This is a genomic window from Enterovibrio norvegicus FF-33 (assembly GCF_000286835.2).
Lineage (GTDB): Bacteria > Pseudomonadota > Gammaproteobacteria > Enterobacterales > Vibrionaceae > Enterovibrio > Enterovibrio norvegicus_A.
Map to the genome: position 1 here is coordinate 801,499 of NZ_AJYD02000038.1, position 85,252 is coordinate 886,750.

The 85,252-nt window shown below is 46.6% G+C and carries 76 protein-coding genes and 1 pseudogene; 26 read left to right on the plus strand and 51 right to left on the minus strand.

The window, feature by feature from the left end; genetic code table 11:
* Both tssI (A1OO_RS11790) and A1OO_RS11795 read right to left on the minus strand, forming a co-directional pair.
* Nucleotides 1-849: type VI secretion system tip protein TssI/VgrG (gene tssI, locus A1OO_RS11790; RefSeq protein ID WP_017003151.1), on the minus strand; the 849-nt coding region annotated here is incomplete at its 3' end.
* A 132-nt stretch (nucleotides 850-981) separates the two neighbouring features.
* Nucleotides 982-1,500: an Hcp family type VI secretion system effector gene (locus A1OO_RS11795; protein WP_017003152.1), complete on the minus strand. Its 519-nt coding sequence runs from the start codon at nucleotides 1,498-1,500 to the stop codon at nucleotides 982-984.
* A gap of 300 nt (nucleotides 1,501-1,800) precedes the next feature.
* Here A1OO_RS11795 and A1OO_RS11800 point away from each other — a divergent pair, with 300 nt between their 5' ends.
* A complete protein-coding gene (locus A1OO_RS11800) occupies nucleotides 1,801-2,181 on the plus strand; it encodes a hypothetical protein (protein WP_017003153.1) in 381 nt (126 codons plus the stop codon).
* Nucleotides 2,182-2,188: 7 nt separating this feature from the next.
* Here A1OO_RS11800 and A1OO_RS11805 read toward each other — a convergent pair whose 3' ends face one another.
* From A1OO_RS11805 to A1OO_RS11855, 11 genes are all read right to left on the minus strand, one after another.
* The gene (locus tag A1OO_RS11805; protein WP_017003154.1) at nucleotides 2,189-3,238 is read right to left on the minus strand and encodes a hypothetical protein; all 1,050 of its coding nucleotides are present in this window, start codon (nucleotides 3,236-3,238) and stop codon (nucleotides 2,189-2,191) included.
* Between the two features lie 301 nt (nucleotides 3,239-3,539).
* Complete coding sequence (locus A1OO_RS11810) at nucleotides 3,540-4,580, minus strand: sel1 repeat family protein (RefSeq protein WP_017003155.1); 1,041 nt, start codon at nucleotides 4,578-4,580, stop codon at nucleotides 3,540-3,542.
* 46 nt (nucleotides 4,581-4,626) lie between these two features.
* Nucleotides 4,627-5,508 (minus strand): hypothetical protein, encoded by an 882-nt coding sequence (locus A1OO_RS11815; RefSeq protein WP_017003156.1) that lies wholly within the window; start codon nucleotides 5,506-5,508, stop codon nucleotides 4,627-4,629.
* Nucleotides 5,509-5,586: 78 nt separating this feature from the next.
* Nucleotides 5,587-5,790 carry a hypothetical protein gene (locus A1OO_RS23580; protein ID WP_017003157.1) on the minus strand — a complete coding sequence of 68 codons (204 nt, stop codon included), beginning with the start codon at nucleotides 5,788-5,790 and terminating at the stop codon, nucleotides 5,587-5,589.
* Nucleotides 5,791-5,914: 124 nt separating this feature from the next.
* Nucleotides 5,915-6,886: a DUF6708 domain-containing protein gene (locus A1OO_RS11825; RefSeq protein WP_017003158.1), complete on the minus strand. Its 972-nt coding sequence runs from the start codon at nucleotides 6,884-6,886 to the stop codon at nucleotides 5,915-5,917.
* A gap of 20 nt (nucleotides 6,887-6,906) precedes the next feature.
* The gene (locus A1OO_RS11830) at nucleotides 6,907-7,158 is read right to left on the minus strand and encodes a hypothetical protein (RefSeq protein WP_017003159.1); all 252 of its coding nucleotides are present in this window, start codon (nucleotides 7,156-7,158) and stop codon (nucleotides 6,907-6,909) included.
* Nucleotides 7,128-8,111, minus strand: a complete 984-nt coding sequence (locus tag A1OO_RS11835) for a DUF6708 domain-containing protein (protein WP_017003160.1) — start codon at nucleotides 8,109-8,111, stop codon at nucleotides 7,128-7,130. The genes A1OO_RS11830 and A1OO_RS11835 overlap by 31 nt, the downstream gene beginning before the upstream one ends.
* Before the next feature lie 12 nt (nucleotides 8,112-8,123).
* A complete protein-coding gene (locus tag A1OO_RS11840) occupies nucleotides 8,124-11,225 on the minus strand; it encodes a hypothetical protein (protein WP_017003161.1) in 3,102 nt (1,033 codons plus the stop codon).
* On the minus strand, nucleotides 11,218-12,099 hold the full coding sequence (locus tag A1OO_RS11845) for a DUF4123 domain-containing protein (protein WP_017003162.1): 882 nt from the start codon (nucleotides 12,097-12,099) through the stop codon (nucleotides 11,218-11,220). Before A1OO_RS11845 ends, A1OO_RS11840 begins: the two co-directional genes overlap by 8 nt.
* The gene (gene tssI, locus A1OO_RS11850) at nucleotides 12,100-14,181 is read right to left on the minus strand and encodes a type VI secretion system tip protein VgrG (protein ID WP_017003163.1); all 2,082 of its coding nucleotides are present in this window, start codon (nucleotides 14,179-14,181) and stop codon (nucleotides 12,100-12,102) included.
* 132 nt (nucleotides 14,182-14,313) lie between these two features.
* Nucleotides 14,314-14,832 carry an Hcp family type VI secretion system effector gene (locus tag A1OO_RS11855; protein WP_017003152.1) on the minus strand — a complete coding sequence of 173 codons (519 nt, stop codon included), beginning with the start codon at nucleotides 14,830-14,832 and terminating at the stop codon, nucleotides 14,314-14,316.
* Between the two features lie 284 nt (nucleotides 14,833-15,116).
* Here A1OO_RS11855 and A1OO_RS11860 point away from each other — a divergent pair, with 284 nt between their 5' ends.
* From A1OO_RS11860 to A1OO_RS11870, 3 genes are all read left to right on the plus strand, one after another.
* Nucleotides 15,117-15,644 (plus strand): DUF4395 domain-containing protein, encoded by a 528-nt coding sequence (locus tag A1OO_RS11860; protein ID WP_016962470.1) that lies wholly within the window; start codon nucleotides 15,117-15,119, stop codon nucleotides 15,642-15,644.
* Nucleotides 15,645-16,174: 530 nt separating this feature from the next.
* Nucleotides 16,175-17,524 (plus strand): DUF4397 domain-containing protein, encoded by a 1,350-nt coding sequence (locus A1OO_RS11865; RefSeq protein WP_016962469.1) that lies wholly within the window; start codon nucleotides 16,175-16,177, stop codon nucleotides 17,522-17,524.
* Nucleotides 17,525-17,679: 155 nt separating this feature from the next.
* Nucleotides 17,680-17,895, plus strand: a complete 216-nt coding sequence (locus A1OO_RS11870; RefSeq protein WP_026023831.1) for a DUF3820 family protein — start codon at nucleotides 17,680-17,682, stop codon at nucleotides 17,893-17,895.
* A 150-nt stretch (nucleotides 17,896-18,045) separates the two neighbouring features.
* Here A1OO_RS11870 and A1OO_RS11875 read toward each other — a convergent pair whose 3' ends face one another.
* The 3 genes from A1OO_RS11875 to A1OO_RS11885 all read right to left on the minus strand — a co-directional run bounded on the left by A1OO_RS11875 (nucleotide 18,046) and on the right by A1OO_RS11885 (nucleotide 22,581).
* The gene (locus tag A1OO_RS11875; RefSeq protein WP_017003165.1) at nucleotides 18,046-20,286 is read right to left on the minus strand and encodes a DNA/RNA non-specific endonuclease; all 2,241 of its coding nucleotides are present in this window, start codon (nucleotides 20,284-20,286) and stop codon (nucleotides 18,046-18,048) included.
* Nucleotides 20,287-20,600: 314 nt separating this feature from the next.
* Nucleotides 20,601-21,566, minus strand: a complete 966-nt coding sequence (locus A1OO_RS11880) for a nucleoside hydrolase (protein ID WP_016962466.1) — start codon at nucleotides 21,564-21,566, stop codon at nucleotides 20,601-20,603.
* A gap of 124 nt (nucleotides 21,567-21,690) precedes the next feature.
* Nucleotides 21,691-22,581 carry a LysR family transcriptional regulator gene (locus A1OO_RS11885; RefSeq protein WP_016962465.1) on the minus strand — a complete coding sequence of 297 codons (891 nt, stop codon included), beginning with the start codon at nucleotides 22,579-22,581 and terminating at the stop codon, nucleotides 21,691-21,693.
* A gap of 116 nt (nucleotides 22,582-22,697) precedes the next feature.
* Between A1OO_RS11885 and A1OO_RS11890 the strand changes: the two genes are divergently transcribed.
* Nucleotides 22,698-23,561, plus strand: coding sequence for an MBL fold metallo-hydrolase (locus A1OO_RS11890; RefSeq protein ID WP_016962464.1), 864 nt, complete (start codon nucleotides 22,698-22,700; stop codon nucleotides 23,559-23,561).
* An 82-nt stretch (nucleotides 23,562-23,643) separates the two neighbouring features.
* On the opposite strand, the gene A1OO_RS11895 is transcribed toward A1OO_RS11890, so the two are convergent.
* Nucleotides 23,644-24,210: a pyridoxamine 5'-phosphate oxidase family protein gene (locus A1OO_RS11895; protein ID WP_016962463.1), complete on the minus strand. Its 567-nt coding sequence runs from the start codon at nucleotides 24,208-24,210 to the stop codon at nucleotides 23,644-23,646.
* Between the two features lie 160 nt (nucleotides 24,211-24,370).
* Here A1OO_RS11895 and A1OO_RS11900 point away from each other — a divergent pair, with 160 nt between their 5' ends.
* The gene (locus tag A1OO_RS11900; RefSeq protein ID WP_026023832.1) at nucleotides 24,371-25,576 is read left to right on the plus strand and encodes an iron-containing alcohol dehydrogenase; all 1,206 of its coding nucleotides are present in this window, start codon (nucleotides 24,371-24,373) and stop codon (nucleotides 25,574-25,576) included.
* Nucleotides 25,577-25,725: 149 nt separating this feature from the next.
* Nucleotides 25,726-27,126: a DEAD/DEAH box helicase gene (locus tag A1OO_RS11905; RefSeq protein ID WP_016962460.1), complete on the plus strand. Its 1,401-nt coding sequence runs from the start codon at nucleotides 25,726-25,728 to the stop codon at nucleotides 27,124-27,126.
* A 112-nt stretch (nucleotides 27,127-27,238) separates the two neighbouring features.
* On the opposite strand, the gene A1OO_RS11910 is transcribed toward A1OO_RS11905, so the two are convergent.
* From A1OO_RS11910 to A1OO_RS11920, 3 genes are all read right to left on the minus strand, one after another.
* Nucleotides 27,239-28,630 carry an MATE family efflux transporter gene (locus A1OO_RS11910; protein WP_017003166.1) on the minus strand — a complete coding sequence of 464 codons (1,392 nt, stop codon included), beginning with the start codon at nucleotides 28,628-28,630 and terminating at the stop codon, nucleotides 27,239-27,241.
* A 95-nt stretch (nucleotides 28,631-28,725) separates the two neighbouring features.
* Entirely contained in the window at nucleotides 28,726-29,394 is a 669-nt protein-coding gene (locus tag A1OO_RS11915) for an acyltransferase (protein ID WP_016962458.1), read from the minus strand.
* 11 nt (nucleotides 29,395-29,405) lie between these two features.
* Complete coding sequence (locus tag A1OO_RS11920) at nucleotides 29,406-30,347, minus strand: glycosyltransferase (RefSeq protein ID WP_017003167.1); 942 nt, start codon at nucleotides 30,345-30,347, stop codon at nucleotides 29,406-29,408.
* Nucleotides 30,348-31,021: 674 nt separating this feature from the next.
* Here A1OO_RS11920 and A1OO_RS11925 point away from each other — a divergent pair.
* Entirely contained in the window at nucleotides 31,022-31,597 is a 576-nt protein-coding gene (locus tag A1OO_RS11925; RefSeq protein ID WP_241819104.1) for a hypothetical protein, read from the plus strand.
* Nucleotides 31,598-31,904: 307 nt separating this feature from the next.
* Here A1OO_RS11925 and yegD read toward each other — a convergent pair whose 3' ends face one another.
* On the minus strand, nucleotides 31,905-33,257 hold the full coding sequence (gene yegD / locus A1OO_RS11930) for a molecular chaperone (RefSeq protein ID WP_017003169.1): 1,353 nt from the start codon (nucleotides 33,255-33,257) through the stop codon (nucleotides 31,905-31,907).
* A gap of 554 nt (nucleotides 33,258-33,811) precedes the next feature.
* On the opposite strand from yegD, the gene A1OO_RS11935 reads away from it, so the two are divergent.
* The gene (locus tag A1OO_RS11935) at nucleotides 33,812-34,558 is read left to right on the plus strand and encodes an HAD hydrolase-like protein (RefSeq protein WP_017003170.1); all 747 of its coding nucleotides are present in this window, start codon (nucleotides 33,812-33,814) and stop codon (nucleotides 34,556-34,558) included.
* Nucleotides 34,559-34,589: 31 nt separating this feature from the next.
* Here the strand turns inward: A1OO_RS11935 and A1OO_RS11940 are convergent, their stop codons facing one another.
* Nucleotides 34,590-36,065 (minus strand): FMN-binding glutamate synthase family protein, encoded by a 1,476-nt coding sequence (locus tag A1OO_RS11940; RefSeq protein WP_017003171.1) that lies wholly within the window; start codon nucleotides 36,063-36,065, stop codon nucleotides 34,590-34,592.
* 243 nt (nucleotides 36,066-36,308) lie between these two features.
* Here A1OO_RS11940 and A1OO_RS11945 point away from each other — a divergent pair, with 243 nt between their 5' ends.
* A complete protein-coding gene (locus tag A1OO_RS11945; protein WP_016962452.1) occupies nucleotides 36,309-36,845 on the plus strand; it encodes a DUF924 family protein in 537 nt (178 codons plus the stop codon).
* Nucleotides 36,846-36,918: 73 nt separating this feature from the next.
* Here A1OO_RS11945 and A1OO_RS11950 read toward each other — a convergent pair whose 3' ends face one another.
* The 4 genes from A1OO_RS11950 to A1OO_RS11965 form a co-directional block, all read right to left on the minus strand.
* Entirely contained in the window at nucleotides 36,919-37,785 is an 867-nt protein-coding gene (locus A1OO_RS11950; protein WP_016962451.1) for an ABC transporter permease, read from the minus strand.
* A 4-nt stretch (nucleotides 37,786-37,789) separates the two neighbouring features.
* Nucleotides 37,790-38,650, minus strand: coding sequence for an ABC transporter permease (locus tag A1OO_RS11955; protein WP_016962450.1), 861 nt, complete (start codon nucleotides 38,648-38,650; stop codon nucleotides 37,790-37,792).
* A 9-nt stretch (nucleotides 38,651-38,659) separates the two neighbouring features.
* Nucleotides 38,660-39,766 carry an ABC transporter ATP-binding protein gene (locus A1OO_RS11960; protein ID WP_016962449.1) on the minus strand — a complete coding sequence of 369 codons (1,107 nt, stop codon included), beginning with the start codon at nucleotides 39,764-39,766 and terminating at the stop codon, nucleotides 38,660-38,662.
* A 128-nt stretch (nucleotides 39,767-39,894) separates the two neighbouring features.
* Nucleotides 39,895-40,959, minus strand: a complete 1,065-nt coding sequence (locus A1OO_RS11965; RefSeq protein ID WP_017003172.1) for an extracellular solute-binding protein — start codon at nucleotides 40,957-40,959, stop codon at nucleotides 39,895-39,897.
* Nucleotides 40,960-41,510: 551 nt separating this feature from the next.
* On the opposite strand from A1OO_RS11965, the gene A1OO_RS11970 reads away from it, so the two are divergent.
* Nucleotides 41,511-41,786, plus strand: a complete 276-nt coding sequence (locus tag A1OO_RS11970; RefSeq protein ID WP_016962447.1) for a DUF3081 family protein — start codon at nucleotides 41,511-41,513, stop codon at nucleotides 41,784-41,786.
* 88 nt (nucleotides 41,787-41,874) lie between these two features.
* On the opposite strand, the gene A1OO_RS11975 is transcribed toward A1OO_RS11970, so the two are convergent.
* A complete protein-coding gene (locus A1OO_RS11975; protein ID WP_017003173.1) occupies nucleotides 41,875-42,942 on the minus strand; it encodes an acyltransferase in 1,068 nt (355 codons plus the stop codon).
* Between the two features lie 398 nt (nucleotides 42,943-43,340).
* On the opposite strand from A1OO_RS11975, the gene fusA reads away from it, so the two are divergent.
* Nucleotides 43,341-45,425 (plus strand): elongation factor G, encoded by a 2,085-nt coding sequence (gene fusA / locus A1OO_RS11980; protein ID WP_017003174.1) that lies wholly within the window; start codon nucleotides 43,341-43,343, stop codon nucleotides 45,423-45,425.
* A 93-nt stretch (nucleotides 45,426-45,518) separates the two neighbouring features.
* Here the strand turns inward: fusA and A1OO_RS11985 are convergent, their stop codons facing one another.
* The 7 genes and pseudogenes from A1OO_RS11985 to A1OO_RS12015 all read right to left on the minus strand — a co-directional run bounded on the left by A1OO_RS11985 (nucleotide 45,519) and on the right by A1OO_RS12015 (nucleotide 53,444).
* Entirely contained in the window at nucleotides 45,519-45,989 is a 471-nt protein-coding gene (locus A1OO_RS11985; RefSeq protein ID WP_017003175.1) for a DUF302 domain-containing protein, read from the minus strand.
* A 411-nt stretch (nucleotides 45,990-46,400) separates the two neighbouring features.
* Nucleotides 46,401-49,151 (minus strand): alkaline phosphatase family protein, encoded by a 2,751-nt coding sequence (locus A1OO_RS11990; protein WP_017003176.1) that lies wholly within the window; start codon nucleotides 49,149-49,151, stop codon nucleotides 46,401-46,403.
* 293 nt (nucleotides 49,152-49,444) lie between these two features.
* Nucleotides 49,445-50,101, minus strand: a complete 657-nt coding sequence (locus A1OO_RS11995; protein WP_198928387.1) for a c-type cytochrome — start codon at nucleotides 50,099-50,101, stop codon at nucleotides 49,445-49,447.
* 14 nt (nucleotides 50,102-50,115) lie between these two features.
* Nucleotides 50,116-51,450: a molybdopterin-dependent oxidoreductase gene (locus tag A1OO_RS12000; RefSeq protein ID WP_017003178.1), complete on the minus strand. Its 1,335-nt coding sequence runs from the start codon at nucleotides 51,448-51,450 to the stop codon at nucleotides 50,116-50,118.
* A 254-nt stretch (nucleotides 51,451-51,704) separates the two neighbouring features.
* Nucleotides 51,705-52,583, minus strand: a complete 879-nt coding sequence (locus A1OO_RS12005; protein ID WP_017003179.1) for a sterol desaturase family protein — start codon at nucleotides 52,581-52,583, stop codon at nucleotides 51,705-51,707.
* Between the two features lie 191 nt (nucleotides 52,584-52,774).
* A pseudogene (locus A1OO_RS12010) lies at nucleotides 52,775-52,987 on the minus strand (VF530 family DNA-binding protein); the annotation flags it as partial.
* Between the two features lie 127 nt (nucleotides 52,988-53,114).
* A complete protein-coding gene (locus A1OO_RS12015) occupies nucleotides 53,115-53,444 on the minus strand; it encodes a hypothetical protein (RefSeq protein WP_241819106.1) in 330 nt (109 codons plus the stop codon).
* Between the two features lie 268 nt (nucleotides 53,445-53,712).
* On the opposite strand from A1OO_RS12015, the gene A1OO_RS12020 reads away from it, so the two are divergent.
* From A1OO_RS12020 to A1OO_RS12060, 9 genes are all read left to right on the plus strand, one after another.
* A complete protein-coding gene (locus A1OO_RS12020) occupies nucleotides 53,713-54,072 on the plus strand; it encodes a response regulator transcription factor (RefSeq protein WP_016962437.1) in 360 nt (119 codons plus the stop codon).
* A gap of 172 nt (nucleotides 54,073-54,244) precedes the next feature.
* Nucleotides 54,245-55,033, plus strand: coding sequence for a DUF3450 domain-containing protein (locus A1OO_RS12025; RefSeq protein WP_017003180.1), 789 nt, complete (start codon nucleotides 54,245-54,247; stop codon nucleotides 55,031-55,033).
* On the plus strand, nucleotides 55,030-56,394 hold the full coding sequence (locus A1OO_RS12030; protein WP_017003181.1) for a MotA/TolQ/ExbB proton channel family protein: 1,365 nt from the start codon (nucleotides 55,030-55,032) through the stop codon (nucleotides 56,392-56,394). The genes A1OO_RS12025 and A1OO_RS12030 overlap by 4 nt, the downstream gene beginning before the upstream one ends.
* Nucleotides 56,391-56,942: a MotA/TolQ/ExbB proton channel family protein gene (locus A1OO_RS12035; RefSeq protein ID WP_016962434.1), complete on the plus strand. Its 552-nt coding sequence runs from the start codon at nucleotides 56,391-56,393 to the stop codon at nucleotides 56,940-56,942. The genes A1OO_RS12030 and A1OO_RS12035 overlap by 4 nt, the downstream gene beginning before the upstream one ends.
* Complete coding sequence (locus A1OO_RS12040; protein ID WP_017003182.1) at nucleotides 56,939-57,343, plus strand: ExbD/TolR family protein; 405 nt, start codon at nucleotides 56,939-56,941, stop codon at nucleotides 57,341-57,343. Before A1OO_RS12035 ends, A1OO_RS12040 begins: the two co-directional genes overlap by 4 nt.
* Complete coding sequence (locus A1OO_RS12045) at nucleotides 57,343-58,023, plus strand: energy transducer TonB (RefSeq protein ID WP_017003183.1); 681 nt, start codon at nucleotides 57,343-57,345, stop codon at nucleotides 58,021-58,023. Before A1OO_RS12040 ends, A1OO_RS12045 begins: the two co-directional genes overlap by 1 nt.
* Complete coding sequence (locus A1OO_RS12050) at nucleotides 58,020-59,234, plus strand: tetratricopeptide repeat protein (RefSeq protein ID WP_017003185.1); 1,215 nt, start codon at nucleotides 58,020-58,022, stop codon at nucleotides 59,232-59,234. The genes A1OO_RS12045 and A1OO_RS12050 overlap by 4 nt, the downstream gene beginning before the upstream one ends.
* Nucleotides 59,235-59,435: 201 nt before the next feature.
* On the plus strand, nucleotides 59,436-59,984 hold the full coding sequence (locus A1OO_RS12055) for a hypothetical protein (RefSeq protein WP_016962430.1): 549 nt from the start codon (nucleotides 59,436-59,438) through the stop codon (nucleotides 59,982-59,984).
* A gap of 191 nt (nucleotides 59,985-60,175) precedes the next feature.
* Nucleotides 60,176-60,574, plus strand: a complete 399-nt coding sequence (locus A1OO_RS12060) for a GFA family protein (protein ID WP_017003186.1) — start codon at nucleotides 60,176-60,178, stop codon at nucleotides 60,572-60,574.
* 74 nt (nucleotides 60,575-60,648) lie between these two features.
* On the opposite strand, the gene A1OO_RS12065 is transcribed toward A1OO_RS12060, so the two are convergent.
* The 5 genes from A1OO_RS12065 to A1OO_RS12085 form a co-directional block, all read right to left on the minus strand.
* On the minus strand, nucleotides 60,649-60,900 hold the full coding sequence (locus A1OO_RS12065; RefSeq protein ID WP_017003187.1) for a hypothetical protein: 252 nt from the start codon (nucleotides 60,898-60,900) through the stop codon (nucleotides 60,649-60,651).
* Between the two features lie 150 nt (nucleotides 60,901-61,050).
* Nucleotides 61,051-61,857, minus strand: coding sequence for an AAC(3) family N-acetyltransferase (locus A1OO_RS12070; protein WP_017003188.1), 807 nt, complete (start codon nucleotides 61,855-61,857; stop codon nucleotides 61,051-61,053).
* Nucleotides 61,854-63,473, minus strand: coding sequence for a beta-N-acetylhexosaminidase (locus tag A1OO_RS12075; RefSeq protein ID WP_017003189.1), 1,620 nt, complete (start codon nucleotides 63,471-63,473; stop codon nucleotides 61,854-61,856). Before A1OO_RS12075 ends, A1OO_RS12070 begins: the two co-directional genes overlap by 4 nt.
* Before the next feature lie 199 nt (nucleotides 63,474-63,672).
* Nucleotides 63,673-64,668 carry an ROK family transcriptional regulator gene (locus A1OO_RS12080; RefSeq protein WP_241819110.1) on the minus strand — a complete coding sequence of 332 codons (996 nt, stop codon included), beginning with the start codon at nucleotides 64,666-64,668 and terminating at the stop codon, nucleotides 63,673-63,675.
* Nucleotides 64,669-65,068: 400 nt separating this feature from the next.
* On the minus strand, nucleotides 65,069-65,818 hold the full coding sequence (locus A1OO_RS12085; protein WP_017003191.1) for a calcium-binding protein: 750 nt from the start codon (nucleotides 65,816-65,818) through the stop codon (nucleotides 65,069-65,071).
* A gap of 275 nt (nucleotides 65,819-66,093) precedes the next feature.
* On the opposite strand from A1OO_RS12085, the gene A1OO_RS12090 reads away from it, so the two are divergent.
* Entirely contained in the window at nucleotides 66,094-67,263 is a 1,170-nt protein-coding gene (locus A1OO_RS12090; RefSeq protein ID WP_017003192.1) for an MFS transporter, read from the plus strand.
* Between the two features lie 163 nt (nucleotides 67,264-67,426).
* Complete coding sequence (grxB, locus tag A1OO_RS12095; RefSeq protein ID WP_017003193.1) at nucleotides 67,427-68,077, plus strand: glutaredoxin 2; 651 nt, start codon at nucleotides 67,427-67,429, stop codon at nucleotides 68,075-68,077.
* A gap of 168 nt (nucleotides 68,078-68,245) precedes the next feature.
* Here the strand turns inward: grxB and A1OO_RS12100 are convergent, their stop codons facing one another.
* The gene (locus A1OO_RS12100; RefSeq protein WP_017003194.1) at nucleotides 68,246-68,599 is read right to left on the minus strand and encodes a DUF2750 domain-containing protein; all 354 of its coding nucleotides are present in this window, start codon (nucleotides 68,597-68,599) and stop codon (nucleotides 68,246-68,248) included.
* Nucleotides 68,600-68,784: 185 nt separating this feature from the next.
* On the opposite strand from A1OO_RS12100, the gene A1OO_RS12105 reads away from it, so the two are divergent.
* Entirely contained in the window at nucleotides 68,785-69,651 is an 867-nt protein-coding gene (locus A1OO_RS12105) for an NAD(P)-dependent oxidoreductase (RefSeq protein ID WP_017003195.1), read from the plus strand.
* 136 nt (nucleotides 69,652-69,787) lie between these two features.
* Here A1OO_RS12105 and A1OO_RS12110 read toward each other — a convergent pair whose 3' ends face one another.
* From A1OO_RS12110 to ectA, 4 genes are all read right to left on the minus strand, one after another.
* Nucleotides 69,788-71,200 carry an aspartate kinase gene (locus tag A1OO_RS12110; RefSeq protein ID WP_016962416.1) on the minus strand — a complete coding sequence of 471 codons (1,413 nt, stop codon included), beginning with the start codon at nucleotides 71,198-71,200 and terminating at the stop codon, nucleotides 69,788-69,790.
* Between the two features lie 71 nt (nucleotides 71,201-71,271).
* Nucleotides 71,272-71,658, minus strand: coding sequence for an ectoine synthase (locus tag A1OO_RS12115; RefSeq protein ID WP_016962415.1), 387 nt, complete (start codon nucleotides 71,656-71,658; stop codon nucleotides 71,272-71,274).
* A 10-nt stretch (nucleotides 71,659-71,668) separates the two neighbouring features.
* Nucleotides 71,669-72,934: a diaminobutyrate--2-oxoglutarate transaminase gene (gene ectB, locus A1OO_RS12120; protein ID WP_016962414.1), complete on the minus strand. Its 1,266-nt coding sequence runs from the start codon at nucleotides 72,932-72,934 to the stop codon at nucleotides 71,669-71,671.
* A gap of 13 nt (nucleotides 72,935-72,947) precedes the next feature.
* On the minus strand, nucleotides 72,948-73,496 hold the full coding sequence (gene ectA / locus A1OO_RS12125; protein WP_017003196.1) for a diaminobutyrate acetyltransferase: 549 nt from the start codon (nucleotides 73,494-73,496) through the stop codon (nucleotides 72,948-72,950).
* Between the two features lie 509 nt (nucleotides 73,497-74,005).
* Here ectA and A1OO_RS12130 point away from each other — a divergent pair.
* Nucleotides 74,006-75,454, plus strand: a complete 1,449-nt coding sequence (locus A1OO_RS12130; RefSeq protein WP_016962412.1) for a glyceraldehyde-3-phosphate dehydrogenase — start codon at nucleotides 74,006-74,008, stop codon at nucleotides 75,452-75,454.
* Between the two features lie 160 nt (nucleotides 75,455-75,614).
* Here the strand turns inward: A1OO_RS12130 and A1OO_RS12135 are convergent, their stop codons facing one another.
* Nucleotides 75,615-76,481, minus strand: a complete 867-nt coding sequence (locus A1OO_RS12135; protein ID WP_016962411.1) for an aldo/keto reductase — start codon at nucleotides 76,479-76,481, stop codon at nucleotides 75,615-75,617.
* Between the two features lie 326 nt (nucleotides 76,482-76,807).
* Nucleotides 76,808-77,881: a ribosome small subunit-dependent GTPase A gene (rsgA, locus tag A1OO_RS12140; RefSeq protein ID WP_016962410.1), complete on the minus strand. Its 1,074-nt coding sequence runs from the start codon at nucleotides 77,879-77,881 to the stop codon at nucleotides 76,808-76,810.
* A gap of 428 nt (nucleotides 77,882-78,309) precedes the next feature.
* Between rsgA and A1OO_RS12145 the strand changes: the two genes are divergently transcribed.
* Complete coding sequence (locus tag A1OO_RS12145) at nucleotides 78,310-80,367, plus strand: prolyl oligopeptidase family serine peptidase (protein ID WP_017003197.1); 2,058 nt, start codon at nucleotides 78,310-78,312, stop codon at nucleotides 80,365-80,367.
* Between the two features lie 89 nt (nucleotides 80,368-80,456).
* Here the strand turns inward: A1OO_RS12145 and A1OO_RS12150 are convergent, their stop codons facing one another.
* From A1OO_RS12150 to A1OO_RS12170, 5 genes are all read right to left on the minus strand, one after another.
* Nucleotides 80,457-80,840, minus strand: a complete 384-nt coding sequence (locus A1OO_RS12150; RefSeq protein ID WP_016962408.1) for a DUF2541 family protein — start codon at nucleotides 80,838-80,840, stop codon at nucleotides 80,457-80,459.
* A 9-nt stretch (nucleotides 80,841-80,849) separates the two neighbouring features.
* Nucleotides 80,850-81,428 carry a PqiC family protein gene (locus A1OO_RS12155; RefSeq protein WP_017003198.1) on the minus strand — a complete coding sequence of 193 codons (579 nt, stop codon included), beginning with the start codon at nucleotides 81,426-81,428 and terminating at the stop codon, nucleotides 80,850-80,852.
* Nucleotides 81,425-83,095, minus strand: coding sequence for an intermembrane transport protein PqiB (gene pqiB, locus A1OO_RS12160; RefSeq protein WP_017003199.1), 1,671 nt, complete (start codon nucleotides 83,093-83,095; stop codon nucleotides 81,425-81,427). The genes A1OO_RS12155 and pqiB overlap by 4 nt, the downstream gene beginning before the upstream one ends.
* Nucleotides 83,088-84,467 carry a paraquat-inducible protein A gene (locus A1OO_RS12165; RefSeq protein WP_016962405.1) on the minus strand — a complete coding sequence of 460 codons (1,380 nt, stop codon included), beginning with the start codon at nucleotides 84,465-84,467 and terminating at the stop codon, nucleotides 83,088-83,090. Before A1OO_RS12165 ends, pqiB begins: the two co-directional genes overlap by 8 nt.
* Before the next feature lie 204 nt (nucleotides 84,468-84,671).
* The gene (locus tag A1OO_RS12170; protein WP_016962404.1) at nucleotides 84,672-84,857 is read right to left on the minus strand and encodes a Flp family type IVb pilin; all 186 of its coding nucleotides are present in this window, start codon (nucleotides 84,855-84,857) and stop codon (nucleotides 84,672-84,674) included.
* Nucleotides 84,858-85,252 lie beyond the last annotated feature (395 nt).

Here is an 85,252-nt window from a genome sequence, read left to right on the forward strand (position 1 = left end):
GCTTCTTAGATGTTCTAACCGGTATTGGGTAAAAGGTTTTCCTGCCGCATCACTTTTAAAGCGACCAGGATAATCATAATGCTCATAGGTGCCGCGCTGATAATCCATCTCTGTACCGGGATGGTCATGCAAAAAGCCATAAGCCGGTTTTTTAAAGCTATAATCTTTAAGCTGCGCAGAGGAAGGTCGAGTTTTCGCTGAACGTTGCCAGCCTTTGATAAAGGCTGAGCTGGCCGTGCCGCCCACGGTGGCGTTATACGGGAGTGTCAGCGAAGAGTGAGACAGCGTCTGAGTGTCATCCGAAAACAACACCGTGTGTTTGTCTTTGCTGTGCAAGAAGGTATAGAACAAGCCTTCTTCGGCCGCGATACGCGCTAAGAATTCCAGGTCCGATTCACGGTACTGCACACAGTATTCGCGTACTTGCGGCGAGCCAGACACCGAAAACGCATACTCATCAATGCCCATTTCTTGCAGCAAGATACTGATGATTTCAGGGACAGACTGTTGTTGGAAAATGCGGCTGTTATGGCGAAGGGACAAACGCGAAAGGGCAGGCACCATTTCAAGGGCATAACGAGTATGACTGAAACCCGTGTCACCGCGGGTAAAGCTGCGCACAACCCCATGAAAGCGTTGAACCAACTCCCCGTCTTTCCACAGCATCAAAGAGACATTGCGGTCAACAACGTCATGGTCAGTCAAAGTGTCAGTGCGGCTGGCGAGTTTCACCTGATACAGGAACGGGGCAGACAAGGCTGATGCCCCCGAGAATTCGACCACCGCCAAGGCGTCGTCAGGTAAGCCTTCAACATGAAGAGTAAATTGCAGACCGCTTTCCGTAGCCATAAACCATCCCAGCTTAAAACGAGGTATCGTCAGGCGTCATTGCTTGACGACAAAACCCGCTCAAGGGCGGGTTGGGCACTAAAGGCTCAATTCTTTCGAAAACGAGGAAGCTGAGCCTTATGCAGCGAAGCCTTAGGCTTCAACCGGCGCACGCCAGTCATCGGCACCTGACGTTCCTGCTACTGTGTGTTCCCAATCAATCTTGCGGTATGCGACAGAGACAGTCACCAGCTGGGTGAACTCTTTCTTGTTCGCGTCTTGGCAATGGGGCATCTGGCAATCGATATCGATGATGGTGCTGTCCGTCAGGATGGTCGAGAAGAAATGCTCTTGCTTGCCTTCCACCGAGGTGCGGTACCATTTGAGTTCAATTTTCGGCAGCATCTCGCCTGAGGCCAGAGAGTTGTACATCAGCGGCACGGCTTTGTTCAGTGCCACGGTGAACTTGAAGGGCTTGTGAACACGTTGACCAGAAGGCTGGCCGCTCTGTGGGTCAGTGGGTACGGTGACGATGTGGTCAAACGCTTGCACCAGCATTTGGTCTTCGTGGCCTTCCACATAGATGTTGCCGACAGAATCCGCGGTGAAAGCGCCCGCGGTAATGTTGCCCTGAGTTTTGCCTTCGATAGCGATATAACATGGAGTTGGCATTGCGATGTCCTTATTCAATGGTTGCCCGCCAATCATGGCCGACAGAGAAATGAGTGATACAACGCAAGAGATAACGCAAAGGGTGTGCCAGCTATGTGGTGCAATAAAAACAAGGGGTTATAGAAGGGTGTGGTTGAACAGAGCAAAGAATTGCTTGGATGTCGGGCGAAAAATTGCTCAGCGAGCAAGATTTGGCCGGAATGAAAAAACAGCGAGCACACCAATTTAACGTTTTGGCGCATCACTCAGACACTCGATGCCTTTCGGTACTGATAGCATGCAGTGAAATGGATTTAGCCAATGACTCATGGCGCAGAGAACTTGATGATGAAAGACATAACCTTCTCAGTAGGAGCCGTCACCTTTACCTACTCGCTCACCGCAGAGCAAAAGAAATTTCTGCGCTTGGCTCAAGATACCCACGTTGATTTGGGTCAGTGGCCCGATTTTGCTGAGAATATGACGCAAGTGATTCAAGATGCCATTCCGGATTCGCTCAAGCTGCCATCAGAAAGCCAACTCAACTACGTACGCACCATTTCAAGTGATTTGAATGTCCCGCTACCGGACAAATACGACCAAAGTGCATTAACATGTTTGTCGTTTATCGCTGACTACAAGCCAGCCCACGATAGGGTGCTGGCTGTGTTTAATGGGATTAGGGGGAGGTTGTTGGGATGACTCTCTTTTATCTGTAACCTTCAATGTGCATTTCATCAATGTAGATTGTTGGTGTCATCGTCTCGATGAAAGCTCTAGACTTTTCTTTTGCTCTATTTACTAGTTCTGGGTCATCGGGTACAACGATATAATCCAGTGAAAAGGGTTCATTGAACAATTCTTGAAGAGTGTAGGCTTTTGATAAGCAATCAACCAAATCAGGTGTAGGGAGTGTTTCGCTTATTTCCACACACCTCAGAGTCTCGATTTCTAATTGTACTTTTGATCCGAGTTTGATTGCCTCACTAAATATTGTCTCATATCTGGAATGTGTATAAAGGGCATTGTATGCTGGAACAAAATTGTATTTTGCAAGGAATCTATAGACATGAAGCAAATCCTCTCTTTGATCTTCTGAGAGTTTTTTATTGCTTTCGAATCTAGACAGCATGTCCATCACTGGTGCAAATTCGTTCTTCTTGGCATATTCTTCAACAAGTGCAACCCATTTTTTGAAATCTTCTCCTCGAACAAATTTGGTTGGTCGTTCAAGATAATACTTTGCTCTGATGTCTCCTGCGGCGGCTCTTTTCTTGAAAGATTTTTGTGCGAGTTCCCCCCATTCTTTGCTACAAAGAGATGGGAAATAAGCATTGCAATAGTAGCTATCTGTATCAAGGATTAATGCAGAATAGGGATTGCCTAATTTGGCAGACTTTTCAAACCAGTTGTAGCCCTCGTAACGAGTTTTAATACTCTGCGTCATCCGGTTGTGAGCATACCAAAACATAGCATCACTATTTCCTGCCTCTGAAAGCTCTTTAAGCTTTGGGATTGCAAGGTATTTACGACCATTTTGGAAATCTAGTATTGGCTGATATAGAGGGTCGCCGGGACGATATAGGCTTGAAATATAGGGGTCGGGTGAATTTTCTGAAGGGATCTCATTTTGAAAGAAGTACGTTAAAGTACTTGGACCCTGTCGCTGAAAGTCCATAAATGAAGGTTCTTTTTCATAGAAGAAGAACCCTGCTAGCACCCCTAAGATGGCAACCGCGACCACTGATTTTCTTAACATCAAAATATCCTTATGTTCCATCCAACTTTTTTAGCGCTAGCTTTTGCGATCTTAGCCCTGCCGAATTATTGCCTCAAGTATTTCTTTAGTAAGCCCTAACACGCAGTAATAAATTGATCGCATGCCTATCTTTTCTTTGCATCCATGTCCTGCAGCTAGACTTGCAGCAATGAATGTTCCGCTACCGGACAAATATGAACAAAGCGCATTAATGTGTTTGTCGTCCATCGTCGACCACAAGCCAGCCCACGATAGGGTGCTGGCTTTGTTCAATGGTATAAAGGGGAGGTTGTTGGGTTGATTAGAAGTAGCCGTCTACATGCATTTCGTCGATGTAGATAGTTGGAGTCATTGTTGAGATGAAAGCTTTAGATTTTTCTTTTGCCATCTGAATTAAGTCTGGATTGTCGGGTAAAACTATGTATTTAAGTGTGAAAGGCTCATTATAAAAGTCATTCAAAGTGTAGGCTTTGGATAGGCATTCAATTAAATCTTGTTTCTCGAGTTTATGGCTTTCTTTGGTACAACGAAGTGCATCTATTTCTAACTGTACTTTTGAACCCAACTTTATGGCTTTGGGGGAGATTTCATTTGTAGTCGAAAATTCATTTAAAGTGCTATAGGCAGGTACGAAATTGTATTTAGCTACGAACTGAAGAATACGCACTATTTCATAGTCAGTGTTATCTCCCATGCCTTCATAGAATTTAAGCATATCCAAAGTAGGGATAAAAAAGTTCATCTTTGCTGATTCGTCGACCAAGGATAGCATCTTCTCGAAATCTGCTTTGGTTTGGGGGTTAATTGGCTTTTCTAGATAATACTTTGCCCGTAGATCACCACCTTCAGCTCGTTTTTCTAATAGACTCTTTGCGATATCCTTCCAATGTTCACTGCACAACTCCATGAAGTAGTCCCTACAAGTTCTACTTGTAGGTATGAGCACCATCGCAGCATATGGGTTGCCTAATTTTGCCGCTTTTTCAAACCATTGATATCCATCTTGCCTAGTCTTAACACTGCTTTTAGTTAGAAAATCCGCATACCAGAACATTGCGTCAGTGTTACCACCCTCAGACAAAGATTTTAGTTTTGGAAGTGCCTTGTCTAGGCGACCATTTTGGAAATCCAGTATGGGTTGGTAAAGTAGGTCGCCAGGCTTGTATATGCTTGATATGTATGGATTGTCTTGATTTGTTTTAGGTGTTTTTGTGTTAGAGTAGTAGGATAGGACCTTTGGGCCGTGCTGAAGCATCTCACGAAAAGTAGGCTCTTTTTCTGCGAGGCATCCTGCTAGCAACAACGCACTTATAAACGCTAATATTAAAATACGTCCATTCATTAAAATACCCTAATATTCCAGTTGGTTTTTTCCGCTTTTAAACTTACTATTTTTCTCTCGCGAGTTTATTAGCTTGCTGTAGATCTGTATCAGACTCATCACCGTTGTATATTAAAACAGCTTCTCTCCATGAGGTAAATTCAACCCCCCAAACGTTGACCTTTTTGTGTGCCACATACAAGTCGAAGTCAGAGAGAAGCCTTTGAGAAAGAATGTTATACGCTTCGGTATTTCGTTCTCTAGCACTTTTTGTGTTTGAGTTCTGTAGAACAAAAAAACCTACTATCTGCCAATTTTCAAGTAAATTATCCCATTGTTCGGTAGGTGTTCTCACATCCTCTAAATCAGTATTCATTCTTATGAGCGCTTCCTGAAACTGACGTTTGCTAGATTTCCCTATTTCGCCAAGGTCGAATGGACTCCAATTAAGAATTTGCAGGATGGCCGAGGCTTGATTCGCGTTTTTTTGGACAACTTCCTCTTTCAAGCTTTCCCATTTTGGGGAGTAAGCATAGCCCCCTAACGCATATCCACCATGGGCGCTCCCTAGTGGTAAGTCTTGTTTGTTAATTAAGCAAGAAAGCAGGCTTGCTAAAGTTTCTGGCAAATTTGAAACCCAAGGCTGGATAGAGCCTGCTCTGTCCTTTCGAAGAATAGAATCTGCAATCAGCGGAGCATACTCCTCTTGAAGAGATCCCTTTTTGTATTCTTCAAAAACAACTGTAGGGAGCATTAATACATCACTGAGAGCAAGACCCATAGCTATCGCGACTGTAAGGCGTTCGTTGAGCATTTCAAAATCTTTGTTCATGCCGTTTTCGTCTCGGTCTCCAAAGAAAGCAACAAACTTGAAGTTATTTTGTCTTAGTACACCCAACATACAAGCGATAAAGCGATCGGCATTGATGGGATTAAGTTGAATGCCCACCTTGCCTTTACATCCTGGTCCTGCAACCAATCTGGCCGCTGCAATGAAGACGATGCAGCCATCTTGAAACGTTAACCTTCATTCGGCAGAAAAACCATACCCGGCATTGGCCGCCAATTCGCCACTGAGCCCGCCAAGTTTAAGCAACGGTGATTTTATTTTTGCACTGTTTTTGCGTCCATCAGAAAGCCAACTCAAATACGTACGCTCCATTTCAAGTGATTTGAATGTCCCGCTACTGGATAAATACGACCAAATCGCATTAACGTGTTTGTCGTTCATCGCCGACCACAAGCCAGCCCACGATAGGGTGCTGGCGGGTTGTTGGGGTGAGTTGAGTTCGCCGTCGGTACCTTAGGTTTCAGTGCGGACGACGAGCATTCAATCTAAAAATGAACTTATATAGTTAATGCCAGTTGACTGTTTTCCCGGTCCATTTATGTACTTCTTCAGGCCAATGGCTTTTGATTGGATTAAAACGAATTGCGAATTGAGATGGTGAGATGAATGGCAACAGTCCATAAAAAATCGGAGAGAGAAACCAACCAATTACTCTGGCCTTTAAACTCCAGTTACGATTTGGGAATCTATATAAAAAAGGTTTTTGTTCGTTACCCGCGCCAATAGAATTTTGTCCACCTATCATAAAGCGCCTGACGTATTCCCAATATATATATGTATCTGCATGTCCGTCAACAGAGGTCACAAGATTGAGGGCAACTGGTTGATCTCCTGCCTTATTGTTTACGCAGTGTTTCGGATAGAGCCATAGGTTTAAGTTATAAGCATCTGAAAATGCGCCATAGCCTACATGGTGAGGTGCGAACATAGTGGCAATTTCACATTCTTTCCAAGGTATTCGATACAAGGAGTTTTTATGGTAGACATAAACTTCTTGGTTCTTATGATGAAATCGCACGGGTGTTTTGATTGGTCTACATATCTCAACTGAACATAATAATAAAATGAAGACAAACATGCCTAACTCGACAGGTTGTAAGTAAAACCAAGGAGTGTCATCACGTGATAACCTAAAGGTTAAGTAAGTTAGTATCAATATTGGAAATAAGATAAATTGCGAGAAACGAGTTAATGTTTGCCGATTGTGAACGCTATTAATTCGCATATCAATAAAGTCTCCATGGGTACTGGATACAAATGAATAGCCTGCATTGTAAAACGTTTCGCGGTTATGCCAATCAATATGAACTTCTTTTGGTGGAGGACTGAGAACATCTTCCATTATATGACTGGTGCCGAAGCCTGTACTGAAACCTGAGCCTCTTTGGCTGATTGTGTTTTTGAACTTTGGTGCATATCCATAGTGTTCGGCACCAATCCATAGATCTCTGGATATTTTATTTATTTTTCTAGGCATATGTCACCTGAATTATTTTTTTAAAACAACTCTACATTGCAAGCGACTTGAATCTGTAACTGGCACAGAAATATGAAAATAGGACGCTGGCATGCTTTACTGTTATCGCCAACCACAAGCCAACCCACGATAGGGTGCTGGCGGTGTTTAATGGGATTAAGGGGAGGTTGTTGGGGTGAGCCGAATTCGTCGTCTTTACCCAAGGTTTGCAGTAAAGACGACGATGACTGTGTTAGCAGAGTTAATGCCAGTTGACTGTTTTCCCAGTCCATTTATGTACTTCTTCAGGCCAATGGTCTTTGATTGGATTGAAGCGAATTGCAAATTGAGATGGTGAGATGAATGGCAACAGTCCATAAAAAATTGGCGATAAGCACCAACCAATAACTTTTGCCTTTGTGCTCCAATCGGGATTCGGAAAACCAAAAAGCACTTTTTGTTGCATATTTCCCGTTAGGACACCCTTTTCTCCTATGGTCATGAACCGTCGAACGAACTCCCAATAAACATATACCTCTCCATGCTCAGCCACAGCAGTTACCAAATTTAAAGCGATAGGCTGGTTTCCGCATTCTCCTTTTACACAGTGTTTGGGGTACAACCAAAGGTTCAGGTTATATGCATCCGAAAAAGCACCATAACCGACATGGTGGGGGGCATACATTGAAGCGATTTCACATTCACTCCAAGGGATCCGATATAGTGCTTTTTTGTGGTAAACATAAACCTCCTGATTTTTATGATGGAATCTAACAGGGGTTCGTATTGGTCGAAAAAATTCAACAAAACACAGAGCAAATACGAAGATAAGAATACCTAATTCGGCAGGATCTAAATATAGCCAAGGAGTGTCGTCGCGAAGTAATCTTATAACTAGATATGTAAATAAAAATATTGGGAACATGAAAAATTGTGAAAAGCGAGTCAGTGTCTGCCTGTTATGCACGCTGTTCACTCTCATATCAATGAAATCTCCATGCGTTCCCGCTGAGAAAAGGAGATAAGATGCGTCATAAAACCCGCCTTCATCTGTTTCGTTGTCATCAACTAGCTCCACAGTTTTTGCGGGAGGGCTAAGAATGTCCTCCATGATATGGCTAGTACCAAAACCCGTGCTAAAGCCCTTGCCTCTTCTTTTTATTGTATTCCTAAAATGTGGTGCGTAGCCTTCTTGCTCCGCCCCGATCCAAAGGTCATCAGAAACTTTATTGATTCTATTTGGCATAATTCGCCTCAATTATTTTTCTACTTCAATTTCGGTACTTACATCATCCTGCCAAAAAAGAGCAGCGTCATCATCCAAGTCTACCGAATAGTTTAACGTTACGGGAAATGAGCTAGGATTTGCATAGCTAATATCGAAACGATAGCTGTCGTAATCCTTTTTCCAGAGACTTTCTTTAAATGAAGCCTCAAGAGCAAAACCCTCTCCAGAGGATGACTTCATGTTGATTTTGTTTGTTGGAGGCTCTTCTGAACCATCTGCGTTGATGACCCGACCATACAAGAGTTCGGTTTTGTCATCGATGACACCAAGAACCTTGAGTGAAATTTTACTAACATTGCTTTCATACCCCGGAAAATAAATATTTAACGAAAAATCTTCGTATTTATAAAACCAACCGCTTTCATCATATGAAGAGTGGCTAAATATTGGCCTAAACAGTTCGTCGGTAAAAGCTACCAACTCTTTTGTTTTTACTTTCTGAACATCTTCGTCTGCAACGTCTTTGAAGTATTTTATTCTTGCGGATGTGTCATCTGGTAAGCTCCTCTTATAGACGTATGTGCTACCAATGCCCCAGAAGGATCCTTTGAGAAATGTTTCGAGCCTACTATCTTCTATCCACGCATGAATAAGGTCTAAAGCAACGCCTACTATTGCCAGTACTAATGCAATGACGCCAACCACTGCATTTACGCCCGGAACAAGTGCCACAACGGCTAAAACTAGCGCTGCCGAATTGACAATCAGGGAGGAGACTGCAACAACTTTGGCTCCTAAACTGTCTTGCTGCTCTATATCCTCGGCTAAGTTGAAGCCGCTGGTTATGACTCCCAGGAAGTTTCCGATTATCGGTAATGCACGGTATCCAAACCTCGCGATGCCCGTTAATCGTTTTGTAACGGCTGCTGAATATCTACTTATAACTTGTTCTGGTATTGGTTGTCCTAGTTTCACGATTGATCTTGTCGACTTGATGCCGAAAGATTTTATATTGGATTTAGCCACAAGCTTCATAGCTTGCTCGTCACCAGAAAACTTGACACTTTGGATGAAAGCCAGTGTAGATTGAATCAAGCCCACAGCACTATTGGTGATCTCAACGACCATTTTAGTGTCGCGCTTTTTGGCTGAGATTGTTGTATTTAATACAGCTATCATATTTGCAACTTGCGCAATCAGCAGCAATCCCGTGAGCCTTCCGTTGTGCTTTTCTACAACGCCTGACAACTGCTTACTCCATTGGCCGAGTTTGCTGTCTGGGTTATTAATTTTGCTCTTATCCACATTTTTTACTACCCAGTAAGCCAAACCTTCTAAAACACTGGGTTTCACTCCTGGTTTAATAACAGAATTTAATTGAAAGATCTTTATTTTGACCTTTGGGTCAACAAACTTCGCTTTCTTTTTGACTCCGCCTTTGCTTTTACCTTTGCTTTTAAGTTTTTTCTTTTTGGTTATCTTCGTTTTAGCCACTAGGACATGTTCTGCAGATGCTGCTAGTTGAACCGCATTGAAATCCTCAATATCTTCTAACACATCATTCAATGATGTGTTCATGACACCGTATTGATAGCCATATCGTTCAGCCATGGCGTGATAATAAACGTGCCAAGCTTCTTCAAGTTCAGGATCAACCACAAATTGAGCGACTTTTTCACCTATGGAGTATTGAATGCTGTCAGTTGCTTCGGTGGCTTCAAGAATACCGTCAGAGATGAGTCGCCTTTGGGTAGATATGACGTCATCCCAATCTATAGAGCCAGCGTCATAAACAAGTTTTAAGTGCTTGCTGAGCTCTTTGTAACCAGATTTGAGCACACCAATGGTTGACCATATTTGTCCACCGATTCCTTTTGACTCTGGTTTATCTTTCTCCGTTGTGCAGTAGGCGAAATCTTTAATCCAGTCGTCACGCAGTTTTTTGCCTACTTCTGTCGCTTGTACATTGCCAAGCATATTTGCAATGGCAATTTCCTTTAGCTTAATTTGTTCTTGTTTAAATGGAGAATAAAGGGCTAGTGCGAAGTCGGTGTAGTCGGATTCAAGCCATTGTGTCCAATCAAGGGCTATCTCTTCTAAGCTAGTGCTTAGAGCCTTAGTGTAAGCATCGCGGTCCGATTGAAATTTATCCATTTCTTCTGAGCGAATAACATCGTGATAATCCTTGATTATCCTGTCTCGGCGATCTTCACGAATGTCTTCAATCTCTTTTTCTGTTCGCTCATAGTATGTGGGAAGCCCGTATTGATAATCTTTGGGTTCATGGGCAATGGATACGCGTTTTTTTACTTCTTTTCTAAACCCTTTTTGTGCCTCTCTATTGATTAGCATTTTTGTCGCATTCGCAATCGTGTAAGGATATTGCGTCTCCGCTATATGGGTAAATCCAGCATCATATTGAGCATTGAAAAGTGTGCAAAGTTCTATGCTGATCCCCACTGGGTCAATGACAGCGACAGCAACATGACTGTCGGGTGTCACTGATCTGTATTTAGCCAGTAACGGTGGGGTCGATAGATCAGAGGTGGACCATAAAGACCAATCAAAATTAAAAGTTTCACTTGAAAAATCTGGGCTCACGGTCGGAAGATCTTCGACCATTAGGCAGTGGTCTTCTTTGCCCCTTCGAGCTCTGCTGACGCTTACGTGCTGAAGTTGATTTTTTCTAATGCTTTTATCTTTGACTAAACCTAGAACGAACGCTTCGTCCAGCTTTATGTAAGAAAGGAGTATCGAGAATTTGTCATTCTTTTCTTGAGTGATGACAGGAAAATGGCCCTGTATCTCATTGGGAACATCTCCAAATATACATTCCGTTTTGATTGCCTCACCGGAAGTATCAAACTCAGACAGCAGAACGTAATTGTCCCTTTCATTAAAAAGATAAATAAAAGCATCAATGACAGGACGCATGATGTAATCATGCTCTTTTAAAACAGGCAGGCCGCTCCCCACATCTGAAGGTAGCATGAAGCTTAGCTCTATTTGCTTAACGGAATAGCGCATTGGGTGAATAACGATGAGATCATCATTTAATGGACAGGTAGACATTAGCGAGTCGATGCTATCAGCGCTCGATGTTGTAGCCGCTTCATTTGCTTTATTAACCATTTAGAGACTCTCTGTGTTCATAAAGCTCTGTCGCTTTATTCAATGCGTTTTGAATTCTTTCTGATGGAAGCATTGTGTCTTTGCTATCAAGTAGCTTTTTGACATCGCTGTGCTTTTCACCTTCCAATGCCTCTTCCCCTAACATGCACAGAATATTGATAAAGCAAAGGCTTTCCATTTCGCTACTCAAACCATAAGACTGGCCTTGTTTCACATAGGACTCGATTTTTAGAAGCTGATCCTGTGGGGATGCTCGGTAAAAATGTTTAGGAAAATGCTGGTTCACATGATCTAAGGCTCGATAATGAAAGTGTTGTTTAGCTGCTTCTCCTAAAGCCGTTAACTGGTTATCTGATAGTGCCATCCAGCCTATGTTTTCTTCTTGAGGAGGCTTCTCAAAATAGGTTATCTCTGTCGTCTCCCAAATTTTGTCGGCGCGAGACTGGCTCCAAATCTTGGTGATGGGTCCAAACAGTCGATGCTTTTGTGTATCAGTGGAGGCCAAAGCAATTCGGCCTACAACGTGAGGAAGATAGAATCTAAACACTGATGTGCTTCCATTACCTAAATCGGCTTTGATAACCGTCTTTAAGTGATCTGCTACGTCGGACGTTGATGCTTCCGCCTCAAAAACTATTCCCCAATCGTGTGGCTTTTTGTCCATCGCTGCATTGAGCAAAACTTGATTGTTTTTTAACGGAAGAATAATTGGGCTCAAATTCGCCACGATGTTAAGCACTGTGCCGCTGTATATAATCTCGATGTCTTGATTGGCTGCGAGTTCATAACTGAGTTTGGCTGCATCCTCTATGACTGCGCCGTCGAGCAGAATGTAAAGAGGATTCTGATTCGCTTCTATGTCAGGCAAGTTCACTTAGCTATCCTCGCCTGAATCGATACATTCTTCACAAAGAGGTTTCCCTGACTTTCCAGCAGCAACGAGAGCCTTAGTTTGCTGAAGTAAAATCAATGGTGCCGCTGATTGTTGTGAAGCGGTTGCCAAGTTCCGAACCGCCTCATCCGGCGCTTTCTCTGCTTCAACTCCCCCCGGCAACATCGGCATTGCCCCACCAAAGCCTGAGCCAGATCCTGCGCTGCCGCCTGAGTTGATATTGATCGCTGAGCCGACGATATGAACACCTGCGGGGTCTATTTTGATGAAGTTGCCGCCGACTTTGAGCGTGACTTCGGTATAGGCTTCGAGAATAGATTTGTGACCGCTTTTTAGATGAATCTCAGAGCCTGCTTCGTTGAGTATTCCCACGCCGGCTTTGATGTGCAGTGAACTGTCGGTCACGATGGTTTTATCACCCTTCACATGCTCTTTGCTTTGCCCGTCGACGGTTAAATGGTCATCGACTTTGATGTGCGAGAAACGCTCATTCTCCACATCCAGATGCAAATCATGTTTGATGTTGTCTTTGCGGTCATTCTCGACCAGCAGGTTCATGTCCTTTTGGGCATGAACGTAAATCTCTTCTTTGTCTGCTTGGTCTTCAAAGCGCAGTTCGTTAAATCCCTCGCCTTGATGGGTTTCGGTTCTCAGTACCGTACGGGTTTTGTTGGCTGGCAGCGGATAGGGCGGCACATTGGTCGCGTGATAAGTTCTGCCCGTGATAATCGGTTGGTCCGGGTCGCCTTCTAAAAACGACACAATCACTTCATGACCAATGCGCGGTATCGCCATCATGCCGTATTGCCCGCCTGCCCAGCCTTGGGAGACACGTACCCAACAACTTGAGGCTTCATCGCTGTTGCCGTATCGGTCCCACGGAAACTGCACTTTCACGCGCCCGTGCTCATCACAGAAGATTTCTTCCCCCGCAGGCCCAGTGACAATCGCCATTTGTGGGCCATGCACACAGGGTTTGGCTTGTGGCGCGGGACGCCACGGGCGGTGAGCGGGAATGACCGAAAAGGTATTGTGATACGTTGTCATGCCCTCACCCCCGTGCTCTTCGAGCGCTTGGGGTTGTGTGCCTTCACACTGCGTTGAGACCACCACCCAACCACGGTTCGCCTCATCATCAGGGTGGTCAGCCAAATCAAACAGCATGCCGGCTTGGATTTGCATGACATTGCTTGAGGCGGTCGCGGTAATGGCATCACTGCGCAAGTGCTCTAAACGGTATTGGGTAAAAGGTTTTCCTGCCGCATCACTTTTAAAGCGACCAGGATAATCATAATGCTCATAGGTGCCGCGCTGATAATCCATCTCTGTACCGGGATGGTCATGCAAAAAGCCATAAGCCGGTTTTTTAAAGCTATAATCTTTAAGCTGCGCAGAGGAAGGTCGAGTTTTCGCTGAACGTTGCCAGCCTTTGATAAAGGCTGAGCTGGCCGTGCCGCCCACGGTGGCGTTATACGGGAGTGTCAGCGAAGAGTGAGACAGCGTCTGAGTGTCATCCGAAAACAACACCGTGTGTTTGTCTTTGCTGTGCAAGAAGGTATAGAACAAGCCTTCTTCGGCCGCGATACGCGCTAAGAATTCCAGGTCCGATTCACGGTACTGCACACAGTATTCGCGTACTTGCGGCGAGCCAGACACCGAAAACGCATACTCATCAATGCCCATCTCTTGCAGCAAGATACTGATGATTTCAGGGACAGACTGTTGCTGGAAAATACGGCTGTTATGGCGAAGGGACAAACGCGAAAGGGCAGGGACCATTTCAAGCGCATAACGGGTATGACTGAAACCCGTGTCGCCGCGGGTAAAGCTGCGCACAACGCCATGAAAGCGTTGGACCAACTCCCCGTCTTTCCACAGCATCAAAGAGACATTGCGGTCAACAACGTCATGGTCAGTCAAAGTGTCAGTGCGGCTGGCGAGTTTCACCTGATACAGGAACGGGGCAGACAAGGCTGATGCCCCCGAGAATTCGACCACCGCCAAGGCGTCGTCAGGTAAGCCTTCAACATGAAGAGTAAATTGCAGACCGCTTTCCGTAGCCATAAACCATCCCAGCTTAAAACGAGGTATCGTCAGGCGTCATTGCTTGACGACAAAACCCGCTCAAGGGCGGGTTGGGCACTAAAGGCTCAATTCTTTCGAAAACGAGGAAGCTGAGCCTTATGCAGCGAAGCCTTAGGCTTCAACCGGCGCACGCCAGTCATCGGCACCTGACGTTCCTGCTACTGTGTGTTCCCAATCAATCTTGCGGTATGCGACAGAGACAGTCACCAGCTGGGTGAACTCTTTCTTGTTCGCGTCTTGGCAATGGGGCATCTGGCAATCGATATCGATGATGGTGCTGTCCGTCAGGATGGTCGAGAAGAAATGCTCTTGCTTGCCTTCCACCGAGGTGCGGTACCATTTGAGTTCAATTTTCGGCAGCATCTCGCCTGAGGCCAGAGAGTTGTACATCAGCGGCACGGCCTTGTTCAGCGCCACGGTGAACTTGAAGGGCTTGTGAACACGTTGGCCAGAAGGCTGACCGCTTTGTGGGTCAGTCGGCACGGTGACGATGTGGTCAAAGGCTTGCACCAGCATTTGGTCTTCGTGGCCTTCCACATAGATGTTGCCGACAGAATCCGCGGTGAAAGCGCCCGCGGTAATGTTGCCCTGAGTTTTGCCTTCGATAGCGATATAACATGGAGTTGGCATTGCGATGTCCTTATTCAATGGTTGCCCGCCAATCATGGCCGACAGAGAAATGAGTGATACAACGCAAGAGATAACGCAAAGGGTGTGCCAGCTATGTGGTGCAATAAAAACAAGGGGTTACAATTAAGTGGTATTAAAGAGAGCAAAGAATTGCTTGGATGTCGGGCGAAAAATTGCTCAGCGAGCAAGATTTGGCCGGAATGAGAAAATCAGATCCACCCAATACCGTCATCATTTTGCTAAGCGTATAGACTTAGAGAAAAATGAGGGAAGAGGGAGGGTTCATGCGCGCTGACGAACAAAAACAATATCATACCTTTTTGACTAAACCTGTATTGGCGATGGGGCAAAGCCTGCCGGGTAAAAGTGATTTGCGGATAGATGAAACCGCAACGCGAGCGCGCGCAGGGCTGCTCAATATTCTGTCTGCAGTCACCCTATTTATACTCGTTGTTCGTCCCGAATGGGATCCCGTCATTTATATCGGACCTTATGTCATCTTTGACATGGCAATGGCTGCGATGTTTGGTTTAACGCCACTCAGTCCATCGGGTGTGCTAGGTACCGCCATGACAATGAAGTTAAAGCCAGTTTGGCGGCCAATCAAGCCTAAACGCTTTGCGTGGATATTAGGCGCAACGATGGGGGTCACCTGTTTGGCATTTCGTTTGCTCGATTTTTCTGATGTTTGGCTTCTCTCTGTCTTGGGGATCTGTTTCATGTTGACGTGGCTTGAGGCCGTTCTTGGCTTTTGCGTGGGTTGCTGGATGCACAGCAAACTTTTTGGTTGCGAAGTGTGCCAGCTAGATTGAACATACTGGTTGAATACGGTGCTTATGTGCCTTATTTACACCTGAAAATCTTGACATCACGTTGTTTTATTTTATGAGCTTACGTTTCTTATTTTTCCTTTTTATATCCCCCTGATCTTTAATTATTTAATCTGAAAGAGCATTCCTTAAATAAAAGGTTTATATAATTAAGTGTTTTCTTTTTTTCTTATTAATTTGTGGTCTGGTAAGTATGTGGTTGCATGTTTTCGATTTTAAATTGTGCGGATTATGCTATCTATAGTGAGAATAGTGTTTCGTAAGTGAGGGGTTTTTATTTTATTATACGTTAATATTTGTATTTAATGAGATTTATTTGCTGGTGTATTCTGAGATGACTTCTGGTTTTTTTACATTGTAAACATAATGTTGCGATATTGCTTTATTGGTTTGTGTCGGGGGAAAATTCGGTTTATTTTGATGTTATTTGACCAGGTGTATAAATAAAGACTTAAGATCCTTTTGTAAATCTTGCCGTAATTCTTCAGGATATTTAAACGAAGGAGTGATTTATGAAAAGATTTATATCCGTAGGTGTTTTGGCTGCAGTCGCTATTCTATCAGGTTGTGGTAGCAACGATAACAATACGTCACATACTCAAAGTAAACTTAGAATTATTCATGCAAGTGCTGATGCACCATTAGTGAATGTTAACGCTAATGGCACTGAGATACTTAATAGCGTTAATTATGGGGAAGGGAGTCAGTTTCTGACGGTGAATGCCGCTAACTACGCGGTAGAAGTGAAAGCACAATTGCCCGATCAATCTCTAGCCACCGTTCTGGACGGTGACTATACGCTTGAGACTGAGCGCAGTTACACCGCTGTTGCATTGGGTAGTGTCGCTGACAGCACGTTAGAGCTGGCCATCATAGAGAATGCGGATTCGGCTATTCCGTCAGGAAATGCTCGAATTCAGGTTTTACATGGTTCGCCTGATGTAGGTACTGTCGACATTTACGCGACAGCCCCAACAGCAGACATTGCGGATTCGGCACCTGCTCTGACGCTTGATTACCGTTCCAACAGTGATCAAATTGACTTACCAGTGGGCGATTACCGCATTCGTATTACTCCAAATGGCAGTAAAACGGTGGTTTATGATTCAGGTGCCGTCCCTTTAGCAAATGGCAATGATCTATTCATCACTGCGATTCCGAATGTCTATGCAGGGGCAGCTAGCGTTCCTGTTGCACTGCTAGTAGCCAACGGTGAACGTAGCTCGTTGATTTTGGATGCCAATACTGGCGCCGACGTTCGCGTGATCCACGAAGTGGCTGATGCACCTGCGGTAGATGTGTTTTTAGATGGCTCTTCAACGGCAGCGGTAACAGGGCTGACGTTTTCCGAAGAAACGGGTTTTCTGACGATTCCAGCAGGTGATCACACCGTCACTGTCACGGCGCCTAGTGTCCCTGTTACTGTTATCAATAACGTGCCAGTGAACCTCGAAGCCGGTGCTTTTTATAGCGCTATTGCTTATGGCAGTGTCGATGCAACGGATTCTGCAGATATTACGTTGGGTGCGTTGAAAGAAGATCGTCGTTCTGTTGCGACTGAAGCCAAGCTGTCTGTCTTCCATGCGTCAGTCAGTGCGGGTGTGGTTGATATCTATGTGACGGCTGATGGCGACATTGGGAATGCTGCGCCGAGTCTTACTGGTGTTAGCCTAGGCCAAGGGGTGTCAGGCATTCGCTTGCCCGCGGGTTCTCTGTTTGTGACCGTTACCCCCACTGGCACAAAAACTGAGGCAATTGGTCCAGCGATGATCACTGTCGAAGCGGGCAAAGTGTATGAACTTATCGCTCAAGATAGCGTTGGCGGTGGTGCGCCACTTGGTGTGAATGCGATTGGTTTCTAGTCGTGCGTTGAGTATCTGATTTTCCGTGGAGTTCGTAACACGCTAAATGCAAACGCCAGCAAGACGCGTTTATGCCGTTCTGCTGGCTTTTTTCGGATCTTGAATCCGTATGGGTATACACTGCTTTCTTGTTTCCCGTTCAAAGCGTTCACACCATGCTAGAAAAAGAAAATATGCTCAAACTTGCCCGTGTTAAAATGCCCTTCGGCAAATATTCAGGCAGAGTACTGATCGACTTACCTGAAGAATACTTGTTGTGGTTTGAAAGACAGGGTTTCCCGAACGGAGAACTTGGGAAGCTGATGGCGCTTTGTCTCACCTTGAAAATTGAAGGGCTAGACGAGATTGTGAGACCATTAAAAAACATGTAAGCCAAAAAAGCCCCTCTCACTAAAACATGCATGTATTTAATGGTTAGGGCTAGATTTGTAAGTACGCATTCTTTGTCTTAATCAGTCACTATTGACCTCAAAGCCTACCAAGATGTAAAGCGTCAGATCGGCTTCATGGACATCATAGGATTACGTGAAATTCAGCACTTGTCCTTCGGCGCGTCGACTGACTGATTTATATTCCACTTTTGAAATCACGTTTTGCTCAGTGTCTAACAACTCAATGGTTGACCCTTTGTTCGAAAGGGCAGCACCGCCACCTCCGGCTCGCACGATAATGCGATGATCTCGCCCAGGTGCAAGCTTGGTTTTTTCTTGAATCGTGGTGGTGCCAGATTTGCTGCGTATTTTCCATCCGGTGACATCGACCAACCCTCCCGTTTCATTGCGAATGGCAACCCACTCGTTTTTATCACCTGCACCTTCAGGGTTAGGGAGTGCCGATGCGATAATGACATCGCCTTCTTTATACAATAAGACCTCGGCATTGGAATGCGGCGCTAAAAGGGGTTGGGTGTTGTCTTGGCTTTTCAGGATGGGGAAGAACGAACGTAAATGGAATCCGCGAGATTTATCTTGACGTGTTTCACGATAAAGCACCAAGTCATAGCGCCAGTCGTTAATGGCAGTACGTCGGAAAGATTCGCCGTCGAAAAATGGTAGTGGGTCGGTTTCGTTTCGATAGCTTTCAAAGCTCAGTAGCGTTCCCATTGCTAGCATGCATTCTGGGCTAGTACCCACGAAGAACCCGCCTTTTTCTTTCAATGCAGATTTGTTCCCCACTCGCCATCGCATGGAAAGGGTCGCCACATCGGCATTGAGTTGCCCTTCAGGACCATCATAAAACGAGCCGAGATAATTGAGGTTGGACTGACCGCTCATTGCGGCTTGTTCATCCCAAAAAAACTTCACCCAATAATGGTATCCGCTGACTTCATAGCGCGATCCTTCGCGCTTGATTTCGCCTAAAAAGACATGCTCAAAACCGGATGCACCAACCACAGCTTTATCAAAGTAATTGGTGTACAGACCAAACCAGAGGTTGCGCACGGTTTCTCTAAATGCCGCCATGTTTGAAAGGTCCACGCACGCATTCGAGCCAAATGTGGGGCTGGAAAAGGGCATATCGGAATATTTCTTTGCCTCAAAGCCTAGCCCGCCAATCTCACGACTCGCCGTGATGTAGTGATACACCTCTTCCATTAAAGGCACAGCATTACTGCTTTCAGCGTTAAAGCATGTCTCGAGAAAATGGTCTATTTCAATCAGTTCCTGTTGGCTGTATTGCTCACCATCACGTTGTAATTCGTTGTAGTTATCTATTAAACGCTTGAATGCTTGATAGGAAGATGAATGCATTAACTTGTCGGTATTTACTGAATCGAACAGCCTAAATTTCGCGAGATCGCGCTTTCTCGGATTGCGTGTCCCTTGCTCGTTGAGCTTGATATCCGCTCCTTCATTCATCCAACGGCCTTCTTTCATTCGCGTCACGCTAAAGCGGTTTCTGTCACCATCCCAAAGCGCTTGAACAATGTCAGTGTAATCACCGCGTGTATTGACGATATCTGTTGGTGATTCAATTGGCCGCATTTCCGGCGTGTCGATATCGTTTGAAAGCGTAAAGTTATTTGGCGAATAGAAAATCGGATTGGCTTCATACAGTTCTACTTGAAAGTACAGATCCGTCAGCTCACTGATTTGGGTGAGAGAGACCTGATAGCTTTCTAAATTGAGGCTGTTTTTTCCGTCATGATCATCCCAAAATTCGCTTTGTTTCATTAAAAACGCGCGACATTGCAGCTCACCACCAAGGGTAAACACGATGACTTTCCAGAAGGCTGATGGAATAAATGTACCGCGATAGGGTTGGTCATTGATGGTATTGATTGGGCCAGTAAACACCGACAAGCGATCGCCGAGCTCTTGTTCTTCAAGCAGCCAATTTTCAAGTTCTAGCCATTCGTCCTGATTAAACTTGGCGTGTTGTAGATTGGCGTTGGTATAGAAAAAGGAATCTCGATTGGCTTGGCTAGCCTCAGGACGCTTCCCCCAATTAATGGCTGCGCGTCGCACCATGTGTCCGCGATCCCACACATTATTCTTGTAGACAGCAGGACCTGCTTGATAGGTGAGATCGACTCGCGGGTCGAGTTTCCAACTGCTTCGTTTCAAGCTGATCAGGCTTTCACGATCTATGTTGTGCGCAGTGTAAAACGCCATTTTGGTTTCACGGTTCATCACCAATGAAAAGTGTTCGTAATGCAGGGGCTCACCAAACTCCCATGCCACTTCGAGTAAGCTTTCGCCCAAACGAGGGAGAGAAATAGGGATAGACAAAAACGCGGTATCGAATCCTTTAGCAGCCATTGAAATCTCCTGAGTATTAAGCCGAACTGCCCTCTGATGGCGACAAGTACCATGGCCTTGAAATGTGGGCTGCGTAATACGCTATATCAGCAATGTGTCTGTTTTGTTCGAACAAAGCATGGTTGTCAGATACTTATGTAGAAATGAGACGATTTTTCATGTTTGCTTTTATTGGTGGGGAGAAGATCGCAGTCGCGAGAAACAACAGAAGGGGAAGATAAGGTCGATGAAATTAAACAGGAATAAAGCGCGCCAATTGGACCTTCTTACTGGCCGTCATTGGCGCGGACTAATAAGCCATTCATGGCAATAGGTTAGCGATTACCGTATTGGGTCATGGAATCCAAGTACAAATCGAGTACGCCTTGGTCGTTAACTGCCACGGCCACTTGTTGCGGCTTTTTGTCTGCCCATTCATCGGTTTTGTGTTGTGTCTGTTTGTACTTTTGCAGGGTCAGACCTTCGGCCGGGCCGTCGCATACCACTCGGATAGGGCCTTCACGTAGCGTAAACAGTGAAGGGTTTATCACATAAGCAATAGCAGAAGGGTCGTGAACAAAACAGCCATTTACCCCCATGCGAGATTTGTAAAAATCGAGGTAGAAGCGGCTGATATCCCACATAAACTCACCCACTTCTCCGCACGTATCGCGAAGCGTGTCGATATAGTCGGTGGAGAAGAAGGTTTCGTGAGTGACATCTAAACCTATCACGGTGACAGGCCAGTCAGCGGTAAATACGACATCTGCGGCATGTGGGTCGTCGTGAACATTGGCTTCGGCAAATGGGGTGACATTGCCTGTGTGTTCATGCGTGCCAAAAGCCCCACCCATGATCACCACCTCTTTGACCAATCCCCTAATTTCAGGTGCTTCAATCAGTGCCAAAGCAAGGTTGGTCAGTGGCCCAACAGCGACCAGCGTGATCTCGTTAGGTGATGCTTTGACGGTATCGATGATGTATTGGTGTGCTGCACGTGGGTCGGCAGAAATCGTGGGTTCTTTCATGTCTACGTTGCCGAATCCGTTCTCGCCATGAACCGCAATACTGGCGCCGACGGGTGGGCGCTTAAGCGGTTTACTCGCCCCTTTTGCCACGTCGCATTTAAAGCCAAAACGTTGTTTGAGGTAAAGTGCATTACGCGTACTGATATCGATCTCCGTATTGCCAAACACCGTAGTCAGCGCGACCAACTCAACGTTTGGATTAGCCTCTGCAAACAGTATTGCCATCGCGTCATCAATACCGGGGTCAGTATCAAGGATGATTTTTGCATTCATAGTGAATATACCTAGCCTTTTGTTTTTTATTTTAAATGTATTTTGAGGTCATATTGCCAAAGCAAATTCGACCTGTTGGCTTTTATTATGAGAAATGCCAACAAGTGACGTGTTGGATCGATTATCACTTTTTACCTAAGAATTGAAAATAGTCGCTCAGGTAGTCAATCACTGCTCTAACTGCGGGAGCCATGTTTTTTCTCGATGGGTAAAGAACGTAAATCTGCATGTCTTGCGGCTTCCATTCACCCAGAATTGGAACAAGCTCACCAGACTGAATATATTTCTCCGCCAAGTAAGTTGGTTGCATTGAAATCCCCATCCCTTCTATTGAGCCGTATAACAATGCTGTCGCTTCATTCGCCGTAAGTTGGCATTGGATATCGATTGATTCGCTCAATTCGCCGTTTTGCAAATGCCATACGTGGTGCGCGAAGTTTCTATAACCAAGACACTGATGTGTCGACAGGTCGGAAGGGCATGTGATCGGTGCATGGCTATCGATATATGACGGAGAAGCGACCAAGACGGATTCACAAACTGCGATAGGCTTTCCTATCAAAGAGGGATCGGGGTTGGATGAAATGCGAATGGCGAGATCGATACGATCGTGGGTCAAATCGTTGGTTGTGTCTCGTAAGTCCATGTCGATGATGACACGAGGGTTGTCCGCCATGAAGGTTTTCAACGCGGGAACGAGCTGCGCATGGCCAAATGACATGGAGACGGCAATGCGCACTGTTCCTGTTAATTCACCATGAGTCGTATTAAGGAAAGAGAGCGATTCCGCCTGATCAACGAGTTGTTCAATGTGATCAAGGTATCGCTCACCGGCTGAAGTCAGAGACACTTGACGTGTGGTGCGATTCAGCAGGCGTGTTTCCAACCAATTTTCCATGGTTTCAATGTATCGCGTCACCATAGGGCGTGACATGTCTAAGCGGTCGGCGCTTGCGGTAAAGCTTCCGGTTTTCGACACATCAATAAACACCTTTGCAGCAGTGATCCTATCCATGATTAGCTCGATATAAGAAACAATATTGCTCAGTATTTGCTGTTTTTCCAAGCAGGTCAATTCACTAATCTAGTCTCCGACAAGAAAATTAAAATACACTCTTTTGGAGAACAATGATGAAAACACGTATCGCACTTTTGACAACGCTACTTGCCGGTCAAACGTTCGCAGCTGACACGGCGCCATTGACACTGGATGTCTATCATGGCGATGAAAACAGCTTTTTGGTGACATCTACCCTAGTGTATGGAGAAACCGAAGCGGCACTGATCGACACTGGTTTTACTCGCGCTGATGCCCTACGCATCGCAGCTAAGGTGCTGGACTCAGGCAAAGAACTGAAAACCATTTTTATTAGTCAGGCAGATCCGGATTACTATTTCGGTGCAGAAGTGATTCATCAGTTCTTTCCCAATGCTGAGATCATCACAACGCCTGCTGTGAAGAAAGTGATTGAGAAGAAATTGGCTGGGAAAGTGGCATTTTGGGGGCCAAAAATGGGCGCCAATGCCCCTGTGAAACCAATTGTTCCAGAAGCGGTTACTGCCTCCTCATTCTCAGTGAATGGCACGCCGATCGAAATCAAGGGGACGGAAGGCGCACTGGCACACCGCCCATATTTATGGCTACCTGCTAACAAAGCGGTATTGGGTAACGTAGGTGTATTCGGTGACATGCATGGTTGGATGGCAGATACGCAAACAGACGCGGAACTGGCAGCGTGGACTGCTCAACTGAAAAAAATGCAGGCACTGAAACCTGAGGTGGTGGTACCAGGTCACATGGCAGCGGACACTTCTTTGAATGCCGACGCGATTGAGTATTCACTCTCATACATCACTGATTTTGTTGAAGCGAAAAAGAGCAGTAAAGACAGTAAAACATTGATTGAGAAAATGACCAAGTTATACCCTGACGCGGTAGAGCCGTCTTCGCTGGATCTTAGTGCGAAAGTGCACACTGGCGAAATGGCGTGGTAAGCCTCATTGGTTAAAATCACAATGAAAAAGGAGGCGTGATGTATTCACTCCTCCTTTTTATATTTTTATCAATCGTCGATTGTTATTCGTCGATCTTTAAGCCCGATTTCTCGGCGATCTGCGATTCAAAGCCGTCCAAGCTGGTTTGGTTTTTTTTGAGCCAGTATCTTTGAATACCGTGCTCGCCTTGTTTGGCTGACCATTTATCCAGTTCATCACGATCGCTTTCGTAACGAAAGAAGGGGACTGACATGCCGCATGATGCTTGCACCATATCGATATCAAGCAAGAAGATCTGTCGCGATGCGATGCTTTCAGGAAAAAGGACGCTGTAAATTGCCCACTCAGGATCATTGCGATGGATGGCTCGCGCAGTGCCATAGGCACGAAGGATCAAAGGAGCCCCTTCGAAAGCACAAAACATCACAGTCATGCGCGGGTCTTGTAAAACATGAGCGGCGGATTCATTGCCACTGCCCGTCAGGTTCAACCACGCCAGCGTTTTACTGTCGATCACACGCAGAGAATCGCCCCCTTTAGGCGACATATTCACCGTTCCGGTTGGTGCAGCAGTACCCACAAAATAGAGCTTTTGCTTTTCGATAAACGCGATCTGTTTTTCGTTGAGTGATTTGGTGGTCTGTCCCATGGTCTTCCTCTGACGGGTAGTGTTGGAAGCCATGAGTATATCAGCCGAAGAAATATTGACCACGCATCGTGATGAATCGCTGTTTTTGAAAGGAAAAAGCTAGATGCGACCCCGTCTGTTGCCTAGGCTGTTACTACCGTTCACCAGAGGTAGCATTACCATGGGGCAACCGTCGTTGTTTTTCTTTAAAGGCTATATGAAAGCGCTGAAGGTCGCGGCGAGGGTGATCTCTATCCCGCGCCCTACGTTGTTTACTGGCGCTGACAGTACCGAGCAATTGTGCGAAGCCATTGGGTTGATGAATCTCGGCAAGTTGCTGATAGTGACCGACCAGCCTTTAGTCGATGTGGGGATAGTCGATAAAGTGGAGGCGCATTTATCACGTTTTGGCGTGAGCTTTGTTCGCTATGCCAGTGTCACGCCTGATCCCACCTACCCCATGGCCGAAGAAGGTCGAGACATATATTTTCGCGAACAGTGCGCGGGCATTTTAGCGATTGGCGGTGGCTCGCCAATGGATTGCGCCAAAGTGATTGCTGCGCGTGTGACCAATAAAAAATCGATTCGAAAATTGGCCGGAATCTTGAGAGTGTGGCGAACACCTGCTCCATTGTTTGTTATTCCAACCACGGCAGGCACAGGTTCAGAGGTAACAGTTGCCGCGGTGATATCAGACCCATTTACCCATCAAAAAACGCCCTTGATGGATCCCAAGTTGGTCCCAATGATGGCTGCGCTCGATCCCGTTTTAATGACGGGGCTCCCACCGCATATTACCGCGGCAACAGGAATGGATGCGTTAACGCATGCAGTTGAAGCCTACTTGTCTGTGAACGCGACAACCGAAACCGACGGGTATGCCAATGCCGCAATAAAACTCATCAGTCAAAATCTTGTTTCCGCCTACAAAGATGGCCAGTCGCTGAAGGTGAGGCTCAATATGGCCATGGCGTCGTACTATGCTGGGCTGGCGTTCACCAAAGCCAGTTTGGGTTACACCCATGCGATTGCACATAATCTTGGTGCCAAATACGGTACACCTCATGGCCTCGCCAATGCTTTGGCGTTGCCTCATGTGTTGAGATTTTCATTGCCGAGCGCGACATCACGAATGGCTGATCTGGCGCACATGGCCGGGGTAGGTGATGCAACATGGGATGATGCGACCAATGCACATGCTTTTATTACCTATATAGTATCATTGCAAGACGCTTTATCGTTGCCAAAAACACTGGCGGAAATTCAAACGTCGGATGTGGCAATCATCGCCAAAAATGCTATTCAAGAGGCGAAGTGGAATTATCCCGTTCCACGCTATGCCACGCAAAAGGAATGCGAGCAAATGATAGAGAAAATCATGGCTTGAGTGATGCTTCAACATCGCCTTGCCAATGCGTAAATTGACCTGCACAGACATTGCTCTGCTTTTTGAACCACTCGTGCTAGAATGCGCGCCCTTTGTGGCGTTGCTATCTGCCATACTTGTTGTCTTTTCTTTTTACGCCGAGATTTCTCATGCCATTCTCTAAGCTGGGCTTAAGCCTGCCGATTGTTTCTGCCGTCACTGAACTTGGGTATGAAACCCCAACGCCGATCCAGGAAAAAGCCATTCCTGTGATTTTAAAAGGTAAGAACCTGCTAGCCGCAGCACAAACCGGTACGGGTAAAACAGCAGGCTTTGTATTGCCAATTCTTGAGATATTGAGCCGTGGTGAGACCCAGCGTAAAAAACGTGTACGTGCGTTAATCCTTGCACCAACACGTGAGTTGGCGGCACAGGTAGAAAAGAATGCAGAGCAGTACGCAAAGAACTTACCACTGACTACATTGGCTATGTATGGCGGTAAAGAAATCGCTGCACAGAAACAGCGTTTGATTGAAGGCGTCGATATTCTGGTTGCAACACCAGGCCGTTTGCTAGACATGTACGCGCAACGCGCCGTTCACTTCGACGAAATTGAAATTTTGGTTCTTGATGAAGCCGATCGCATGTTGGACATGGGCTTCATCGAGGATATCAACAAGATCATCGAGCGTTTGCCTGTTGATCGTCAGAACTTGCTGTTTTCCGCAACCTTGTCTGACAAAATCCGCATGCTGGCAAAAACTGCTGTGCCAAACCCCGTTGAACTTTCAACCGCGGATTCGCAAAGCAAGCCAGAGATTACGCAGTGGCTAACCACGGTTGATAAAGACAAAAAATCTGCGCTGTTGAGCCATTTGATCATCGAGCAGAAATGGGACCAAGCCCTGATCTTCTTAGAAACCAAACATGGCGCTGCCAAGTTGGTGGAACAGTTAGGTAAACGCGGTATTCCTGCCGAGTCATTCCACAGCGGTCGCAGCCAAGCGGTTCGTGAGCAGTTGTTGGAAGACTTTAAATCTGGTGCACTGAAATACTTAGTTGCAACGGGTGTTGCCTCTCGTGGTATTGATATCGAAGAGCTGACCCGAGTGGTTAACTACGATTTGCCATTCCCAGCTGACGACTACATTCACCGTATTGGTCGTACAGGGCGTGCAGGCGCGAAGGGTGAAGCGATCACTTTCTTGTCGAAAGACGATTTCAAAAACCTGTGCATGATTGAAAGCCGCTTAGGCCATTTGATTGAGCGTCGTGTTATTGAAGGGTTTGAACCACGTAATCCAGTGCCTATTTCAGTGCTGAACTTTAAGCCAAAGCACTTGGCGACAAAAAACAGTTCATCAAAGAGCAGCTCCCCGAAAAACCGTCAGCCTCGCAGCAACGCAGGACGTAGCGAAAACGCACGTTCAGATGGTCGTTCAAATGACAGCCGCTCGCGTCATGGTGCTGACAAATCTCGCAGTGACAAGCCTTCTGTAGCAAGTAACAATGATCGCTCAGGTCGCGGAAGCAGCCCTTGGGACAACGTGAAGCCGCGTTCTGGTCGATGAGCTAACATCTTCTCGCTGATGCCCCTGGTGAAACATTGATAGAGAGCCCGCTCATTGTAAGCGGGCTTTTTTATGGAATTTCCTGATAGCGCTCGGTTAGTTTAAGCCGATGTTAACTTAAGCTAGATGCCAAGTTCTTAACCCACTTTCCACTATTGAGTCGCCAGTAGCAAACCAGTGCTTTGAGTGTTTCTTCCACTATGATCAAACCAAACAAATACACGGGTGGGAACCCGAGTACATGAGTCAGCCAGAACGCACAAGGCAACAAGAAGACCCACTGTGCGAGCACATCAGTCACCAAGCAGAAATTGGCATCTCCACCTGCGCGAAGTACGCCCACTATGAGCATCATTGAGATGCTTTTGATCACCAAAGAGGCAGCCATGATATCGAACAGTGATGACGTGAGATATTCGGCTTCTGACGGTAAATCAGAATGGAAGAACAGTGAGAGCAACGGCGCTTCCAGCAACGACAAAATTACCGCTGTGACGATACCAATCACGCCACTGAATATGACGTGTCGACGAACGGCGAGTGGCAATTTTTCGTGCTCGTTTGCACCCACCAAGTTGCCCACTATAATCGAACCCGCTGTCGCCAAGCCAATAAGTAAAGACATCGCGAGCGCCTCCAAAGGTGCAAGTACGGACAACGCAACCAACAGGTTCGGATCGCTATAACCAAGGATCGCGTGGAAGGCGAATAGTCCCGCAGCCCAAACCACGCTATTTAACGCTGCGGTTGCAGAAAGACGTGCCACTAAAATGACATCTTGGCGGCGAAGGGCGTTGAAATGGTGAAGACGAAAATGAGTCAGAGGGTGTGTTTTAGCGCGCAAGTAAAGGTAAAGAGCGACACACTCAATCACTGCACTGAACACGGTTCCCAACGCCGCCCCTTTGATGCCCATCGCTGGAAAGCCAAAGTGACCGAAGATGAGTATCCAGTTGAAGACAAGGTTCAGCGCCACACCGATCAAGCTGATTTTTGTTGCGATACCAGGTTGGTGCATGGCGCGCAATCCACTGGCAATACTCGATGCATAAGCAAAACAAAAGAGACTGATCGCGATAGTTTGTAGGTAGTCAGACCCTTTACCAATGATGTCTGCAGATTGGCTTCCCAGTGACATTAATTGACTGGGGAAGAAGAACAATATAATGAAAAACAGCAGGGCGGTGCTAACACTCAGCAGCAAGGTAATGAACACCGTTGTGTGGAGCTTTCGCTGTCCGTCTTCGCTCTTCATGCCAAAGCACTGCGCGGCAATTTGACCGCCACCGATACTCAAACCAATAATGAAAAAGGTGATGATCATTTGTGCTTTTGCTGCAAGACCAATGGCAGCGATATCTAGCTCACTCAAAGAGCCTAACATCAGGGTATCGACGGTGCTTTTGCTCGAAAAAATAGCGGTTTGTAATGCGACGGGTAGTGCCAGCGCGATCAAGCTTTTGTAGCTTGATAGAGGCGCGATAAAACGGGCATATAAAGACATGAAACAATCCATGTTGGAGAGAACGAGCAGATCCTCCCGTTATTTTGAAGGCGTTCGTCTTCAGTTTGACGGAATAGGAGGATCTGCGAGTGAGGTTAAGGCGCGATGTCTAACTGTTTAACTATTTGAGCAGGGTTGCCCATGGCGATGCAGTTATCTGGCACATCTTGGTAGACAACACTGTTAGCACCGATCACTGCATTGTGTCCGATGGTGACACCTTTCAAAATAGTGACCCCCATACCGAGCCAAGCATTGTCTTTGATCGTGACCTTTGCACTTCGCGTTCGCGCGGCATCGTCATTACCCCAGCGCCCTGTGACAGGGTGACCGCTACTGTCCATGATGGTGACTTGTGGGCCAAACAGTACCTTGTCCCCAATCTCGACTTCTTGATATGAGACGACAGCCGTACCCTGCATCACGACACCCTTTCCGATGGTGATTTTTCCTGGTGGTTGGTCGTTAACTTGCACCACGGTTAGACGAACGGGGCGGTTTTCAAAAGCAAGGTTATCGTCTGAATAGATAACCGTGCCTTCACCCACAGTGATGGCATTGTTGAAACTGGCTTTGTCGATCAAAGAAAACTGCACATCACGCTGATAGTCGTCTGAGTCTCTCGCCAAAGTAAACGCAATGTGTGGTTCGCCAACAAAAGTCGCTTCCTTGTGGAAATTCATCTGATCGCGATAAACGGCCTTAGCATCCTCGATGGTCATGCCGTTTGAAACAGGGAAAATATTCTCGTAAACACAAGGCATAAACTGACTCCTTATGCTTCTACGGTGGTGTCGGGTGAGGCTTTACGCTTGGCGGTGTACAGCGAGTTGTCAGCCATTGGATAATTGGGGCTGGTTTTCATTACTTTGATCAACTTGTTGAGCGGTAAATCATTGATCTCATGATCTAGATTGTAATAACTGGTTTGCCAGATATTGTATTTGCTATGGATGAGTTCGGCGGCGCTTTTTGAGCTATCACTGGTGTCTTTGACTTCTTTCGGATGCGGCCAGTGAAAAGACGCCATGGATTTGTCGACGATGAACATGTTGTTGTTTCGGAACAGGCGTACACCTAAATCGACATCTTCACCACCCCAGCTGTTAAAGCGTTCATCAAACATACCGGCTTTGATTAATTCTTCGCGCTCAGCAGAAACGTGGCATGTCCAAAATAGATCGAAAGGCGCTGGCCAATCACTGATATTTTGGCCCAGGTCATCGTATTGTGATTGGCGAATATCATGCATGCCTTGCTTGTCTAACTCACGCAAAATAGCATCTACGTTATTAGGGCTAATAACCGATTCCATTTTCTTTACACCTTCTTCATCAAGATCGAAGCCGTAAACATAGCCAACAATAGCAATAGGGTGTGTAGAGACTTTGTGGCGGAACAAATGTTCTTCCAGTGCACCTGTCGCAAGCAACACGCCCGTGTCTAGGTAGACAACATATTTCCCTTCAGCAATTGCGGTGCCTACGTTTCTGGCTTTCCCGGCGCGAAAGCCTTTATCTTCCTGCCAGAAATATTTCACATTTAATTTTTTTGAAAAAGATTGAACAATGGCTTCAGAATCGTCGCAGCCACCATCATCAATAATAATGACCTCAAAGGAATCTGAAGGCAGTGTTTGTTCTGCCAACGCATTTAAAGTATGTGACAGCAATTCGCGACGATTGTAGGTGGGAATAACAACGCTTAATTCAATCATGTTCTAATTTCTCTTATTTTCTAGGCAACTGACAGGGAGGATAATAAGAGGTTAAATTTTTAAAGCAATGTCACACTTTGACAAATTCTGTCATTTATTGAAACAATTCCTGTGTTTAAGTCACTATAAATCAATTGGTTACAGAAAATTTGATTCATGTCTCATTTTTACAACAGTGCGACTCGAATCTCATTAAGTTTGTAACAAATGTAAAAAATTGAAATGTTAACTTTATGTGTCGTCACATTAACGAGGTGAGTGATTATGATGACCCCTTATGAACTTATGTATGGTTATTGCTTTGGAGATGAAAGTGTGAATACGGTTTTTATGTCGGAATATGTTATGTGTTCTAATGGAAAATAGCCTCATCGTTTTTTTCATGGGATATCAGTCTGGAAATGATGGGCTTACTGATTGAGGTGATGTTGTTGATGAATAGCATGGCTAAATAATTTTCCGTGTATTGATATCTGTTCTTTTTGAGTGTGTTTGAGAAGAAAGCATTGGGCGGGTGTTTATGCTAATAATGTTGGAATATTGGTGGCTTCTCAAAGTTATCCCTGAAAATTCATGTTGTGATGACACAATCAAACGTTGATTTAGAGACACTGACTTTGTTGATGTACGTGGCATTGAGGAACTGCATCGACACTAACCAGTAAGGAATGTATTTGAGACGAACAATTGGATCATTGACCGTGTTGCTACTGGTCGGTTGCTCTGGTATTTCATCCGATTGGATGGCGGTAAACGGAACGTTAGTCACGCAACAAGATGTTGAAGCGGTAGAGCGTCAATGTGACGTATCGCCTGCTCAGGCATCAACGGGGGGAACTGGTATTGACTACTGTATGCTCTCCTATGGGTTGATCCGGCAAGATGCGATGTATGACGCGGCTCCTTCATTTGTTAAAGCCGCTGAGATACGCATCAATCGTGATGTCCCCGTTATGGTCGATAATGGAACGAGGCTAGACTCGGTCTCGCAAGAGGGAGAAGGTCGTTTGCTGCGTCTTGACCATACAATTGTTGATGATGTGGTAGAAGACATTGATATTCAGTATTTTCGTCAGGTCGTGCCGCCGCTGGTGGTGAAAAACACCTGCAGGGCTCGGCAAGCAGTTATGTTGTTTGAAAATGATGTGGTGTTTCGCTATCGCTATTTTGACATGGTAGGCGAGTTTATTACGGAATTTGATGTAAAACTGTCTGATTGTGTCGCTGAGGTGCCGTCATTAATGGAATAGCGATGTGCTTTTCTGCGGTTAATCACTATCTTATCGATTAGAACTTTAGAAGTGTGCCGCACAAAATGGCTCTCTTCGCGCTATTTTCCCCTCTCTATGTAATAAATAACACTCCACTCAATAGTAGCTACTATGAGTGAGTGTTTTATCAGCAATCCACTGCCTTTTCTCGCTGATGTCAATCTGAGTGAAGTATCACCGATTGAACAATTCGTCCGCATTGACGAACACCTACCTGAACATGTCCCTATGATGGAGACAACTCAGGTAGGTGGATTTCTTTATGCCTTTCTGACATTGTCTTTTTTTACGCAAATCGCGCAGCAGCGTGGCGGGCAAGACCTGATGTTACAGAACCAAAATAGTCACCAGCGACGATAGGTACACCTGGTAACGTTGTTTCAAGCAACGCACGTAAAATCGGAGATCGCGCACTACCACCTGTCATGAAAATGGCATCAGGCTTGATTTGTGCTTGCGCCAATGCCTCGGTCACCAATTCGGTAATCTTAGTCACGGGTTTCACTATCGCATCTGCTAACTGTTCTGTGTTGATATCAACATTCAGTTGCTCACCAACCATGGGTAGCGTCACTTGCGTGGTAGGTTGCTCTGAAAGCAAAATCTTCGCTTCTTCTGCGCCACGAACGATTTGATAACCCAACGTTTCTCTATGCACGTTAATCAAACGTGCGATCTTTTCAGGTTCGCTGGCATCACGCATGAGTTGTTCTAGTACTTTGCGATTGGCAGAGGCATAGAAATCGGACTGAGCGACAACATTGTTGATTGCTATGGGATTCCAAAACTGTGTCACGGGCATATCAATACCGCGTTGCAGGGTTGAACCTTTGCCAAACAGCGGCATGAGTTGATCAAATGCCAAATGAATATCAAGGTCGTTCCCACCGACACGACACCCCGAGTGTCCCAGCAACGAAGCGTGGCGATCTTCTTGGTTCCTCCAGCTTGGACCCATCTGAATCAAGCTACAGTCTGTGGTGCCACCACCAATATCGACCACTAAAACAGTGCTGTCTTGTCTCAGTGTGCTTTCATATTCCAAACCTGCGGCAACGGGTTCAAATTGGAATAGCACGTCTTTAAATCCGGCGCGTTTGGCGGCGGCAGTAAGAATTGATTCTGCCTGTTGGTTGGCTTTTTCACCGCCGCTTCCTTGAAAGTTCACTGGGCGGCCAATCACAGCCTGCAAAATGTCATTCTGTAGATTGGCTTCTGCTTGTTGCTTGATGTTAGCCATCATTGCGCACACCAGATCTTCAAAGAAACTGACTTGCACATCGCGCAACCCCGTTGCTCCTAGAAAAGACTTTGGAGACTTAACGTAGTAAACCTCTTCAGGATCTTCTAAATAGGTCGCTAACGCTGAGCGACCAAAACGTAGATCACCCGGTTCGATATCAATCCCTTCTTCACGATTAAAAGCCACGGCACGGCGTAATAGTTGCTCACCGACCGGATCGTTGGGTTTGATTGAAAAATGACGCCAAAGATACTCGCTCACTGCTTCTCGCGTCGGCGCACAAAGGGTCGAGGGGATGAAAGGGCTGTCGCCTTCCAGAGGAAGGAGGCGCGGTACGCCATTCTCAATAACAGCCACAGAACAGTTTGCGGTTCCATAGTCGAAGCCGATAAACATGAAAACTCTCCTGCGTCAAAAAAGTCGGTCAGTTTACTCGAAAGAGAAATCATGACAAGCAAAGCTCATGATTTAATATCACTATATTTCATTCTTTGACTTTGATTTATTGAACAAATCTAAGCAAAAGCGTGTGGTGGGCGGTAGGAATGCATTAATAGGTCGCTAATAGCTATGAGACTTGAATGACTGATCCTAGTTTTGGGTGCGGCGCCAAGAGTTACAAAAATATGATAATAAAAATATCACTTATAAATCAATTGACTAGGTGGTTGATGTTTTACTGTCTAACAAAGATCAACGAGATAGATATCATGCGGTAAAACGATGTTACTAGCTTTTTCTGCGACTCTGCTAAATTAGAAAGACGACGTTATTTCACCTAACTGCTGCTCTCATGTTTCGCAGTCACAACGTCCTTGTTAACTCAATAGCTGTGCATTCAATAACACCTCGATGTCTTCAACCAGAAAGGGCTAACCCAAGCAGCGAACGCCTAACAGTCGCACTGGCGAACGTTACTCTCATACTAATCATCACATTTGGAGTGACCTATGTTGTCAGCAACACAGGTAAAAGCCGTTGTTTTTGAGTTAGATGGTATCTTGGTGGATACCGCAAACGACATTTGCCACGCGGCAGAGGAAATGTTGTCCGACTTGCGCTTACCGAGCTTGAGGTCGGAACATGTTCGCGATTGGATTGGAGATGGTTCAGATAAGTTGGTCCACCGTATTCTTTCTCGAAAGATTGATGGAATCGTACCTGACCCCGTGTTTCGTATCGGCAGTGCACTTTTTATGAAAGCCTACCAGCGCCGTAATCATGAGGGTGCGTCCTTGTTCGAGGGCGTTGAAGCTTGTCTTCACCAGCTGAGGCGACGAAAAATCCCCATGGCGGTTGTTACGAACCAAGCCACCGCACAAGCTAATGAGATTCTGACGGTGTTAGGTATTCGTAGTCACTTTTCACTGGTGTTAGGTCGAGACGCATTACAAGAGCCTAAACCTTCTGCTGATGGCTTGTTGGAAGCGGCGCTCTTGCTGCAACTCAAACCAGAGCAACTCTTGCTCGTTGGTGGGAGTGTGAATGATGTGAATGCTTCCAGAGCTGCTCATTGCTCTGTTGTTTGTGTTAGCCACGGCTATAATTATGGAATTGATATTCGCAAATCAGCGCCGGATATTGTGGTGGATTCTTTGGCGGAACTCCCTGTCTATTTGAATCAAAATAAACGGCGAACCACCAAGCCCCGATCGGTGAGAAAAGTGACCTCGAAGGCGGGAAAAGAGAAGCGCTAGATAGCGCTTCTTTTCTTTAAGCGGATGGATGTCATTCATCCAGCGACTGTGGCAACCCTCGATCGTTGATGAGTTGGGCGTGAAAGCGTTTTAGTTTTCTGGGCTCGGTGACACCGCAGGCGCGGGCAATCACACCCACTTCGTACATCAGGTTTGTTGCGTAGTGTGCAACACGCTCGGCTTTGTCGCTGACCACCAGACCTTTATGTAACTTTCGGTCATGGGTAGTGATGCCTGTTGGGCAGGTGTTTTTGTTGCATTGCAACGCCTGAATACAACCGAGTGAGAACATAAAACCACGCGCCGACGTGATAAAATCTGCCCCTATACACATTGCCCATGCGACCTCCGCTGGGTTCACCAATTTACCCGAAACAATCACTTTCACGCGTTGTTTGAGCCCATGACTCTCAAGTTTGTCAACAAGCATGGGCAAACTACGCTTAATCGGTAAGCCCATAAAGTCCATCAGCGACTGCGGCGCGGCACCTGTCCCTCCATCCGCGGAATCAAGGGTAATAAAGTCTGGCGCAGATGAGATACCACGGCTGTGAATAGTCAGCATTAACTCGTCAAGCCAGCCATAAGCGCCGAGTACCATTTTGAAGCCAACAGGTTTTCCTGTAACTTGGCGGATTCTATCTATCATATCCAGCAAGTCATCAACGCAACGGATGTCTTTGTGCCCATTCGGGCTAATGGAATCCTCTCCTTCGAGAATGCCTCGAATGGCTGCAATTTCAGCGCTGACTTTATTACCAGGTAAGATCCCGCCTTTGCCCGGTTTTGCGCCTTGACTCATTTTGATTTCAAACATGCGTACTTGTTGATGAGCCGCAATGGCTTTGAGCCTTTCGTCGCTCAGTTCACCGTTTTCATCACGCACTCCATATTTAGCCGTGCCAATTTGGAACACAATATCTGCACCTCCCTCAAGATGATACGGTGACAAACCGCCTTCGCCAGTGTTCATCCAGACACCCGCTTTTTTGGCACCTTTGGACAAGGAAAGCACGGCCGGCACACTGAGTGCGCCAAAACTCATGCCGGAGATGTTGAAAATGCTTGAAGTGGTGTAGGGGACGCGTGCAACCCCTTCACCAATAGTGACAGCACTGGCAGGCACTGCATCTTCAGACAGTGTTGGAAATGGGCAATTAAGAAAGATGACATCGCCGGGCTGATTCAATGGGCGTGTTGACCCAAACGCGACAGTGCTGTCGATGTTTTTGGCTGCGCGATACACCCAACTGCGCTGAGCCCGGTTAAAAGGGAGTTCATCGCGGTCTTGTGCGAAGAAATATTGGCGAAAAAATTCCCCCATATGTTCGAACCAATATCGAAAGCGTCCTACGACAGGATAGTTACGTCGTATTGCCTGCTTTGTTTGAGTGACATCACGGATGTAGAGGTAAATGATGCAGAGAAACAAGCAGCCCAGCAGGAAAATAAAGAGAGCGGCACTGATTTCCAAAAGGTGGGTTGCCCAACTTGCCATGACGTCCATGAGGTTTCCTTTTTCCATTTTGTTGCAGCTGATGAGTCGTTAGACCGGATTCACCAATCTATACTTTCCGTTAAATATCACAGACTCGTATTTGTGCTTCGTCGACGCGTTTTATACCTGATGATAAAAAAGGTATTGAGATGAAGTTTGCTTGGCGATATGACTGTCAAGAATCCCAAAAATTGTCACACAATCAGCGACGAAACCCGTTAAGTTATTGGAATCAGGGTAAAGGAGAATGACATGTTTAATCGTGTTCTTACGTTTTGGTTTGAAGAGCTAACGCCTAAAGATTGGTTCGTAAAAAATGCTGATTTAGATAAAGAAATTGAGCAACGTTTTTTGCCTGTGTTAGAAAGGGCTACACGATGTGAACTCGTGGATTGGCGTGACACAGCGAAGGGTCGTTTGGCCGAGATTATCGTGTTAGATCAGTTTTCACGGAATGTGTATCGCGATACGCCGTTGTCATTTGCGCAAGATCCGATGGCATTAGCGCTAGCACAAGAAGCCTTAAGTCTGGGTCTCGATAGAGAGTTGACGGAAGTTGAACGTCCTTTTTTGTACATGCCGTTCATGCACAGTGAGTCATTGGAAGTTCATAAAGAATCGGTACAACTCTTTGATAGCCTGGAAGAGAAAACCTGTTACGAGTTTGAGCTGAAACATAAAGTGATTATCGACCGTTTTGGCCGGTATCCGCACCGCAATATGATACTGGGTCGTGAGTCGACTCCAGAAGAAATCGAGTTTTTGAAACAACCAGGTTCAGGCTTTTAGGCTGTCGATTGCGGGTGTACGAAGGGGCTCCCGAGAGCGGGTTGCTCCCGGCCCCCTTCTTGTTGGTTGTTAGCTAGGTGTTGGTTTGATCGCCTCTGGATGATACCCAGATACTGGCGAGCGCCAACATGGCGGATGCGACCATGAGCAGTAAAGAGACGGCGTTAATGACGGGTGTTGAACCTTCTCGCAGGCGATCAAACATGGCAATGGTCAGCGGCGCGTCAGAGCCGACTAGCATCAGTGTCGTGTTGAAGTTCTCAAACGACATTAAAAACGCAATGATCCCTGCGCCAATCAATGCAGGACGCAAAAATGGTAAGGTGATAGTAAACACGGCTTCTGTTTTCGTGGCACCGAGATTCAGCGCAGCCTCTTCTAAGCTGATATCAAATTTGCGCAGTCTTGCCGCAATCACCAAGGTACAAATGGTGGTGATAAAGGCAAACTGACCCAGTACCACGAGCACCAGTCCCGGTCGCATCCACTCAATATCCCAGCCTATGCTGTCTTCAATGCCATTGGCGATGGTGCTGCTCATCAGCAGAATCGACACGCCTAAAATCACGCCAGGAATTACCAATGGCAATAAAAGCAGCACATAGCAGAACCCTTTGAAGCGAAATTCAAACCGCTCAAAAAGGAATGCGTTTGTGGTGGCGAAGGTCAGTGAACACAGGGTGACAGCGATGGCAACAAACAAGCTGACGCCAATGCCGTCCGTGAGTTCTCGGTCATGAAAAATGCCCACTTTAGGTTCGGACGTACCTGTAAACCAATCCATGGTGAACCCGTTCCACGGCAGGGAAGGGAACAAACTGTCGTTAAATGAGAACACGGCAACCACGACTAATGGCAGCATCAGAAAAAGGAAGAAAAGGGCAATGTATCCCTGATAAGCACGGGCGAAACGTTTATTGGTAGGCAATGAAGGGATCATGTTGTTACCCCATTGTCTTAACGAAGGATTGTCGAGTCAGCTTCAAGCCGCCCCAGACCATCAGTGATGACATGCCCAGCAGCAAAATGCCGAACGCAGAGCCTTGTTCCCAGTTGAAGCGAGTGATGAACTGGGTAAATATTTGTTCGGTAAACCACAGGCTGTCTTTTCCGCCCAGCAATGTTGGGGTGAGGTAATTACCTAACGTCAGCATGAAGACCACAATGCACCCAGCCACAATGCCGCTCATGGCATGGGGTATCACGACTTCTCGCATTACATCCCAACTGCTTCCGCCCAAATCATAGGCCGCTTCAATAAGACTGTTATCAAGGCTGTCTAGTGTGGTGACAAGGGGCACGACCATAAACAACATGGAGGTGTAGACCAACCCCACCATGATGGTCACATCGTTGTATAGTAGCTCAACGGGTTGATCAACAAGGCCAAGGGTTTGCAGTAAACCGCTCACTAACCCTGACTCGCGTAACAAGATCATCCAGCCGTAAGATCGCACCAATTCACTGACCCAAAATGGCAGTAAACAGGCGACAAACAGCAAGCTTTTAGCTTTTCCTTGGCACACCTTGGCAATATAAAAGGCGACTGGAAAGGCGATCACTAAGGTTAGGGCTGTTGCTAACAAGGACATCACCGCGGTGCGCATAAAGGTACGCCAGTAAAGAGGCTCACTGAAAAACGTGGCGTAGTTTTCGATACTCAGTACCTTCGCGCCACCGACCGCGCGGTCGTGAATCGAAATAGAAAACATCTGCATATGAGGCAAGATGATCAGCAGTGTCAGCCAAAGTAGAAAGGGCGTCAGCAGCAGAAACAGGGCAAGTCGGTTACCTCGTTCAATCATGGTGGAGTCCTATTTCTGTGAGGGTAGGCAGCGAGAAAACTGCGACTGCCAATGCACAAACAGTGCGTCGCCAGGACGTACATGACGAAACGCTTCGGTTTGCGGTAATTGAACGGAAAATTGCGTTTGGTGCTGTGGGCAATCGACCACCAATTGGCTGCGAGAACCGTCAAACAGGATCTCTTTCACTGCGACATCAAACCCGTTGTCGGCAGTCGCAGGCTTGGCGTCTGGAAAAGCAATGCTGATCGCTTCTGGACGCACAAACACATCAGAGCGTTGACCAATTGAAAGCGGGCTTCCCGCATTGGCCTGCATAATGTCACCGCCTTCGCCTTTCAAGGTAACCACGTTGCCATTGATGGCAGTGACGGTGCCCGTGCGTTGATTATTTTCGCCGACAAATTTGGCGACAAATGCGGTGGAAGGTGAATAGTAAAGGTCCTGCGGTGTGCCGAGTTGTTCAAACTGGCCGTTGTTCATTACGGCGACTTGGTCGGACATGACCAAGGCTTCTGATTGGTCGTGGGTGATGTAAACAAAGGTGGTACCAAATTCTTGTTGTAAGTGTTTCAGTTCCACTTTCATTTGTTCGCGCAGTTTTAAATCCAGCGCGCCGAGAGGTTCATCAAGCAAAAGTACGTCAGGGTTTAATACCAGACACCGCGCGATGGCTATACGCTGTTTTTGACCGCCAGAAAGCTGGGAAATCTGCTTTGGACCACTGCCAGAAAGTCCCACGCGCGCGAGCACTTCATCGATTTTCTTTTTAATTTCATGCGACGGCGTTTTGCGGCGGCGAAGCCCATAGCCAATGTTTTCAGCCACGGTCATGGTGGGGAAAAGGGCCAAATGCTGAAACACCATATTGACGGGGCGTCGATTTGGGCTGATATCGTTTACTCGTTTCCCTTTAATAAAAATGTCGCCATGACTGGCTTGCTCAAACCCGGCAAGCATTCTTAGCAGGGTGGTTTTTCCGCAACCTGATGGGCCGAGAATGGAGAAGAAGCTGCCGTTAGGCACGGTGAAATCAATGTTGTCTACGGCCGTGAAATCGGCGAAGGCTTTGGTCAATGCCCGGCATTCGAGATCCGGGATAGGGTGTTCTGTCATGAAAGTACCGCCAATTGGTTCAGACTAGGTCACAATATGGGTCAACAAAAACGACCAAAAACATGCGATAAAGAGTGTGATAGAAACGGCCTGTGCGGATCACAGGCCGTGATGGGAGACTAACGAGCTTAGTTTGCTGCTTTCACGCGATCGAGCACCAAGCCTTCCATTTCTTCTAAACCAGCAGGCACAGTTGGATACCATTTGATGTTATCGATGTCTGCTTGCGGGAAGCTGGTTTGGAACTGGGCTTTTGCGGTGTCGTTGACAAAATTATCTGCACCTTTAGACGCAGTAAAGTTGCCTGCTGACTCAGTGATTTTTGCGGCAACCTCAGGCTGGTTAACGAAGTTAATCCACTGGTAAGCGGCATCAACCGCTTTGGATTTTCTTGGAATCGCGAAGGTATCAATCCAGCCTAGCGCACCAGAAGCAGGGGCGACAAAATTGATGTCAGCATTGTCTCTGTTTACTTTCCATCCACCTGCATCCCACGCCATTGCACCAACCACTTCACCAGAACGCACAAGGTTGAGCAGCTCATCACCGCCTGACCAATACGCTTTCACGTTGGGTTTGCACTCGACCAGCTTCGCTTCTACTTTGTCCAAAATGGCTTTGTATTTAGCCGGATCGCTGTAGGCGGCAAACGGGTCTTCTCCCATGGCAAATGCGAAGCCTATTAAGGTTGGTCGCTTGAGGCGATAAGACACTTTGCCTTCGTACTGTTTATTACACAGATCGGTGTAATCTTTGATCATGCCTGCGTTTTTGGTGTTTATGACCAAGCCGCTGGTACCCCAAATGTGTGGTACACCATAAACCTCACCATCTAGTGCCGTGTTTTTCTTGGTGGCGTCTACCATGGAAGGGATCAACAGTGCCGTGTCGACCTTGCTCATATCGATAGGCTGATAGATACCAAAATCACGTTGTGCGCCGGTAATACGGTCCTGACTTGGTTGAACGAGATCAAAGCCTGAGCCGCGCGTTGCGCGCAGTTTTGAAATCATATCTTCATTGTTTGATTTGGTGACTTTGACTTCAATACCCGTTTCTTTCTCGAACTGGTCAATCACTTCTTGCGGTGCATACCCCCCCCACGTCAACAGGCGAAGGGTTTCAGCATTGACAGCTTGCGCAGAGAGCAATGTTCCTGCTGCAAGCGCAACAGTGAGTTTTAAGCTATTCATCTTTCGTTCCTTTTGATGGGGGACAGCGTAGGCATCATCCTTGCTGTTCGGAGCTAACTTGGCACGTCTGCTTCGAACGGTACGAATATCTTGTTACGTTTTTTTTACAAGTTAGTGAAATAGCTATGATCTAAAGCGGAAGAAATAACCAATAAGCGATCTCACATCTGTGAACGTAATCACGCGGTAGGGCCAACATTTATCTTTAATTATTAATTGGTTGACCGTGTCTTAGTAGCGATGCGTTTGATTTGAGAGTGAAAGGGGGTGATAAAATAAGGAAAGGTGGAATAGACATTGATTGACTTGAGTCATGCATCGGCTCCTGTCGGACATACCAGCATATTTTTGTGTGAGACGACCAAGCCAGATAGTCGCGCAACACTTGTATACTTAATCACATGGCGTAGCGTTACCGATCACTTTTCGGTGATCCTTGTTTTGCACACTCGTGTATTGAAAATCATACTCATGAACAGTGACATGCTCTTTGCTACCGAAATGCTGAAAGGAGTTTGTTTATTCCAAATGTAAGCAATAAGAGGTGCGTCATGAAAAATGAACTCAACATTGCCAAGTTGTTGGCGGCGTTCGAAGTGATTATGGAAAAAGGCGAAACGACTGAATTTGGTAAACGCTATCAAGGGGTTGAAGCATCAACTGACTATGATGGATATAACGTGTATTTGAAGGGCAATGGTGTTGAATTGCATATTGGATTTCACAACATTTATGATCTTAAGTATGACCAGGCTCATCTCAAGGACAGCTTTTTGAAGAAAATCGATAGTCTGCTTCAGGATACGCCCGCGGGTGATCATCGGTAAAAAAAGTCCGGACTCTGAAGTGACCCCGTAAAGTTGGACATTTCACTCTCCGGACTTTTTATCTTTAGCAGACGGCGAGTTTTATTAACTAGGCTGCTTTGGTGCGCGGGATCTGGTGAGGTTTACTGTTATTCATTTGGACTAGAAAGCGTGTGAAAGGCAGCTTTTCCAACAAGAAAACCAATCCAAATGAGAGTAAAACAGTCAATGGCGCGAGCAACATATCTTTAACAGGTCCTTCGATGGCGAAAGCGCCAAGGACGTTAAACAACACAATCATCACAACAAAGTGCGCCACATAAACGCCCAGAACACGCTGACTCAAAGCAAACGTCACGGGTGAATTCCCCCACGTTGGGTGATTGAGTAGCAGACTAAAAATACCGATGGCCATGATTGGCGTACCTAGCAAGAAGTCATGTGTTGCCATCCAAATATCGTATTGACTGAGCAATGCCCCTTCTGCCAAACATAATGACAACCCACCCAAGAACATTGCTACTGATACCTTTGTTGAAAATGTTATGTTTCGACGACGTAATTCGAAGCCCGCGACAACCATCAGCAAGCTAAAGAAGGGACCATTGCGGGTGAAAATTGGCGCCTCACCTTCCATGATGGGTTGATAGCTTCCCGCACCTAGGCCCCACATATAGAGACCGAGGGCCAATGGTACCATTAAGGATTGCTGCTTGAATCTGATGAGTAATGCAATGATGCCAAGGGCACAAAGTAACCCTGGAATGTACCAAAGATGAACCATGCCACCTTCAAATAACGTATTCAGGGGTGAGTCTAATAGAAAGTTCCAGTATCCAATACGAGCAGCTAGATAGCCTTCTGTCATCGCCACATCGAAACGAAATGGGATTAACAAATAGATAGCACTCCACGCTAACCAGATAGCCACCAGAGGTTTGGCATAATGTGAGAATGTCTTAGACGGTGCCTGAGTCAGTTTGGGCTGGGTAAAGTACCCCGTCAGCAAAAAGAAGAAAGGAACCGCAAAACGAGACAGTTGATTGATGACATCAGAGAGAATATTGATGTTCTGGCTGTAAGCGTCACCACGCAAAGGCCCAGCATGGATAATGACCACGGCAAATATTGCCAACAGGCGTCCCATCTCCAACGATGAAATACGGGCGGAAGACATACAAATTCCTTAGACGCAAAACTAAGCGCGACTTGCGCAAAAAAGTGCACTGACTATAAGGATTTATTGAACCAAAACTGAGTTATTCCTCTCGATTTTGCGAAGAGGTAAGGCAAAGTTCGAGTAACTCGGTGCGCATGGTTGAAAAAAAGCCAATCTGTATCCACAAACAAAGTCGTCACTTCTAATGGAATCAGGATTGGGGACAATGCCACCTGCATAAACACGCAAGCAGAAAAGAACGCCGGAGATAAACGTGATTGGGTCTGAAATGTGGTTAGAAATACAGCAACATAAACTTAAATTATCTCGCTGTGTACAACATGTTTCTTTACGCGACAACGCCTGCTATAATCTCCGCCCTTATATAAGCCAGTAATTGTTTATAGAGACGAACAATGACAGATCTAAGTAAATACAGAAACATTGGTATTTTCGCGCACGTTGATGCGGGTAAAACCACTACTACCGAGCGTATCCTTAAGCTTACCGGTCAAATCCACAAAACTGGTGAGGTTCACGATGGTGAATCTACTACCGACTTTATGGAACAGGAAGCTGAGCGTGGTATTACCATCCAGTCAGCAGCAGTTAGCTGTTTCTGGAAAGACCACCGTTTTAACGTTATCGATACTCCGGGACACGTTGACTTCACTGTAGAAGTTTATCGCTCACTGAAAGTACTTGATGGTGGTATCGGTGTTTTCTGTGGTTCTGGTGGTGTTGAGCCTCAGTCAGAAACTAACTGGCGCTACGCGAACGAATCAGAAGTTGCACGTATCATCTTCGTTAACAAACTAGACCGTATGGGTGCAGACTTCTTCCGAGTTGTTAAGCAAACTAAAGACGTGCTAGCTGCTAACCCATTGGTTATGGTTCTACCAATCGGTATCGAAGACGAATTCTGCGGTGTTGTAGACCTTCTGACTCGTAAAGCATACGTTTGGGATGACTCAGGTCTTCCTGAAAACTACGAGATCACAGATGTTCCTGAGAACATGCTTGATCAAGTAGAAGAATACCGTGAGATGCTAGTCGAAACTGCTGTTGAGCAAGACGACGACCTGATGGAAGCATACATGGAAGGCGAAGAGCCATCTATTGAGCAGCTTAAAGCATGTATCCGTAAGGGTACTCGCACAATGGATTTCTTCCCAGCTTACTGTGGTTCTGCTTTCAAGAACAAAGGTATGCAACTAATTCTTGATGCTGTTGTTGATTACCTTCCTTCTCCAACTGAAGTTGATCCACAACCACTGATGGACGAAAACGGCGAAGAAAATGGCGAGCACGCTATTGTTTCTGCTGACGAAACTTTCAAAGCGCTGGCATTCAAAATCATGGATGACCGCTTTGGTGCACTAACATTCGTACGTATTTACTCAGGTAAACTGAACAAGGGTGACACCATCCTTAACTCGTTTACTGGTAAAACTGAGCGTGTTGGCCGTATGGTTGAGATGCAAGCAGATGACCGTAACGAACTAACTAGCGCACAAGCTGGTGATATCATCGCTATCGTTGGTATGAAAAACGTGCAGACTGGTCACACTCTGTGTGATCCTAAGCACCAAGTTACGCTTGAGCCAATGATCTTCCCAGTGCCAGTAATCTCAATCGCAGTTGCTCCTAAAGACAAAGGCGGTTCTGAGAAAATGGGTATCGCAATCGGTAAAATGGTTGCAGAAGATCCAACGTTCCAAGTTGAAACTGATGAAGAAACTGGTGAAACCATCCTGAAAGGTATGGGCGAACTTCACCTAGACATCAAAGTTGATATCTTGAAGCGTACTTACGGTGTAGACCTAACTGTTGGTCAACCACAAGTTGCTTACCGTGAAACTATCACTAAAGCTGTTGAAGATAGCTACACGCACAAGAAACAGTCTGGTGGTTCTGGTCAGTTCGGTAAGATCGACTACATCATGAAGCCAGGCGAAGTTGGTTCAGGTTTCTCGTTCAAGTCTTCTGTAGTGGGCGGTAACGTTCCTAAAGAATTCTGGCCTGCAATCGAGAAAGGCTTCAAAGGCATGATGGATACTGGTGTTCTTGCTGGTTTCCCTGTACTTGATGTTGAAATCGAGCTACTTGACGGTGGCTTCCACGCAGTCGATTCATCTGCAGTAGCATTTGAAATCGCAGCGAAAGGTGCATTCCGTCAATCTATGCCTAAAGCGGGTGCTCAACTTCTAGAGCCAATCATGGCTGTAGACGTGTTCACTCCAGATGACCATGTTGGTGATGTAATCGGTGACCTTAACCGTCGTCGTGGCATGATCAAAGACCAAATGGCTGGCGTAACGGGTGTTCGTGTTAAAGCGGACGTACCATTGTCAGAAATGTTTGGTTACATCGGTACCCTACGTACAATGACTTCAGGTCGCGGCCAATTCTCTATGGAATTTGCACATTACGCACCTTGTCCTGCGAACGTTGCTGAAAAAGTTATTGCTGACGTTAAAGCGCTTAACGCTAAGAAGTAATTCTTACTAAGTCAGTAATACTAAAAAACCCGCACGCGAAAGCCTGCGGGTTTTTTGTTTTTCGTTTTTGAAAAACAGTCGATCAATCCATCGCTATTGAGGTGAAGGTTGAGTGGCCAATTTTGCTAAAGAGAGCAACGCTTTTTCTACCTTTTTAACAGACATTCCACAGTCTTCAATACGATGCCGCTCTGCTACATAGGTAGGGTTGTTGTAGCCTAACCACACTTCTCCTTTAGCATCTTCCCAAATCAGTGCTTTTTGCGGAAGATCGATACCCACTGTTTGACTACACACCATCATCGGTGTGCCAACTTTAGGGTTACCAAAGATGACTAACTCCGTTGGGCGTAATGACATACCTGCATTTTTTGCTCCTTCTGCGTGATTCACGCGTCCGATAACATTGAGTCCACGGGCTTTGGCGGCGACGATTAGTCGTTCTGTCGTAATGGGGACACTGTATTGGCTTTGAATCTGAACCATTCCTTCTTGAGCATGAGCTAAAGAAGGAAAAGCGATGAAAGCAGCCAAAAGTGCTAAAAGTCCGAAATTCAATTTCATAGTCGAATCCTTAATGCGAATACCTTAACGATAAAGCGAATAAATTAAGGCGCTACTCACCCGTTGATGAGTTGAGTAGAACTGCATGCCGACACATAAAGACTAGCAAATTGTGCAAAGTGTCACTGAAATACATAAAAGAATAATCAACTTAGGTGGGATTTAGAGCGTTTGTGATGAATGCATTACGATTTCTTATTAATCAGATAGGGTTTGTATGGCATATGTACAGTCGAAAATAGACAGATTCAGCGTTTGAACGATGTACGCGGAGACAGCAAAAAATGCGAACAAAGCATTAAGTAGTCGGCATGAATTGTGATTTATATTCGTATTTCAATTGGTTAATCGTGAGCTACTGCGTAAAGGTCTCCAGTAGGAGATCAGGAGACCTTCATGTGTTCGCGAGTGTTATTCCAATGGTTGCGTACCAATAAGGTTGGGCAATAGTGATGGAAAACCCCAACCGTCTTCGCCAACTTCTACAGAATTGCCGGACAAATACTCATAGAGGGTGGGTGACAAAGAGCCATTGATTGCAGTTGTCACGCGTTGGTGAGCGGTAACCGGCGTCCCCCAAAACCCAATGAAGGCATCTTTCTCATGAAAATGCTCGCCAGCATGACGTCCGGGTACCTTGGTGTTGTAGCCAACGCCTTGTGCGGGGAAAAGGTTGATGGTGCCTGCTCGGCTTTCATCATAAAGGTGGGCAAGCTGATTGACGCTGTCTGGTCTAGGGGTGAGTCTTGTTAGCTGTTGCCATGTGCTTTTATCACACCAGGTCTGCGGACTGGTTGCGTCTACTTTGTTCATGCACTGGTCAATTAACGCAGATTTCTCCTGCTGTTCTGTTTCGCTCAACGCTGCTGCGTAAGGGTTGGTCTCATAAAGATTCAACAGCACAGGTGTTTGGCCGTTTTTAGCGTGATACAAAGTGCGGTTGCCGATTCGAGTAATAAATTCATCATGTCGAACGCCATCTTTCACCGCGACCAAACGCAACGTACAGGCCGATAAGCTGCAGTCTTGTTCGCGAACCGCAAGGTAATCCAAGCTATCGCCAAGGCGTGAAACGGTTTCGTGCACCATGTCTATCGCAGGATCATCCTTCTTCGCGGATAAAGGCTTCCAGAAAATGAGTTCGCTATAGAGAGGCTGTGTTTCCCAGCCTCGTTGGCTATTGAATAGATCCATCATGTAGTTACCACCCGCGGTGGATGCCACAATGACATCAATCCCTTTATTACTTGGGTAATCGAAGGTGTGGGTGATTTTAGGCCCTTCTCCTTCATCAGATGAAATCTTGCGAATACGCAAAGACATGTCGTAATCCGATTGGATGCCCTCAAACACTTCTTTCTCTGGGCTAACGATATGGTAGATAGGTGACAAACCATGATCGCCGGCTATGCCCCAAAGCACCTGATCGTAAACGCCTGCTTTGCGGTAAACCGTTTCCATTTCTCCGAGCCAAAAATCTAAACGATTGAGCTCGCCCGTTGGCGCGAGAATTTCATTTGCAAAGGGGCCCGTGAAATGGGCGAAATGGTCTGCCCAAGGGTTATAGGCCAACACAAAGTCAGGTAGGCCTTTTTGAGAAAGCTTGGCGTAATCTCCCAGCTTGTCTTTTATGGTTAATCGCTTGGTCGAGCGCGTTAGCGGCGTCCACCATGTGATGTCTTGATAGGCGTGGATGTCTTTTATTAAGCTTTCGCGCATCGAGTGAAGGGAGACTTCTATCTCGCCGCGCTTGCGTAGATCTTTCAAGCAGCGCTGCTCACCAAAATCACGTATCGCCTCCCCGAGGCCAAGGTTAATCAGAGGGTCGTAACTGGATTGCGCATACCAATCATATTGTGCATTGCAGTTAAGCGTGACCAGTGGAACCAACCGCTCAAATTGCGTCTTTGCACCGTTACCACTAAATAGTGGATCGAGCTGAATGGCGTCGTTACCAAAGAAGTAATAGGCGCGATCTTGTTCGCGATCGACAAAGTGAAAATTCGGGATACCCGTGCCACCGTCGCCTGCCACGTTTGCACCGGTTTTGATGATCGGCAAATTGCGTACGCTGATGGTGGGTGTGGTCGACACACCATATTCCACAACGCCCTTCGCGCCTTCTTGATAAAGTCTGCTGAAGAAAGGCAGGTAGCGTGGGTCGGTATAAGGTGTGTCCGCAATCTCAAACAAGAAAGTGTTATCTGGCAAGTGGTTTGTCTGAGTGATTTCGACGCCTTTCGGTGCAAAGCCTTCGATGTTCTGTTCATCACGCTTCACTTGCTGCAAGAAAGGTGAAGGTTGCTTGCTCACCAAGCCTTGAATCAGGCCTTGTTGCAGACCATCAACTGTCATTTGAACGGCAAAGGGACGTGTGTTTTGATGCGCTAAATAGGCAAGTAATGCATTGGGCTCATCGTTCAGTGCGTCTTGCATCCACGCGTTTAATGCGTCGACTTTCGCGCCTTCAAGCAGGTATTGACGATAGCCTTTCAACACATTTAATCGCACAAAATCGACCAAGCTGATGGTAATGGCTTGGGCGCGATTGTTCTTTTTGGTCTGGTTTTCAGGTTTGGCGTCATCAATAATGCTGAGAATGGCCGCTTTCATGTCGCCTTCTTCAAGGCTTTCACTGTACTTAGTGAGCATGTTTACCAGCACTTGCTGCACGGTGGCGACCGTTTCCCTGTCTGCTTTGCTGTCCGTGAGGTATTGATATTGATCGGGCAGGTCATCGCCATAAAGCAGTTTATCTTTGCCAAAAAGGGCATCATAAAGCGTCACAAGTGCGGCGATGAACTGTCGATTCAGCAGGGCTTCTTCTTCGGTTTTAGGGCCATGGCTGCTTGATTTGGTCGCTTCTTTTTTATCATCGATTGAGAACAATGAATGCTGCCATTGCGTGAGTTCAGCCTCAGTGAAAGTGTCCAGCAAATACTGTTTGAAGATGTCTTGGTTAACCACTTCGCCGGTGTAGCGATCGTAAAAGCTATAGAGCAAGTGCCCGAGCTGAATCGCGTATTTCGGATTGGATAACTGAGAAATGACTCTGGCCTTAACGCTCGCATCGAGAGGTAAGGTCAATACCAATGCATCGAGCGCGACACCACCAACCATAAACAGCGCGATGTCACGGCTGGTGGCTGCGCTGATATTCATAGATTCGTAGATATTAGAATAAACCAGCTGACTGCTGTTATAAATGGCACCAACGAGAGGAGTACTTCCAAGATCAGGCTCGGAGTTAGCTGAAGTACAGAAAGAAGTAACGGTCAGGGATAAAGAGACCGTTACTGCACAGCGTCGTATCGATTGGATGCGTGTCATTAGCCTAATACATTGTCATTGGGTATGACGTAGAGCTTACTAGAGATATCAGATTGTTAGAAAGGGAAGCGGTGCAGTTTTGCGCAGTTGCTCCGCCCACAATTGAGAACAAAACTCAGATCTCGCTATTCGCCATAGTAGGTGGCGAGGTAATCGAGGACGCGCTCATGATCCTCATCGTCTAGCTCATCCATGCCTTGTTCATCAACCATCCATTCCAAGGTTTCGTCCCAACTATCACGGCTGAGCCCCTGCTGCACAACAAGGTGTAATGAGTGGCACACGGAACAGGTAGAGGCAACGAGCGACATGTTTTCATCCGGGGCAAGAATACCTTCACCCAAGGCTTTCACAGGAATCGCTTCATCGCTGCTTTGCCAATTTGGCGGCGTCGGATTTTTTGTGGCGAGCCACGCAATGATGGCTGCGCGAGCACCGGGATCTTTTACACCGGGATACGCCATGTTCGTGCCTGGTGCGAAATCCACGGGTGACGTTAAAAAGGCATCAAGGGATTCCACATCCCATGTTTTCCCTTCAACACGGTTCGCTGAAAGGCCTTCGCTGTAATTGAAGCCCGAAAACGCGGCGATTTCTCGATCCGCGAGTCCGTAAAGGGGAGGTCCCACAACCGTCATGCCATTAGGGTCTACCTGATGACAGGCTTTACACACGGCGGCTTGTTGTTCCCCTACAGCAATCAAGGCATCATCTGCCGCGTTTGCTACGAGGGGAGAAAACAAGAAAGCAGCGCCGAACAACGACGCTGTAGTTGATTTCATCAAAACCATTCCACCTACCCTTTTACAACGAGTGCGATACGGTGAAAGCTGTTGTTGAGGTAGCCTTTCGGGTTCCATGCAATCGCGAACGGTTGGCTAACGCCTTGGTCATCGGTGGCTTTTGCCCACACTTCGTAATAACCGGCTTGCGGGAAAGTGACTTTTGATTCAAAGGTTTGCCATGCGCCGTCATTCGCGGGATCGGAAAGATCGGCATCGATCCATGTTGCGCCGAAATCGTTCGACAGTTGAACCTTGGAGACTTTACGATCCCCAGACCACGTATGGCCGCGTACTAAGACTTCTTTACCTGCGACTTCACTGTTCGTTTGCGGCGAGGTGATCAGAGACTTCACAGGCATTCTTTCTATGATCACAAAATCGTCTTTATCGACTTTCTCTCCCGGTGCAACGGGGCGATTAGGCACGCGATAGGCTTTGCCTGTCATCTTCGGCCCATCATGCACTTGATCTCGCACCGTGATTTTGGTGAGCCATTTCTGTGAACACGAACCCGGCCAACCTGGCACAACCAAACGAAGCGGCGCACCGTTCATGTCGTGCAATGCTTCGCCATTTTGTGCAAAGGCAATCAGGTTTTCACCGCCCAAGGCTTTCTCTATCGGTACCCCACGAGAAATGGGCAGTTTGCCTTCCTTGCCCGAAAGGTGTTTATCGGCACTGTAGTGGGCGGTATACACCGCGCCTTCTTGTACGCCGGCTGCTTTCAATACGTCAGCCAAGCGAACGCCCGTCCAAGATGAACACGCAACAGCACCCAAGGTCCATTGGTTGCCTTTGGCTTTCGGTTCAAAATACGCGCGGCCATTACCACCACATTCCACGACCAATTGTTGCTCAACCACGTCGAAGTTCTTCTTGAGATCTTCGATGGTGAGTGTCATGGGTTTATCGACTAAACCATCAATGGTCAGTGTCCACGTGTCAGCATCGACAGCAATTGGTGGAATACCGTTGTTACGAATGAAATGTCGTGCTGTTGGCGTGACATCGTCATTAAGCAGGTGAGGGGGCGTTTCAGCGTTTAATGGTCTGTCGTTAAGCACGATCAGGCCATCTTTCCCTGCAATGGTGACATCATCGAGCCCTTCAGCAAATGCGGCGGGAACCATGCCTGCAGGCATATTGCGATGAAAAGGGATCGCGCCGCCAAGCACGGCAGCCATGGTGGCCAAGCCTGCGCCTTTTAGAAATCCACGTCTGTCAGAGTGGCTTTTTCGACCAAACACCTTTTCGTCTGCGGTTTCTGGGTGTTTGTCATAGAGGTCGTAAATGCCTTCCGTTTGTTGCGCGTCCGTGTCTGATGAATGTCCTTTCTTATCCGACATAGTGCCTCCTACTTAATGAGCCAACTGAGCTGTTTGAATAGTTATATTAAAAATGTAAGCGGTTACATTTTTAATAATAAAGTATAGGCACAGCTTTGATTGGGCTTTAGTGCGACTTGTAGGGCTTTCTTAGTAGCGGGACATGGATGCGCAGTAATGCGTTGAAAATTGCGATGTGTGCTGGCTTTTTCGCAAAAGATTTCTAGTCACTTTTTCCAACAACTTAGGCTGACATGTGGTGAGTCAGCTTAATTTTAGTTTGTCGAACTTTTGGGAGGCTTATTTCGAATGGTGCTATCACTGATCTTGGGAGCGCCAAACAAATAGGTTAGACGAACACTTATGGGCGTCTTGGCAGGCGAAAAGGCCAGCGTGACGAGTGTTTTCCATTGGTGAAAGGTCACCACAAAGGGATTCCAACTGTTTATGGCATGTGGAATACCGTAATGAATGTGGATGTCGCTTCTTTCTTCAACAAAAGTACCAAACAGTTTGTCCCATATGATCAAGACGCCTGCAAAATTTTTGTCGATGTATTCTGGGTTTCGAGCGTGATGCACGCGGTGATGAGAGGGCGTATTGAAAATGTGTTCAATCCAACCCAATTTTTCCACTGTGCAGGTATGAACAAAGAATTGGAAGCCAAGGTTAAGTGCAACCACCACCACAACGAAAGTCGGTGGGTAACCAAGTAACATGAGCGGGGTCCAGAACAACCACATGCCTGAAATGGGGTAGGTCAGGCTTTGGCGAAACGCCGTCGTGAAGTTCATCTTCTCGGAGCTATGATGGGCAACGTGTGAGGCCCATAGCCAATGCACGTTATGCGATGTTCGATGAAACCAATAATAAAAGAAATCTTGAAGAATAAATGCGGAAAATACCGCCAATGGCGTCATGGTGATATCGAACAGGCGAAACTGATACAGCCATAAGAAGAAAGGCATGAGTAGAACGGTGGCGATAATATCTGCGCCTTGATGAAGACCGGCAAGGCTAAAGTTACACACTAGCTCTTTCAACGAATAGTCGTTGGTGCCTTGCCTGCGCAGCAGTCGGTATTCAAGCACCATGCAGATTAAAAACAGCGGTGCAAGAAAAACCAGTGTTAGTGATTCCCAGCCTGATTCCATGTCATTTCCATATGTGATCTTGGCTTATTCAATCTACACCCTAGCAAATTCTCACTGAACAAACATCTTGAGGATGCTTGGGTATAACCACGAGCACAATGGTGACGACTTCATCTAACCGATTGAAAATATGATTACTTTTCTAGTTTGTTTAATGCCGCTGCCCACGGATCTGCGGTCTCATCCTGAGTACAGAAAGTGTCAATATATAGCTCTTCAGTTTTTTCTCGTGCCCAAGGCGTTTTACGAAGAAACTTGAGGCTAGACTTCACGGAAGGATCGCTTCTAAAGCAGTTAATGGCGATCTGTTGACCTAAATATGGCCAGCCATAATGGTCAACTAACGCATTGACGATTTGCTCAAGTTTAAGCCCATGAAGTGGGTTATTTGGTTGGACGTTCATGTTAAAGCCCGTGGATGAGTGAATTCGGCTGCGACTTTGCCACAATGTGCGCTGCGCTTCAATCTATCGAGCAAAAAGAAAGGGAGCCTAGGCTCCCGCTCGAATGCTTGCAATGTCCAATGCGCGGTTAACGGCGCATTGACAGGCGTTGTTCCGTGAACTGATTAAGACGTAAACGGGTTTTGATGTCTTCGCATGCGCGTTGAACACTAAAGGTTTCTTCCGCTGACAGATGAAGTGACAAAGTGCCACTAAAACGGATATCTTCGCAAATGTCGGCTAACCCTACTAAATCAGACACTTTAGCGTCTTCTGGATCTTTCAATAGTTTCTCGTGTTGCTTTTGAATTTGAATCACATATATCTGACTTGAATAGGTCAGTGAGGTGAGCATCATTGCTAGCATCGTAAAAAACAAAGCGAGAGAGACAACAAGTAGAGGTTTATTCGTAGACATAAATTTTAATTGATACCATCAATGTAAATGGAAGCTCTTATTTTAGAAGGGGAAGTCTACTCTTCTGGACATTGTTTAGGCAAGAGTTTCAATGCGTTATATTGACGGTAATATGGGAGTGACATCTAATTTATTGGTTTTATTTTCACAGGATTACAAATTAGTTGCTGTACAGTCTTTCCTGTTTCGTCGTACAGGTTGCAAAAGTAGACCTTTCAGGATAGACATGAGAGTATAATGAGAATTAATATCATTTGAGGGTGTAGGCATGCCGGAGTTACTTCTTATTGAAAGCAGGTTATCCCTATGCGGTTGGGTGAAAACGACATTTAGTCAACACGGTTGCAAAGTGACACGTGTTCTTCATGTCAAACAAGCAGAGCGCGCACTCCAGCAATACAATTTCGATTTGGTGCTGATTGCTTCTGAAGGCGTACTGCCTTGTATGACAGATGTTAGACGTTTAAGAGAAAGCACGGCGTTACCTTTGCTTGTTCTGATGCCAAATGCGACTAAGGCGAATCAAACTGACCTTTTCCGTGCTGGAGTGGATCAATTAATCTGCGACAATATAGCGAGAGAAGCACTTTGGCCTCAGGTCGAAAATTTGTTAAATCGAAAGTGCTAATGAGCCATGAACGCAATCTTGCTACATGGATGAAGCTATTGCGTCAGTAGAGATGCATTTTACAGAAATAACCGATTGTTTTAAAAAGTATATTTACAGGTATGATCAGGCTGATTGGCATGATTGTTTTACAGTGTAAATATTGACCAAGTATCCAGAGACACACTATTTCATGAAACTCTTCAAACGCATCTTTGTTATCACCTTAGTTAGCACACCTCTCTTAGTGGGTGCGACTGAATTGGATAGGGCCGCTTCCATTGAGGCTGACACACTCCGCGCTGCAACCGTCTCCCAAAAACGCATTGATGCGAGTGACGAAAATACTCAACAGATGAAAGCTGAGATTGAACGCCTTCAACAGGAAATTGAAAACCTGAAGGTTTATCGTCACCACCTCCAAAACTTGGTTATTGATCAAGACCAAGAGAAAGATCGCCTTCATCAACAATTGGAAGACATCAAACAAACACGACAAGGCATTGTGCCTTTGATGTATCTCATGATCGATGCGCTGGATAGCTGGGTAGAATCCGATCTACCGATCAAGCACGACCGCCGTCAGCAGCGTGTTGCTGGGCTCTTAAGCATGATGTCTCTGGCGGACGTCAGTGATGCAGAGAAGTTTCGCCGCATCCTCGAAGCTTATCAAATAGAGCTAGACTATGGCGCTAAGCTGGGCGTATATCAGGAAAAAATGACGTTGGATGGGGTTATACGAGATGTCGATGTTCTCCATCTTGGTCGCCTTTCTCTTGTCGCTAAAAGTCTAGATGGCAGTGCATTTTGGTATTTCGACCGTCCTCACTCTGCGTGGGTGCCAGTGTCGGCTGAAGGTCGCGACATTGATAGGGATAAATTGCATTTGGCCTACCAAGTTGCCAACAAAAATGCTGCGCCAACACTATTGAGTTTGCCGCTATCTTTGACTGAGCCTTCTCAACCGGCGGCGCAAAAATGAAGATGAAAAATCTGCTCCCAAACTTGCTACTGGCACTGCTAATGAGTGGTGTTTCTTTGCCCGTGCTGAGTGATTTGGTGGATAAATCTCAAGCTGCACACATTGAAGGCAAGGCACATAACAGGGAGCGTGAGTCAGCATTTCAAGAGCAAGAGGCTGCGCTGAAAAACCAGCTAACCGCACTTCAAACACAACAAGAGACGCTTGAACGCGAGACTGAAACACTGAGTGATAACTTCACCACCAACGAAAAGACATTGTCTGATCTTGAACAAACCCTGCATCTGGAAACAGGCAGTTTAGGGGAAGTCTTTGGTGTGGTGAGGCAAGTTGGCAGAGAGCTTCAACAAGGGCGTGTAGATTCGCCAGTGTCGGCGTCTCAGTCCGATCTAGCTCGTGAATATAATCGTACACTTGATGACATCGCTGACGCGAAAGTGTTGCCTTCTCTATCTAAACTTAACGCCTTGTTTGTCGGCATGTCGAACGATCTCGTGGCCAGTGGTGAAATAGCGCCAGTGCAGGTCAATGTGCGTGATGTGAGTGGAGCGATCCATGAAAAATCAGTGCAGCGCTTGGGAAATATCGGCTTGGTGGGTCAAGACGGTTACCTCGAATGGGATGGCGTACGCCAACAAGCGAACCTGCTGCCGTATCAACCCAACGGGGGCTTGACGAATGCGACTTTGCGTCAAACCAAGGCGGGAGAATTTGTCACCATTGATCCTACTCGCGGCGAGGTGCTTAACCAATTGTCAAACATGCCGACATTGTCGCAACGATTTCAGCAAGCTGGTGTTGTCGGTAAGATCATCGCTGGTTTATTGACGGTGGGCTTGGGTATTGCCCTAGTGCGAGGGGTCGTGCTGTTAAGAACGCGCTTAATGATTCGTGCGCAAATTAAACACCCTGAAACAGCGGGTAATAATCCCTTAGGGCGAGTATTGACGGTTTATCACTCAGAACCTAACCGAAGTTTGGATTCTCTTGAGCTGAGATTGATGGAAACCATTATGGATGAGCAGCAAGGCTTTGAAAAAGGTTTGTCGATGCTCAAACTGTTGGCAGCAATAGCACCGATGCTTGGGTTGTTGGGCACGGTGACGGGTATGATAGAAACCTTTCAGGTCATCACCCAATTTGGCAACAGTGATCCCACGGTCATGGCTGGAGGTATCTCAATGGCGTTGGTTACCACTGTGATGGGTTTAGTCGCGGCCATGCCCTTACTCTTAGCACACAATATGTTGACGACGCAGGCTGAAATGCTGAGGGGAACGCTGGAAAAAATTGGTGTGAGCTTGGTTGCGCAGCAGTCTGAAGTGTCCATCCCCACGAGTGTTGTCGAGTTGCGAGCATGACAGAGATAACCGTTTATCAGGCAAACCTTGCTGAACAGTGGTGGCAGTCACTGTTAGGCTTTATGACGCAAGGTGGTCCAATTCTATGGGGGTTAGCGATTGTCGCAGGGGTGTGTTGGTTGTTGGTGGCAGAGCGGATACTCTTTTTAGCGCTGATCTTCCCCAATACTCACCAATCCTTGGTGTCACGCTGGCAGACTCGCGATAACCCTGCGTCATGGGCATCTCGAGTGATTCGTGACGGCTGGCTTTTTGACGCGCATGTTCTGTTGTTTCGTCATCTCAATCTGATTAAAGGGCTGGTGGTGATTTGCCCTATGCTCGGATTACTTGGCACTGTCACAGGCATGATTACGGTATTTGATGTTATTGCTATGGATGGGACCAGCGAGCCACGTTCGATGGCTGCTGGTATTTCGATGGCAACGCTTCCCACTTTGGCTGGGATGGTGATCGCACTCACGGGAATGTTTGCACATGCGCGACTTTTCAAAGCATGCGAGCGCCGTGAAGCCTCTTTGTCCAAAGCGTTAAGGAGTCAGCAGTGAGATTCCAACGACAACAAAAACCCAGAGATGATGCCCAGATTGATTTGACCTCCATGCTGGATATTGTATTCATCATGCTGATCTTTTTTATTGTCACTAGTACGTTTGTTAGAGAGTCCGGCGTTGATGTTAACCGCCCCGCAGCTAGCCATGCTTCAGTACAAAAAGGCGTTGGGATAATCGTTGCGATTACTGCTAGCAATGATATCTATATCGATAAGCAACGAGTGGATGAAGAACGTCTTGAAGCGACGCTAATAAGGCTCATGGTTGAACAGCCAGGCGCTTCATTGGTCATCCAAGCAGACAAGCTCGCATACAACGGCACGGTAGTGACGGTTATCGATGCCGCTAAAGGAGCGGGTATTGATAACATTGCATTGGCAGCGGAGCAAGGTTAATGCTGCGTTGGATATTGGCAGTCCCCGTTGCTGGGTTTTGTGTGCTTGCACTGTTTGCACTGATGGCTGCGATGGTTGAGCCTTCACGGCCAAACGATAGGCGTGCAAGCAACTCACTGGCTTTCGATCTTGTGATGGTTGAACCCGAATCTGAGTTAACACGCCGAGAACGTTTGTTGCCGCCAAAACCCGAACCGCCTCCACAATCTGCAACACCGTTAACGCCTGTTTTGAATCCGCAAGTTACCAGTACCGCGAATACGACCGCGCAACCCAGCATCAGTGAATTACTGCCAGATATTGCGATGGATATTAGCGTCACGGGTTTTGAAACATCGTTGCCTGTTGTGTCGAAGCTCGCTGCGACGCCTGCGAGTGCTTTGCCATCTATGGAGGTGGGAACGGCACAGGCAGCAACGCCGACTTTACGCGTGGAAGCAAGATATCCTGCCAAAGCATTAAAACGCGGTATTGAAGGATATGTTTTGATTAGCTTTACGATAAATGAAAAAGGACGCCCGACAGATTTGAAAGTGGTGGATTCAAAACCAAAACGCATGTTTGATCGCGAAGCACTACGCGCGCTGAAAAAGTGGAAATACGCCCCTCAACGCATTAACGGTCAAGTCATTGCACAGCAGGGTCAAACCGTTAAGTTTGATTTTACGGTAGCCAAATGAGAACGCTTCGTTTGATTTTGACATCTATTTGTACTGTTTGTTTTATGTTGCAGCCTGTTGGTGCAGCAACGCTTTCGGCGAGTACTGCCAATAAGGTACAACGCGCGATAAACTTGCAACAGCAGGAAAAATGGAAAGAGGCAACCACAGTACTGGAAAGTACATCCACGGCTAGCACGTATGACGTTGCTTTCGTGCAGCGCATGTTAGGCGGCTTGTATTGGCAATTAGGTGTACCCAACAAAGCGATAAGGTCATTAGAAGCGGCAGTAGACAGCAACAAGCTTGAACCTGATGCACAGCGCTCAGCGCAACGTATGCTCGCTGATATCTTGCTTTCGCAATCGCGCTACGCCGAAGCCCTTCGTCGTTATTATTCACTGACCAGTGACAAGCTTCCACTTACCTCCAGTCATGCGCCAACCGAAAAAGAATTGGCTGATATTTGGCTACGTATTGCGCAGGCTCACTATCAAAATCAGCAAGCAAAACAAGCGCTGTCCGCGATTAATCGTCACCTTTCACTGGCGGCGGCCAAGGTGTCTTCTTTGTCTCTAAAATTGGGCGCTCAGATCACGCTGAAGCAATGGAAGGGGACGATTGCCTCGCTTAAACAGCTTATCGAAATTGATCCTGAGAATAAGGCTTGGTGGCTTCAGTTAACGGCGAGTTATCAGCATCTCAATAAGCCAACTGACATGTTGAAAACCCTTGTTTTGGCGGTGCGTAAAGGAATCGCACTGTCACCTTCAGAGAAAAGGATGATGGCACAACTTTATGGTCAACAGGGTGTTCCTGAAAAAGCCGCCGCTTTGATGCTCGAGTTGAATACGAAAAATGCTAAAGCCTCCTCTTTGGCGATGGAAGCCAGTTACTGGCAGTTGGCGAAAGAGTGGGATAATGCGATTGCGGCTTGGCAGCGAGCAGCGGAGAAAGACAATCAGTATCGTTGGTCGCTGGCACAGTCACAACTTCAACGTGGTTTGTATCAAGAGGCGTTAACCAGTCTGGATTTGATCACGGAAACAAGCCAACAAGCGCAAGCTGAACTTGGTCAGGCAATCGCTTATGACAAACTCGACAATCTAGATAAAGCCCTTGAGCATGCGAAGCGAGCCAATGAAATCGAGCCGACAACGCAAACTGAAAGCTGGATTCAATACCTTAGCCACAAACGGGATGCCGCTTCTGCTGTCTCTGACATTCGATGAAAGAAGTAAAATAATATATATCTGCATTAGATGTTGATAATCGCGTCATTCTCGCCTTATTATCGCTCCAGACCTTATTTTCCCCCTTACTTGTGCGGGCGTAATGGTTAAATATTCGGCAAGTTGGCTACGTCCTTTCTGTCGGTTAAAAAAAACGCAAATTTGAGCTTTTCATGCTCCTCTGTAAGAGATATACCCTGAATGACGTTAGACTTTTTCACAGAAATCCTTGGATGGACATCCGTTGCTTTCTACATCGGTATTACTATTTTCAATACCATGAAATTTACGCGATTTGCCGCGTTTGGCTCTGCAGCGAACGATACGTTGTGGGCGTTTTTGATGGGATGGTGGCCGAAAGTCATTCTTAACCTGTCAGTGGCATCACTGAATACTTACCGCTATGCAAAAGACTTCACCAATGCGTCAAAGGCCGTGATCCTTGGTCTGGGCGGAGTGATGGCGGCAGGTATTATGTACATCGTTTACGTGGCGGTTTCAGCGTTTATTGCAGAGCCTACGTTATCCGTTGCCTTGCAGTTTGCGGATTTGGGTGTGATTTTGCTGGCACTGTATATGACCACCTTGACCAACTACCGCAAGCTTATGCTGCTCTCGGGTTTTGTTGGTATGGCCGCATACTACGGCAACACACAAATGATGATCATCAAAGTGCTGGTGATTGGCATTATGAGTTACAAGCTTTTGTTTGATAAATCACAGAAGACGGAAGCTGCTGAAGTGGCTTAGGCCCGTTAGATGTCCTCGATCTTCGCATACTGCTAAAGGCACCTTATAAAGGTGCCTTTTTTGTATCTATCTGTTTAAAGGAGATTTTTTACGTTGTCTCTGCCGTATACTTTTTGATCAGAACAGGGTTTAATCGATGTAGAGCGAGACTAGAGAGCATGTGATCATTAAGTATAAGAAAGGAGAACAAGATGAAAGGAAGTTGTCTTTGTGGAGCTGTGCAATATGAGGTGGAAGCATTAAGTTCACCGATCATGCATTGTTCGTGTAACACATGCCGTAAAGCGCATGCAGCGGCTTTCAATACATGTGCGGCGGTGAAGCCAGAGGATTTTCGCTGGTTAACGGGGGAGGACAAATTGTCACAGTTTGAATCTTCACCGGGTAAGTTGAGAAAATTTTGCTCAGTGTGCGGCAGCCAACTTATCTCTACCAAAGAAGGGATGCCATTTCATGTGCTGCGTATAGCTTGTTTAGATGATGATCCCCAGAAAACGCCCGCACTTCGTATTTGGAAATCGCACGAAGTCAGCTGGATGAATTATGAGCATGATATGCCACAGTATGAAGAATGGCAGCCTGGTCGATAAAGATGATCTATCTGGTGCAGCGTATTAACGAAAAAAGCACCGAGAGGTGCTTTTTGTGAATAAACATGGGGGAATCAATAGTTAATAAATCCATCATCAATGCAGACCAGTACACATTTTTCTGCGGCAATCTCTGCGTCTTCTTTGCTTTTGAAAATTGACACAGATTTATCTGAATTCATCAATTCATACGCTTTTTGCTCTACGTCTGTGTCATTGGATTGGGTTGTAAACGAGAATGATGCTGAATAACCGCCCAGATCTTCTTGCTTGCTTACTTTTACTAGGTAATTGATATTATTATGAGTTCCCTTCATTTCCTTCATTCCCTTACTCTTTAATGTTGCACGTGTGTTAAAAAGTAGACACTGAAATGGCGTTGGTCAAAAATATAACCGAATTAATGACGGTAAATGCGGTGCAGTCGTGATGGTGAAGGCACCAGTAAGTGACGATGTCACTTGTCGGTGTTGTATTCAATTGTTAATGATCAATCCACCGCTGACCATATCTTGGCAACGCGGGCAATCAATGTTGCATTGGGTAATAGATGGGTTTTCAATGATGGCACGCGTGCAGTTTTCCAATAGCGATTCAAGCGAGTAGCTTGTCCAGTCACCTAATCCCACTGTGATTTTTGTCGCCGCAGGTTGCATCGCATCCTCAAGCTGATTAAACCCATTCGAGCAACTACCGATGCAAACCTCAACTTCTCCCCTTGAGGCGGTGAGTGCCCATCTGCGGAATAAGCGGCGTCCAGCCTGTTGTTCTGCGCAATGAATAGGGGTAAGACTCTTTGGTGTCACGCCTATTGATAACACGATAGCGTCTTTGACCTCCGAACCTTGATAGTGACCATAGACATCAGCATCAGTTTGTTGTGCCAATATTGCAGCTGCTTTAGGGCCCACACCGGCAAAGCTGTTGATCGGATGATCGGTTCTTAACCGTTTAGGGTGGTTGACAACCGCAGCGGCAAACGCGCCCATAGAGGGTTCGATGTGATTTGAGCTGACATCAAAGGGCTCGGTGTGTTCGAAATGCCATTGACCGCGATGCCCATTTTGTTGGTAATCCACTCCTTTAGGTGGGAGACAAAGTGTATCGTAGTTAAATGCCGGTACGATAACGGTGCACCCTGCGTCAAGAAAGGTATTGACTAGCGCTATCGCTCCGCCATCAAGTTTGCCCAGTGAGCGTATAGAAGCATGAACAAAAAGGACTTTATTATTCAGCGAAAGTGTTTGAATCGCCGATTTGACCTCGAAAAATGTGTTCGTCATAAGACAGCCTCTTTTGCGTCGATCTGAACGGGGATGTCTTCGAGCAAGGTCAATAAATACTCCAATCGTTCGCTACTTTGCGTTAAACCGCCTGGTCGATAGTATTCCGCCCAAAGCTTTCGATAAGTGTTCAAAAGCTGTTGTACATCATGACGAAGGGTATCTTTTCGTGAAGATGAAAAACGCTCTACCTGACGGTGGCCTTCTTCGGCATATCCTTGCACGATGCGACAAGCAATATCGAGCGCATCGATCGTCCACAGTAAATCTGGCATCATTTCACTGGCATCAAGGAGCGCCAGTTTTTGCTTCCACATAGTCAATTCTTTGCGCGCAATATCCAGAGTGTGGGATGGTACGCCAGTGGCATGTTTGATGTGCCGACGTGATTTTTGATCAAACAGGACGGGGCCAAAAAATGCACAGTTAGGGGTTTTGACTCCTGTTGAGAGGTAGATATCTTGTAGTGCAATAAGCGCTTCTGCCTCGGTATGAGTGGCATCAGGGTAGAACCCTTTCACTGCGTCGATGACATTACTGTCGAGTTGCTGCTCTTGTCCCCACGCCATGGCGGCACCAAACGCATAAGCCGGGATAGGCATAGCGTACTGCTGCCCATGTCCCATGTCACCCCACTCGGTCACCATGTACCCTTCAGCGCCAAAGCGCTTGGCGGATTTAGCCGCTCTACGCATATGCGAAACGGCCGCATGCCAACGGCCTGAAACAGAGGCAAAACAATTTGTCGATACCACGACATGAAACGGATATCCAAACAAGGAAAGCTGTTTGTGCTCAGCATCAAAGGGGTGATCGGGTTCGTACCCCCAATTTAATAAGATGAGATCGTCGGGGAGTTGGTCAATCAGGTTGGGGTAGCGAAACAGCATGTCGCTAAACATTTGGCACTGTTTCCCTTTTGATTTGGCAAGAGAGATCACTTTATTTAGGTAAGTGAGATAGACCTTTCCTTTACCGAAAATCTCGCAGGCAGATTTGCTTGCCCCAGCGCCGAGGTCCATGGTTTCATCAAAATTAATGTTAATGGTGTCACTCGAAAAATTCGGCAATAGCTCTTGGAGTAACTCGTCAATAAACGTTTCTGTTTGTGGGCTGATTGGATTCAGTCCAAAAGCACCAGGGCGAAAGTCTCCCCTTTGATCGAGAAAGCCCGACGTCTGCTCGGCAAGATGTTGATAATCGGCATGATTAAGCCACTTTTCCATATGGCCAAAGCAAGCTTGGTTGGCGACCAACTCGATACCCAGTTGACGACAATACGCATCGATTTCTTTGATTTCTTGCGCTGTTATTGGCGAATAATTGGCCCATACTTTCTCATGATTGCGGTAAGCGAAGGTATGTTCGGTATAAAGCTGCAATTGGTTGAATCGCAGTGAAGAGAAATAATCGATCAATCGTTTGAGTGATGCCATGGTCGGCACACGATCACGGCTAATATCCAGCAAAACAGACCGTGTTGGAAAGTCTGGCCAATCTTCGATGACGATGTCCTCTCGAATCACAGCATTCTTTTGAATCAACTGATTAATGGCGAGATGTGCGTAGCGAATACCATGAAGGTCGGCATAGTCAACGACGAGGCATCCCCCCATAAACCGAATGCGAAAACCTTGCTTTGCTAGAGCGGGATCGTGGCGATAGTTGAGGGTAGCGATTAATACTTTAGCCCCAAAGCGTATCGGACAAGAAGATACTAACGCAGAGACATTGACATGTTTTGTCGAATATCCTGCTAAGTAGCGCTTTGGTGCGGGGAATATCATTGTCATCAGACGTCCTTGTCATTCGCCATTAAATGGAAAGATTTCCGTTTTCAGACAGGCCGAGACTTTCAGCAAGCTTGAGTTCGGGTGTGAGCAATTTTTGCCAAGCCATACAGGCTGCACCCATCGCAGCGGCTTGTGGACCTAACAATGAAAACTCGATGTTGGGTTTGACGATTAATGACCCCGCCAGATTGTCACTGTGCTTTCGCAGTGAAGCCGCGAGTTCAGAACCGAAAGACATGCCATTACCACCGATGACGATCCGGCGAATACTCATTAAACTACAAACGTTTACGGCAAGTGATGAGAATTCTTCGATGATGACGCTAGGCGTCGGTTCAGCGCCTTGCATCAGCGCCTGGCTGTTAAATTGCCCCGCCATAAATTGCTCGCCATAAAACAGTTGGCGATTGAGCACCACGCCTACGCCAATCCCTAGTCGGTGATAAAGCTCTCTCGCATGGTGCGTTGAAAGCAGCACATAGAGGAAGTGATCAAAGGGCAGGCTTCGTTGCTGCATGAGCTCACCCCAAGCGCCGCAGTTTGCATCGTTGTCGATGAAAACTGGATAGGGGAAATATCGCTTAAATCGAGAGGTAAAGTTGATGGTCGACCTAGCGTTTAGGGAATGAGAAACGTGTAGTTGACCCTTGTCTGGATCAATCAGCCCCGGCATACCAATACCAATTGCCAAAATACGGGGGAACAATGATTGAATGGTTTCAATGCAAGGTAGCAAAGCATCAGCAACGGCTTTATCTATGAGGGCTTGGGTATCGATGGCGATCATGTCGTGATAGATCACCTGCCCGAGCAAGTTGATGACGGAAACTTTGATGGCATCAGAATTGACATCGACACCAATTATTACGCCAAACTCAGCGTTGAATAACAATGAGACTTTGGGGCGGCCCCCCTTTCCGGACACAGCCTGAGGCTGCTCGACGATCATGCCGATATCAATGAGATGGTTAACAGTCTTTGTTACGGTAGACTTATCTAGCCCTAATTTCATGGCCATATCAATCCGAGACACGCCAGGTGACTGCCACAAAGAATTGATGATTCCAGCAGTGTTGGTTGTGCGGCTGAGTTTTATTGACAAAACATTAGTTTCCAAAAACAACTTAACTATGAGCATGGTATTGATGGTGTTAAAAAAAACAACACGCTAGCGGTATTTCACAGCGCAGTTCACGAGTTATGCCTTATAGATTGAAGTGCATCGAAATTGTAATGAAAGAGAAAGGAGGGTTACTGTGATCGTATGGACAATATACCCGAGCCGTTATGCATTGAGTTATTGAGATGGCTCGGGTATATAGGTTGCTATTGGCAACTATTCTTAAAGATAGGACTGCAATGCCCAACCAAAACCTCAGTTCGGTGCACCGGTAAGGTTTTAACGGTGAAACTAAACGTTAGAAAAGAATCGGGTTTATAGGCTCTACATCATCATTCCGAAACAGGTCGCTCGTGGTGACATTGGCGCTGTCAATACTATGCAAGACAATGGATACCTTGTCCTGAAAGTTGATCAGCATGTTTGCGCCTTGTTGCGTCACGATAAATGAAGTGTCTTGATCGGTGAGGTATTCATTGCCATAAAAGTGGAACGCGAGCTTATCAACGCCGACTTCAAAATCAGTAATACGCACTACGGTATTGCTTGGGTCGACATCATCGCTTTCCTCAAACTCAAAGAAATTAAATGAATCTGCTCCCTGTCCGCCAATGCAGAAACTCACGCCAGACTCGGCTGCGCCGAGATCTCTAAATGAGAAAAAGTCATCGCCTTCTCCGCCATACATTGTGCAGTTTTGCGAGCTTTCAGAAGAGAGAGTATCGTCGCCGATACCGCCTTGCATCACATCGCGATAGTTGCCGCGATCTTGGTCTGAGTCGATTTTACTCAGAATATAATCGTCACCCGTACCGCCGCGCAACGAGTTACTGCCGAAATTTGCAAAGAGAAAATCGTTACCTGCACCACCGACCAATATGTCATCACCGCGACCCGAATACATAGTGTCATGCCCGCTGAATCCGACAATGGTGAGATCATCGTTGTCGCGTTGCAAATCAAAATAGTCATCTTGCGTTGAGCCATAGAGAAAATCGACGTCTGATTCCCCAAGTATTTCTATTGCCTCATTTGAAACCACTGACATAGCTAACACCCTCCTTGAGTATAAATAGTGATACGAGCTGGCTTGTTAACATTTAAAGATTTGCACACTCTGTTGATTCTGTGTGGCTTAATATCGAGACAGGAATGTTAGAATGCCTTACACAGGCTTAAGATGTGATCCAGCATGTAAACTGGCGACTGTTTGTTCGAAGGTTTGAAATGTTGATGAATTGAAAACCCTTTCAAAGGTTGCTGTCACTACCTCGCTGCGGGATACTCGGATGATTGCTTTCCTTTGCTCTGGATATTCACGGAATGAATAGAAATGTTTGGTTGTTGGCGCTTTGCCAAGCCCTTCTTATGAGTGGAAATATCGTGCTCATTTCGGTTAATGGCCTGATAGGTCAACAACTCTCCCCGAGTGACAGTTGGGTCACCTTGCCTGTTTCTACTCAGTTTGTTGGTTTGATGCTAGCCACTATCCCTGCCTCTCTCATTATGGCGAAAGTCGGTCGAAAAAATGGGTTCATGCTTGGCAATATTATTGGCATTTTTGGCGCGTTATTGTGTGTTTATGCCTTGAGTGAAGCGGCTTTCTGGCTATTTTGCTTCAGTACTTTACTGCTGGGCGTCGGGATCGGATTTGGCACCTTGTATCGCTTTGCTGCGTTGGAAGTGAGCGCCCCTGAAAGCCGTGATAAGGCCATTTCATTGTCCATGGTCGGAGGCGTGCTGGCGGCAGTGCTTGGCCCAAACCTCGCAATTGCCAGTCAGCACTGGCTACCCGGTACGCATTTTAGCGGTGCTTTCGTTGGCATCACTGTGCTTTATATTATCTCTCTCATTGTTCTGCAATTTATCGGCTTACCGCCAGCTCCGGCGATTGATAAAAACAACCCACCACGCTCGGTGTTTCGCATTATTCGCGCTCCAGGATATTTGGTTGCAGTGTTCGCAGCCGTTGTCGCGTATGCGGTGATGAATTTGTTGATGACAGTCACGCCCATTGCTATGCACAAGCACGGATTTGAGTTCGAGCAGGCGGCGCTGGTGATTGAGTGGCACGTATTAGGGATGTTTGCTCCGTCATTTTTCACTGGGTCAATTATTGGTAAAATCGGGACACGTATGACCATCATGCTGGGGAGCTTGTTCTTTATCGCCTGTATTTTAGTGAACATGAATGGGGTGTCGGAGTGGCATTTCCGTGTGGCTTTGGTTCTGCTTGGGGTTGGGTGGAATTTCATGTTTATTGGTGCGACCAGTAAACTCACCCAGACATATTTGCCTCAGGATAAATCGCGCGCACAGGCATTCAATGAGTTTGCGGTGTTTGGTAGTGTCACTATTACAGCATTGTTGGCGGGGAATCTCGAAGTCACCTTAGGGTGGCAAACGCTTAACTTAGCCATGTTGCCTTTTGTCTGCATTGTGCCTCTGGTTTATCTTTTGTTTACGCGAACACCAAAAAAAGCCGCGGTCTAGTTTTCGTCTTCTCCTGCTTTGGAATGTGGCATGGATTTTTGCCCTTTATGCAGATTGCGGAGGGCGTCATATCGCTTGTTGATAAAACTCATTACAATCGCGATTCCAATTCTGTGCCACAACAAAACGTGGGCACATGCCGTGTTTCAAAAAAGGATGTTGTATGAAACTGTTCGTGTTCGATCATTGCCCATTCTGTATCAAGGCTATGATGGTCGCCGGCTTGAAAAAGGTGGATGTGGAGCTTGTCTATCTTCAGAATCATGATGTTGAGGCACGTGTCGAGAAAGTGGGTGCTAACTTGGTACCGATTCTAGAAACGCCTGATGGTTCTTATATGGCTGAAAGTCTTGATATCGCGGCGTACTTTGACAACGTGGATGGGCAACCTATTGTGGCCGCTGGCCGTCAGAGTGATCGCATTTCATCGTGGATGGAAGTGGCTGGATATTTCGGTTCTCACCTGATTTATCCGCGTTGGATGATGATCAATTTACCGGAATTTCAAATTGAAGAGGCGAATGCATGGTTTATCAAAAACAAATCCGCCATGATTGGAATGACGTTTGACGAAGCTTTTGCTAACAGTGAAGAATATCTTGCCAAATTGAACGTGGAATTGTTCAAGCTTGATTGGCTGGTGCCGCCTTCACAGCGTCATAATCAACTGACATATGACGACGTAAATCTCTTTCCGTTCCTACGCAATTATACCGTGATAAAAGGGCTGCGTTATCCGGGTCATGTTCGCCAGTATCTTGATGAAATGTCGGTACTGACTGGAATCGCATTATATGACTCGGTCGCGGTGTAATACATAGCGGTGAATGATCTAATCTTTTCTAGTTTCTAGTTTCTAGTTTCTAGTTTCTAGTTTCTAGTTTCTAGTTTCTAAGTGAACGATTGTGTATCGACTGATATAAAAAAGGGGCTGGCGGATAACACCGCTAGCCCCTTTTTTGCATCTGTCAGAGTCGTTTGACTACAGGTATAGTTTCGCGAGTTCCGTAGGCTCAAGTTCTTTGCCTTCTAGCTCTGCATTCCAGTTGGTACCAACCAGTACGCCATCTTCGCTGAGCGTGACTAACCAATCCTCAACGAACACATCCAACGGGATTTCAACGACATCGAAATCAGCCCATTCTTCGACATTATGATGTTCTGCATCTTCTTTTGCAGACCAGAAAGGCATTACTTCGCTGTTTTCGAATTCAGAAGAGTCGCAAGCCAGCCAACCATCTTCTTCGTTTTTCAAGCCCCACACCACTTGGGTGCGTTGGGTTTCTTCAACGAAAAGCATCAGGTTCGCTTGGGTATCTGCAGTCAGTTTGCTCATTTTTAGCATCTCTTAAGATAAGTCCGCGTTAGGGTAGCACTTTATTGGTTAATGTGCGCGTATGCTTTCGATTAATAGCAACGAGGTTTCTGTCTATAACGCCAAGATCAAAAGGAACTTTTGCTTGTTTCCTGTCTATCGTCACGTTACAACGTTCCTTTACTGTAGAGGCTAGGGAAGCGGAGATGACAAACAAGAAGGTTTCATTCATTGGGTTGGGTGTGATGGGGTATCCCATGGCAGGGTATCTGGCCAAGGCAGGCCATGCGACTCGCGTATTTAATCGCACAACAGCACGCGCTGAGAAGTGGGCAGAAGCTTATCAAGGCTCGGTTGAGTTAACCCCTCGTGATGCGGCTGAAAACTGCGATATGGTGTTTGTGTGCGTGGGCAATGATGACGATGTTCGTAGCGTGGTATATGGCGAGACTGGCGTTCTTGCCAGTATGAAACCTGACAGCGTGCTGGTGGATCACACCACCACATCGGCTGAATTGGCAATGGAACTAGCGTGTGCGTGTCGCGAAAAGGGTGTTCACTTTATTGATGCGCCTGTATCGGGCGGACAAGCGGGCGCAGAAAATGGTGCATTGACGGTGATGTGCGGCGGAGATGCCGACGTATTCGCTGACGTAAAGACCGTGATTGATGCATATTCTAAGCAAGCGGTATTGATGGGCGAAAACGGCCAAGGTCAGCGCTGTAAAATGGTTAATCAGATATGCATTGCCGGTATTTTGCAGGGATTGAGTGAAGGTATAACCTTGGCGCAAGCATCTGGCTTAGACGTTGAACAAATGGTGAATGTTCTTAAGCACGGGGCGGCGGGTTCATGGCAAATGGAAAACCGTGCAATAACAATGGCGCAGGATAAGTTTGACTTTGGCTTCGCCATTGATTGGATGCGCAAGGATTTAGGGATTTGTCTTGATGAAGCTAAATCCAAAGGCTTAGCACTGCCTCTTACCAAAGCCGTTGATGAAAAGTATGCCGAACTTCAAACCCAAGGCTTGGGGCGCATGGACACATCGGTATTGATTAAAGCGCGTTAATCTTCTGGCTTAGATTTTTAGCTGATATTTATCTTAAAAAACAGGGCCAGCGATGCATGATCGCTGGCCCTGTTTTTTTAGTACTGTCTGACCGCTGACTTAATCCGATTGGGATTTCTTTAAGTTTGCCGAATCGCTACGCGACTTGCTTACGAGCTTGCTTGGAAAAAAACTCCTGATGCAGCGCGCGAATCGCGTTTTCATAGACATTATCTTTGACGACGAACTGCACGTTCACATTACGCATCGATGAGTGAACGGCGATGGGTGAAATGTCGTGACTCATCAAGGCCAATACGCCTTTACTCAGCGTTGTGTTGGTATTGATTTCTGATCCGATTGCGGAGATCAGTGCCACCATATGGCCCGTGATGGTGGAATGAGGAAAACGCTTTTCTGCGCGATAAAGCATTTGATTGAGGCTTTTTGACGCGCCGCTCAAATAGTAAGTAATGGAGTTGGCGTTCATCTCTTTACCAACCAAATTCACACGCTCATCCGCGATGATTTCCATTAACTCGTAACTTACATTATCGATCTTGCCCACCATCGCCTGATCAAAGATGTGGAGTGCAAACACCTTATTTTTTCCCGCGATGATTTCGATTTTTTGCGCTTCTGGTTGATACGCTTTCGAAATCAATGTGCCTTTATGTTCTGGCTCGAAGGTATTCTTAATTTGAAGCGGAATATTGTTCTGACGAAGGCCTGAGGCGGCATTTGGGTGAATGGCTTCCATCCCTAAATTGGCCAGTTGGTCGGCCACATCGAAATTGGATTGACCGATTGGCAGCACGTTTTCAGGGCCGACAATACGTGGGTCTGCGCTACTCAAATGGTACTCTTTGTGGATGATGGCAAGATCAGCCGATGTATTGCAGGCAATGCGACTAAAGGTGATTTCGCTGTAGCCACGATCATAGGTTTTCATTAGTCCTTCATCGCAATACGCATAGCCTGTCACAATGGGTAACTCGGTGCTGACATCGATGTCTTTAAACGCGCTAGAGATGACGGAATCAAGGTTACCTTGCAGTGTGTTATCCCAGCCTGACAAATCAACAAAACGTGCGTTGATATCAAGAGTTCTTAGCTTCAGGGCCGTGTTAAACGCACTGTGCGCTTCGCCGATTGAAGATAAAAACTCTCGGATTTGAGGAAGGTACTGACGCAGTGTGAACTGACCGTACTGGCAAGTCGCTAAAATGTTGGTGATGCAGTTTTGTGCCTCATCAACACGTGAACAAATGAAGTTGTCAGCGCGAGTGCGGCTCAATGGGTCGGCAAACATGTTGCCATTAATGAGCTGCAAACGCTGTTTGAGTGCATGGAAGGCTTCAATCCAACTGTCATCGCGCTTTGCGACAAGCTGATAAATACCAGGCTCTCCGGTGCGTTTACATTCCAATAGCGCATCGGTAATCCCGCCGTAAGCAGAAACGACAAAAACGCGATTATAGGGGGAAGCGGGGCGGAGGAAAATGTTGTCCAAAACGGCATCAAATGCCGACATAGATGTGCCACCGATCTTTTCTACGGTATAAGTCATGGATGAATCCTTTGCTTGCCAAGACGATAAATGAAAGGGAGCAAATTGCTCCCTAAAGCGGTGGGGGTAAATCAGTCGACTAGCGGGTAAACGCCATTTTCGTCGTGGACTTCATTGCCTGTGATGGGCGGGTTGAAGACACAGGCCATCACCATTTCTTTATTTGTGTAGGCGCGCAGATAGTGTTCATCGTTCTTGTCGAGAATATAAAGCGTACCCGGCTTAATTGGATAGGTTTCACCGCCGACCACTTCGATCTCACCTTCGCCGGACATGCAGTACACTGACTCTAAGTGATTTTTGTAGTGGATGTGCGTTTCGGTGCCTTCGTAAATCGTCGTGATGTGGAAAGAAAATCCCATCTTGTCGTCTTTGAGCAGCATGCGAACGCTTTCCCACGTTTCTGATACCACGCGACGCTCGCTGTTTTGGCACTCTTCAAGAGTTCTTACAATCATCTTTTATTCCTTACGACGCTTTACGGGTGGAAACAGTAGCAACATGCTCGGCCGCTTTTTCGAAGATATGTAGGCCTTGCTCTAGTTCCGACTCACTGATAGTAAGTGGTGAGAAAAATTTGACCACTTCATCATTCGGGCCTGCAGTTTCAATCACCATACCGTTTTCAAAGCAGTGGCGCGTGATAGAAGATGCAAACTCAGGTCGCTGACACTCAATACCTTGCATCATGCCGCGACCTTTGGTGCGCACAAATAAACTTGGGAATCGTTTCAGAACACGGTCGATGGTTTTCTTTACTTGTTGGCTTCGGTCTGCAATGTGATTCTCGAAGTCATCATTCTGCCAGTAAGTTTCAATGGCACTGGTGGCAGTGATAAAGGCGTGATTGTTACCACGGAATGTACCGTTGTGCTCGCCTGGTGACCACTTATCCAATTCAGGCTTCAGCAGTACTACTGCCATAGGCAGGCCGTAACCACCGATGGATTTTGATAATGTGATCATGTCCGGTTTGATGCCTGACGGCTCAAAGCTAAAGAAAGTCCCCGTTCGGCCACAACCTGCTTGGATATCATCCACAATCGTCAAAATGCCATGGGCTTTACAGATTTTGCAGAGTTTTTGCAGCCAAGCATCAGACGCCACGTTCAGGCCGCCTTCACCTTGAACCACTTCCAACAAAACTGCAGCTGGCTTGTCGAGGCCGCTTGAATTGTCGTTCAGCATCGTTTCAAGTAGTGCCAATCCGTCGACACCGGCATACCCTTCATAAGGAAGACGAGACGTACCAGCAAGTGGCATACCTGAACCACCACGATGATGTTGGTTACCCGTTGCTGCTAACGCACCCATGGTACAGCCATGGAAACCATTGGTGAAGGTGACGATGTTGGTACGCCCAGTGACTTTACGTGCCAGTTTCATCGCCGCTTCAACAGCATTGGTGCCTGTTGGGCCAGTAAACTGCACTTTGTAATCAAGATTTCTAGGTTCGAAGATGTGATTACGGAGTGCGGTTAGAAACGCGGCTTTGGCCTCAGTATGCATGTCTAGGCCATGGGTAATACCGTCTTTGTCGATATAGTCGATCAAGGCTTTCTTCAATATTGCGTTGTTATGGCCGTAATTGAGCGAGCCTGCACCAGCGAGAAAATCAATGTATCGATCGCCATTATCTGTTTTCAGCCAGCAGCCTTTGGCTGCGGTAAATAGCACCGGGAAGCTGTTGCAGTAAGACTTAACGTTTGATTCTTGCTTGTTAAAAATGTCCATGAGGGTTCCGTTATTATTGAGTGTTTTTATTCAAAGGGATGCGGAAAAGAAACTCAGTGTCATGACGTCCCTTAAAATGCTGCGCTTCATCAAGAAACACGGAGACTTCACCTTTTCTGCCGTTTGCGGCATCAAGTTTTTTAAACAAATGCCATGACCCTTCATTCGATTTAGTGATCGTGGTTTCGATCGCCTCAACATGTTGTAAATGCTCTCGCATCAAAAGCTCTTGCAGCATGTGATAAGCCAACCCTTTACCACGCATGTTTGGAGACACAGCGACTTGCCAAACAAACAGATCATGAGGGGAATCCGGTTTTAGATAGGCAGAAATAAATCCAGCTATCTCGCCATCATGCTCAGCGACAATGCAGGTTTTACTAAAATGGGAAGACTGGAGGAAGTTGCAGTACGAGGAGTTTTCATCAAGCGGGGGGCAGTTAGCGATGAGGCTATGGATATTGATGCCATCATCCGTTCTGGGAACACGAAACACCCACTCGTCTTCGTCCGTCCTCAAACGCGTTAATGCCGCGTTCTGGTAAATCGTCTCAGTACTCATTGTGATTCAAATCCTTTAGTGTTCTAAGCATTGCAACCCTGTAAATGATACCAATAATGGATAATTTATCAAGTGTAAGTCACCGATTTGAGAATAGATGCTTGTAAAGCCTTGTTTTATATAGGTGACTAATGCATGGCTTAAAAGTGAAACATTTAGAGGTGTAATTAAGTTGTCACTTATTTGTCAGAAATAAATGAGCAATGAAGAGAGGAAGCCGCTTGTGTTCTTACTTATCGACGAATATTAAGTGGGGTGATCACAATTTCCTGTCGATATAACGTAGTAAACTTTCAGTCAGATTTTAGTTGGCGATAAAGCTAAGGGGGATTAGACAGTAATTAGTTAACGAAAATATCGTTAAAGTATTGAATAATAGGCAATAGATTTAGATCTTATTTTTTCTTGGTTAATAATTATTCCCTCGTTAGACTCTGCGCCAAAATAATAAAAACAGTCCTAATCCTACTTTTCACCGTGAAGCACCCAAAAAGGCAAAGAAAGTAACGATGAGCCCTGAACAATATCTTACCCAATGGCAACAAAGCCAAACCGATGCCGAAACTATGTCTCCTCTTATCGGCAAACTCTACCGCGAAAAAGGTGTCGAAATTCAGATCTACGGTCGGGCAGTGATTAATGCCAGCACCATTGATCTTCTCAAATCTCATCGTGTTGCACGTTGGTATACCGGACAGGAAGTGACGACTTCGCATACCTTGCCGCTTCTAGAAGCGTTAGCTGGGTTTGATTTACCTGCGTGTCGCATTGATTTGGGCCGTCTCGCAAGTCTTTACTGGCGCGATCATCAAGATTGCGCGCAATTGGACGAGTTTTTAAAGACAACAGTCGCAGAACTACCGAAAAGCACACCTCTTAAGGAGCCCAAAGATGTTGTGCTGTATGGTTTTGGCCGCATTGGACGTTTAGTGACACGTCTGATGATCGAGAAAAGCGGACCGGGGTATCCCCTGCGTTTACGCGCGATTGTTGTACGTGGCGGCAAAGATGGCGACTTGGAAAAGCGCGCCAGCTTGCTGCGTCGTGATTCAGTACACGGACCATTTAATGGTTCTATTTTGGTTGATGAAGCCCGTAATGCGCTGATTGTGAATGGTAACTACATTCAGTTCATCTATGCGAATCATCCCTCTGAGGTTGATTATGAAGCGCATGGTATTAAAAATGCCGTTGTGGTGGATAACACGGGAATGTGGCGGGATGTAGAAGGACTCAGCCAACATTTAACCGCTAAAGGCGCTGAAAAAGTGTTGCTGACTGCACCGGGGAAAGGTGATATCAAAAACATCGTATTTGGTGTGAACCACGATGATATTGCTGATAACGACACTATTATTTCAGCGGCTAGCTGCACCACCAATGCCATTACGCCTGTGCTAAAAGCGATGAATGATCGCTATGGCGTGGAATCGGGCCATATTGAAACCGTGCACTCTTTCACTAACGATCAAAACTTGATTGATAATTTCCACAGTGGTGAACGCCGTGGTCGAGCAGCATCATTGAACATGGTGATAACGTCGACAGGTGCGGCGAAGGCTGTCGCGAAGGCGCTTCCAGCATTAAAAGGCAAGCTAACAGGTAATGCGATTCGTGTTCCAACGCCAAATGTTTCCATGGCGATTGCGAATCTGAACCTAGGCAATGACGTGGAACGTGAGTCTTTGAATGCATTCTTGCGTGAAACTGCGCTGGTATCGCCGTTGGCAGGACAAATTGATTACACCCAATCAACTGAAATAGTCTCTTCGGATATTGTTGGCTCACGTTACGCGGGTGTTGTTGATAGCCAAGCGACCATTGCCGATGGCAATCGTTGTGTGCTTTATATCTGGTATGACAATGAATTCGGTTACAGCTGTCAGGTGATCCACTGCATTGAGCACATGGCGGGTATGCGCTATCCGGTTGTGCCTGCGCCGAAAGCCGAACGCTAATTCGCTAAAAGCAGTTGCTGCGAACCCTAGCAGCTGGCATTGGCAAAAAATCCCCCTAATTGAAAGCGGCTCCCATTGGCCGCTTTGTTTATTTTGCTGCTAGCAATGGGTGAGTTCGCACGATTAACCTTGCCTTTATCGCCTATCAATGCGTTTTTATTTATTTCAATTGTTTGACCAACGAAAAATTCTCTTTCAAGCGGCTCACTTTACTCGTCATACACAGCGGCAGAATACCTTCGTTCGCAATTTTTCGTAGCACGAGTGCGGAAGGGCTGAGTAATGTCATGTCTGATTCGGCCCGAAGTTCCAACACATAGCGTTCATTGGCTGTTGTGTCGTATTCTGCGGGCAATTTTCCTCTGTGTTCAAATGCGCCTTCTAGCAAAGGCGAATAGGCCACTAAAATGATGTCAGGGTTGGCTTGTTGAAGCAGAGACTTAATGTCATCAGTCAGGCAAACTTGTTCGCCAAAATCCGCATCGTCTTTCGGTGGGATCACGGTATAGCGATATTGCGCATAACTGATAGGGGTTAATTCTTGGCGTTCAATGAGTACACAAAGGTCGCTGAGACGAGCAAGCGTGTAATTTGAGATACCGAGTTTCTTCACCACGCCTTTTCTTACGTATTCTGTGAGTACTGTCCACGTTTCTTCTAGTGGCGTGTTCAAGTCATCCACATGGGCGTAAAGCACATCAATATAGTCAGTACCAAGACGAGTGAGTGACGCTGCAATGGCGGTGTCGATAGCTTGGCGACTCAAGCCTTCGGACTTGGAAAAGTCCTGACCATCCAGCGGAAATGCTCCAATTTTGGTGTGAATATCGACTGAGTTGCGGTCAACCGTTTTCAGCCATTCTCCAATCGTGCGTTCGCTTTCACCGCCACTGCCTGCCCAAAATGCATAGTTGTTGGCGGTATCAATGATTCTTCCGCCCATAGCGACATAAGCATTTAACACTTTGAAGGCATCAGCAGGCGATGTGGTGGTGCCAAAGGCTGCGGTGCCTAATCCTGCTTTCATAGAATGTTCCTTGTCGATGAGGGGTGATGAGTCGTTTTGTACTGTGAAACAATTGGGGAAGGATGAATAGATCAGCAAAGTACAATCTTAGTTTACGCTTTCTGAACCGCGATTTTTGTATCAGACAAGAGCAAATACCGTTTTTGTATCATGTCGAAGCCTCTGCTATGCGCTAATGCATTTTCACATGGTGCGTTTAGCCGCGAGAATGGATACAGAGGGCACCCATTAACTTAGGATCTGCGAGGCCACGTGTTTTGGAGGCAAATTCTGTTGAGGTGGTGAGGGAAACAGAGCGACACGGGGTCGCTCTGTTTATGTCGGGTTTAAAACCCTTTTTTCTTATGGCGGTTGCTTGATTGGATCGTGTTCACCATCTTAGTAAAGGTTTTATCCTTTGCGCGTTTTTGCGCCATGGTGGCAGAGTTTCTCGCGTCTTCGTTTTGCAACTTGAGATAGTTACTTAAACGACGCTCGTCGATATTGCCAGTTTCCAACGCGGCACGAATAGCGCAACCCGGTTCGTTACCATGCTGGCAATCGCTAAATCGACATTGTGATTCTAATTCTTTGATTTCGGCAAACAGAGTATTGAGACCATCTTCGCTATCGAAGATCTTCAATTCTCGCATCCCTGGCGTATCCAGCAATACTGCACCAGACGGCAAACAGTGTAGGCTTCGCGCTGTTGTTGTGTGTCGGCCTTTGCTGTCGCTTTCGCGGATCCCACCTGTTGTTTGCACCGAATCCCCCAGCAGGGTGTTCACCAAGGTGGATTTACCTACGCCTGATGACCCCATCACAACCAGCGTTTTTCCCGCTTTCAGCCAAGGGCTGAGGGCGTTAGCTGTATGCTCATCGAGTGCGTTAACTGCTTCAACAGCCAAAAAAGGCGCTAAGGCTTCGACTGAACGAATGGTCTCATCAAGATCAAACGCGTTGCCGTCGGCATCAAGGCTGTTTTCTGCAAGGTCACGCTTAGTCAGCACCACAACCGGTTCAACAAATGCATCGGCACACATTGCTAGATAGCGCTCGATACGGTTGAGATTAAAGTCGTGGTCCAGTGCACACACAACAAAGGCGGTGTCGATGTTCGCTGCGATCAACTGTTCAATCACTTTTGTGCCAGCGCCTTTGCGTGCAAATAAGGATTGACGGTCTAACTGACGAATGAAATGGCCGTCATCGTCGATCAATATCCAATCGCCAACTGTCATGCTGGGAAACGATGCGTGGATCTCAAGAGATTCTGTGCCTGTTTCATTGATCAGTAAGTAGTGACTACGATGATGTTCTGCAATTCTGGCGATACGGGTATTTTCGTAATCTTCCAGTGTCAGTTGTTGCTGAAATACAGGTTGCCAGCCAAGTTGGCTTAGTGTTTTAAAAGGTGTCATTGTTTTTCCCTACGCACAGAGCGTATATCTGTGTGTTTGAGTAACAGAGTGTTGTAGGGTCGAATCAATTCGGAAAGACCCCGGTCGAGATTCACCGGGCAAAGAAGGGCGGTAGCTGTGGAGCAAACGTGGTTTTACCCATCGTTTAAAAAGCGCTACTTAGCGTACGATTCCTGCCGGGTGGGTCATTGCTACAATCATGTTGTTCCTCCTAGTTGGGTTGTGCTGTTTTGTTTCGGCTTAGACGGTAGATGCCGCTAATATCGCGAATCTATCATGAAGCCATTCGCCCTGCAAAGTGTATTGATTAAGTGCCCAGTGTGGTGGTGCCATCAATATGCTAATCGTTTGGGATGTGGACAGAAACATCGGCAGACGCCTGAGCCTTTCGTTATGATGACATGCATAAAATCAACACGGAGTACGCCATGTTCCGCTATCCGAGCACACGTCAAGACGAGACTGTGGACACTTACTTTTCTTCTGTGGTCGCAGACCCATATCGTTGGATTGAAAATGATCTGAGTGAAGAAACTGCTGCTTGGGTTGATGCCCAAAATGACGTCACATTCGGTTATTTGCGTGCGATACCGTTTCGCGATGCGATCCGGGCACGTCTTGAAACGGCAAATAATTACGTCAAGGAATCTCCACCGTTCACGCGCGGGGAATATACCTATTTTTACCGCAACGATGGCCTGCAAGATCAAGCGGTGGTCTTTCGCACCAAAGATGTGATGGAAAATGCGGGTGTGTTTCTCGACCCCAATAGTTGGAGTGAAGAAGGCACTACCTCTCTCGATCAAATGCGCTTTTCCGCTGATGACACCTTCATTGCTTATTCTACATCTGAAGGAGGCAGCGATTGGCGCACCATCTGTGTCATGGACGCAGTTTCGGGCGTGTTGCTCAGCGATAAAATCGAGAACGTGAAATTCTCAGGTATTGAATGGCGGGGCAGTGAAGGTTTTTACTACTCGACTTATGACAAACCGGAAGGCAGCGAATTGTCTGCGCGTACCGAGCTTCATAAACTCTATTTTCATCGATTGGGCACGTCGCAGGCAGACGATGAATTAGTGTTTGGTGGCGAAGGCGATCCTCAGTATCGCTACGTGGGTGGCTACACCACAGAAGACGATCGTTTTCTGGTGATCACGGGTGCGAATGCGACCTCTGGCAATATGCTCTATGTGCAGGATTTAGACAAAGGCACAGATCGGGTTTGCCTGACAGAAGATGAAAGCGCAGACAGTGATGTGTTTGAACACCATGATGGCAAGTTGATTATTTACACCAACCTTGATGCGCCAATGGGTCGCATGGTGGCGGTCGACACAGCTTCACCTCATCAAAAAAATTGGACAGATTTAATCCCTGAAACAAGCCATGAGCTTAGCGTGAACAAAGGCGCAGGCTACTTGTTCGCGAGCTATTTGGTTGATGTACAAACGCAAGTGAAACAATACCAATTTGACGGCGCATTCGTACGTGATGTGTCATTACCAGGCGTCGGCAGTGTGTCCGGTTTTGGTGCGCGAGCAAAAGATAAAACGCTGTATTTCACTTTCACCAATTACACCACTGCCAGCGATACTTACCGCTTTGACCCGCAAACGGGCGAGGCCACGCTGTATCGACGCAGCGCGTGTGCCATTGATAGCACGCAACTTGAATCAAAGCAGGTGTTCTATACCTCCAAAGATGGCACGAAAGTGCCGATGATGATTTGCTACCGCAAGGGTATTGCACTTGATGGCTCTCATCCCACCCTGCTGTACGGTTATGGCGGTTTCAACATTAGCCTTGAGCCTTCATTTAACCCAAACGTGGCAAGTTGGATTGAAATGGGAGGCGTTTATGCGGTTGCCAATTTACGTGGCGGCGGTGAATACGGCAAAGCATGGCATGACGCAGGGACACAGCAGCAAAAGCAAAACGTGTTTGATGACTTTATCGCGGCGGCTGAATACCTGATTGACGAGAAGTACACATGTTCTGAGAAACTCGGCATTCGTGGTGGCTCAAATGGCGGTTTGCTGGTGGGCGCTTGTATGACACAGCGTCCTGAGTTGTTCAAAGTCGCGCTTCCAGCAGTGGGTGTGTTAGACATGCTGCGTTACCACACCTTCACCTCGGGCGAAGGTTGGGCGTATGATTACGGAACGTCGGCGCAAAGCGAGGCCATGTTTAACTACTTGCTCGGTTACTCGCCCGTGCATAACGTCAAGGCAGGGGTGACATACCCTTCAACATTGGTGACGACTGCCGATCATGATGATCGCGTTGTGCCTGCTCATTCCTATAAATTCATTGCCGAGCTGCAAGCCAAACACGGCGGCGATAATCCAGTGCTGATCCGCATAGATGTTAATGCAGGTCACGGCGCGGGCATGCCGACCCATAAAGTGATGGATTTGAATGCCGACGTTTACGCATTCTGTTTTGATCAGATGGGTGTCATACCCATTGAGAATCAGTGCTGATTACTGCATTTTCGAAGGAAAAACGCGCCGTGACTGGCGCGTTTTTTGTTGAGTGAGTGCGGTGTTGAGCTTCTAGCGGCAGTCCATGATTACTGCCGGCCATAAACCCGAACGCCTGCAGATGAATTTTCTGACTTGCCGAACACTTCCAGCTTCTTAACACAGCGTTTGTAAGCCAGCTTTCGCCAATCTGTGGTTTTGTCTTTCCCGACGTCGCGGTAAAAGCGAATGGTTTTGGTATCGCCATTTTTAAAGGTGATTTTCACTTTTTGAAGGTACATATCCCGGTCAGCCTTTACTTGAATGGCGTTGACGCGGCGGCAAATCACCAAGGGAATATCTGCACCGTAATCGGTGTTCTTAAACACGATGGTTCGGCCCAATGTGATCCTGTCATCTGCTTGCGCGGCAGTTGGTATACCGAGCAGGGTGGCGTATACGCAAATTAGGGAAAGTAACGTGTTCGTTTTCATGGTTCTACCTCAAGGATTCAGCGTGCTAGCCAGCTGGGTGGTGAGAGTATCGAGTGCTACGGAAAGGGCATCGACCAAAGCGGGATAGCCCTCCTGCTTCAAGGGCTCGCTTATTTGGAAGGTTTCGGACAACAGGATGTTGCCGCTGTCATCAAACAACATCCATTCACCTGCCAACATGGCATCGCCAGTATAACTGCCATTAAATTGCGCCATCTTTACCCAAAGCGTTTGCACTGGCGAGGTGCTGGAAATAGGCGAAGTGCCAACAGGCCAGTAGCGTGTTTGTTTCTCGCGAAGCCCAGAGATGATGAGTCGGGTGAGTTGTTCGGATAAGCCCTCCGCCCATCGGTTATTGTTTGCTGCGACCGTTTCAGTGTTCGAGATTTGGTAAACAATGCCGCTGCCAGAAAGGATATCCGACACCGCAACGTTGGGAATGACCAGAATGGGCACCTTGTTCTGAAAGGTATAGGTTCTGCCCAATGAGTCGGACGTGAGCAAATAGGTGTTTTGTGCAATATTTTGTGTGCTACTGCATGCAGTGAGCATCAACAAAGCCAAGGCCGTCATGAGGAGAGTTTTCATTGGCGTTTTCCTTTCGCAGGCACGGGGTCGTTTTGTCCGCTTGTGCCAAATATCAACGCATCCGGGGAATCGTTGAGGGTTTTAAGTAACGGCTCGAGTTGACCTAATGCATCGTTGACCTGTGACAACGCCTGTTGAAGTTCCGAGTAGGAGCTTGATTCAGGACTGAATCCTTTTAAGTTTTTTTGAAGTTGCGTCAGGCTATTTTGAATCTCTTTTGGTAGCTGCTGTGTGTCTTTTTGTTTTAGCAGGGCGTCGAGACGCCTGACTGTCACAGAAAGATCCTGTCCAAGGCCATCAAAGGTTTTTAACGTTTGTTGCGTGGTACTGAGCGTGTCGTCCAGAGACGACAGTGTGGTGTCGAGTGGCAGCTTACTTAACTTGGTAAGAATGGTACCTATCTGGCGCTGGAACTGAACAAATTCGCCGTCAATGGTTGGGAATACGTTAAAGCCGTAATATTGCGCCATGTGGGTTTCAGGGGGGGAGTCAGGGTAAAAGTCGGTGTCGATGTACAATGCCCCCGTCAGTAAATTACCCGTTTTGAGCGAGGCACGAAGCCCATGGCCAAACGCTTTTTTAAAGTCAGCCAACAGCTGTGATTCGCTCAGCGTGAGCGAAGCATCATATATTCGCTCCATTTCGATATGCACCAGAACGGGGATCTTTTCTGATCCCATTTCTGCTTGTTGGCTTAGATGAAGGGGCACTTTCTTGACCGTGCCAATGCGAATGCCACGATATTCTACTGAGGCGCCGGGGTTGAGCCCCCGTACCGATTCACCAAATAGCATGGCGTAAGCGACGAATTGCTCATACATTTTCTCGCGAATTTCTTTCTTATTATCAAACAGTTTAAAAGACAGCATTTGTTCGGTAATCGCTGATCCATCCGTATTTCCATCCGGTACACCAAAACTCACACCACCAATCATGAGGGATTCGAGGGAAGCGACATTCACGCTAAACCCTTCGGCGTTGAGCTTGATATCTAGCCCTGAATTGAGCCAAAAGCGAGTGTGTTTCCGGACTAAAGCATCGTAAGGTTGGAAAATGAATAGTTGATAGGTGGCATTTCGTTTGTCGATGTCGAAGCCGACTTTTTCTACCCGACCGACGGTGTATCCTTCGTACATCACCGGATCGCCAATGGCGAGTTTACCTGCATCGTCAGAAGTGAGGACAACGCGCAAACCTTTGGTATCTGCGGGGGCCACGGGTGGGGAATCGAGCACGGTGAATTTGTCTTTTTTGACGTCAGATTCACCCGGTCTCAGTTCAAGGTAGGGGCCAGACAATAAGGTCTCTAATCCCGATACGCCTTCGGTTCCGATGCGGGGTTTCACCACCCAAAATAATGTATCTTCTCTCAGCATTCTTTCGGTGCCACTGTCCATTCGCACCGTGAGCAAAATTTCGTTGTAGTTTTTGCTCAATGCCACGTTGTTGACGATACCAATTTTCACGCTTCGTGCTTTTACCAAGGTTTTTCCTGCTTCTATGCCTTCAGCGGTGGGAACGGTGAGCGTGATTTCTGGGCCTTGTTCACTGGCATATTGGTAGATCATCCATATGCCCGCGAAAAGCGACACGATAGGAATGATCCACACAGCCGCCATGCGTTTAGCGGGTTTTACGTGCGCGGTAACGTCACGGTCTTTATCCATGCTTTTCCTGTTTTATCGGTGTCTGTTGGCCTGAGGCGGGAGCCGGTGAAACAGCACAATTGTCATCTGCTGAAACGGCTTCGGTTTGCCAAAGAACACGAGGGTCAAAGGTGTGCGTCGCGAGCAAAGTGAAAACGACGACCAAGGCGAAATAGAACACGGCGGGGCCGGGAGTAATGCTCATTAATTGATGAAATTGAACCAGCGCGGTGAGTATCGCGACGACGAAGATGTCGATCATTGACCAGCGACCAATGATTTCAATAAAGCGATATTGTTTCAGCCGTATTAAGGCGTCTCTGGCGCTTTGTTTTCTGGAGGATTTCGCCTTGATGAGTAAATGCACCAAGATCAGCATTTTAGTGATTGGCACGATAATGCTGGCCGTCAGAATAATCAGGGCAATGGGGTAAGAGCCCAACTGCCAAATCAAAATCACGCCGTCCATGATGGTTGAAGCAGCCGACGATCCAAAGCTGGTGGTGTACATCATGGGGTACAAATTCGCGGGGATATAAAGGATGATCGCGGTGGTCACCAGTGCGGCAGACGTTGTCAGAATGTTGGACGGGTTAAATGCCTGCAAGCCGCTGCCACATCGTTGGCACGTCTTGGGATCGTGCTGGCTTGATGCGTGTGTTGGGTTGATTTGGCTGCACAATCGGCAAACAAGATGCGTTTGGCTGAGGTGGGTGTCGCCAGCATGAACATGTGCGTACGACTGGGTCGGAAACAGTCGATCCCAAAGCCATTGCTTGTCTGCCACGCGCGAACATTTCAAAACCAGATGTGCGTAAAGAAAAAAAGTCCAAAATGCGGGTCCTAACGACACATCCGTCATGGCAGCAATTTTCACGATACTGACTAATACGCCCACAAAGAAGATATCGACAAGCAGCCAAGGCTCAACGCGAAGTACGAAGCGGCAGAGAAACTGCGTCCATTGATTGGCGTTTGAACGGGTAACGGAGCCGTCCGGTAGGCTGGATGAGAAAACCCTGCTGGCTTTAAAGAACAGATACATCATGGCGGTGATGGTCAATACGGGAAGCACCACCACAGTAAAGATCAGCATCGCAGCCAGTACATCGTTGTCGAAATAGTGAAATACGCTGAGTGCGTTCAATAGCACGATGTCGTTCGACAAGCCCTGAACGCGAATAGACATGAACGGGAAAAAGCAGCTAAGTGCAAGCATGATGCCGCAAGATAAGCCGTAAGCGAGAACGTTGGTGTGCGTATTCTTTACGTGCGTAAGCAGAGTATGGCCACAACGAGGACATGCCGCCCCTTGGCCATGTTCCAAATTAGGAATGGCACAAACAAGGCCGCATTCTCTGCATGAAATCAACGCACTGTCGCGCACTGCCATTTGGTCTTACCCTGCTACTCAACTCGATACGAAGTATAGGGACCAGTGGCGGCGTCATTTAAGTAAAGTCGTTGTTTCTAAACTCTGAAACAGATTGGGCTTTTTGAGGATAGGCCGAACCTTTGGTTTTCCAGCAAGGCCATTCTCGCTATTCATGAAGAATGTTAACGATAAGAAGCGGTTTTTTGGGATATCAATCCGTGATCAAGAACCTGCGTTATTGATATTGGTTTGGATAGTCACAAATGCGGTCTTGAGTGCTTCGTGTAAGTCGCTATTTTGACTCAGTGCTGCCAATACGATAATTGACATCGCAACACCCAATATGGCGTATTCGACAGCGGTGACGCCAGATTCATTCTGGATATATTGCTTTGCAATTTTAAACATCAATTTGCATTCTCTCGTATATCGGTTCGACGTCTTTGACGCCTTGTATTTAAGCGATAAAGTTAACGTAACTTATTGCTTTTAAAGGTATACCCCCGCGGGAGAATATTCCAGCTTTAAGTTTTTGCAAGGTGAGGTTAAACATTGGTCAGAGATGGTTCAAATGTAGGTCTTTTGTGTTATATGTAATAAAAATAACGGCTGATTGATATTTATTGCTTGAAAGTTTAGGCAGCACAACAGATCTGTATATGTGTTCTGTTTCTATGTGATTGATATTTTGCCAATAAACATTTTTGGAAGGTTGTTGCGATATTATGATGAGCATCACACTGGTACTTAAAATGATACCCAAGCAACCTCAAGTGGAACGATTCTGAAGCAATCGCTCACAT

Coding starts and splice junctions, on each gene's coding strand:
- A1OO_RS11795 (WP_017003152.1), bottom strand. CDS start 1,500: ATGCCAACTCCATGTTATATCGCTATCGAAGGCAAAACTCAGGGCAAC.
- A1OO_RS11800 (WP_017003153.1), top strand. CDS start 1,801: ATGACTCATGGCGCAGAGAACTTGATGATGAAAGACATAACCTTCTCA.
- A1OO_RS11805 (WP_017003154.1), bottom strand. CDS start 3,238: ATGTTAAGAAAATCAGTGGTCGCGGTTGCCATCTTAGGGGTGCTAGCA.
- A1OO_RS11810 (WP_017003155.1), bottom strand. CDS start 4,580: ATGAATGGACGTATTTTAATATTAGCGTTTATAAGTGCGTTGTTGCTA.
- A1OO_RS23580 (WP_017003157.1), bottom strand. CDS start 5,790: ATGAACGACAAACACGTTAATGCGATTTGGTCGTATTTATCCAGTAGC.
- A1OO_RS11825 (WP_017003158.1), bottom strand. CDS start 6,886: ATGCCTAGAAAAATAAATAAAATATCCAGAGATCTATGGATTGGTGCC.
- A1OO_RS11830 (WP_017003159.1), bottom strand. CDS start 7,158: ATGGACTGGGAAAACAGTCAACTGGCATTAACTCTGCTAACACAGTCA.
- A1OO_RS11835 (WP_017003160.1), bottom strand. CDS start 8,111: ATGCCAAATAGAATCAATAAAGTTTCTGATGACCTTTGGATCGGGGCG.
- A1OO_RS11840 (WP_017003161.1), bottom strand. CDS start 11,225: ATGGTTAATAAAGCAAATGAAGCGGCTACAACATCGAGCGCTGATAGC.
- tssI (WP_017003163.1), bottom strand. CDS start 14,181: ATGGCTACGGAAAGCGGTCTGCAATTTACTCTTCATGTTGAAGGCTTA.
- A1OO_RS11855 (WP_017003152.1), bottom strand. CDS start 14,832: ATGCCAACTCCATGTTATATCGCTATCGAAGGCAAAACTCAGGGCAAC.
- A1OO_RS11860 (WP_016962470.1), top strand. CDS start 15,117: ATGCGCGCTGACGAACAAAAACAATATCATACCTTTTTGACTAAACCT.
- A1OO_RS11865 (WP_016962469.1), top strand. CDS start 16,175: ATGAAAAGATTTATATCCGTAGGTGTTTTGGCTGCAGTCGCTATTCTA.
- A1OO_RS11870 (WP_026023831.1), top strand. CDS start 17,680: ATGCTAGAAAAAGAAAATATGCTCAAACTTGCCCGTGTTAAAATGCCC.
- A1OO_RS11875 (WP_017003165.1), bottom strand. CDS start 20,286: ATGGCTGCTAAAGGATTCGATACCGCGTTTTTGTCTATCCCTATTTCT.
- A1OO_RS11880 (WP_016962466.1), bottom strand. CDS start 21,566: ATGAATGCAAAAATCATCCTTGATACTGACCCCGGTATTGATGACGCG.
- A1OO_RS11885 (WP_016962465.1), bottom strand. CDS start 22,581: ATGGATAGGATCACTGCTGCAAAGGTGTTTATTGATGTGTCGAAAACC.
- A1OO_RS11890 (WP_016962464.1), top strand. CDS start 22,698: ATGAAAACACGTATCGCACTTTTGACAACGCTACTTGCCGGTCAAACG.
- A1OO_RS11895 (WP_016962463.1), bottom strand. CDS start 24,210: ATGGGACAGACCACCAAATCACTCAACGAAAAACAGATCGCGTTTATC.
- A1OO_RS11900 (WP_026023832.1), top strand. CDS start 24,371: ATGGGGCAACCGTCGTTGTTTTTCTTTAAAGGCTATATGAAAGCGCTG.
- A1OO_RS11905 (WP_016962460.1), top strand. CDS start 25,726: ATGCCATTCTCTAAGCTGGGCTTAAGCCTGCCGATTGTTTCTGCCGTC.
- A1OO_RS11910 (WP_017003166.1), bottom strand. CDS start 28,630: ATGTCTTTATATGCCCGTTTTATCGCGCCTCTATCAAGCTACAAAAGC.
- A1OO_RS11915 (WP_016962458.1), bottom strand. CDS start 29,394: ATGCCTTGTGTTTACGAGAATATTTTCCCTGTTTCAAACGGCATGACC.
- A1OO_RS11920 (WP_017003167.1), bottom strand. CDS start 30,347: ATGATTGAATTAAGCGTTGTTATTCCCACCTACAATCGTCGCGAATTG.
- yegD (WP_017003169.1), bottom strand. CDS start 33,257: ATGTTTATCGGCTTCGACTATGGAACCGCAAACTGTTCTGTGGCTGTT.
- A1OO_RS11935 (WP_017003170.1), top strand. CDS start 33,812: ATGTTGTCAGCAACACAGGTAAAAGCCGTTGTTTTTGAGTTAGATGGT.
- A1OO_RS11940 (WP_017003171.1), bottom strand. CDS start 36,065: ATGGACGTCATGGCAAGTTGGGCAACCCACCTTTTGGAAATCAGTGCC.
- A1OO_RS11945 (WP_016962452.1), top strand. CDS start 36,309: ATGTTTAATCGTGTTCTTACGTTTTGGTTTGAAGAGCTAACGCCTAAA.
- A1OO_RS11950 (WP_016962451.1), bottom strand. CDS start 37,785: ATGATCCCTTCATTGCCTACCAATAAACGTTTCGCCCGTGCTTATCAG.
- A1OO_RS11955 (WP_016962450.1), bottom strand. CDS start 38,650: ATGATTGAACGAGGTAACCGACTTGCCCTGTTTCTGCTGCTGACGCCC.
- A1OO_RS11960 (WP_016962449.1), bottom strand. CDS start 39,766: ATGACAGAACACCCTATCCCGGATCTCGAATGCCGGGCATTGACCAAA.
- A1OO_RS11965 (WP_017003172.1), bottom strand. CDS start 40,959: ATGAATAGCTTAAAACTCACTGTTGCGCTTGCAGCAGGAACATTGCTC.
- A1OO_RS11970 (WP_016962447.1), top strand. CDS start 41,511: ATGAAAAATGAACTCAACATTGCCAAGTTGTTGGCGGCGTTCGAAGTG.
- A1OO_RS11975 (WP_017003173.1), bottom strand. CDS start 42,942: ATGTCTTCCGCCCGTATTTCATCGTTGGAGATGGGACGCCTGTTGGCA.
- fusA (WP_017003174.1), top strand. CDS start 43,341: ATGACAGATCTAAGTAAATACAGAAACATTGGTATTTTCGCGCACGTT.
- A1OO_RS11985 (WP_017003175.1), bottom strand. CDS start 45,989: ATGAAATTGAATTTCGGACTTTTAGCACTTTTGGCTGCTTTCATCGCT.
- A1OO_RS11990 (WP_017003176.1), bottom strand. CDS start 49,151: ATGAATATCAGCGCAGCCACCAGCCGTGACATCGCGCTGTTTATGGTT.
- A1OO_RS11995 (WP_198928387.1), bottom strand. CDS start 50,101: ATGAAATCAACTACAGCGTCGTTGTTCGGCGCTGCTTTCTTGTTTTCT.
- A1OO_RS12000 (WP_017003178.1), bottom strand. CDS start 51,450: ATGTCGGATAAGAAAGGACATTCATCAGACACGGACGCGCAACAAACG.
- A1OO_RS12005 (WP_017003179.1), bottom strand. CDS start 52,583: ATGGAATCAGGCTGGGAATCACTAACACTGGTTTTTCTTGCACCGCTG.
- A1OO_RS12015 (WP_241819106.1), bottom strand. CDS start 53,444: ATGTCTACGAATAAACCTCTACTTGTTGTCTCTCTCGCTTTGTTTTTT.
- A1OO_RS12020 (WP_016962437.1), top strand. CDS start 53,713: ATGCCGGAGTTACTTCTTATTGAAAGCAGGTTATCCCTATGCGGTTGG.
- A1OO_RS12025 (WP_017003180.1), top strand. CDS start 54,245: ATGAAACTCTTCAAACGCATCTTTGTTATCACCTTAGTTAGCACACCT.
- A1OO_RS12030 (WP_017003181.1), top strand. CDS start 55,030: ATGAAGATGAAAAATCTGCTCCCAAACTTGCTACTGGCACTGCTAATG.
- A1OO_RS12035 (WP_016962434.1), top strand. CDS start 56,391: ATGACAGAGATAACCGTTTATCAGGCAAACCTTGCTGAACAGTGGTGG.
- A1OO_RS12045 (WP_017003183.1), top strand. CDS start 57,343: ATGCTGCGTTGGATATTGGCAGTCCCCGTTGCTGGGTTTTGTGTGCTT.
- A1OO_RS12050 (WP_017003185.1), top strand. CDS start 58,020: ATGAGAACGCTTCGTTTGATTTTGACATCTATTTGTACTGTTTGTTTT.
- A1OO_RS12055 (WP_016962430.1), top strand. CDS start 59,436: ATGACGTTAGACTTTTTCACAGAAATCCTTGGATGGACATCCGTTGCT.
- A1OO_RS12060 (WP_017003186.1), top strand. CDS start 60,176: ATGAAAGGAAGTTGTCTTTGTGGAGCTGTGCAATATGAGGTGGAAGCA.
- A1OO_RS12065 (WP_017003187.1), bottom strand. CDS start 60,900: ATGAAGGAAATGAAGGGAACTCATAATAATATCAATTACCTAGTAAAA.
- A1OO_RS12070 (WP_017003188.1), bottom strand. CDS start 61,857: ATGACGAACACATTTTTCGAGGTCAAATCGGCGATTCAAACACTTTCG.
- A1OO_RS12075 (WP_017003189.1), bottom strand. CDS start 63,473: ATGGGGGGATGCCTCGTCGTTGACTATGCCGACCTTCATGGTATTCGC.
- A1OO_RS12080 (WP_241819110.1), bottom strand. CDS start 64,668: ATGGCCATGAAATTAGGGCTAGATAAGTCTACCGTAACAAAGACTGTT.
- A1OO_RS12085 (WP_017003191.1), bottom strand. CDS start 65,818: ATGTCAGTGGTTTCAAATGAGGCAATAGAAATACTTGGGGAATCAGAC.
- A1OO_RS12090 (WP_017003192.1), top strand. CDS start 66,094: ATGAATAGAAATGTTTGGTTGTTGGCGCTTTGCCAAGCCCTTCTTATG.
- grxB (WP_017003193.1), top strand. CDS start 67,427: ATGAAACTGTTCGTGTTCGATCATTGCCCATTCTGTATCAAGGCTATG.
- A1OO_RS12100 (WP_017003194.1), bottom strand. CDS start 68,599: ATGAGCAAACTGACTGCAGATACCCAAGCGAACCTGATGCTTTTCGTT.
- A1OO_RS12105 (WP_017003195.1), top strand. CDS start 68,785: ATGACAAACAAGAAGGTTTCATTCATTGGGTTGGGTGTGATGGGGTAT.
- A1OO_RS12110 (WP_016962416.1), bottom strand. CDS start 71,200: ATGACTTATACCGTAGAAAAGATCGGTGGCACATCTATGTCGGCATTT.
- A1OO_RS12115 (WP_016962415.1), bottom strand. CDS start 71,658: ATGATTGTAAGAACTCTTGAAGAGTGCCAAAACAGCGAGCGTCGCGTG.
- ectB (WP_016962414.1), bottom strand. CDS start 72,934: ATGGACATTTTTAACAAGCAAGAATCAAACGTTAAGTCTTACTGCAAC.
- ectA (WP_017003196.1), bottom strand. CDS start 73,496: ATGAGTACTGAGACGATTTACCAGAACGCGGCATTAACGCGTTTGAGG.
- A1OO_RS12130 (WP_016962412.1), top strand. CDS start 74,006: ATGAGCCCTGAACAATATCTTACCCAATGGCAACAAAGCCAAACCGAT.
- A1OO_RS12135 (WP_016962411.1), bottom strand. CDS start 76,481: ATGAAAGCAGGATTAGGCACCGCAGCCTTTGGCACCACCACATCGCCT.
- rsgA (WP_016962410.1), bottom strand. CDS start 77,881: ATGACACCTTTTAAAACACTAAGCCAACTTGGCTGGCAACCTGTATTT.
- A1OO_RS12145 (WP_017003197.1), top strand. CDS start 78,310: ATGTTCCGCTATCCGAGCACACGTCAAGACGAGACTGTGGACACTTAC.
- A1OO_RS12150 (WP_016962408.1), bottom strand. CDS start 80,840: ATGAAAACGAACACGTTACTTTCCCTAATTTGCGTATACGCCACCCTG.
- A1OO_RS12155 (WP_017003198.1), bottom strand. CDS start 81,428: ATGAAAACTCTCCTCATGACGGCCTTGGCTTTGTTGATGCTCACTGCA.
- pqiB (WP_017003199.1), bottom strand. CDS start 83,095: ATGGATAAAGACCGTGACGTTACCGCGCACGTAAAACCCGCTAAACGC.
- A1OO_RS12165 (WP_016962405.1), bottom strand. CDS start 84,467: ATGGCAGTGCGCGACAGTGCGTTGATTTCATGCAGAGAATGCGGCCTT.
- A1OO_RS12170 (WP_016962404.1), bottom strand. CDS start 84,857: ATGTTTAAAATTGCAAAGCAATATATCCAGAATGAATCTGGCGTCACC.